Raw genomic sequence first — 115,343 nt, 5'->3', positions numbered from 1 at the left:
ATAACGTTTTTTTCCAAAAAATCTCACAAAAAAGATGAGAGAAAAAGTTGCTATTCAGTTGATTCTTTTTTATACTGACTTTATTACGAGAGAAAAGGATGCCCATATGTTAGAAAGCTATATTACAGTCAAACAAGATGGTTTCAGCGAGATTGAAATCAAGAAATCGCGGTTTATCTGTTCTGTAAAGCGCGTAACATCAGAAGAAGAAGCAAAAGCCTTTATCGCCGCAATAAAAAAAGAACATTGGAAAGCCAATCATAATTGTAGTGCTTTTGTGATCGGCGAAAAAAATGACATTCAGCGGAGCAGCGATGACGGCGAACCTAGTGGTACTGCTGGTGTTCCAATGCTGGAAGTCTTAAAGAAAAAAGAGTTAATCAATGTAGTGGCTGTTGTCACTCGTTATTTTGGCGGAATAAAATTAGGCACTGGTGGTTTAATCCGAGCATATAGTCATGCTCTTTCCAACACTTTAGATGAAATTGGTTTAGTCATTGGCAAATTGCAACAAGAACTATTGATTACGATCGCCTATCCTTTATTAGGAAAAGCCCAAGCCTTTTTGGAACATAGTCCCTACACGCTTAAAGAAACTATTTACACAGAGTCTATTCAGTTAATTTGTTTAGTAGATGAACAAGCAACAGAAACATTTATAGCTGAAATGACGGATCTACTTAACGGTCAGTTGACAATTGAAAAAGGTGCAACAAGCTATCATGAACTACCATTTAACGAAAAAGGAGCACAATCAAATGACATTTGAAGAAGTATTGCCACAGATTAAAGCAGGAAAAAAAGCCGTACGTAAAGGCTGGAGCGGTTTTGAACTTTTTATTGAATTACGTGATGAAATTGGCACCTCCGAAGGTGAATTTTTACAAGTTACCCCGTATTTTTTAATCAAAACTTCTGATGAAGGCTACAGCATGTTTTCACCAACACCTTGTGATGTCTTAGCAGAAGATTGGGTGATTGTTGAAGCATAACTACACACATAAGGTCTGGCAGATTACGGCGATTGCTCGTTCTTCCAGACCTTAATTTTTAAATGTTTAAAGGAGTTTTTCTTATGCCAAAAGAATTTGAAACAAAACGGGTGCTTGTAACCGGTGCAGCTTCAGGGATTGGCCAAGCACAAGCAATTGCCTTTGCTGAACAGGGCGCTGAAGTTATTGGCATCGACCTAGACGAAACGGGGTTAAAACAGACAGCCGCACTGGTTAATCCAGATTCTACTAAGCCATTTACTTATTTTGTCGGTGATGTGTCTTCTCCCTCATTTGTGCAAGCCACGATGAAACAAATTGTGAAAAACAACGGCCAAATTGATATTTTATTAAATACGGCAGGTATTTTAGATGATTATCGTCCTTCTCTAGAAACTTCGGAAGCTTTATGGGATCAAATTTTAGCAACCAATTTAAAAAGTGTCTTTTTAGTGACCAATGCCATATTACCTTATTTCCTCCAACAAAAAAAAGGAGTAATCGTTAATATGGCATCTATCGCCGGCTTAGTAGCTGGGGGCGGCGGCGCAGCGTACACTGCCTCCAAACACGCAATCATCGGGTATACAAAACAACTTTCCTACGATTATGCCAAATTAGGCATTCGAGCAAATGCGATTGCGCCAGGTGCCATCCAAACACCCATGAACGCAGCTGATTTTGCAGGAGAAGGTGAAATGGCTACTTGGGTAGCACGTGAAACACCCGCGGGCCGTTGGGCACAGCCACAAGAGGTAGCAAAACTTTCATTATTTCTAGCTAGTGATGACGCTGATTATATCCATGGCACAGTTATGACCATCGATGGTGGTTGGACCATGAAATAAAAAGACTTTACAGAGTGTCTCTTCTTCAGTAACATGTAACACAGTGAGGCAACTCACACCATAACACTTCAGTTGGCTTTGCTGCCCTTCCTTTGGTTATGGTTATCACTAAAACACGTCGTTGTTTTATAAAGGAGAATCTTAAATGAATCATTCATCAAATCCACAAACCAGTACGTGGTCAGCTACGGCGTTGGCTAAAATGGCGCTGGTTACCGCTTTGTATGTCGTTGTCACTGTACTTCTCGCTCCGCTTAGTTTTGGTCCGATACAGCTTCGTCTTGCCGAATTATTTAATTATTTAGGCGTTTTTAACAAGCAATATATCTGGTCCATTACGTTAGGGGTTGCGATTGCCAACACCGCTTCGCCTCTTGGTATCATCGATATAGTCATCGGTAGTGCTGGAACGTGCGCAGTCTTATGGATTGCCTATTTTGCGACAAAAAACCAGCAAAATTTATTGATTAAACTAATGCTGACGGCCATTCTTTTTGCTTTGTCCATGTTCACTGTCGCCGGACCCTTAACGTTCTTTTATCAGTTACCTTTTTGGTACACATGGTTGACCGTTGGACTTGGTGAACTTCTTTCAATGACGGTCGGCGGCATCCTGATTTACGTATTAAATAAAAAAATACAGCTTGTAAAACGCATCGAAGAATAAAAAAGCGCTTGGGTTTAAACCCCAAGCGCTTTTTAGCACTATCCTTTAGGTTGAATGAAGTCTGCTTGCCATTTTCCAAGAGATGGATTGTAATCAAAATACCAAAGTTGTGAAAAATATTGTTTTTGATGCTTGTATCCCGATAAAACACGACCGCTTTGAGTATCTTCCTCGTAGTCAATACAAGAAAAATGAAGCATCAGTGAAAAACTGGTTTCACTAATAGGATGATAATTCGAAGCTGGCGCTACTTTCACTTTTTTCACATGATTTCTGATGCCCGCTTGTTGATTTGCTTGTAATACTGCAAGATGTTTTTGATAAAGTTTTTCTGTATAGTTATCTTTGACCACAGACAAGTTTTCTTGATCCCACGCTTGTTGTATTTCTAAAAACGTTTGTTGTATTTCTTTTAAGAGTGCCTTTTTTTCTTTTGATGTTCCAGGTAATGCTGCCCACATTTCTTGAAAAGCTCCTTCATCGACTGGTTGATTTCTACGGCGTCTTTGCCAAATCATCGTGCCCCCAAAAAGAACAAAAAACACTGTTGAAATTAAGCCTTCCAGTGGCGTTGTGTTGCTGGTCCCGGTCTCGTTATGATGAACATAACTTCTTGATCCATCACCGCTTGGCGAAAAACCATTCGAGGGATTACCTCCGCTAGGACTTTCTACACGTCCGCCGCCATAGCCACCAGCTACAGCCGCCGCTTGATTAGGCCATAAACAAAAGGCCATGGCACAACCCACAAAAACTAAAATTAACTTTCTCATTTTCTCACCTTTCGACCCCTTCAAATCAACAAATGAATAAATAGACGCAGAATACTAAACAAAGCGCCAAGATTAACAATGATTAATAATACCTTCAGCCATCTGCCATATGGTTGTACTGATTGATAACTTCGTTGATAAATACTCAAGCCAAACAGGACCGCTGGCCACATAAATATACTAGATCTTGGGCCAAACGAATTCCCCTCGCCCCAAAAATTCACATGAATGGGCACATGAGCTGGTAAATCAGGATAAACCACCGCACTTAATAACAGTAAACAGACTGCCAAGACACTTGTAACAATAAACAACCCCTGACTAACTTTTTCAATCTGCTTGTTTCTCATTATCTTAGCTTTCTCCTCTAGTTTAATGATGGATATACTTTCAGTTTATGCCTCCCTATCTGAATTTGCAATAAAAAAAAGACAAGGAAACATTCGATTAAATGTCCTTGCCTCTGTTTTTGAAAATCCTAAATCAAGCCTTTCACGCCTATATCTTTTCGATAGTACATTCCAGGAAATGAGTAATTATCCAATGTTTGATAAACTTTTTTGCGGGCTTCTTCAAGAGTCGAAGCAGTTGCTTCTGCTAAAAAGATTCGTCCGCCAGCCGAAACCAGAGCCTGTTCTGAACGAGTTACCCCTGCATAATAGATGGTTTCACCAGACATTTCGGGTAACGGTAGATTTGTCTTGTATTGATTAGGATAGCCTTCTGCTGCTACAACAACACCAACACTCGCTAACTCATTCCATACAATCGTTGGTTGCTCTTTCGCCAGCAATGAAGAAATTATTTCTGAAAGGGGACTCTCTAAACGGGCCAACACAACTTGTGTTTCTGGATCCCCAAATCGAGCATTAAATTCAATAACCTTGGGGCCAGTTGCTGTTTGGATTAAACCAGCATATAAAATCCCTTGAAACGGACGTTTTTCAGCCACCATTCCTTTAGCAGTCGGTTTCAGGACTTGACTAATGGCTTGCTGAACCGCTTCTTCTGGGATCTGAGGCACTGGTGTATAAGCGCCCATCCCCCCTGTATTCGGACCAGCATCCCCATCGAAAATCCGCTTATGATCTTGAGCAATCACCATCGGATATACCTTCTCATTAGAAACAAAAGCCATTAAGGAAAATTCTTCTCCTTGCAAAAATTCTTCGATTACAACCGTTTGACCGCTTGCTCCAAATTGTTGGTCCTCCATCATCGCAACTAGCGCACGTTTTGCGGCTGCTTTTGTTTCGGCAACTACTACTCCTTTTCCAGCTGCCAAACCATCCGCCTTAATAACAATTGGTACTCCTTGCTGTTCAATATATTCTAAGGCAGGTGCCAAACGTCGAAAGACCCGATATTCCGCCGTTGGAATCTGGTATTTTTGCATAAAATCTTTCGCAAAACTTTTTGAACCTTCAATTATTGCAGCTGCTTTTGTCGGACCAAAAATCAGTAATCCCGCTGCTTGAAAGGCGTCTACAACCCCTTCAATTAATGGCGTTTCGGGTCCGACGAATGTCCAATCAATCTGATTATCCTTCGCAAATTGAATTAGTTCCGTTTGCTGCTCTTCACCGATAGGTACAGTCCGAATATTATCACCACTCATACCAGGATTACCTGGTGCACAATAAACAGTCTTGACTTTGTCTTCTTGCTGTAATTTTTTGGCGATTGCATGTTCACGACCACCACGCCCAATCACTAATATATTCATCGGTTTCTCCTTTAAAAATTAATGTTTGAAATGACGAGTCCCAGTAAAAATCATCGCAATACCATAATGATTCGCTAGATCGATTGATGCTTGGTCTTTAATGCTCCCGCCTGGCTGAATAATTGCTTGAATACCATGTTGTGCAGCATATTCCACGCTATCTGCCATGGGGAAAAAGGCATCACTTGCTAAGACGGCCCCTTGTAATTTTCCAGCTGCTTGGGCTTGATCAACTGCAATTTTTACTGAACCAATTCGATTCATTTGACCAGCGCCAATTCCCACTGTTTGACTTTCATTGGCTAAAACAATAGCGTTTGATTTTACATGCTTGACTGCTTTCCAAGCAAAGTTCAAGGCGTCTCTTTCGGCTGGTGTGGGTTGGCGCTCTGTAACAACTTGCCATGCTTGGTCATTTTCAACAACTGTATCCTGTTCTTGAATTAATAACCCGCCCATAACAGAAACTAATTCCACCGCTTTTTTTTCTTGAGCATGAAAATCTAACGTTAACAAACGAAGATTCTTTTTCTGAGATAACAGTGCCAAAGCTTCTTCCTCAAAACTAGGCGCAATAATTATCTCTAAAAAGATTTGATGCATTTCAGCCGCAGTCGCTTGGTCCACTGGACGATTCAAAACAACAATGCCACCAAAAATTGAAACTGGATCTGCTTCAAATGCCTGACGATAGGCTGCCAAAATCGTTTTTCCTGTTCCAATTCCACATGGGTTCATATGTTTAACAGCGACGACCGTAGGTTCTGTAAACTCGCTAGCAATCCGGAGTGCTGCATCAGCATCTCGAATATTGTTATATGACAGTTCTTTGCCATGAAGTTGTCGAGCGGAAGCAATGGATAATGATACAGGTACAACGGATTGATAAAAGGTGGCCTGTTGATGGCTATTTTCACCATAGCGCAATGTTTGCTTACGTTCATAAGTAAGCGTCTGTTTCTCTGGTTCAGTTTCACCCACTTGCGTCGTTAAATAGTCAGCGATAAGCGCGTCATAAGCAGCGGTATGACGAAAGACTTTTGCTGCTAATCTTTTTCTAGTGGCTAACTGGCTAGTTCCAGTGCTGCTAATTTCACTTAATACCTGTTCATAATCACTAGGATCAACCACTGCTGTTACGTCTTGATAATTTTTTGCCGCTGAACGTAACATGCTAGGACCGCCAATATCAATCATTTCAATCGCTTCTGCTTCAGAAATCGCTGGTTTTAAAATTGTTTCTTTAAATGGATAAAGATTCACTACTACAAGGTCAATAAAGTGAATGCCTTGTTCAGTCAGTGCTTTTTGATGCGCTTGGTTTCCCCTTTTTGCCAAAAGTCCGCCATGGATATTCGGATGTAACGTTTTGACACGGCCATCTAACATTTCTGGAAAGCCAGTGATGTCGTCAATAGCAAGTGTCGGTACCCCCGCTTCTTCTAAGACAGTCCTTGTTCCCCCAGTGGAGATAATTTCAAAGCCATTTGCAACTAAGCCTGCTGCAAATGTTGTCACTCCTGTTTTGTCTGAAACGCTAATCAATGCTCTTTTGGTCATTTCGTTGTCTCCTTTACAATTTGTGAAATTATTTTTGGGTACCATTCGTGCTCAAGAGCATGAATTTTCTCTGTTAATGTGTCCAATGTATCTTCAGTATCAATCTTGGTGGTTGTTTGGAAAATAATCGGTCCTGTATCAACCCCAGAGTCAACATAATGGATAGTGATTCCTGTTATTTTCACTCCATAATGAAATGCCTCTTCAATTCCGTGAAGACCTGGAAAACTAGGTAATAGAGAAGGATGAATATTGACGATTCTCTTTGGATAAGCCTCCAGTAAAGTCTTGCCGATAATTCTCAAATAACCAGCTAACACGATTAAATCGATCTGATGCTCTTTTAAATGTTTCAATACTTGTTCTTCATACTGCCCACGAGATGGAAAATCAGATGGCGAAAAGCAAACAACGGGAATCTTGCGTTTTTGGGCACGGGTCAATACGTAGGCTTCAGGCTGATCACAAAAGACTAAGCTCAACTGCCCTGCGATTTTTTTCTGGGAAAAAGCTGCAGCAATCGCCTCAAAATTGCTACCATTGCCAGATGCAAAAACAGCTATCTTCATACGGCTTCCTTAAAAATAACGGCTTTCGTTTTCCTAGGTACCAAACGACCAATTTCAAAAGCTTCTGGCAAAAGCTCCTGAACTTTTTCAACATGCTCTGGACTCACCGCTAAAATCATCCCTAAGCCCATATTGAAAATTTCATACATTTCTTCAGATGGAATTTCACCGTATTTTTGAATCAATTTAAAAATTGGTAGCACTGGCCAACTATTTAATTGAATCTCTGCAGCTAATGAAGAAGAAAACATTCTTGGTAGATTTTCTAAAAACCCGCCGCCAGTAATATGCGCAGCCCCATGCACGAGTCCTGCTTTTAACAATGGCAATAATTCCTTCACATAAATTTTTGTTGGTGTTAATAATTCTTCCCCTAACGTTTTGGGTGCCAATTTTGGAAGCTTGTCCGTTGTTTTAAACGAATGTTTCTTAAAAAAAACATTTCTTACTAAAGAGTAACCATTAGAATGAAGACCACTTGAAGGAAGACCAATCAAGAAATCGCCTTCTTTTACGTTACTTGGAGTCAAGAGTTGACTTTTCTCAGCAATACCCACGGCAAAACCAGCCACGTCATAAGCATCTGCTTCATACATATCAGGCATTTCAGCTGTTTCGCCCCCAATTAAGGCTGCATTCGCCTCACAACAGCCAGCCGCAACACCCGCAACAATTGCTTCAACTTTAGCTGGATTAACGGTCCCTAACGCTAAATAATCTAAAAAATATAACGGTTCGGCGCCTTGTGCGACGACATCATTGACACACATTGCTACACAATCAATTCCGATTGTCTCGTGTTTCTGTTCTTCAATTGCCAAGAGTAACTTTGTGCCTACGCCATCCGTTCCTGATACCAAAACTGGTTCTTTAAGCTTGTAACTACTTAAATCAAAACAACCACCAAAACCACCAAGCATGCCCAACGTCCCCGTCCGTTGTGTTTTTTGGCTATGCTTTTGAATTCGTTCTACTACTTCGTATCCCGCCTCAACATTTACACCAGCTTTTGAATAGGCATTTTCCATGTCAATTCCTCCTAGTTTCTTTTTTCAAGGATGCTTGATATTGTTCTTCATAATCATACAAAGGCGTTGGATAGTCTCCATTAAAGTAAGCCATACACAGCCCAGAATAAGGAGCATCATAATTTAATTGAATCCCATCAATCAGCCCTGCTTCACTCAAAAAAGCCAGCGAATCTGCGCCAATCTGCTCTTTGATTTCTTCAATTGAATAGTTTGCCGCAATTAGTTCGTCCCGCGTCTGTATATCAATGCCATAAAAACACGGATATTTTAATGGTGGTGAAGCAATTCTGACATGAACTTCTTGCGCTTCTGCTTCTTTTAATAAATGAATAATGCGTCGAATAGTGGTCCCGCGAACAATCGAATCATCTACTAAAATGACTTTTTTTCCTTTGACCACGCCACGAACTGCCGATAGTTTCATACGGACACCTTGTTCTCTTAATTCTTGTGTCGGCTGAATGAATGTTCGAGCGACATATTGATTTTTTACTAAACCTAGTTCGTAAGGAATCCGTGCTTCTTCTGCATAGCCGCTAGCTGCAGACAATGACGAGTTTGGTACCCCAATTACCATATCAGCTGCGACTGGACTTTCGATTGCCAAGTTCTTCCCCATTCTTTTACGAGCTGTATGCACATTAACTCCAGCAATATTTGAATCTGGTCGTGCAAAATAAATATATTCCATTGCGCAAATCGCCGGTTGGACTTCCGTAGTGAAAACCTCTATTTTCAAGCCTTCATCAGAAATGATGACTACTTCACCAGGCGCCACATCTTGAATAAAGCGAGCCCCAACTGTTTCTAATGCACACGTTTCGGATGCCACAACGTACGCCCCATTGTTCATTTGTCCGATGGAGAGAGGGCGAAAGCCGTTGGGATCCAGTGCAGCAATCATCATCGTTTCTGTTAATAAAAGATAAGCAAAGCCACCCTTAACCAAATTCAAGCTCTCTTTTAATTTATCGAGAAACGAGGCAGCAGTGCTTTTTCGAATCAAGTGCATTAAAATTTCAGTGTCTGAATTGGAATGAAAAATAGCTCCTTCTCTTTCTAGTTGTTTTCGTAAACGCTTGGCATTTGTCAAATTGCCATTGTGTGCTAACCCAATTTGACTATCATAAAATTTAAATAAAAATGGCTGAATATTATCCACGCTACCCGTACCAGCGGTTGCATAGCGTACATGACCAATAGCCGCCGTTCCTTCTAACGCATTCAGTTGTTCTTGCTTTTGGAATACTTCTGCTAATAAACCTAAATCACGATGGCCATCTAATTTCCCAGAATTGTTCGCCACAATTCCCGCGCCTTCTTGGCCTCGATGCTGTAAGCTGTGTAAGCCAAAATAGGTCACTTGTGCCGCATCAGGATGACCCCAAATACCAAAAATACCACACTCTTCATTTAAGCTTTTTGCTTCATAAGACATGGAATCGCATCCTCCCATAAGGCTTTGGCTTCTTTTGTTGAACAATTGATCACATCATCTAACGCATGAATGACCAAACCAGTTTCAGTCACTTTCCCAATATGTTGGGCTTTTTTTCCGATAAGTGTTTCAAACGCTTCTTGATGCTGGGGACTAACTGAAAGAATAAAACGGGATTGCGTCTCCGCAAATAGATATTCTTTTGTTAATGGCAGTGTCACCTGTAGCCCCAGTTCGTTAGCAAAAGCCGACTCGGCTAAAGCAACGGCAACGCCGCCTTCAGCGCAATCATGCGCGCTAGCAACTAGGCCTGCTTGAATTGCTTTTAAAACTAATTCTTGGTTTGCTTTTTCCTCTTTTAAATCAAATGAGCGTAATTGCCCTTCAATTCGACCCAGTTGCATTTTTTGAATTTCTGAGCCGTTAAAATCTGCGTGGGTTTCACCGATGAGATAAATTAAGTCATCAACTTGTTTAAACGCTTGTGTGGTAATTTGTGAAACATCTTCAATCACGCCCACCATGCCAATCATTGGCGTTGGATAAATGGCTTGACCATCTGTTTCATTGTAAAGAGAGACGTTCCCTGAAATCACGGGTGTTCCTAGCTGACGGCAGGCTGCGGCGATTCCATCCGCCGACGTCCATAATTCCCAAAAACTTTCTGGTTTATCTGGGGAACCATAATTCAAGCAATCAGTGATAGCCAAAGGTTGTGCTCCACTTGCTACAATATTACGGGCTGCTTCTGCAACCGCAATTTGCCCACCAATTTCAGGATTTAAATACAAATAACGGCTATTACAATCTGTCGTCATCGCTAAGGCTTTATTGGTGCCTCGCACTCTTAAAACAGCTGCATCACTTCCTGGTTGCACCACTGTATTCGTTTGTACTTGACTATCATAGGTTTCGTAAACTGATTTTTTTGATGCAATCGTTGGCTGTTGCAATAGGCGTTTTAATAATTCCGTACTATTCGTAATTTCTGGAATGAAGGGCGCTAATTTTTTAAAAGCACGCATCCGCTCTGGTTCTTGATAGGCTTTCTGGTAGACAGGGGCTTCTTCTGCCAAAGCATCTACTGGTACATCTGCGACTATTTTGCCACTGTGAAAGACACGATACTGTCCATCATCTGTTACGGAGCCAATCGCTACCGCTTCTAAGTCATACGTTTGAAACAATTCACAAACTTGCTGTTCTGCTCCTTTTTCCACACAGATTAACATCCGCTCTTGGGACTCAGACAAGAGCATTTCATAGGGGCTCATCTGCGTCTCTCTCTGCGGAACTTTATCTAGCTCTAGAATCAAGCCTGAACCTGCTTTTGATGCCATTTCAGCACTTGAAGAAACCAAGCCAGCCGCCCCCATATCTTGGATGCCGATTAAAATATCTTGATGATTTTTGATTAAATCAAGACAAGCTTCCAATAATAATTTTTCCATAAACGGATCACCTACTTGTACCGCAGATCGTTGCTGTTCTTCACCTTCACTAAATTCTTCTGAAGCAAAGGTCGCACCATGAATTCCATCTCGTCCTGTTTTCGCACCTACGTAAAGAATGCTATTTCCGACGCCTTTTGCTTGGCCTTTTTGAATCTCATCATGACGAATCAATCCCACACACATAGCATTAACAAGTGGGTTTCCTTGATAACATGGATCAAAAGCAATTTCGCCGCCAACGGTTGGAATACCAATACAATTTCCATAACCGCTAATCCCCGCCACAACTTCTTGAAACAAATAACGTGTTCGTGCATCCGTCAGTTCGCCAAATCTTAGCGAATCCAGTAAAGCAATCGGCCGCGCCCCCATACTGAAAATATCGCGAATAATTCCACCAACGCCTGTAGCTGCTCCTTCGTAAGGTTCTACTGCAGAAGGATGATTATGGCTCTCTGCTTTAAAAACAACAGCTAATCCGTCACCAATATCGACAATCCCAGCTCCTTCACCAGGGCCTTGAAGCACTTGTGGCCCTTCCGTCGGAAACTTTTTTAAAACAGGCTTGGAATTTTTGTAAGAGCAATGTTCACTCCACATCACGGAGAATAAGCCAGTTTCTGTATAATTAGGTTCTCTTTGCAAAATGGTCTCAATCTGATGATATTCTTCATCTGTTAGTCCCCATTCTGCATACAACCGTGTCTCCTTGATTTCTTTTGGTGTTGGTTCATTCATCATTGGCTTAATTCCTTTCCAAAGTTTTTAATGATTGAAGCAAAAAAGCTGCGCCCATCTGTTGAACCTAACAATTCTTCCATCGCTCGTTCCGGATGAGGCATCATTCCTAGAACATTGCCCTGTTCATTACAAATACCAGCAATATTCGCAAGACTACCGTTCACCTTTTCTTGATACGTAAAAACAATTTGGTTCTTTTCTTTCAGCTCTTGCAACGTTTTTTCATCACAATAGTAATTCCCTTCGCCATGTGCTACTGGTAAATGTATCGAAACATTTTCAGGATACTCGCTTGTAAACTTTGTGTGCGTATTCACTTTCAATGGGACACTTTTACAAATAAAACGAAGCGAATCATTTCTTAACAACGTACCAGGAAGCAAGCCAATTTCTGTTAAAATTTGAAAGCCATTACAAGTACCAAAAACCATTTTGCCTTCTGTAGCAAAGCGAATCACCTCATTGATAATTGGCGAAAACCGAGCAATTGCACCACAACGTAAGTAATCGCCATAAGAAAAACCACCAGGCAACAATACGCCATCAAATTTTGCTAAAGAAGTGGCATCGTGTCGGACAAATTCTGCATCGATGCCCATCACCTCTTTGACAGCCCACAATAAGTCTGCATCACAATTGGATCCTGGAAAAACAATCACTGCCAATTTCATTTAAATTTCCTCCAAAGATAAAATTTCAAAACGATAGGATTCCATATTTACATTGGCTAATAGTTGATCACAAATTTGTTCAATTTTCTCTTCAATTGCTTCTGTCTGCTGGACGTGCATTTCAAAATACTTACCGACACGGATTTCGGCTACTTCTGTAAAACCAAGCCGATGGACTGCTTCCTTAACCGCTTCACCTTGGGGATCCAAAATTGATTCTTTATACGTAACATAGACTTTGACAAAATACATACGCGCTTCCTCCTCAATTAGCTGTTAGTAAACGTTGTAAAACTTCTTCATATACAGGAACTATTTCTCCTAATTCACGGCGATAAACATCTTTATCCAGATGTTCGTTTGTGTTTAAATCCCATAGACGACAGGTGTCTGGAGAAATTTCATCTGCCAGTAACAATTGATTGGCCTTCGTCCGACCAATCTCGATTTTAAAATCGATCAAACAAATATTGAGGCGTTGAAAGAGTTGACTAAGCGCCTGATTAATTTGTAAAGCCAATGCTTTAATCTCCACAATTTCAGCAGGAGTGGCTACTTTTAGAAATTGAATATGGTCTTCGTTAATAAAAGGATCATCCAGACGATCTTCTTTGTAATAAAATTCAATAATGGGCGTCACTAATTTAGTGCCCTCTTCAATCGCTAAACGTTTTGAAAAACTTCCTGCCGCATAATTACGTACGACAACTTCCAAAGGAATCATTTCTACGGCCTGAATTAATTGTTCGTGTTCAGATACTTTTTTGATAAAATGATTGGGAATCTTCTGTTGCTGTAAATGTTCAAAAATTAGACTAGTGATTTGATTATTCAAAGCGCCTTTCCCAAGAACTTTGTCTTTTTTTTGACCGTTTAAAGCTGTTGCTTGATCAAGATATTCCACAAAAAGAACCGCTACATTTTCTGTTTGATACAAATTCTTCGCTTTTCCTGTATACACAAGTGCTTTCTTTTCCATTCTTTCCCTCTTCTCGTTAGCTTCATGAACCCTATTCTTTCTAAGTCAGCTGATTTACATCAGACAAAAACTTACATTAGTTACAAAAAACAATAATCGTTCGTGTTTGTCGAATGTAAAAATAAAAAACTTGCTTGGAGCAAGCATTTATTAAGTTACGTTCCAAATACCAACAGTCTCAATTTCCTTTAACGTTTCTGATAAGCAAGGTGTTGTAATGGTGACGTGGCCCATTTTTCTGCCCACTTTTGATTCGGCTTTTCCATAGTAATGGACTTGCCAAGTGGGTTTTGACGTGCATAACTGGTAGCTTTTTTCTAAGTGTTCGCCTAGGAGATTCACCATAACCACTGGTTGAAGTAACTGGGGTAACCCAATGCCCCAATTGCTAATCCCTCGAATATGCGCATCAAATTGACTAAATGAGCAAGCTTCAATAGAGTAATGACCTGAGTTATGAGGCCGTGGCGCTAATTCATTGACGTACAACTCTTCTGAATCCGTTAAAAACAGTTCGATAGCTAAAACCCCAGATAAATTTAATTCCTCAGCAATGTGTTGCGCCAATTCCGCTGCTTTTTGTTGCACATTCTCAGAAATTCGAGCGGGCACAATTGATTCATGCAAGATATTCTTTCGATGAATGTTTTCAGATACAGGAAAGCTTTGGTAACCATGCTTATTCCCTGCAACGATGATTGAAAGTTCTTTAGTGAAAGGCACCCACTTTTCTAATTCACAAGTGGCGTTAGCTAATAATTTAGTCGCTTGGGAGAAATCCTCTTCGCATTTTAAGACGATCTGTCCTTTTCCATCGTATCCACCTTGAATAGTTTTTAAGACACATGGAAAACCAATCTTTTCTGTTGCTTGTGGCAGCTCTTTCTGACTTTTCACTTCCGCAAAAGAAGCAATCTTACAGCCAATCGATTGAAGAAACGTTTTTTCAAGCAATCGATTTTGAGTAATTTTTAACAATCCTGTTCCTTGTGGCAGCTTTTCTAGTGGAATGGCCTTTTCTAGGGAGGCCACTTCAATATTTTCAAATTCATAGGTGATCACATCGCATAACTCTGCTAGTTCAGTTAAAGCAGATATCTGATCAAAGGCTGCCACAATTTGACGGTCAGCTACTTGACCAGCTGGACTATTGAGCGTTGGGTCCAACACAATCATTTGGAAACCCATTTTTTTACCACTCATGACTAGCATTCGCCCTAACTGTCCCCCACCTATAATGCCAATAGTTGCTCCGACTTTTAAAGGTTTATTCAAGTTGTTCCCCACTTTCCATAACCGCTTTTTCCAATGATTGTCGTCTTGCTTGGATTCTTTCTGCTAACTGTAAATCATCAATACTTAGTATTTCTGCAGCTAATAACCCAGCATTGGTAGCACCTGCTGAGCCAATCGCAGTTGTTGCTACAGGAACTCCCCCTGGCATCTGCACAATAGACAACAGTGAATCAATACCGTTTAATGTTCGTGTTTTAACTGGAACACCAATGACAGGTAAGGTTGTCTTTGCAGCTACCATCCCTGGTAAATGGGCCGCTCCACCAGCGCCAGCGATAATAACCTTCAATCCTTTTGTTCGTGATTCCTCTGCAAAACGAAACATCAAATCAGGGGTCCTATGTGCTGATATCACTCGTTTTTCATAAGGAATTTTCAACTCTTCCAACACAAGACAAGCAACTTTCATCGTTGCCCAGTCTGAGGTACTTCCCATAATCACAGCGACTAATGGTTTCATGAATGTAATAACTCCTTCCGCCTTTTTTCACTGTTATTCTAACAATGAGAAAAAGAGATGTCAAAGAAAAACCGAAATATTATAGATTAAAATTATATAATGTTCGTGTTTATCAAAAAAAGAGTCATCGGAAAGATGACTCTTTTTTGCTATTTTTAGCGTTGCTTCCTCTTTAAGAAGAAACGTCGCCTGTATTAATAACTGGTTGTGTGCCCTTATCAGTAATGATTGAGACTAGTAAATTATTAATAAGTTGTACTTTTCGTTCATCGGTAAAATTAATTTCTTGCCCTTCTTCAATCTGTTCTAAGGCCATTTGTGTCATGCTTACCGCACCTTCAACAATTGTTTGTCGAGCCGCTAAGATTGCTTTTGCTTGCTGTCTTTGCAACATGGAGCTAGCAATTTCAGTTGCATAAGCTAAATGATTCAACCGTGTTTCGATAACCTCTACACCAGCCACTGCTAAGCGTTCTTGCAATTCTTTGGTTAACTCCTCGGAAATTTGTTCGGTATTTCCTCGCAGAGTTACATCATTATCTGAAAAAGTGTCATAAGGATATTGTGTTGCTACATGCCGGATTGCCGTTTCGCTTTGAATTTCCACAAAGTCTTGATAATAATCGACATTAAATAACGCCTTAGCTGTATCGACTACCCGAAAAACGATGACCGCAGAGATTTCGATTGGATTCCCGTCAGAGTCATTGACTTTTAATAGAGAACTATTGAAATTTCGTACTTTCAAAGAAATGTTCATTTTTTGCGTAAATGGAATGGTAATAAACAACCCATTTTCTTTAATCGTACCTAAGTAACGACCAAAAAATAAAATAGCTTTCGCCTGGTTGGGACTAACAATAGTTAGGGAACTTAAAAATAAAATAGCCCCAACTAACAAAATAATACCTAAAACAACAAGAACTCCATTGGTATGACTTGCTCCATAAATAAATAAACCAATTCCCGCAATTAAAATAACTAATAAGCTCGCAATTCCTACGTAGCCACTCATATAAAATGTTTTTTTCTCTTCCATCTGTTTCACTCTCCTAACTCATTTATCTGGTCCTTATTATACACCTCATTGCCTTCAATAGAGTAACTTTTAACATTAAATAAACTGATTTTTTCGGGGCTCTTGTAGTATACTGAGAACAAAGAAATCCCAAGAAAAGGAGTGATAGAATGCGCTATTTAAGCAAGGACATTTTAGAGGAAGTCATCACTCAACGCCCCTCTGACTCTTATAAAAGTAATTTTGGGCGTGTTGTATTAATTGGAGGAAACCGTCAATATGGCGGAGCCATCATCATGAGTACCGAAGCGTGTATCAATAGTGGCGCTGGTCTCACCACTGTGATTACTGATGTTAAAAATCACGGGCCTTTACATGCAAGATGCCCAGAAGCCATGGTCGTGGGCTTGGAAGAAACAGTTTTTCTGACGGACGTCGTAGAACAAGCGGAGGTTATTTTAATTGGTCCAGGTTTAGGCTTAGATGCTACTGCACAACAAATATTAAAGATGGTACTCGTCCAACATCAAAAACAACAATGGTTAATTATCGATGGCTCAGCAATTACCCTGTTTAGCCAAGGCAATTTTTCCCTTACCTATCCTGAAAAAGTTGTTTTCACACCTCATCAAATGGAATGGCAACGTTTGAGTCACTTACCTATCGAGCAACAAACACTGGCAAATAACCAGCGCCAACAAGCAAAATTAGGCAGTACGATTGTTTTAAAAAGTCATCGCACCACAATTTTCCACGCAGGAGAACCTTTTCAAAATACAGGCGGCAACCCTGGGATGGCTACTGGCGGAACTGGGGATACCTTGGCTGGCATCATTGCTGGTTTTTTAGCTCAGTTTAAGCCGACAATTGAAACCATTGCTGGCGCCGTCTACTTACACAGTCTCATTGGTGATGATTTGGCCAAAACCGACTATGTTGTTTTACCAACGAAGATTAGTCAAGCCTTGCCGACATATATGAAAAAATATGCCCAGCCACACACTGCACCTGATTCTGAACTATTAGAACAGAAGCGTTCGAGATAAAACCCGAAAAGGCTAAATGGTGACAAATTTTGGGTTAAAAAGCAGGATTTAAGCCTGGGCCGAAAATCAAAAGCGATTTTCAGCCCAGGCTCTCTTTTTATTTTTCCTTATAAACATTTTTTAACGTTAATGGAGCGCCAAAGGTATGAAAATTCAAGCCTTTGACTTTATCATTTTGCAGGACTGTTTGTTCATTTTGGCTAAGTGGAATCATGCCAGCAGTCGTTTCAATCACTTCTTTTTCAGCTGCAATCAGTGTCGCCCATCTTTTTTCTGGCTCTAAGGCATAGGTTGTGGCTGCTTCATCTAATAATTTGTCATAGACAGGGTTCTGATAATTGCGATCATTGCCCTTGTATAAAGTCATCAGGGTAGAAATAGGATCTTGATAGTCTGGTGTCCAGTAAATTAAGAATAAATCATAGTCACTTTCTCGCCCAAAGTTCAATGCAGCTTCGGTCGGCAATGCGGTTAGCTCTATTGTCAAACCAGGAAACAGTTCTTGTAGCGAGCCTTGCAAACTTTCACCAATTTTTTTGTAAGAACCATCATCTGTCACCATCAATTCAACGTTAACCTTTTCTCCTAATTCTGCTTGTGCTTTTTTCCAATAACTTTGCGCTTTTTCTTTGTTATAAACCATTAAATTACCTGCTTCTTGACGAAAATCGAGGCCCGTTGTGGGATTCGCCACAAAGCCTTCCGTAATCGCACCATGTAGCGCTTTAGAACCATCTGCAATAATATTATTGACTAGATTTTCTTTATCTATGCCTAAAGCCAACGCTTTACGCAGGTTTTCGTTTGCAAGCGGCGTTGCTTGCCCTTTCCGTTTTTGATTTAAGCGCAAATAGTTCATTGTCGCTGTTGGATACGAATGATACAACGTATTATTTTTATTCTGTTGCGCCAGTTCACCACTTAGTGTAGCCACATCTAATTGTCCATCTTCAAAAAGATTCAATGCAGTAGATGTTTCTTTGATAACCGTATAATTGATAATGTCTGAGCGCACGTTCTGGTGATCCCAATAGCGATTATTTTTTGCTAGTTGCCAGTCCATCTTTGTTTGCTGCCAATCTTTTACCACAAACGGGCCATTATAGACGACTTTATCGCTAGCAGTTCCATAGTCCGCACCAAATTGTTCGACTACTTTTTGATTTTGCGGGAAAAATGTAGGAAAAGCTAACAAGGACGTAAAGTACGGTTTTGGCTCTTTGAGCGTCACCTTTAATGTATAATCATCCACAGCTGTGACACCAAGTTCATTGGGTGCTAATTTTCCCGCTGAGATTTCTGCACCATTTTGAATTGTTTCAACGATGAGGAAGCTATAAACAAATCCGTTTTTAGGATCAATCATTTTTTTCCAAGCATATTCAAAATCATGTGCTGTGACAGGATCATCGTTACTCCAAACCGCTTCTTTTCTCAAAGAAATCGTGTAGGTTTTTCCATCTTCTGAAATCATCGGCAATGCTTTTGCTACGGCTGGTACCAATTGGTCTTGTTCATCTAAACTATATAACCCTTCAAACGCTGCAGTTTGGACAATAGCATCTGGAAAATCCAATAATACAGAGGTGTTGAGCGTTGTTAATTCCGAGGGTGACATCAGTTGAACGGCTTCTTTGGTATTTTTCTGTTTCTTTTTATTTTCATTTTTATTGGTACACCCAGCTAAAAATCCTACCAATAAAATACAAACCATTGTGATTTTTAAATACTTTTTCATCTTCTTTCTCCTATAACTCTTCATTTTTTATGCTTTTACTTACAGAAAGACAGCTCCCCTTTTATTCTGTCCTTTCCACAAGCATCCAGACAACGACCGCTGGCTCCAACCCATCATTATAATTAATGTGCCCCTCACCAGCTTCAATTAATTGGGCTTGTCCAGCTTTTCCGACTAAGTCTTGACCATCTTCTAAAATCGTATGTGCTTCGCCAGAAATCACATAAGAATATTCATCCTGTTCATGGCGAGCATATCCAGCTAAAGGCCGTTTTTCACCAGGTTGTAATGTAATAATGCCCATTTGAACTTGTGCATTTGGTTGGTTTTCTTTATCAAAAAAAATCGTCATTTCTTCTGATTCTGCTGATTTAATAAGCAATAGCTTCCCCTCCTTTTTTAAATCTTGTATCTTCCATTATTCCTTTAAATAGAATCAAAGTCAACATTTTTATAGAAAATTCTGAATATTCTACACAAAAAAAAGAGAGCATGAATTCTCTCTTTTTTGTCTCTTTAAACTTTTACAATCCAGCCTTCTGGCGCTTCTTTGTCACCAAACTGTATGCCAACCAGTTCATCATATAGTTGCTTAGTCACTGGTCCAACTTCCGTTTCACTATAAAATACATGGAAATCTGTGCCGTTTTGAATCCCACCAATAGGAGAAATAATCGCCGCTGTGCCACAAGCACCCGCTTCGGAGAAGTCCGCTAATCGATCAATGTAAACGTCTCCTTCAAGCGCCGTCATCCCTAAACGTTCTTTTGCTAGCGTCAATAATGAATATTTAGTAATACTTGGCAAAATAGACGCTGATTTCGGCGTAATAAAAGTACCCTCTTTGGTTATGCCAAAGAAATTAGCTGCACCAACTTCTTCAATTTTCGTATGCGTATACGGATCTAAATAAATGCAATCACTAAATTCTTTCTCATGTGCTTCTGCACCTGGTAAAAGACTAGCTGCATAATTGCCCCCCACTTTAGCGGCCCCAGTTCCTCGACCCGCTGCTCGATCATATTCAGAAACGATAAAGTTGGTGGGTGCTAAACCATTTTTAAAATACGAACCAACCGGCACGCAAAAAATAGAAAAAATGTATTCTTTGGCAGGTGCTACGCCAATATTATCGCCGACACCAATCATATAAGGGCGAAGATACAACGTACCGCCCGTTCCATATGGCGGTAAATAAGCAAGGTTGGCTTTCACCACTTCTTGGCATGCAGAAACAAAGGTTTCTACTGGCACTTGTGGCATCAGTAGACGCGCACAACTTTTTTGTAGCCGTTTGGCATTTTCATCTGGACGAAACAAATTGACAGAACCATCTGCACATTGATACGCTTTTAATCCTTCAAAACATTGTTGGCCATAATGTAGAGCAGGCGAACCTTCACTAATCGTTAACTGATTGTTATCTGTTAGCGTGCCTTCTTCCCACTTGCCATCTCGCCAATAACTAATATAACGAAAGGGCGTTTTAATGTAAGAAAATCCTAAATTATTCCAATCAAGATTGGCTTTTTCCATTGTCGTAGCACCTCAATTATTTTGATTTTTTATCTTAATTAGTGTAATTGTACCCACCAAAAACTAGAAAAGCAAGTCTTATTCTCATTCTTAACTTTTGTTATTTTTTCTTACTTGTCCATTTCTCCTCGCAAAAAAACCTTGATAACCGTTTCTTGAATTGCAACGGAATATCAAGGTTTCGAAAAATTATTCAGTATATTCTTTGGTTTCTTGTAACGTACCATCTTGCTTATAGATTTTCAGCTTTGTTTGCTTATTTCGAGCAATTTCTTGAGCTCGTTCAACCGCCTCTTGTTTGTGGGTAAATGTATTACTTGCTTTTTCAGCGCTGTCTGAAATCACCAACCATTGGCCGTCTTTATATTTAACGTTGACAGCCGCCGTTAATAATTTTCCCGCATGTTTATCCTGTTTATGCGAATCTTGTTTCGTAGGATTTGCTTCTTGTTCGAAGGCTTTTTTGTCTGCTTCACTTGCCTCTTGATACCATTTCTCCGCTTGACTAATCGCAATTGGAATGGCGCGATCATCAGGGTAGCCATCCGCAAGCAACGCATTGCCAATATCTATCGCTTTTTTCCGAATCAAAGGTGCTAAATTTTTCATTGATGTAGGATAATCATTCATATTCCAAGGCATCAAAATCTCCTCCTTAAATTCTGTCTATTACTAGCTTACTACAGAAAAGGAACATTTGAAAAAGAAATGATTACTTTGAATATTTCCTGAACATTCTTGAGAGAATAAGCCTAATTTCCCGTTGGCCAAACTTCTCAATCTTTGAGTGTATGATTACTCATTTCCCTTTGAATCAGTTATGATAAAGGAAGAAATAAATAAATTTTTTGGAGGGATTTTCATGAAAATGTCTAAAGTACTCACCACTGTTTTGACGGCAACTGCTGCTCTTGTGCTGCTTAGTGCTTGTTCATCTGATAAAAAAACAGATAGTAGTTCTAGTAGCAAAGAAACAGCTAATTCAAGTACAGAAGTAGTCTCTGGTGCTTCAATTAGTGCCAAGCCTGAAGAGCTCGAAATGGCGTTAAGTGATAAAGGAAATTGGATTGTCGCAGCTACTGACAATGTCACTTTTGATAAAGAGGTAACAGTTGCTGGTACTTTCCATGATAAGGGGAAAGATTCCAACGATGTCTATCGTAAATTAGCGCTTTATTCTCAAGATGATAATAAAAAAGTAACTGCTGAATATGAAATCACGGTTCCTAAGCTAATCGTTTCTTCTGAAAATTTCAACATCGTTCATGGGACTGTCAAAGGTGATATTGAGGTGAAAGCAAATGGCTTTACTTTAAATGGTACCAAAGTTAATGGCAATATTACTTTTGATAAACAAGAATACAAAGATTCTGCTGACTTAGAAAAAGATGGTGCCACTGTTACTGGTGAAGTCACCGTAGCCAATAATTAAGTTATTACCAGACAATTTTAACTAGTAAAAAACCAATGACAAATGTTCAATCAAATTTGTCATTGGTTTTAGTTTGTAAACACAGTGCCAGCATTGGTAGATAATTACAAAATGAACTCACTCTTTGCCATAAGCCTAAATAATTAAATGGTTTTACCTGTTGTAGTTGTGGAATCCTTGCTAAGCCATATAAGCTGGCTGCAAGCATACATAAAATAAACAAAAAGCCAAAAAGTTTTTTATTTTTTTGCGAACCGTATTTACTATAGATAATGGTTAAGACGCCTGATAACAACAAAAAGCCTGTATAACCGACTGCTGATCCTCCGTTATGAAGCGCGGCAGCAACTGTGCCAGCGCTTGAAGTGTCTACGCTGAAGAGCCCACTGAAAATACAATCAAATAAACCATAAGCGCCAATCATTGCCACTACTAACCAAGCACCTTTTTTCGTTTTTCTAGAAAAAATAGCATATATCCTAGGTAAACTTGCTAACATCAACATTCCCGCAATGATAGTTAACCGATTAAAGGTTTCCCTAACTGGACTATTTACATCACCTAATAAGCTAATTACTTCTGTCAATTGATTGTAACCTTGATCTTTGAATCCGACATAATAAGGTGTAAAAAAATCAAGTAAGACCCCTAAAACTAAAAAAAAGCCGCCATATTTTTTTAAAAACTGCATCTATTCACCTCAATTTTGATTTTCTATTTACTTCAAGTATAGCATATCAAAAATTCCAAATAATGAAACTTTCTTTCCCACTAAAAAACTTTTCGTCAACGCGAGACGAAAAGTTTTACTTTAGGATTCAATAGAATCTACAATCTTATCATTTTCTTTTGATTCATTTAGCCACTCCGAGACAATAATTTTAATGATTGCAGCAACAGGAACTGCTAAAAACATCCCTAAGACGCCGAAGTACGCTCCCCCAATCGTAATTGAAACAATAATTAAAATCGGATTGACATTTAGGGCATCTCCCATAATTCGAGGACCAATAATATTACCGTCAATTTGTTGTAAAATTAATAAAACTAGTAACACCGTAATTGCTTGAGTAACACCACCCGTGAAAAGCGTAATCACACCAGCAACAATTGACGCAAAAATCGAACCAAAATAAGGAATCATATTACAAATACCTAATAAAATCCCCAAAGTCACAGCAAATTTCACATTCAAAATACTTAACAAAATCGTTGATGAAACGCCAATTATACAAGCATCAAGAAATTGGCAACTGATAAATTTATAGAAAATTTTATTCGTTGTATTTAACCAGGTTTGTGTTTGCTTGTACACTTTTTCGGACAGCAATTTGTGGGCAGCCTTTTCAACAAATGTCAAAATAGATTGCTTAAATACCAGCGCATATATTGAGATAATCAACGTCAAAAATGCATTTAAAAAGAATGAAGAAACATTTTTAGTCAACGTTCCTAATGAAAACAACGCTTGTGTCCATTGATTTAAAAAACGTTCCGGCGACAAATCTTTAAGGACACTATTTAAATATTTTTCAATCGCTGCTGTTTTTAAAATCCCTTTATCTTCTAAACTCATCACAAACTGAACCATGTGATCATAAAAAGTGGGTAAAGAGTTTGCTAAATCTACTAAATTACTAATGAGTAGCGGAACGATATAGTTTAATGTCAAGACAAAAATAAACAAAATAATTAGGTACAAAAGGAGTACACTCAAGCCGTGTTTCGCTTTTTTAACGACTGGTAAAGGTACTCTTTCTAGTAATCCCTCGATTTTTTTCTGACTTCCACTCAATAAATAAGCAATCACGAACCCAGTAATGAATGGGGATAAGATGCCTAACAAACCCGAAACACTATGGACAAAGTGCTGATAATTCGTGATTAATAAATAGCCAACAATCAGCGCCATTACAAATAAAAAGCGGACAACCCAGTAATTCCAATCAACATTGTATTTCTTCAATCACTTCACCTCTAAATAAATTATGCCTATCATTGTAATTGTAAACGATTTGTGGCAAAAGGCAAGTTTGTCCATTCGTTCTTGATGAAATACACAAAGAAGCCTGACACTTTAAAAAATGTGTCTGTTTATTCTGCAGTATAAAAATGAGGCACTAGACCTTGCTTCTTCTCATAAAAGAAGTAGAGCGTGGGACAAAAATCACTTTGGATTTTTGCTTCACGCTCAAAAACTGATAAACGGCGGGAACAGAAGCAACACTACGCGTTGCTCCGATCTCAACAACTTCTAAGGTGTTTTCTCGACATGCGTCTCGTCACAGTACAGCCTTCAAAAGAGCTACAGCTCTAAGAGTTGCGATGTTTCACTGTGAAGCATGAACAGATGAAATCATCGTACCTACTTGGTGAAGGTCCTTCGGAAATAAGCCGAAATTGTTGAGAATCACGAAGAACGTAGTGATTCGATGATGAACAATACCTACTTGGTCTCCCAAAATTATAGAACACCGGGTAGGTATCATGCAACATCAACTCGTTCCTCGTTGTGTTTTATGACAATTTTCGGAAATTTCTTCTTATTGCTGAGAAACACTATTTGCAAAGCAAATAGATGTTGAACAGTACCTACTTGGTTCTCGGAGTTAAGCACTTCTGTCCCGACCTCTTCTAGATAGACTAAATTTATTTTTTCGATTCCACTGTGACCGTAAAGTTATCCATAATGAAATCTTTATCGGCACCTGTTGTAAAAATACCAAACGTAGTATTTCCTGAAGCATCCCCAATTATTTCTGCTTCATAATGCTTGGTTTGACCATCTGCTGCTGTCGAAGTCAACTCACCGACTGGCTTAAAGTCATTGTTATTTTTCAACTCCCCATTAATGGTCCCAGCAGTAAAGACATTTTCACCATCAGTTTGATAATCAAATTGGACCGTATATTTCTTGTTCGGTTCAAATTTAATATTTTGCGGAATTGTTTGAAGCATCAAACCTGCTCCTTGTTTATGGGCTTTCAAGGACCAGTTGCCTTCTAATACATCTGAAACAAGGTTTCCATTCCAACCATATTGTGTGTAAGGTTCATTTCTTTCTGATAAATGAATCCGTGGATCTTCTACACCACCAGCTGAGCCTTTAACAAACGGATATAACCCAACTGCTTTTGTGTCTTCAAAATCTTGCTTAATAACTGTTTGTTTGTCTGGGTTCATGATATCCGTTTGACGCTCAACAATTCGTAAATCATCAAATTTTGTAACGGAATTGCCTTTATCAACCGCTAATGTCACCGAGCCTTTTTTGGCATTATCTGGGATTTCAAAATCAATTCGCATATTTTGCATATACTGCGGATTTTTCCTGCTTGTATGGTTAATATCTGCCTGAATGTAGTTTTGGGCAACCGAATTATTCACTGTCCGCGTATATTTCTTACCACCAATTTTAACAGTTACTGTGGCTTTACGATCATGTGTTTCTGTGTTTAGATACAAACTATATTTTCCTGGTTTAGGAAGATTGATGTCTTGTTTGATTTCGGTTCTTTCTTTTTCTGAACTAAAGACATAATCACCGTTGGCATCTTTTTTAACTTCACCATCACCTCGGAAAACTTTCCAGTTATTTTTTAAGGTATTGGCTTCATTAAATCCAGGATCTTTAAATGGTGTTCCTGTTCCAAATGTCATCGGTTCAATACTGTCAGGTTCAGCAATGACATACGGTGTATTAGCCTCGGCTTGGATGGTCACTTGGTTATTTGTAGTGGCAATTGCGCCTTTGTCAATACGCCCTTGATCTGTTAATTCATATAAATGTAAATTCGTTTTTCCTTGCATTTTCTTATCCAATGACCAAGTGCTGGTACCGCCTTTTGGATTCCAGTGATATAGTTTGTCTTGACCATTGACATTCCAAGGCAGTAGATACGCATCACCTTTTAGAACTTCTGTCTCATTTAACGTAATGCTTCTTGGCGAATTAGCATCTGCTTGAGTAACGGTCACTTTTTCAGCACCGTTCGCTAATTTAATCGTACCATAGATTTGACCATCTGCTGCTGTTGTAGTTTCCCAGTTTGTAATTTGGTAATGTTGTAAGAACTTAGTTGGGACATTAATGGCAAAAGTTTTTTGGCGATAGGTATTAAAATTGGTTTTACCCACCCAACCTTCATAGGCTTCAAATTCAGCTCCACCTAACAAAGGGTTGTCGGAAATAATCCAAGTGTCTTTTTGATGATTCCGAATAAAACGAACGATTGTACTGTTAAAGCCTTTCGTTGTTGTACCGCCGTAATCTTTTTCTGCAGACCAATGGTTCCAAACCGAGTCATACTCTAAAGCATTCGGAAATTCATTGGTTGTAAACCAACCGAGTGAATTAATTTCTTTACTTAGTTGACGACTTGCCCAACCTGATTCGCCTTGATTGCCCCAAACATCAACATAAATATAATCTAGATTCGGTGCTTTTTGTTTTAATTCTTTAAAGCGCTCATAGCGACGACCACTCAATGCATCGGGTCTTTGTTTAATAAAATATGACGGATCTAACCAATCCCAGCCACGCTTCGTTGGATCAACTAATTCCTCATTAAATCCTTTTGCTTCTGGGTAAGACTCGGTGTCATTAATATGCACACCGAAAACGGCATTTAATTTATGGCCTTCATCAATTAATTGATTCAACGCTTGTTCCCCACCAGGTCGCTGACCAATAGCACCGTAATCTGGATGCGCAGAATCATGTCCTTCATTTTGATACCCTTTTAGTAAATTCATTTGTCCTAATCCATCTGTTAAATTGTAAATACGTTTTGATTCGTCTAACGTCACTAAGAATGGGTTTGTCGCCTGACTAGCAAAGTTAAAAGGAATCCGTTGGTTGACTAATTCAGGGACTTTTTCCGCGCCCATTGGGTTATTCATAATTGAACGGAACCCAATTGCCGCATCTTGCCAATCCACCCGATTGTCGTCGTTGCTATCTTTTGAGAATTTAACTTTCACTTCTGGCGTTTCTCCAGTTGTGTAATCTTCCGGTGCATCAAATGGTCGATAGGTCCATGCCCCACTTGACAAGGTTGTTACAAAACCAGTCGCCGCTTCTTTTGTTTGTTTATGGATTCGATTGTTGTCACTACCATCGACAGAGCCGTCTCCATAGGCGTTCGTCCAAAAACTTGCAGCATAATTCGCCGTATTTAAGAAACCATACATATATTTTTTCGTTTCTTCTTGGCTTGTTGTAGTTAAATCTTGGATAGTATCACCATTTTTATTTCCGTTATTTGCATTTGTCCCAGTATTCATCACAACGCCAGCAAAAGTCGCCCCTTCATCTGTACTATTGACAGAAATCAAGCCTTGATTTGGAATTGAAATTGTGTGTATTTTGGTTCCTTCTTCACGAATATCTGAGAGTTTCATAGCTAATTCTTGGCCTTCGGAAACAGTCAATGTTGTTGTGAAACGCAAACCAATTTCTGGGACAGCTACGTTATAAACGGCTTGATTTGCTTCACTCTTTTGTTTTTCAGCAGTTGCTTTATATGCTTTGCCATCAATCATTACTTGGTCAATTTTCTCGTGTTGGCCATTAAAAATCACTTGATTACTCTGAGGGTCTTCGTAGCGAATAATTCGTGGAAATTGTGGATCAACCACGGCTGTTAAATCTGCGGAAGAGATTTTGTCGCCTTTTTCAGCTTCATTGTCTTTAGCAACAACAATGCTGGCTTTTGCTTTGATGTTTGTATTTTCCAAAGTACCGTCGACTTCAAAAGTTCCTGGTTCTTTGTATGCAGCAGGATCGATTTCATTCCAACTTACTGCTTCATTGGCTTCTTTACCAGTATTATAGGTCACTTTTACTTGTTTCGGTAATTTTGGTGCGACACCAATTTTTGTAAAAACTTTGACTGGTGCAATTTGTGTCACTTCTGGCACAATTTCCGGAATGCTATCTACGGGGCCATTTTTAAAATAGTCATAATTGACAATTTTTTTGTCGTACCACAAACGGACACCCACATGTCCGGCTTCTGTTGGAATTTTGTCCCCGTTGGCCAAAACAGGTTCTCCCTCGTAAATCAACGTGGTGTTAAGCCAGATAGTAATTTTTTCACCAACATAACGTACTTTCAACAAATAATTCGTATCTTCATTTAACGTTGGCCCAGAAATTGAATCATTCCACGAATTAGGGCTTTCAACTAACCATTTGCCATTCGCGTTATAGCCTACAAAAACCCAGCTATCTTTGGTATTACCACGAATAATCACACCCGTCCGACCGCTTCCAGCAGTGTATTTAAACCTTGTTTCTACTTCACCATCAGCTAATTTAGGGGAATCTAAATTTAAAGATACGGCATTATTACCTGCTGCTGCATCTCGTGAAATCGCCAATGACTCTCCTGCTAATTCTCGATTTGTTTTACCAATCACATCTTGCCACTCACCAATTTTCCCTCCTGGAAAATCAGATTGCCACAATTTTTCTTCTGTTGCGGCAGGTTCCACCATTGATGAGCTTGTTTCAGTGCTGCTGTTTGTTGTTTCTTCTGCAGACGTACTTAATGGTACTAAAATCGTTGCGCTTGCCAATAGTGTCAATGTACTAATTCGTTTTATTTTTCCATGTTTCATCTGATAAATCAGCCCCCTAACATTTTTTTGAACACGCCTTCATTATTAACAATTAAAGGGGCGTTCCAAAAATAAATTCTTTTATTTTTGGAACGTCCATCTCTAAATCATTCTCTTAAAAACTGTAATAGCTTACGACGACAAGTCAGAATTATTCATCCTCGTCATCTACTGCAACATTTAGCAGCAATTCGTTGACTTTCACAATACTTTCTGCTGATTCCTTAACATAGTCACCTTTGATCGCTAATAAACTTGCATTTACATAGCTGATAACCATCGGTAAATTCATCCCAGTATATAAGTCAAACGAAGCACCTTGCATAATTTTTTTAGATAAAATATTACAAGGTGTCCCCCCTAATAGATCAGCAAAGACAACAAAATCTTCTAACGATTCCGTAATCGCTTCAAATTTTTCTAAAAAGTCAGCTTCACCTTCTTCTGGTAATAAAGCAACAGTGGAAATTGTTTCTTGCGGTCCCATAATCATCTCCGCACTTTTTTTCAATTCCTCGCAAAAACGGCCATGACTTACTAAAACTAAATGTTCACTCATCGATTTTCTCCTGTCTTACTTATTTTGAAATAACACCTAACGCAGACAATGCGACACAGACAATTAATACGATAAAAATGGCTTTAGTAGACGTCATATTCTTTTTACCTAGCATCCAATAAACGCCACCAACAATTCCTGCAGGGAGTAGACGTGGTAAAATCATATCCAAGTTATTTTGCATGTTAAGTGTTACATCCCCAATGCTTGGTGCCCATGATAGTTTCACATTAACCATCGTTGCTACTAAAGCGCCAACCATGAAGACCCCTAGTAAAGTTGCAGCGTCTGTTAAGGCAGTTAAGCGGTGTTGCATAGTTGTTACCAAAGAAATTCCTTCGCGATACGCAAATTCCAATTGTTTCCAACGGAAGACCATCACGGCAATTTGAGCAACAATCCAGATAAAGATACCAGTTGGGTTACCATTAATCGCCATGTTGGCAGCTAGCGCCCCAAAAATAGTTGGAATTAAAGCTGCGAAAATTGAATCCCCAATTGCTGCAAACGGTCCCATTAAACCAGTTTTCAAACCTGAAACTGTTTGTTTTCCAGCAATGCCTTCTTTTTCTTCAATGGCCAAATCGATCCCTGTAATAATCGTATTAAAGAAGTTTGAAGTATTGAAAAATTGCGTGTGTGTTTTCATTACTTCTTTTAATTCGGGCGTATCATCCCCATAAATTTTACGCAATTGTGGCAAAATCGTATACAAGTAACCTGATCCTTGCATTCTTTCGTAGTTCCAACCTAATTGGAAAGTAAACAAGCTTCTGCGATTAATTTGTTTAAAATCTTCTTTCGTCAATTTATAATTAGATTTCGTCATCTTCAATCTCTCCTTCGTCTGAATCATTCGCTGCATGTTCTTTTTTGGCTGCTGGCCCACTCGGAATCATTTGACCATTTTTGTAGCTAATTGCGGCTAAAGCGAAACCAATTAAAGCGACTGCTAACATTGGTAGTGCGTTAAATACACCACTGAAGTCTTTCACAACGCTCGCAACAGATGTTCCTAAAAGTTGCATGTTTGTAAAGATTGTTCCTAGTAAAGCAGTTACAGTGAAACCAAGAATTAAATAAGGGAAATGTTTTTTCACTGGTAAGTAACGTAGTAAAATTGCAAAACCGACCGCTGGTAAGACCGCCCCAGCAACAGACAAGCCATCACCTAACCATTTCAAATCGCCATTTAGGACAGATACAACTTTTTGTACTAAACCACCACCAAAAGCAAGTGCTAAGAAGACTGGAATCATTCGAGAAAGAGACCATGGTAAAGCACCCATTAAGAAGTTACGTTCAATTCCTTTGTAGTTCATATCTTCGACCATTTTATCAATCCGATGTGCAAAGTAGGTATTCGCAAAACGAGCCAAAATGTCTAATTGAATCATTAAACTAGCAACTGGTACTGCAATAGCAGCGATTGCTTGTTCAGGGTTCATTCCTAAAGACACAGAAAATGCTGTGGCAAGAATCGTACCTGAGTTAGCATCAATTTTGGAGGCACCCCCGAAAGTCCCAACTCCTAATACAGTTAATTGCATACTTCCACCAATAATAAGTCCTGCTTTAATATCCCCCATCACTAATCCTGCAAAAAGACCTGCAAACACTGGCGCACTTAATGAAGAATAAATTTGTAATTCATCTAAAATTTGGTATCCTGCGTATAATGTTAATAATAAGATCTGCCACCATAAGATATTCATTTTTTGTTCCCTCCTATTTTGTTATCAAACTCATAAAGTCTTCCGCTTTGTCACTTGGCACCATTTGAGCAATCAGATGGACACCTTTAGCATTTAACTCTTTAAAAACCTCAATGTCTTGATCGACCACATTGATTGACTTAGTAATCGACCGTGTTTCGTTTGTTTGAGACATGTTCCCAACATTGATTTCTTTAATCGGCACCCCAAGTTCTACTAGTTTTAATAAACGATCTGGTTTCCGTACCACAATTAGTAAACGTTGCGAGTCGTATTTTCCTGCTAAAATATTTTGAGCAGCTTTTTCAACTGGTAACACGCTTAGTTTCACGCCAGCTGGTGTTGCTAATTTCAAGCCACTTTTTTCAATGGCATTCCCTGCAACCTCATCATCAACGACCATAATTCTGGAAATATTCAATTTTGTCGCCCATAAATTTGCCACTTGTCCATGAATCAAACGTCCATCAATTCTTACGCCAATAATACTCATTGTAATCCCTCTTTCATTTCTTTATATAGTGGTTCTTTTACTAACTGAATTTCTGGTTGGTACGTTCCTTCCGTTTCAAAAATGACGATCTCATTTTGCCCTTCTTTTAATAATCCTTTAGGAATATATAAGGAAAGCGTCGGACCAACATTCCAGAAACGACCAAGATTGGTTTGGTTAACAAAAACAATTCCTTTGCCAAATTTAGAAACATCAATAAATGTATCTTTCACTTCTGCTAACTCCACATGATACTGGTAAAAGCTTGGTTGATCAGGTTGCCATTCTCTTGAATAGTCTACCTGTTCACAGCTTGTCATAGGTAAACAATATTGTTGCCATTGCGTCATAAAATGTAAATCTGCCATGACACCCGTTCGAATCCCTTTTTTCTGAGTATCTGCAAATAATTTGTGCCCGTAATTGACACGACCCATATTTTCCATTAAAACATCGATTTGATTATTCTCTTGCGGCAGTGTAACGTAAATATCTTCGCCTATTTCCGTTTGATATTGCGTTGCTTGATGTATCTGATTGACAAATAATTGCAGACGATCACGACCGTCAATCACTCTTAGCTTCTCTTCTGCAGCATCTTTTTCAATGCTTGTTCGGTAAAGAAGATAGCCTGTATTTTGTCCTAATTGTTCCATGGTTTGCGGATAAACGCTAATTACTGGCTGACTAATCGTTTCTAAGGTTGCAAACAAACTCACTTTGTTGGTTAAAGGAATTGCTGTTTGCGCAAAAGATTCTTTTACTAATGGCTCAGCTTGTGGTAACGCAGGATACTCCTCGTGAAGCATTTTTTGTAACGCAAAATACTTTTCGGTTGGGTTCCCTTGTTCATCCAGTGGCGCATCATAATCATAGGAAGTGATTTGTGGTAAATCAATGGTTCCTCGTGCGGAGCAGCCATTCATAAACCCAAAATTGGTGCCGCCATGAAACATATATAAGTTGATACTGCCTAATGCTAATGCTTCTCTAACTGATTCAGCCAATTCTTGCGGATCTCGTTTAATAATTGGCTCTTTCCAACGATTAAACCAGCCATCCCAAAATTCCATACACATTAACGGCCATTTTTTACCATGTTCTTCAAAAAAGGCTTGCATCATACCGAAATTTTCTTTGGCTTTTGAGCCAAAATTCCCAGTTACTAAAATATCATCTTCAATCATGCTGCCTGCCCGCAATGTTGCGCGCCATGGCCCGTCAGAAGTAAAAAATGGTGCTGTCACGCCACGTGCAATCATCAAATCGCGAATCGCCCGTAAATACGCTTTTTCTTCGCCAAATGAACCATATTCGTTTTCGATTTGAATCATTAAAATATTGCCACCGTTAGCAAGTTGATGCGGAACAATTTTTTCCATTAAAACATCATAATATTCCGCAACATGCTTCAGATAGGTTGGATTATTCGAACGCATCCGTCCTGGTTCATTTAATAGCCAAGCTGGAAAACCACCAAACTCCCATTCTGCACAAATATAAGGAGACGGCCGCACAATCGCATATAATCCAAGTTCTTGTGCTAATTTTAAAAAGCGCTCCAAATCTAATATTCCCTCAAAATGAAATGTTCCTTTTTGCGGTTCATGTAAATTCCATGGCACATAGGTCTCAACTGTATTGAAGCCTAAAGCTTTCAAGTTATAAAGTGAATGATACCAATCTGAGGGATCTACACGAAAATAATGAATGGCACCTGATAAAATTTTAAATGGTTGACCATTTAAAAGAAACTCCTCTTTAATTTCAAATCTTTCCACATTGCCACCCTTTCTAGTAAACGCTTTCAATTACTGGATAATTGCTAAATAAAGAAAGCTCTTTATTTAGCAATTTCGACTACTTGGATGTTCATAAGATGTTTCTTCACGTTCTCTACGTCTACATGCCCAGTCATTCTTTCTTGGGCATTAGCCATTCCAGCCGCCATGCCCCATTTTAGCAGTTCGGCAGCTGGGGCATCCTTGGCTAGTCCATATGCAAGACCAGCAATGGTTGCATCTCCTGAACCAACAGGATTTTTAGCTTGAATCGTTGGAATTTTTACACGATAGAATTGATCGCGATGTTTGGCAATTGCACCATCTTTTCCTAAAGATACGACAATCCATTCAATTCCAGCAAACATTGGTTTTGTTAAAGCTGTTTGTACAGCTGCTAATGGATTTTCTGAAAAATTTTGCTCTAGCAATCCTTCTAGTTCCTCTAAATTAGGTTTAATTAAATACGGTTTCCATGCTCCTTGAAGAACTTGCCTTAAACTATCACCAGAAGTATCTAGTAGCACTTTAACCTCTTGTGCTTGAGCTTTTTGAACTAATTCTTGATAAAAATTTGATGGTAATCCTTTCGCTAAACTGCCAGAAATTGTGACAATTTCTGCTTGCTTAATTAATTGATCGAAATTTTCAAGGAAGTCGCTGATTTCTTCTGGGGAAACCGTCGGTCCAGCTTCTAAAATTTCAGTTTGATTCCCTTCGTGCAAAATCGCAATCGAATCACGCGTTTCTTCTTTGATTGACGTAAATGCTTGGGGGATGCTTGCTTTCTTTAACTCGTTTGCAATAAACGCCCCATGAAAACCACCAAGAACGCCGGTAGCTATAACATCTCCACCTAAATCATGAATGACGCGAGTGACATTTAGTCCTTTGCCACCAGGGGTTTTGGTCACCTGACTGGTCCGATTAACGGTATCAAGCTTTAGATGATCTAATAGGTAGGAGATGTCAATTGACGGATTCATTGTTACTGTTACTATCACAGCTATGCCTCCCAATTACCCTTCGTTTACTTGAACTTTCGCATGCCAAGAGCTGGCGGTTGCTGCGATGACTTCATTTAAACTTTCAATGTTTTCTCGGCCTTCTGTTTTTAACCAATCACAAGCCGCAGTTTCTCCTGCTTCAACGAAAGGTTTCACGCCATTTTTCCACGTAGCACGGCCACATAAAACACCATTAAATGTTGAACCAGCTTCTTTAGCGAAACGTAGTGTTTCTTGGAATAGCTCTGTTGAGACACCGGCACTTAAAAAGATAAATGGTAAATCAGTGGCTTGACTTTGTTCTAAGAAATAATTCGCCGCTTCCTCTTTTGTATACGCTGTTTCAGCCGGCGCAAAACCTTCTACAAAATTCATATTAACTGGAACTTCCACTTTCAATACATCTACTTTATATTGAGGTTTAGAAAATTCTTTCATCATTTCATTCACTTTATGCGGTTTAACTTTTGCATATTCTAAAGAAGTCGCATCTGCTATTTGTGCATCATAAGAAACTAATTCTAAGTAAAATGGTAGGTCTTCTTCTGCACATTCACTTCCTAAGCGTTCAATGAATACATGTTTTTGATGATTGATTTCTGGATCCTCATCCACATCATAGTATAGTAAAAATTTAATCGCATCTGCGCCTTCTTCTTTCAAGCGTAAAACAGACCAATCTGCTAGTAAATCAGGCAATCGTCCCGGAGTTGTTGCATCATAGCCCGTTTTTTCATAAGCGAGTAACAATCCAGCCTCGGTATCGCGTGCTTTTGCAGCAGGCAATCCATATTCTGGATCCAATAAAATGGCGGACGCATAAGGTGTCAATTCTTTCGAGACTAATTCTTTAAACGTTTCAATTTGTGCATCAGTTGGCTCTACATCTAGCGCTTTGATCATTTTTTTCAAGGCACCTCGTTGATCAATGGCTAATGCGCTAATGATTCCTTCTTGGGTTGACAAACGATCCATTGCCGCTTTTTTTCCAGCTGTTAACGTAAGCATAGTTCCTCCTCCAAATGTTGTATTATTTATAGTCATAAATCGTTACGCCTTTAACCACACGATTCACTGTACCTGTCGGTGAAGGGGTATCCGGTTTATTTCCAACTTTAATAGATGTTAAAAGTGCGACTGTTTGGGCTACCATGATATCTGCTAATGCTAAATAGCCATCAGGTAATAGAGCAGTTTCTGCGGAATATTCAATAGTTGAACCTGAGAAATTACGTTTGCCAGGTTGAGCAATCGCAAAAACACCCGCCGCAATTTCGTCACCGTGAACTTCTTCTAAGATATCCAAGTCATAATCTCTTGTGTATGGTGTATTATTAACAAAACCAAACATTATTGTTTTTTCATTAATAAATGATTTTGGTCCATGACGGAAGCCCATAGAAGAGTCAAAAATTGTGGCAACTTTGCCGGCTGTTAGTTCTAAGATTTTTAATTGCGCTTCTCTTGTCAAACCAGCTAAACTTCCAGAACCAACATAAACAATGCGTTCAAAATCAAGGTTAACGATTTCATTTAATTCTTCTTCACGGGATAGCACTTCTTCACCTAATTTAATTAGAGCGTTTACATAATCTTGTTTTTGCTCAAAGGCTGTTTGATCAAAGAGTAGTAATGTACCCAAAGTCATGCAAGAAAAGCTACCAGTCATCGCAAAACCACCATCATTGGAACGTGTTGGCATTAAGAATAAAAAGCTGTTTTCTTCTTTTTGGCTTATTTGTGCCAGTTGTCCTTCTTCGGCACAAGTAATCGCTAAATGATGAATTATTTCAACCACTTGATTAGCTACTTCAACTGCCGCTAAACTTTCAGGACTATTTCCACTTCTTGCAAACGAAACTAACAATGTTGGTTCGTCTTTAATCAGATAATCTTCTGGTTTGGCCACAATATCCGTTGTCCCAATACTTTCGAATGAAAAGGCTTGTGTGTCGTCGTGTGCTCGGAGATAAGGTACAACAGTATCACCGACATATTGCGAAGTCCCTGCTCCTGTAAAAATTACTCTTGTGCGTTTTCCTTGCGCTTTGGCCTGGACTTCTTTTAAAAAGTTTTCCAAAGCTGTTTGATTTTCATGATAAAGTGTCACGGTTTCTTGCCAAAGCTCAGGTTGCTGACGAATTTCACGTGTCGTGATTTCCGCTCCTAATTGTTCTAGTTCTTCTTTTTCTGCTGTAAACATACTTAACTCTCCTAACTATTCCGAATATGGCGTATCTGATAATGAAATTGATCTGCTCGCGCCACACTCAACGTAAATTCAATAATTTCATTTTTCATGTTATATGTCTGGCGTGCTAAATGAAGGACTGGCGCTCCTTCTGGAATCATCAATAATTTGGCATCTTCTTTTGACGCAATGCTAGCGTATAATTCTTCATCAGCTAAACGAACGGTTTGCTTAAAATCTTCCGAAAATAGATCATATAATGGTTTGCTACGTAGTAATTGATCCGTGAGTGATAAGAAAAATTTCACAGGCAAGTATGTGTCTTCAACCATTAATGGCTCGTTATCAGCAATCCGCAACCGACTTAATTTAAAAACTGCCTCTCCTAACGAAAGATTCAAATGCTGACAAATAAATTTATCCGCTTCCAATTTTTCGAAGGATAATATACGGGTATGTGGTTTTCGACCCAGCCCTTTCATTTGTTCTGTAAAACTATATGCGCCAGCTAAATCAGCGGCCTCTTTTTTTATATCTGAAACAAATGTTCCTTTGCCATGACGACGATAGATGGAACCTCTATTTTCTAGTTCTTGTAGCGCTAACCGGACCGTCGTCCGACTCACTCCATATTGTGCAGTCAATTCACGTTCAGAGGGCAACTTGTCATGAGGAATCATGCATGTTTCGATTCGTTCCTGCAGCAAATCAACAAGTTGATGATACAAAGCTTTGTTTTTAAAGGCATTTTCCATAACTTTCTCCTTTACCCTAACTGGTTATAACCACAAACCAATAGTACGGTGGTTTTTTTTATTTTGTCAATAAAAAGTATTAATAAATATCTTCATACCGCTATAACCTTGAAATGATAACGTTTACATTTTTTTATTTTTCTTTATTGTAATATTTTTTTCCTAAAGAAATCATTTTTTTATAAAAAACCACCCTTAAATATGATACCAGTTGCTGGCTTTATTTTAAATAGACAAAAAAGAGTATGAGACAAAAATCACTTTAGATTTTTGTCTCATACTCAAAATCTGAAAAACAGTTCGATCCCGACTTCTTCGTTTCTATTGTTTGGTTTTGGCAACAACTAACAAGTAACTGATTTTACGAAATCCATGAAAATATTCATTATTGAGCATATTCAATCCTTCTGCTAATTTTCGTATAAGATAAATATTGATTAAATGTGTTGACACAACGAAAGGCCGTCCTATTCGCATATTGATCATAATAACGCTTGGTATACCACTGAAATTCTTTCGTCCAAGGTTTGACATGGCCAGTAAAGTGGATAATGGATGGTGCTCTTCTCGTTTCTTCATATTGTTTTTCTCCATAAATAGTTGGATGTTTTTTCGCTTTTGACAGGATATAACCTTGGGCGTTCCACTTAGGATGCAACAGGGTCCAACGGTCGTGTAAAACCGCATTCAATGCATCTTGATCATGGAAACGTAATTTATCTGGATTTTCTTCAATAAATCTTAAGACTTTAGTGGTTACATCTAAATTCAACCATTTTTTAACATCGATTAGCAACAAGCCTGAGTTAAAATAACACATAGATTCTGCAGGAATCGCCATTTTTTCCAAACGTTGATGGAACCCTGCATCTTCAACAGCGGCGATGATATTTTCACCTAAATCAACTGTCCATAATTTTGCGACATCATCTAAGGCAATCATGTCACAATCCATATACAACAGCCGTTCGATCTGGCTTCCTCTAAACAACTCTGGAATAGCAATCCTGTAGTAAGCTGTTTTGGGAATTCGCTCACTGGTTACAACATTTTTGAAAAAATGGGGGTTGATTTTTAAAAATGTTAACTCTGCATTGATTTGGGTATGTTTAATCGTAAAATACAGTAGTTGCTTGCTTTCAAAATTGATATTGTCATCAATCACATAAAAATGAACAGCTGCCGCTGAAGGACTATTTTCTAAAATTGAAACAAACATAGCAGCAAGATGCGGTACAAAGTTGGTATTGCAACATGAGACAATCGCTAATTCTTTTCTATTTTCCATTTCTTGCACCTACTTTCTTTAACTTGTTTAGATAAAGAGCTGTATAAGGATGATTTTCTAACGTATTCCAAGGTTTATCGTGTCCAGTAAAATGAATAATCGCTGGCTCTTGATTTCCCGCTGTATATAATTTTTGATAGGCTTCATTAGGCGCTTCATGACGATTAAAAACTAAAGACGTCTGCATATTCCATCTTGGTTCTAGAGCTAGCCAATCTTCATAAAGAACAGCGTTTAAAGCATCTTGATCATGATAAACTATGCGGTCCCCATTTTCTTCTAGATACTGAATTGTTTTTTGAGTGATTGCTTTCTCGTTCCATCGGTCAATATCAATAATCATAACTCCTGAATTAAAATAATAATCGGAGGAATGGATGCCCAAACGTTTCAAGGCATATGCTTGACCAGGATCAATAACCGCACCAATCGTTTGGTTCACTAATGGCGTATCATACAACTGGACAATATCATCTAGAACAAGCGTATCTGCATCTAAATAAAGAACCTTTTTATAGCTATATTTTTGTAAAAGTGACGGTAAAGAAATGCGTAAGTAAGCGGTCGTTGTAATATGATCACTCACTAAAAAATTTTGATAAACTTCTTTGTCTGCTGTTAGAAATTCAACAGTCGCACTTTGTGAGTTACTACTAACCGTTTCTCGGAGTGCTTTTTTGCTAGATAGCGACAGCCCATCATCAATCACATAAAAATGAACAGGTCTCTCCGCATGACAATTTTCTAAAACAGTTGTCATCATTACATTCAAATAAGGAGCATAATTTTCGTCTGAAGCTGTCACAATTGGCACAATCTTCTGATTTTTCCTCATCAAAACCACTCTCCTCTTTTATTTTTATAGCTAAGTTCCTATTCAGAATAGGCCCTGAAAAACTTATCTGCAAATCATATGCTCATTATTTTATAATATAATTATAATAAAAATATATTTTATGGCTATAAAATAATTTTGTTTTCCGTTAACAACTATTAAAAAAACAACATTTCTCTTACTTTATCCTCAAAAATACTATTTATTTAATACTTGTTTTACTAATTTTTTTATCTAGAAATCCGCCTGTTGTATTTTCTGTTGATGATAATTTTAAAATGTACAGCGAAACTTAATATAAATTCTAAACTGACTTCTTACTCAATAAAAGAGCGAAAAAGCCTGGGACAAAAATCACTTTGGATTTTTGTTCCAGGCTCAAAACCTGATAAATGGCGGGAACAGAACCAATTCCTTCGAAAATAAACGGCTCTGTTCTGACCTCCTTCACTTCATATATGATTCTCTTTCCCTTACAAAAGTTATCCTTCTTAAATGATCTATGGCGTAGTCGGATAATTTTGGACTGTCGTTTGATTGCCATTTTGACTAAACAAGCTGGTTGATTGTGCATTTTTTTGTTTTTCTACTTCTAAGACTTTGTTTTTTTCAAAAGCCACATCATAGTTGTAGTCCTTTGGTTGCACTTCTTGGAATCCTTGTGGTTTATAAAAACGTAAAAGGTTTTCCTGATTTAATTTGTCAGATAAACTTAACGATTTTTTCACCCAATCGTTATCTTTCGTGACTTCTGCTTTTAAATCTGCTGGAACTTGGTCTAATTTTTTTCCTTGATTATTGTAGATTTCCCCACCTAGATAAGAAAATTGAGGCGTTACAAAATCGCCATTTCTAAAAGGAACCACTTGTTTATATTGAGGAGATAAAAGGTCCGTGCCAAAATGGATATAATTTTTATCATCGACACCTAAAAGATGGTACAGTGTCGGTAAAACGTCAATTTCCCCACCATATTCGTGCATGATTTTCCCTTGCGTATAGCCTGGCATGTAAAACATCAAAGGTACTCTTTGCAATTGCGCATTGTCATAGTTTGTCCACGTTTTTGGATCGCGGTTGAAAGCTTTACATAAGTCCTTGTTGTTTGCATCTGAAATACCGAAGTGGTCACCATAAATAACAAAAATAGAATGATTGTATAAACTTGTTGTTTGCAAGTAATGGAAAAATTGTTCTAGCGATTGATCCAAATAGTGCGCTGTTCGAACATAATCATCCACAATCGAATTGCCTGTGTTCAATTTAGGAAACGGGAAGTTTTGGTCATCCGTATAATAAGGGGTATGATTGGTCACAGTTAAAAACTTCGCATAGAATGGCTGCTGTAAATGCTCAAGCTCACTAGCTGATTCACGCAACAATTGTTTATCTAAAATACCGTAACCTAGCATTTTGTCATCTTTTGAAAAATATGACCGATCAAAAAAGTATTGATAACCTAAGTTTTTATACACATGGTCCCGATTCCAAAAACTCCCCACATTCCCATGGAAAACAGCGGTTGTATAGCCTTTTTGTCCTAAAACAGCGGGAGCCGCTTCGAAAGTATTGTCTGATCCTAATTGTGTAAAAAGAGAGCCTTGCGGGAGCCCGAATGTTCCTGTTTCTAACATGTTCTCCGCATCACTCGTTTTTCCTTGCCCTACTTCATGAAAGAAATTATCAAAACTGATTGTCGCTTTGTTTTGATAGAGCTGATTTAAAAACGGTGTAACCTCTTGGCCTTGGACTTTCATATTAATCAAAAATTGTTGAAAACTTTCTAAATGAATCACAAATACATTTTTCCCTTTGGCAATCCCGGCATACTGCGGATTAAGCGGTAAATTGTTTTGCTTGGTAAATTTCATGATTTCAGGTAATTCGTTTGAACTAGCTTCTGCTCTTACCTCATTTGACATGGCTGTTTTGACACCATCGATGGCTGTGAATGCATCCAAGCCAAGATATTTTACAATATAATTACGGTCAAAAATTCTTTGAAGCAATTGAGGACGATCGGTTTCGCTTAAAAATAAGTTAACCGAAAAGAGCAAGACACTTAAACAACTAATTGAGATCGCCAATCTTCTGTTGATAGGTTTGGTCACAAAGACTTGATGATTCCGTCGCTGTTTAAAAGAGTAAAATACCAAAACGAGCAGCACTAAAGTATCTAGCCAATAAAAGACATCGTGGACCCTCATTAAGGCAAGTAAATCACCAGAAATTCCTTCTGAAACTTTTGAAAAGCCAAAAACAGATTGGATGGTAATAAAGTCAGTGAATTCACGATAAAAAATAATATTCAAATATAAAATTAATGTATTTAAAACATTTAAAAGAGTTAAGCTAAGCATAAATGTTTTATGCTTTTTAAAATACAAACTAAAACCAAATAATAACAGCGTAGTAGCAACTGGATTGAACCATAAAATTTCTCGCTGGAGACTGCCCTTAACGCCCAATGAGAAATCTAGGTAATACGCCAGAATCGTTTTTGCCCAAAAGAGTAAAACAAAAAATAAAAAGAGTCCTAATCGGTTATTTATTTTTTTCATCTAAGTTTGTCTTCCTTTCCCTTCAAAAAAATCTTGATTTGTTAAAAATAAAACCTAACTCTGCGCAATGACTTTTTCGCTAGCGGAGAATTGGATAAATAACTTAAAAAGATAATCGCAATGGCGCAACATCCAAATAAAAGCCATACGTTTGTAAAAGGTGTTCGAGTAAGCGAACTAGTAATAGGCTTTGTAATTAAAAGACTTGGTAGCGCAACACCTAAAGAATTGCCAATTTGCTTACATGTCACCGCAATGGCTGCTGCCGTTCCTGACTGAGAAAGTGGCATTCCTTCAATCGCTGTAATGGTAATCGGTGAATTTAACATCCCAAACCCAATGCCTAAAAAGATATAAATAACAAATAAAATAATCATAGGCGTTGTTTTAGTTACAAATAATTGTAAAAAGCTAACAGCCAACATTGAAATACCACAAAGCATAATAGGACGTTTCGTCCCTATTCTCCCTACCATTTCGCCGGCTCTCGGGGCAACAAGAAAACTAACAAAAGCCAAAGGAATGGTTGATAAGCCAGCTTCCAACGGGCTGAAGCCTCTCATCTCTTGCAAATATAGCGTGTTTAAAAATAAATAGCCGTTATATATGATAAAGCCAAAAATAGCTAAAAAAGAAGCCGATGTAAATGGAATAGATAAAAAGAAACGCGGGTTGATTAACGGATTGTCAATGTTATATTCATAAATAAAGAAAATAACAATGGCTAAGCAGCCGATTATCCCAGTACTTAAAATATCTGGCGCGAAAAGCCCTTTTCTAGGTAGTCCGATAATGGAATAGATAGAACTAAATAGAAAAAGAATCATCAATGCTTGACCAACAAAATCATTTTTCGCCGTCTTCTCTACTTTTGACTCAGGTACAAATTTTTGTGTAAGGATGATTGCCGCTGCAATGATCGGTACATTTACAAAAAAGACATACCGCCAGCTAAAATAAGAAACAATTAGTCCGCCAATAATCGGGCCCATGCCTAAGGAAATCCCTGTAACAGAGCCCCACAAGCCAATTGCTTTCGCACGTTCTAACTTTTCGGTAAATACCTGTGTAATAATAGACATTGCTACCGGATTTAACATAGAACCACCAATCCCTTGCAACATGCGAAACGCGATCAATTGCCCTGGGGTTTGCGAAATCCCACATAGGAAAGACGCTAAACCAAAACAGGCTAAGCCCAATTGAAGAACTCGTTTACGGCCAATTCGGTCTGCTGTAGACCCAGATAACAATAATAAGGATGCTACCATTAAAGTGTAGCCATCTGTTACCCACTGTAATGTAGACAGATTCGTGTGAAAATCACTTTGAATGGATGGTAACGCCACATTGACAACCGTAACATCCATGGTCACTACAAACAAACTCATGCAACAAGTATACAAAATAACTTTTTTTCTATCGATCATAAAAACAGTCCTTTCTAGCAACTACATAAAACAGGAAAAGCAACAATGACACTTAAACTTCTAACGACACAGTTATCGCAAGTACTCACGTATCAACAGTTCTTTATATTCCTTGCCATTTAGTTATTTTATACTTAAAAAAATAAATCTTTAGATAGCCAAACTATACACCAGAACCCCTTTAAATTGAACCGTAATAGATACGATTTATCGATTCTTAAGTTATTAAATAATTGAACATTCTGTTCAGAAATATCGAACAGCCCCATAATTGAGCATCTCTTTTAAACAATGAACAACAAAAATAGCCTTATCCGCAGCAGAAGTAAATCTAAGCGAATAAAGCTATTTTTGGTAACTATTCCAAAGTAATTTTAATGGCTAAGTCTCTAGCAACTTTTGTAAAGTTGCCTTGATTTGACCAGGTTGGACAAAAACCGAACTGGAAACATTTCGGTATAAATAAAATTTTTGTTTTCGTTCAATCGGTAAAAAGAAGAGTTTAGAATCAATTTCCTGCAGTTGTTCTTTCCGAAGAGAGATTACCGCATAAACTCCTTTACTTTTTTCAATGAGACGAGTAAGCATCAATGTATCGTAGCAACAAACAAGCGGACTTGTTAATTGCAACATTTCTAGCACACTCTTGGTAGCTTCTAAATGATCTAAGTGATGAGGCAAAAATAGAAATGGATAGTTGGTCAAACAGGTGAAGCCTTCTTCCTCAATTTCTTGTTTAATTTCTCTTGAAACACAAAGATACATTTTTAGTTCAATTAATTGTTCTTTCTTTAAAACTGGACTATTCACATCTGCAGAAGTAATCACAAAATCCAACTCATGATTCTCCAATTTATTCAATAACTCAAACGATGAACCATGGTAACATTCCCAAAAACGATTCAGTTGATCCTCATTTTCTGTCACTTTATACATCAAGGACGTATTTCCAAAACCTAAACGCATCACTGGATTCTCAATCATTTCATGCAAATTAAGTTTCATTTTCTTGGCCTCGTTTAAAATGATATATACAGATTGGACGATTTTATCCCCATAGGAATTTAACGTCAAAGAATTACCGTTACGGTCAAAAAGTAAATGGCCCAATTCACTTTCCAAATCTTTTAATGACGCACTTAAGGTTGATTTACTAACATGAAGTTCAGAGGCTGCTTTGGAAATACTATTATATTTTGCAATGGTATAAAAATATTCTAATTTTTCAATAGTCATCTTTTGTCATCCCTTTTATTCAAATTCATTTGCCCACGCAACCTGTTCAAAACACGCCTCACTCTTTATCAATAGCGTAGTTATTTTTGCTCTAATAAGCTATGTCCATCTTGTTATTTTTCTATAACTAATAGCAGATGGATATGAAAGTGCCTTTGGTAAAACTTTTTCTCGGAAATAGCATGAACATTCACAACAAATTCAGCTTATTAAAAAAGGCGTCTAGCTTTTTCTATTTTACGCATATTTACTTAAGAAATTCCATTTCAATTCTTCTCTAAAAAAGGTAAGATGGACACAACAAATGTTTCAGTTTCCATGCCCATTTACTTTAAGGTTCAGCGTTATCTACTAAGTATGAAGAATGTCAAAGAAAGGTTAGGTACTCCCAATGAAAATCAACTATTTAGGTACGGGTGCAGCAGAACGGATTCCAGGAATTTTTTGTAATTGTAAATTATGTAAGTACGCTCGAGAGAAAAAAGGACGAGAAATTCGTACACAAACTCAATTAATTATTGATGATGTCCTGCTGATTGATTTTCCAGGGGATTCTTATTTACACCTGTTGCAGTACGACTTGTGTTTTGCAGACTTTGACTCTTTACTAATCTCTCATTGGCATTCCGATCATTTTTACGGCGAGGATTTGGCTTATCGAATGTCTGGTTATGCATTAGATATTCCCAATCGTTTAACTGTTTACGGAAATGAAGCAGTTAAGACGTTTTATCAGCGCGCCTTTGATTTAGAAGGTCGTCAAGACGATACCCGATTACATTATCAGGTTATTCAGCCCTACAAATGTTTTACTATTGCGAACTATACGATTTATCCCCTTCCTGCACAACATGGAAATTTCAGTGAAGATTGTTTTATTTTCGTTATAGACGATGGTAAAGATGCTTTTTTATCCACCCATGATACAGGTTACTTTACGTCAGAAATGTTTGAATATCTTGAAAAGAGCCATTTACTTCTTAGTATTGTTTCTTTAGATTGTACTAGTCAAACAAACGAAACTGGCAATAGTCATATGAATTGGGAAAAAAATTTAAAATTAATTGCAGAATTAAAAGAAAGAAAACTCGTCACAGATAAAACGATTTACGTTGCCAACCATTTTTCTCACAATGGCGGCTTGTCTTATGCGGAGATGGCGGCTTTATCTCAAAAGCATGAAATCATTACGAGTTATGATGGTTTAGAAATACTAACTTAATCGGATTATTTGCCTTCTTTTCAGCACTATTATATGCTTTTAACCGATAATTACAAGGTGCTTTTATCGTAACTTACACTATCTTAAAAAACAAAAATACTCGAAATTTCCCGTGATTCTGGAAATTCCGAGTATTTTTATGATTCTTTACGCTGCTGGCACAGCGGATAAACGTTTATTTTCTTCTTCATTCACTCGATTAACAATAAAGTTATAATTCACTTCATTTAGTCTTTGACCATGATTTCCTGTTTGCTTAATGCCACCATTGGAATGAACACCAACTACTTCAAACTGAGCATTATAGATTGGTGAACCAGATTGACCACCTGTTGTATCGATATCATAAAATAGTAATGGATTTTCTAAGTCTGTAAAGTTAGATGTAAACAAATTATTTTCATGAGACCATTGCGTGTGGTTTTTCTCACCTGGATAGCCTGATATTGTGACATGGGTATCTGAAGATTCAAACTTTTTCAAAACGAATGGCGTTAAAATTTCTCCCAACTCTGGGCCATCAGGACGATCGTTTTGTTTGCCGACAGTCACGACCGCAATATCCGCATTCGGGGAAAAAGCTACATCAATCACTTTGAATTTGCCAAATGGTGTCGCACTGCCATCTCGACCTGGATAAAACCAAGCATCATCTTTGGCATTCGGATTTAATACTTTGGCATTCTTAAAACTTTCAGCCACATGATTATTGGTGACAATTGTATTAGTTCCAACAACAAAGCCTGTTCCTAAAGAAATATAGCCTGGTTTACTGGCAGGGGAAATGATTCTTCCGATTGACGCAAAAGGCGCTTCGGTTGTATCTGCCACTTCTTGTCTTCTGTCCTCAGGGTCCAGTAACGATCTTTTTTGTCGTGAATGACTTTCGGCAGGAACGATATACTCTTCTGCATTTGCAGACAAGCTAAAACCGGCGATCAAAGTTACTAAAATCAGAAACAAAAAACCAGCACTAATTTTTCGTATGGAGAACTTTTTCATAAGATTATGCCACTCCTTATCCATTTTTATTTAATTGGGGAATTTTTTTTATTCATTGACTAGAACAGATTCACTTGGTTGGTTTACCTGAATGTCTTCTTTAGCTCCGATTCCAGCAGAGTTAAAGGCTGCTGACACCACTGAAGCTGCTTCATCGCCATATTGAACTTTTGCAGCAGCAAGCATCGCATCACGAGCATCACTGAATTGTGCTTTAGGTGTTAAGTAATTTACTAACGAGCTGTAGAAAATAGTCTGTGCTTTTTCAATGCCTAAGTTCTGGATAATGGTGTAACCAATCCGATTAATAATTCCACTATTATAATGAACACCGCCTTGATCATAATAAGGCGTTCCTTTATACCGTGCTCGATCGTCGTATTGAGCCATGGTTTCTGGTTGTCCGTGTTTACTTGGTGTTTGTAAATTTCGAATACCTGTTTTTCGGTCAACACTCTGAGTATCCGCACCAATTTCTGGATTAGATGCACCCGAAATAATATAACCCATCAAATCAGAATAAGATTCATTCAACGCACCTGATTGTCCTAAATATTCTAAACCGGCAGTATGTTCCGTCACACCATGTGTCATTTCATGACCAACTACATCTAAAGAGGAAGCATACGTTTTTCCTGTTGGTGTACTTGTTTCACCATAACGCATTGCTTTTCCATCCCAAAAAGCATTGTCATAAGCATCTGGATGTTGTTCATCAACAACTGACAAGATGGGCATCCCTCGATCATCAATACTGTGTCGTTGGAAATGATCTTCATAATATGTTTTTACAAATTTTCCATGCGTATAGGCGTCAACAGCATTCTGATTTAATGCTGCTAGTGATGGTGCTTGAATAATAGAATAATTATTTTTGCCATCAACTACTGCATGGTAAACCCCTGTGTTATCCGTTCCGTGTAAAACAATTCCCGTATTGCTTTTTTCAACTGGTACATTAAACGTTACTTGAAAAGAGTTTTTTAACGTTACTTCACTACCGACATGTTCCGTTAAATCTTGTTTTTCCATAATTGTTCCATCTGTAGCGTTCACTTTATAAACCAATGATACGGGGTCACCAGTTGGTGAAGAAGTTACTCTGACTTTATAAAATAATTGCCCTTCATTATTTACACGTTTGTCAATAGCTAAAAAGACAAGATCTTTATTTTCCGGATTATCAGAAGCAATAATTTTTTTAACTCCTTCTTCACCGATTGCATCAACCGATTGAATTTTCACAACTTGATCAACTGGATTTCCTGTAACACTTGTTACTGCACCGTTTTTATCTAAATGAATAATCACATTATCTGAATCAACAGTAACGCCTTCCGTTTGCTTTTCTAACTTAAGATGCTTCATCCCCCACGCATCTTCTTTTCGATCTACAACCGTATATTGTTCAGCAGCTGCCTCAGAAATTGCCTCCTTTTCCAACTTCGATAAAACTGTTGAAACTTCACTTTCTGAATAAACTTGTTCTTCTGCTGCTACAAAAAGTGAAGAAAATAGACATGAACTTCCAACAAAGATGCCTGTACCTAAAATGTATAAAATTTTATTTCCCTTCATCAAACGATTAACTCCTTCCCCAGTTTCCTTTTATTTCTTTTCCCAACAAAAGTATTGCTTTATCCTCCCTAATCTTTCCCGTTAAACGACCGCCCCTTTCCCTGCGTAAATATTTGTTGCTATTTTCATTATAGACAACTACCTAACCGGCACTATCTAAATTCCTTAATCAGCCGACATTTTTCCCTGTATTGCCCCTCATAACTCAATACCATAGCAAAAAAGTTGTTAACAAATTCATTCGTTAACAACTTTTTTACTATTATGATTTTTTTCAATAATTAAATGTTGAGTAACCGATCCTTCATTGAAGGACGTTTGCAAATCAAATTGATCTGAAAAATCAACAATTTCTTTTACATATAACAATCCCCAACCGTGCTCTTCTGGGTTACTTTTAGAACTAAATTTGGTTTTCTTCATAACCTTAAAATCAAATTCGGCTTGGACACTATTTGCTATCACAAACTCTTGTGTTTCATTTTTATTGAAAATTGAGATAGCGAACATTTTCAATTCTGATTTTGCACTGTTTTCAATCGCGTTATCTAATAGAATAGCCAACAAACGAATCACAACCACTAAGTCGATTGATGTATCAAGAATAAATACTTCTGGCACATCAACAATCACTTTTAGTTTTGCTTGCTTTGCGGTATTAATTTTCATACTTATGAGTGCCTTAAGTTCCATATTTTTCAAACGATTTAACTTCATAAGTTCAAATTCTTCATTATCAATAATTTTTTTGGTTGGTGCAATCGTTTCTTCATAAATTCTTTTGATTTCCAGAATATCTTCGTATGAAATAGCAATTTGTAAACTATACAATAAATTTTTATAATCATGACGAAACATCGCTAGCTCTTCATTAATGGATTCTATTTTTTCAGTATAAATCGTTAAATTATTCAATAATTGAGTGTTGATACGTTGTTCTTCCAAATAAGCTTCAATGACTAAGCCAATCAGAATTAAAAATAAACCTACACTTATTAATAACTCCAATTTAGAACTATTTACCGTGACAAATCCTCGCATAAAGTCAGGTGAAATCTCTGGCGAAATCAAAAACACAAAAAGTAATAACAGAATCAACAATAAAAGTAAACAACCAAAAAAAATTCGGCTATTTTCTAACACACGATTTAATCTTAAAAAAACACTATTGGGAATTTTTAAAGCAATCCAGATATTTATAAGCAACAGAATAACATTTGAGGCAATCCATAATAATTTATTTTGATAAATCTGTTGAAAAAAAACACTTAAAATCGTTTGCTCCGTGTAATTGATAAACGAAACCATAAGCAATGTAAAAACGGATAAAAATATCGCTTTAAAAATTGAGAACCTCTTTTTGTGAATGAGTAAAAATCCTGTAAAAATAACGACTGTCAGCGCATAAATCAACCAAGAGTAGCCCAACATTAATGCCGCAAACGAACAAAGATTAATGACAATAAGCAATGAAAGTAACGGTATTTTACATTCAATCTTGATCAATGTTACTCGTAAAAAGACAAAAACGATAAAGCTAGATGCCAGCAAAACGTTAGTAGCTAATAACAACAAAATCATTTTTCAATATTCTTTTTAGGTTTTTCAGTTTGTCCCATCCATTGTCCAAATATATTGGGCGAATTTTGATTTAATCTAGGCTTAGTTCCCACACCATCACTAACTTTTACAACTCTTTTTTCAATAACATTTTTAATTATTTTTTTACCAAATTTCATAAAAACACTTCCTTCAATTAAATTTTTTGTTACAGGGAGTATCATCAGACCTTGGATGACGAGACCGTAGAGTATTACTGAAGCAATCTTTTCTTTGACAAACAGACTACATAAAATAAGTAAACACACCCTTATAAGGCTTTGCTTTTTGAGCACGTTTAAATCAGATGGCTGAACAGGTTCAATCGCTGTTCCTTGTGGCGCATACCAATAAAATAATACAACTAAGAGGCAAATCAATAGAATTTTATAAATAAACGGTAAGCTCACAGAAGAATTTTTCAATACAAATGGTATGGCGACATAGATAACAATGCTTTCTAGACGACAGAGCCATTTAGTTTTTGCATGCCAGCCACCTGCGACAGGCCGTAAAAAAATCAGTACGACGTATACAATAAAGGTTTCGCTTAACGTCCCAAGTAAAACTGATAAAATCAGAATCATCAGAAAATTAAATAAGCCAGAAAAATAAACGGTTAGATAATACTTTGTCCATTGTGTTTTTTCTGATTGATCTTCCTGATCCATATCCATAATATTTTTTAGAATCCAATCGATTAGCATATCGCCCTCCTCTTCAAGTATTGCACTAAATTATAACGAATATAGCGACTAATAGATAGATAATTCCTTAATTAGTCATTATCCCTCCCTAAGTAAGAAACAGCGCCTTAACCTGAGTATAATATCTTCTTGAGACTGGTACTTCCGTTCCGTCTCTCATAGTTAAAAGATGCGTTTTATAATTTAATTTTGACGCATATTTTTTATTGATGATGATTGATTGATGGACTCTAATCAAATCTGGATGCAGTTGTTCAATTTTTGATAACGTTCCATAAAATTCTCTTTTAAAATTTTTTCCAACCATTGACACACGATGATCGTATTCCGTTTGAAAGAAATAAATATCATTAATATCCATTTTTATAGAAGACGCTTTTAAGTTAATGATAATATATTCACTTTTTGTCTTTATATTTTCTTTTTGTTGAATATATGCATCGACACATGTTTCGACCTCTTTTTGGAAATCTAGAAAATCCACGTTCTTTTGAATAAATTGAAGAGCTGAAACCATATATTTGTAGGAAGTTAAAACTAATTCTGTGTGAGTAGAAATAAATACAATCAGACTTTCACTGTCTGTTTTTCTGATTTCTTTAGCAACCTCAAATCCTGCCTGGATATGATTGTTCATTTGAATATCTAGGAAAAAGATATTTAGTTGGGCGTCCTGGTGTGCCACTTGTAATAATTCATCTGAACGTGAAAATAAATGGATTGTTTCATTATAAATATTTCTTGCATGTAGGATATTTGTTACCAATGCTTCTAACGCTTTTGCTTGAATAATTTGGTCTTCTAATATATAAATAGCCATTTGTTCACTCATCCCTTTCTCAAGAAGATATAAAATTACACAACAAAAGACAAATGATTATAATGTTCAATCAATTTATACACCAATAAAAGAGATAAAAAATTGATTGTCTGTTAGTATATTCACATAAATTTAGTATAGCGATTTCAGTAGTTTCCTGCAAACAAAAACATAAAATAACAAAGCATCAAGAAAGAGTACTTTGGACTATTCATCTTTTACTAACGAATCATGAGGACGATTGTCTCTTCGTTGATGAAAAACAAAGAATCAACCGCCAAACTGTTCTTGTCATTTTATACATGACAAAATCAATTCATTGGTCGATTCTGGTTATTTTAATTTGTTAGTTCACACATGGATCATTGTGCTAATTTTTTACTTAAACATCCACACTTCTTCCTGTTGAATGAGTCGATTAAGCGCCAATGTAGGTCACGCCACTACTATAAGCAATTACATTAGGTAAGACACGATACGAAATCGTTTGATCATTGATGACATTGCTTTCAGAAATAATGATTCCATCAGAAGTGACCGCTTCAACAAAAGCAACATGTCCATATTGATTATCTGCGCCAGCAACTCCTGGTTGGAAACTAATCGCACGACCAGCTTTAGGCAATGAACTAACTTGATAGCCTAATGCACGTCCTTTTCTTCCCCAGTCACTGCCATTTCCCATAAATTCATCCAAAGAAGTGCCCAACTGTTTGAAACGATTATAGACATACCACGTACATTGGCCCACGGGATAGCTACCACTTCGATTATAATTGATCCCATCATAGACTGGAAAATGCATTTGTTGCTGTTCCGCTTCCGACAGCTCATTTTTAGATTGGATAATCAAACCGTCCACTGTTTTTGGTAAATCAAATTGCGTTAAGTTATAAACCGCAATTAACGAATTTAATTTATTATCGTATTGCTTGTCTGTTGCATATTTACCTGTTAAAAAACGCGTTGCTTGAAGGTAGTTTTTGGCTTCCGAACGCCACGCCGGTTTATAAAAATCTTGGTTTCCATCAATCCCTTGTCGGAATAATTGAACATAATCTTGCAGTGAGTCATTATAGCCACCGTAATCGCGAAACCCAGCGGAAATTGTATAAAGTTGGCCCCTCTGATCAGCCTCTTTTGTTGAAAAGCTAACACTATTTCCTTGGAACGAACCTTTCACGCCAAAGAGATTATAATAAGGTTCTTTGGCTAGTTGACTTTCGCCAGAGCCACTTTCTAAAATAGCCTGAGCTATCATCACTGATGCAAAAACATCATATTTTTCGCCAAGTTCTCTGGCTGTCTCACCAATTTTTTTAATAAACGCTGTGGTTTGTTCTGACTTCTGCATTTCAAATGACGCACCATATGTTGCTAAAACTTCTTTGCCATACTCCGTTAATATGAACTCCTTAAAAGGATTAGTCACTACCAAGCGTTTTTCCTCTTTTGAGTCTGGTTGTTGTTTGGCAGTATAGATATTCTCTAACTGAGAGATTACTTCTGGTTTCTCTTTAGAATCCGCTTCCGCTGCGGCAATTAAATATTTTCCTTGGCCAAGATAAACACCATTTTGAAGCGTTTTTCCTTCAGCTGTTTGCCAAAAAATCAGATCACCAGGTTCTGCCTCCTCTATAGAACAAGCTTTACCAAATGTCATTTGTTCTTGCGGCGTACTGCCAATGTCTATTTTAAATAATTGTTGGTAAATTTTTTGGGCAAGGAAACTACTGGTTAATGCTTGCTCCGTCAAATTAAATTCTTTTTTTGTTTTCCCAACGTGTCTTAATGCTTCAGCCACCACAACTGCCCGTTTCTGTTCGTCAAAAGACGACAACAGTGGAAGTTCGTAGCCTTTTAAATTTGAAGAAGCTATTTCATCTACTTTGAGGGACGGATTTAACGATACAGCCTGATTTTCTTCAACAACGTTATTGGTGGCTTCAGGAACTTGAATAGGTTCTTCGGGTTCTTGCTTGGTCACAGGAACTTGTGGTGGTTGCGATTGTTCAACAAGCTGCGTGATTTCTGATGATACCGTCGGCTCTGTAGGTTCTTTTTTTGTTTCAGAACTAGTATTTGTGGTTGTCGTTTCTGTCGTTGACTGACTCGTTGATTCGGTAGTCGTATCGGTAGAACTACTTGATTCAGATGACGAACTACTAGTGGACGTTGTCGATGTAGCAACAGTTGTTTTGGTTGTTTCAATTACTTTTTCTTCCGAAGTAATTGTCGTTTCCGAGGACAGAGCTGTTTGTAGCGAGCTACTTGGTAATTCTGCAGCCAACGTAACAACTGGAGCGACTTCCAAACTCAGAAGAACGAGAATACTTGTTAAAACAAGTAGTTGATTCTTGATTTTCTTTCTTTTCATTCGTAAAAATCCTCTCCTATTACTTACTTGCGCATTTGCACACTGTTTTTGTACAAATGCGCCTTGTAAGTTAATGATACGCTAATTTTGGTCTTTTTTATTTTTGAAGAATAATTTTCCTAAACCAATACTTACTATCAATAGAAAACCACTGATTGACCAGATTGGCGAAACAACTTCATTTGCTTTTGGCAAAGTGCCAGAAGTGCTGGTTTTCGTTGTCGTTCCACCTGTTGCTGTGTCCTTTCCTGTGCTGGTTACGCTACCAGTCCCGCTAACCGTGCCATGATTTCCATTGTTGCCTGTAGAGTTGCTACTGATTGGCTCTTCTGCCATTGCTTCAATGGCTTGTGCTAAAATACTTAAACATTTGTCCACAGCTTCTTGCGTCGCACTTGGGTCCTCAACAAGTGCTTTTGCTTGTTTAATTGCTTCAGCTAAAGCTTCTTGCGATGCTTTTGTAAATTGTTTTCCTGCTTTAGGTTTCAATGTTTCTGCTTTTTGAAGCAGTTCTTTCAACTTTGTTTTATCCGTTTGAAGGACTTGTTCCTCTAAACTATCCAAAGCAGTTTTTACATTTTTTTCAGCAGTATCAATTTGTTCTTGCCGAGCATTTTTATCAGCTAAAATCCCTTCCGCTTGGTCAATTGCTTCAGTTAAGCGCGCTTTAGACTCGCTGGTAAATTCTTTTCCGGCAGATGGTTTGATTGCTTTTGCTTTGGCTATCATTGCCTCTAAGGCTTTTTTATCTGTAACTAACGCTTCTTCTTGTAACCCATCGATGGCACTAGTTAATTCAGCAACCGCTTCATCAATCATTTTTTGATTAGCTGCTGGGTTTTCCAATGTGTTTTTAGCTGCTAAAAGCGCTTTTTGTAAATCTTGTAACGAGGAGGCAGTAAATTGGTGCCCTTCACTTGGAGTGACTTGCTGCGCTCGTTTGACAACTTCTTGTAATTGGTCTTTATTTACAAGAGGTACTTCTTTTAATTGAGCCATTGCAGTTTCTAATGCGTTTAGAGCCTCTGAGACTTCTTCTTTTGTCGCCGTTTCTTTCGCTACGATTGCTTCAGCCGCTTGAATTGCTTCTTGCAATTGTTTTTCTGTTTCTTTTGTAAATTGGTATCCTTCTTCCGGCTTTTTTCCTTGGGCTTGAGCGATTCGTTCTTTTAAGGTTTCCTTATTAACGGCGACGGGTTGTTCTTTTAATTGTGCAATTGCTTCACGCAATGTTTTAGTCGCTTGGTCTATTTCTTCTTGAGTAACTTTTTCTTGAGCAAATACTTTTTGAGCTGCTGCTAATGAATCTTCGAGAACTTTTTTAGTTTCTTCGGTGAATTCTTGCCCATCACTTGGTTTCTTCGCCAGACCCTCTTGAATTGCTTTTTCTAAATCAGCTTTATTCGCTACATCAGGCATTTTTTCCAACTGTTCTACAGCCTTTTCTAGATTTTCCACAGCAGCAGAAACGTCTGTCTGTGTGGCTTGCTCATTGGCTAGAACAGCTACTGCCTCATCTAAGATTGGTTTAAAGATTGCCCAAGTTTCAGGCGTATATTCTTTTTCGACACGTGCTTGATTTAGCGTAATTAGCGCTTGTAATAACTCTTTATCTACTAGCTCTGTGGGCTTCACTGTTACAGAAAAATCTGAAAGTGTGGCTTGTTGGAATCCTTGGCCTACTAATAAGCCTTGACTCATATCAAATTGTAATGGCTGCTCAACAGTTGTCGCACGTTTTACGCGAGTTGTTTCTTTTACTTTAACTTTAAAGGTAACTAAGTCCATTGAACCATTTAACAATTGTTTATTTCCTTGATTACTAAGAACTAAATATAGATTCTCCACATCATTTGAATGTTTCCGATATTTAGAATAATTTTCCATTTGTTTTGTATTATTCGTGGTTGCAGGCTGACCGACAAGTTCAAATTTGCTAGAATCAAAGAACATTTTTGTGCTTAACGCATTAATGTTTTTTAAGTCTTGACCTTTAAGTGTAAAGGTTAATGTATCGCCAGGAAGATAGGTATCCTTGCCATTTTCATTAACCACAGCAAGGGATAAACCGCCCGCAATTTCTTCGACATCAGGTATCTCAATCCCACCATCTAATTGTCGTAAAACATAACTGATATCATAAGCATCAATTACCCCATTTTTATTTAAATCGCCTTTTTCAACATAGCCATTAAAGTCACTGTCCACCGATTCTAAGCCTGTATAGTTTCGATAACTCATTGCATCATTTTCATCAATCGTTCCATCGTTAGTAATGTCTCCATGTAAGATTCCTTCTGTTCCTGGTTGTTTGTAAAAGAGCATCTCACGACCAGAGCCAAAATTACCCACCGATTTTAATACCTTCATTTCAACAAAACGATACGCTTGGTCCTTCGTTTCAATGGTTTTTGTCAAAGCATCTTGCTTCCAGTTAATAGGTTCTGAAAACTCTGTCCAATTAGCTCCATCTTTCGACGTCCGATACTGGAGCTGCAAAATATTTCCGTTGCCGGCATTGTCTCTTGGCAAGTATTCAATTTTATCCATTTGATACTCCGCACCAAGATCAAATTTTAAAGACAAGAAATTTCCATCACTTGGATTAGCGATGCCGGTTGACCAGTTCGTATGCCAACCTGTACTCAAATCTTTATCTGTTAATTTCTTCAATTCTGCGCCTGGTTGTTCTGGTAAATTACTTGTTGCTTTGACTTGATTAATTGTTTCTTTATAGGGATCATCTTGTGTTTTTCCTTTAATCGGTTCACTCCATTCAGAGACCCCGTTTTTTCCAACAGCTCGAACTCGAAAAGTATGTTCGCTTAGGAAGGAAAATCCATCAAATGTCGCTGTATTCGTTTGAATATTTCCGAAAACAGTCCCGTCACGCTCTACTTCATAGCTTGTTGCCTCAGTTACTTGATCCCATTGAAGAGTCAAAGAAGATGGCGTTGTTTTTTCTTCATTGATTGCGACATTTGCCGGAATAGTTAACTGGTCATCTACCGTTGTATTTCCCCCGTCAACCGTTCCTTTATTAATGAAACCTTTGACAGTTATTTGAACATCTTTGGCGGTCACAGATTGTTTCGCTAGTTTTACTGATAACGCTGATTGGTTCAGTTTTTCTCCTGAAGCTTCAGAAAGATACTGATTCACTTGGAATTCTTTATCAAAATAATATAGATTTGTGCCAGCTAAAAATTCTTCTTTATTAGCTGCTTGTTTCAAGGTTACTTCTGTTCCCCCCACCATTGCTGTTACGCTTTCGGGCGCTTCTGAAGCTAGCAAATCAAGCGTGGTGCTTCGTTCATCAACAAAGCCTTTGTAACTTCCTTTTGTCGGTTCGATAGTAACGGTCAGATCCCCTTTTTCGTTTGATTTAGGGCCTTGACTATTTATTTTAGTCGTAGCTGATTGCCCAGCTTCATAACTAGTTGAAATTCTGTCATCTTCATACATATTAAAAGAAGTGGCACCATTTGGATAAATCAAGAAAGATCGTTGATCCCGTTGGATTTCCTTTGGATTGTTGTTTGGATTCGTCATTGGGATAATACTGCCATCTTTGACGAAAACGGGCACCTTCCACAGCGGTGTTTTTACTCCATTTAAGACACGGCCACCTTGATATTTTTCGCCTGTAAATAAGTCAACCCAGACTTGTTTTTCATCTGGTAAGTAGATTCCATCACGGATTGAATTTCCTGCCTCATCTTGATTGCCATTATAAATTGGGGCAACGAGTAAATTGGGTCCCCACATATATTGGTATTGAGAATCTTTTGTATATGCTGTTCCTTCATTAGGAAATTCTAAAGCCATGGCCCGTACCATTGGTAGTCCATCAACTGATTCCTTGGCAATACTGTAGTTATAAGGCATCATCATTGATTTTAATTTTAGATACGCTCGGTTCAAATCTGTGGCTTCTTGATCAAAAGCAAATGGCGTTTTTGGATTGGAGCCCCAGCCGTCCATATTTAGCTGCACTGGTGTAAAAGTTTTCCATTGGAAATCACGTATGTTGACCTCTTTATTTTTTCCACCAAAAATTCCATCCATATCTGAACCGACATTTGGTTGTCCAGACAACGAAGTCCCGATATATGTTGGGATATGAAAGCGAATATATTCCCATTGACCACCCGTTTGATCGCCTGTCCAGATACCAGCGTGCCGTTGGGTTCCGGCCCAACCATCTAATGAAACAATCATCGGACGAACTGCGCCGTCTGTTTCTTTTACAAAAACATTCGCGGCATCTTCTACACCATTTAAGCCAAAGGAATACCCATACCCGACCCACGCCACGTCAGTTTTGAGAGCTTTAACACCAGCGACACTAACTTCTTTCGCAATATCCCGTTCTCCTTTTTTAGGATTTTTAGGATCCGCTGGATGGAGATTAGATTGGGTCCACAGCCCCACTTCAACACCATTGGCTTGAGCATACTCTGTAAATTCTTTTAAGTTTTGTACATCGCCGTCCAATGAATCAGTTTGGCCATAGCCAGCACCGTAGCCGTCATTTGGCAAGAACCACCCTAACGGCATATCGTTTTTCTTATATCGATCAATAACTGCGCGTGCAGAAAATTGATAATTCTCTTTTTCTCCATTTAAAGATTCTAGCGTGCCATTTAAGTTTCCTAGATCGCCTGGTTGGTATTCTTTGTAAAAATTACCATCTTCAAACTTAACTGCTCCCGCGGTTCCTTCTGCTACTTTCACCCAATAGTCCCGATTATACGCGTTTAAATGCGCTTCATAGAACCCGTATTCTGGCATCAAAGCTGGTTTCCCGGTTAATTCATAGTAATCTTTTAAAATACCTGCTGAGGAATCATTAAAGAAATAAAAAGCATCAAAATCTGTTCCTTCGTGCGTTGTTGTGGTTGTTTGTGGATCATGACTTCCAAAATCATAGTTGCCAGGTTTCCATGTATTTCGAACAACGCCATACCCTGCAGTTGACCAATAAAATGGGTTAGGCGATGCTACTCCGCCATCTACCCAATTGTTCGTATTGACAATCTGGATAGCTGTTCCTTTGTGCGTAAATCGACCATTTTGAGTTCCTCCGCCAAAATAATTTTCTTGACTACTTTGTTTTAACGTTTGTGTAGCTTTATCATTTTTAAAGGATAGCGGAGCGGTTTCTTCTAAAATAACTTGATTCTTTTTCTTGTCTAGAACTTTCATTAAAGCGCTTTCTTTTTCGAACATAATTTTTAAACCATTATTTTCTAGAATAAATTGGTTTCCTGAATCTGTGACGTTCGTTTGCTCAAAGGCTTGTGTGCCATAGTCGGCCATTGTTTTAGCCGTAATTTTCGCAACATGCTTTGGATCATTTGGCGTTGGATATTCTTCAAATTTACCAGTTGGATCTAGATGATAGCGAAAAAGATGGTCGTTTAAAATACTAATTTGTGCTTTTTTGCCAGAAGCATACGTAATGACAAAGTTTTTCTCCGCTTTTTCAATCGACACAATTGCTCCGACTGACGTTGCTGAATCAGCTACGTCTTCTTTTGCTGTTTGCTCTTGCGCATCAACCACTTGAGAATCCATCGTAACAAACGAATGGAACGCCAATACAGACGAACTCACTAATAAAAATGTCAACCAGTGCTTTTTACCGTAAATTTTTTTACCCTGATACTCTTTGTTCATTTTTTCCTCCTTAAAATTGCTCCCCATAGAATAGTTCCGACACAATTACTCACAAAATCCAAAACCCAACAAAGTTTTATCCAGATGAAAAGTCATAACGATTTTCTTAGTTTACTGAGACTGTTAGAAAGTCAGTTTCAGTAACCCCTTCATAAACACATCCTTTCAATAAATTATTAAATGAAAACAATCCATTTTCATCTTATATAAAAATTTTAGTACAGAATCACAATTTCTCTATGAATTCGTTTTCATTTGTTGACTACCAATTTTTCACTTTTTTTAATAACATAATTATCGTATGATGGTTTTTTTGTGTTTGTCAACGGTTAATTATAGCAGCCACCATTAACAAGTATTAACCCTTGATAAACTTGTTAATTCACTTATAATGATGATTTTATTGCGAAAATATCTACATCAGAAAAAGAAAGACTTTTTCAAAAATCTAATACCTGTTACTCAAATTTAGTCTATTTAAAAATAATCAACACCCTCCTGCTCAGCAAGAGGGTGTTGATTACTCGTTTTTTAGTGATTGATTTGACTTGCTGGTGTGAAAAGCAAACTAATGATGATGCCAACTATCAGTACCGCTAGCAATATAAAAATTAACTTTCCAAACCGGTGATAGGGATTGATCGAAAGCCCAATCCCATAAACTTTCGGAACCCACAAAGGAGGCGTTGGATTATCTTTTTGATCTTTATAGGCTATCTTTAAAATCTGCCACGCAAAATACAACAATGGTAAAACCATAATTACCCCAACTATACCTAGCCATTTTGCTAATAAGTCACTAGTATGCAAAAGACTGATTGTCAGAATTGGTACAAACAAAAGAATAAAGCTAATTGTGGCTCCCACTTGTGCTTGCTTAAGCAGTCGTCTCTCACGGAGAGTAAGATTCGCAAACATTCCATCCATCCTTTCATGGTTTTCAGATTAAATCAACGAATCACTAAAAACTAAATTAACTGCGAAAATCAATGACCATGCGCCCGCGAATTTTTCCTTGTTCCATTTCTTCAAAAATAGCATTAATTTCTTCTGGTTGGCGTGTTTGACAAACAGGAACAACTTTTCCTTCTGCACCGAATTGGAAAGCTTCGCTTAAATCTTGACGGGTTCCAACTAACGATCCGACTACGTGAATGCCATCAAGAACAAGACGTGGAATAGATAAATCCATTGTCTCAACAGGCAATCCAACGGCGACAACCGTTCCTCCCGCACGGACTGCATCGACTGCGCCATTAAATGCTGATTTAGCTACCGCAGTGACTACTGCTGCATGGACACCACCAATTTCTTTTTGAAGTTGTGCAGCAAAATCAGGATCTTTAACTGGATTAATTAAAAGATCAGCACCCATTTTTTTCGCAAAAGTTAACTGATTATCATTCACATCAACAGCTACTACTTTTGCATTAAAGACATGCTTGGCATATTGTAAAGCTAGATTACCTAGCCCACCTAATCCTGAAATCATTAGCCATTGACCTGGACGAATCCCAGATTCTTTTATCGCTTTGTAGGTTGTTACCCCTGCACAAATAATAGAGGAAGCTGGCTCTGATGCTAAATTTTCTGGCACTTTCACTGCATAACCGTCTGTGACGATGCATTCTTCGGCCATGGCACCATCAACTGTATATCCAGCATTTTTTACTGAACGACAAAGCGTTTCTCGACCAGAAGTACAATATTCGCAATGCCCGCAGCCTTCATAAAACCATGCAACAGATGCACGATCACCAATCTTTAAACTAGTAACGTCTTTTCCAACCTCCGTCACAATCCCAATTCCTTCGTGACCTAAGGTACAACCGCTAACATCGCCAAAATCTGCATTCTTAACGTGTAAATCCGTATGACAGACACCACAGACTTCCATTTTCAACCGCGCTTCATTATCTTTCAATGGACGCGATTCTTTTTCAACAATTTTTGTTGTTTTTCCTTTTGCTGCGACAATTGCTTTATACATGGTTTTTTCCTCCTTGTTTCTATTGTGAATCATTGAACAACAATAGTATAATACTACTTTCCAAAATAAGGAACACCAATGACTTGCGTAAATTAACGCTAATTTGACAATTTATCCTTGCTAGACAGCTATTCTTCCCTTATGTCATAGATAATTCATACTGGCATGATTTTTTCTGCATAATTGTCAACTATTTTAAAGGCAGGTTTTACAACTTCATTTTTCCCTTCTTTTTTCCCAAGATATAGCAGACGGTACCTAAAATAACTAGAATTAAAAAGGCCATGAGGTACTTAAGCCAGTGAAGGTTTTTGGCTTTATGATCAACAGAACGCTTATTATACTGATCAGCTTGCTTCTTGTTTATCGTGAAATCTTTTGAGAACGTCCAGCTCCCCTCATGGTTTTTCAACTTAATGGTATAGGTATAGTCTCCAGATTTAAACGAATCTTTCAGTAAAATAGGTAGGTCAAACCTTGTGGTTGGTGCAAAACTCAGATTATTTTTCTTTTCGTGAATGATCGTTTTGTTTGTTCCTTTTTCTTTAACAAAAAAATCTCCTTCGACTTTTGACAATAACTTCCGCTGTGGATTTTTAATTTCCATCGAAACAGTATTGTGGCGGTTAATTTGCCCAATTTTAACAGAACCACTTTCCAATTTTGCAGGTATGGTCTCTGCTGTTTCATTCACCCGAATAGCAATCGTATGCATATAAACATTTTGAATCCCACCCTTGCTTTGGTCCCCAGCTATCTCTACAGGTCGAATCGTCACTCCACCTAATAAAATTCCTGAGAATAACTTTTCTGGCATCGTTATTTGAAAATCAATCGTTTGTGATTGTTTACCAGGAACACTAATGTCCTTCCTATTGGGACTAATCAAATCACTAAGTACCAAACTCATCGATGGATCTTTTTCAAAGCTACTTTTTGTATAGTCAACTATCCCATTACTATTTGTTGTTGCTGTATTTACCTGAACTTTAAATTTTTGAGGGTTCGGCGTAGTATTGGTTATCGTTAATTTGAATGTATCTTTTTGTTTCGGAGTTAATGTCATATCAAAAAAATTACTGGTTTTGTTATTTTGAGTTGCTCCGAAAACGGGTGTGACTGTATACGCATTCGCATTGTCAATTGTTGCTGAACTATTGGTATTAGACGGCTCTGCCCAGGCACGCATCGCTCCACCTAAACAGAGAATAGTCAATATAAAAAGTATCTTTAAAATTCTTTTCAATTTATCTGCCTCGTTTTCTTACATCGTTTTATGTTAAATTCTTAGGCGGGTGCTCCATCGACGGCATTCCAGACGATGGTCCCAGAGTAGGTATTTGCAGCAATACTTTTAGGTATATTTAACGTTGCATTTAAATCGGCTGTCGTGACAGTGTCTGATAAACGGATATCACTTTTATCTAGCGAAATAATGGTTGAAGCATCTGTGGTTAAATCAACGCCCGTAAAGGTGCCTTTTTCAGAAGATCCGTCAGGTTTTTTAGTGTCTAAATGAAGTGTCATTCCGTCTAAGCCAGTGACACCTTTTCCTTTATCTTCTAAATTCGCTGTCAGATACCAACCTGTATTCGTTGTCCCACGATTATCATTAATGATAAGTTGCGACTTGCTTTGATCTGGTTGCGTATGATCTTGGCCGTCTTTTGTCACCGTCCCAAAGTTAATTTGTGCTAATGGTGTAATGGTTAATCCGCCACCTAAAACCGACACATTCGCTGTGGTATTGGTATTATCAGCCGCATTTACAGTTTGTTGACCAATTAAAAAAATCCCCGTTCCTAAAGTGACAGTTAAACCAATTATTTTTTTATTCATTATTTTTCCTCTTTTCTTTATAAAGTCCGACGATTAATGTACTTCCGAGTACCACGATTCCTAAAATCGTCTCTTGAGACGTAATCTCGTTTGTTTTTGGTAAAAAATTAGGTTGTCCTCGTGAAGTTGGCATATCGTTAGTCTGCGGTATAAGCTCATTGGGATGTGGAACAATATCCTCACTCTCTTTCACTATTACCATGACTTTTGTGCCAGCTTGTGCGTCAGCTGTCTTGTCTTCAGCTTGTGCTTGAATTGGCAAACCGAGAATAAAGGCAACAAACAATAAATCATAGATAAACCATTTCACAGCTATTCCCTCTTCCCTTACGGTGTTGCTTCTAAGTTCCAAATTAACTGAGCTTCATATTTATCAGCAGGTGTGACTTTTGAAATAGTTAATGTGGGCAATAATTGTAATTTCGTCAAAACTTTTTTATTTTTGATAGATTGGTTACTTACATCAGCTACTAATTGTTGCTCATCGTTAACCATAATATTTTGCTCAGTTGTTACATAATCGACTGACTTTGGATTTAGCGTGAGATCAAGCCCTGCGTCTTTCCACGCTTGTGTTTTCTGATCATTTAAATTATAGGCTACTTCAAGCTGCCAGCCAGTTGTCCGATTAGGATCCCCCGTATCTTCAATGTTCATCTCACAACTTTTTAATGTCTGTGTTTGATCTTGGCCATTAAATTTTACGTTCTCAAAAGGCATTAGTTGTTCAGATAAGTGATAAAAGTCTAGACGATTAGAGTAATAGTAGGTCCAATCAACAGTAATACTTTTACTAAAACCTACTATTTTAGAGATATCATAAGTAATTTTATAGACGCCCGCTACTTCATCGTTTACCTGATCAGGCGTATAGCGAATCGTTATCTTACTATAAGGAATGGACTGTCCATCATTATCTGTTGCACTATCAAAAAGACGTTTTGGATCGAAGGGCGTCCCCACAGAAAAGCTGGCGTTATGTGCACCAATATGAGCTGAAGAGGGAATGACTTCTAGTGCAGTCTGCGCCTCTAATCCTAGGTAGTTATAATCAATTTCATATTTACCAACCACTTTTGTATCCACCGCATCTACTGGGACCTTTTGCTCTCCGTCCAGTTTATATATGGTGACACTTACGTCTCGAAAATCACCTTTTTTACCATCTGGTGTTTGTAAGCTAGTCACTTCACTTTCTGGTTGCCATTGAGTATATTGATAAATCGTATCTTGAGATTTAACTTTAATTTGCGCTTGATCAATGTGCACAGCTAAACTTTTCTCATTTGAGTAGCTTTTAGATGTATCATCAACATCAAGAATTCTAAATGTTAATGTGTAATCTCCTGAAGTTGGTAAAGCATCTGCTAAACAGTTAAAACTAACGCAATCATCTGTGACTGGTAAATTTTTTAAATCTTGTTCCCCAATTTTATGAAAATCAGTTTGGGCAGCACCTGAATTTTTTTCTTCAATCTGAACTTTTCTAGTTGTCGGAGCCTTAACGGTTAGTTCTACTGGTATCTTTTGTTGCGGGTGAAATGTTGTTTGACCTTTAACAAAAGCTGCCTTTTCTAAACTTGGCACTTGGTATGGATCTGTTGTGACGCGCATATATGTTTTATCTGTGGGCTCTGAAGAATCCGTTCCTGGCGGATTGACTAACGGCAGCCCACAACCATCTTTGCCACTAAATAAATAGGTTGTTAACCCGTTTTGTTGTTGTGAAGAGACATTCACATTGGCCTTAGGATCAACTGTGTGAGTATGAAAATTAACTACACGCGCAAACCGTTGAGCAACATACCCATCTGTCCAATTAAGCGGATTGTCTTGTCTTTGGTTCATCGTAAACTTTGGTGATAAAAAATCCCCTGGTAACATCGTTTTGCTTTCAGGTATTTCAGGATATTTAGAGGCATCTTGGGTATTGTAATTGGATAATGGATTGTCCTTATCACCGCTGTCCCATGGCGAGATATAAGAAGACCAAGTAGCCACTTTCCCGGTGATTCCAGTGATAATTTGATGATTCAAATTATTTGGATCTTGCTTTGCTGCTGCCGCTAAACTTGTCGCACGTAACCACATGTCTGCACTAGCCGTTACCATATTATGATTAACTGTATTCGTTGTATCTGAAAATCTACCCAATTCATACGTCCGGCCAAAAAAATCTGCCGATAACGAAAATTGATCACTCTCATTACCATCCGACAAAACATTTGATACAGGTAAGCGATGTTTCGTTAAACTTTTATTGAGGGAATAATCCTTCGAATCGCCATCTTTCATCAAAGTTGCCACATCTAAATCAAAATGAAGCTCAAATGTTATTTTAGTTTTATCAGGTTCATTACTCCAAATGTCATAAATTTTCCCAAGAGACAAATCAATAGAATCTCCACGTTCACAAAACATCACCTGATGCTCAGTATCAATCCCACTATAGTCTTGTTCGGGATCACCCCACCCTGGTGAACCATCTTCTGAAAAACCGTTAAACGTCCGCATTCCTTTTGTGTTGATGATTGATATTCGTGTATTTTTTTGTCCACTAATTGAATAAAAATTTTCTGGATTATCCGCATAAGCCTTGTCATAAGCCGCTTTAAAATTATCTGCACTTATATTTTCTGGTAAATGAAACATCAGACCATATTGCATCCCATCGGTATCGAAAGCAAGAGCAGTAATTTTTTGTGTATGAGAAGTGTCCACTGTTCCGTATAATTTTACGTGTAATTTTCCTCCAAATGATCCATCAGGACCACCACCATCGTCATGGCTTATCTCCATTCCATAAGGTAAATCAGTTCTCAAATCAATGGCTATCCCTCCCGCTTGATAGAGTGAAGCTGCCTCACATTCTTGAAAATGCACGCTCAAAAAACAAGAAATCGTTACCAATAGTAGACAAGAGTAAAAGAAATAAGCAATGCTTTTTTTTCTTTTGTAGGTTGGTATTTTCATTTTTAATTGTTCGTTGATTTTTTTCATTGCTTACTCACCTTGACCTTTTTTGGAATTAGAAACTAAATAATAATTATTCTAACTACTGCTAGCTTATCAACATTGAAATTGCTTTGCCACACACAATTAATGTATAAGGCTGTACATTAATTGTGATGGCCGCTTCTTATTGCGCTTGTGTTAACATATCAATACAAAAATTTAAAGAAAGTAGACTACAATGAACCTAAATTTTACTTTTGGAGGTCCATAACATGTTTCCATCCTACCTAACGAATGAGCTAGAAATTTTATTTTATATAGTGAAGCGAGCTCATACGTCATTAAATGAAATTTCTTCCAATTTAAAAATTTCAAAAAGAACGGTCAAGGAAAATCTGATAAAAATAAATCAAGAATTCGAGGATACTTATCAAATCCAACATTTTATTGTCTCTAACAATAATGGTATTGTTTGTGTAAATCCAGCGTACCGAAAAAGCGCGGTCGAATACGCCTACACGTTAAAACTCAATCTTTTAAAAAACAATGTACAATTTAATTATTGCGTACAATTGGTCACACATTCTTCCATTGATAAAAACGAATTAATTAAAGTTTTATATATTTCTGAACATTATCTGGTAAAAATCACGAAACAACTGAATAACTTTTTTAAAATTTTTGATATAGTAATCGTTAGTATTAAGGGTATTTATCAATTAACTGGCAATGAATTATCGATTCGAGTGTTTTCTTTCATTTTCCTACAAGATTCCTTTCAAGAATTGGCTTGGCCTTTCTCTAAAATAAGTCTTGAAGAAATAAAAAAAAGTCTACCCGATGAACTTCTTGAACGATCCTATAAAAATGTCCGAATGAAGAAAAGAGCGTTTTATATTTTATATGCGATATTTAAAACTAGAACAAGTGCACAAAACTTCTTAAAGATGCCGCACTCTAAAAACCTGCATTCTTTTTTTATTCTGATCAATCAATACAGTCATGTGACTTTATTTTTTCTTGAACACTCCTTCGCTGACATTCAATGCGAAACAAGAAAAACTGAAATTTTATACTTTAATTTTTTATCTCGCATTTTTATTCCTTATATCTTTTCGGAAAAGCAAACGAAACAAATAGAAAAATTATTTATAGAATCTAACCATCCTTATTGTGTTTTATCAAAAAAATTGTTTAAGCAAGTAGCCTACTTACTGACAAATCAGCATGATTATCAATACGTTTACTATCTTTCTATTTTTAATGCTTGGTACTTTTTAACGGAGGGCAATTATTATACTTTTTTAACACTTTATTTACCGCAGCCAGAAATTTGTACTCCGTCAGATGTGGCATACTTTAATCGAATAAAAGGAACGGTGGCAAAATTAGTTCACCAAGAAACGCATTTAGAGTTACTCAGTCAACTGCTTTACACATTGTCTGTGTCCGAAAAAAAAGTACAAGTGAGAATCTATTTACAAATTATCAAAGATTTTTATGCAAGTTATTTTATTAAAACACGGTTATCCTCCTTATATAATACAAACGCAATCTCTATTACCGAAGACTTCACAAATGCGGATATCATCATCACAGATTCCTTCGAAAAAGCTACTTCTAATCAAGATATTTTCTACTTAGATTCCATTGAAAATGAAGAAAGTTGGCATGAGCTTACAGAATTTATTCAACAAAAATATATGGCTAAACTTAATGTTGGCTTATAATTGTGAGTTTTCTTAAAAAGAGCAAATTTGAAAAAAAAATTTAGAGGTGTATACTAGCAGAGGAATAATTTTTTAGCTTTTAATAAATTTTTAAAGAAGGAATGTTTTGTGAAATTATCTATCAAAAAATTTTTTGAGGTCTTCTTAGAATCGTCTTGGGCGTATAGTCGTCCTATACTAACTTTTGATACAAGACAGAACTGGTTTGCTCTTGTTCTTAGTATCATTATTGCAAATGCTGTTGGTGCTGTTCTAACAATAGTCTTTCCTTTCGCTTTTGTTTTAGTAAATGTTGGTAGCTTTTTGGGCACTGTAATTTGTGTCTTACCACGACATAGCTCTCCACAAAGAAGTGCCATAGATGGTATTTTAATGATTTTTCTTGGTGCCAGTCTGGGGATACTTTTACAGTCGTCAAGTATATTCATTATTTTATTATTCGTCCTTGGTTTGTATTTTTCAGGGATTGTAAGAAACTTTAGTATTGGTCTGTATATTCGATGTCTCTTTGGGACCATTGCTTTACTAGCTGGTGCGCAATTAAAAGGCAATTTGTCTATTGGTCAAACTTTTGAAGGTCTGGGTGCAATAATTTTAGGTATGTCCATCCTTTGTTTGTTCTATTGTCTTTATTCTAAGCCGCAAAATAATGAAGCACGAAAATTAGTAGCCGATTTATATGAACAATTATATTTATTAGCACAAGGAAAACCCGCACGCTATGTCCATTTCAGAATAAAAGTACGCGAATCTGTTGAAACAATGCCCTGGGTCAATCATCAAAAAACACCATGGATTTATCCCTTGGTTTCACAAGCAGATGCAATTGCAGGCTCGTTAGATTCAACCAATGCAGCTGAAAATCTTCCTGCTTTAAAAGCAATTCAACTCTTTTTAAAAGGAGAACAATTAACCCTACCTCTTCAAGAATTTGCTTCAGCAAACACCGAAATAAAATCAGCAATCCTTTTGATACAAAACAAACAATCCTCTAAAAAAATCTCATTTAAATCTTTCTTACCCACAAAAGAAGGACTTGCAGAAGCCAAAGAGATCCTTCATTCTTACAAAGGCAGCTCTGCTAGATTCGCAATTCGTTTAGCTTTAACAGGTTTAGTTTGTCATTTTTGTTCGCTTATTCTTAATTACATGTACCCTTTGCCTTTAGCTAATCACGAATTCTGGGTAGTTATTTCTGGTTGTTTGATGGTTATGCCAGGGTATCATGGTACACTCGGCAAAATCACTTCAAGAACTATTGGTTCTATTTTAGGTGGTTGTTTAGGCATCTTTTTGTCTCAATTAATTGCTAACTTAACAAACCTAAATCCTTTATGGCCAATGTTATTGTCTTGTTTGCTAGTTATATTGTATGAAACCGTACGTAAATTAAGTCAAGCATTTCTAATGCTAAGTGTGACCACTTGGTTAACTTTCACATTAGGTGGTAGTTCTGCAGGCTATACAAGAGTTTTTGATGTAATTATTGGTGCGCTGATTGCTTTTGTTATGTTTTTTATTTTCCCAACATGGCATAGTCAAGTATTACGTAAAAATATCAATAGTTGGTCAAAAACGATCAGCTCTATTTTGCTAGCGTTAATCAATGAAGAGACCACGTTGCCTAGTGATGCTTGGGTACTAGCTTATCGGGTACAACGTAGAGTAAACTATTCTATTCAAGAAATTGTTCTTGAATCTCCTATTTATAGTAACGATGCCTCCGCTGAAAGCTTAATGCAACAAAAACAACTAAATGATCAACTGTTGGAAATGCAAACTGCTATGGAAGAGCTTCTTTTAGAACTTATGAAAACACAATACTACTTAAAAAAATTAACGCCAGTTAGGCCGGACACACTAAACACTGAGTTATTTAACTATTCACAGCAAATACTTTCACTCACGAATCCCAAAAATAATCGACTAATCAACCAGTCCAAACAATCCATTTATTTTCCTCAAATTGAACAATCACTGGTAATCTTAAAAAATTCTACAGCTAATTTCTTTTTAGCAAATATCAAATGATTAAATAGACAAAAAGCCTAGGAAAAATTCAAAGGGAATTTTTCCTAGGCTTAAAAGTTGATAATCTACTGGCAGATTAATCAATGAAAACAACCGACCTAATCGAGCAGAAAACTTGGTTTTTGTAACGGAATACCCCTGTCCTGACTCCGTTACACCGACTCAATTTTATAAACTTATCTGTCTAACATTCACAAAAAACTTTTTTTCAGTTTCTGTGAGGATATCATTCATTCGGCCAGATTTAAATCCTTCTAAGTCAAAAGTTACATAATTAAATCCTTGTTTTTTAAGATAATCTGCAATTTTTTCTCTGTTTTCTAATAACAGAGAAAGTTTGTCTTCTGGAATTTCAATCCGTGCTAAATCATGATGTGCTCTGACACGGACAATTGGAAAACCTATTTCCCGTAAATATTTTTCACTAGCAAATATTTGATCAATAGCTGAGCGTGTTAACTTAATGCCATAAGGAATTCTTGAAGCAATACTACATGAGGCAACTTTACTCCAATTGGAAATACCTGCGTCTTTAGCAAGTTGACGTATTTCAATTTTATATAATTTAGCTTGTTGTAGCGGACTGATGACCCCTTCTTGATCTCTTGCTCTTAATCCAGGACGAAAGTCAGTATTATCATCCATAATCATCCCATCGGCCAGAACATCAAATCCCTCTTTCTGAATAGCCGAACGAATAGTTTTATATAATAATTTTTTACTGTAGAACCAGCTATTAGGGTTATTTGCAACAATTCTATCATCCGCTAATTCGCTCATTTCAAGGCCTAACACATTTGCTCCCAACCCATTAGCTAAATCGACCGCTTTATCAAACTCATCATCAGAAAATAATTCTGAATTTACAACAATCGCAAGTACATTTTCAGCACCTAAAGTGTCCAAAGCTTTTTTTAGCAAGTAAGAGCTATCAATTCCACCTGAATATGCAACAGCCAACTTATCCATTTTTTGTAATTCGCGAACTAAATTTTGTTCTTTCGTTTTCATGACAGACATTTAAACCATCTCCTATTGATTTTCTTTTACATAATTAATTATAGACATCTCCACATTAGAAAAAATCACGATTCATAGTATCAATTATTGTCAATATTTGTACACTTAATACCGTTTTAAATGTTGTAACAAGTTAGCATTGACTTCTATCTCTTCCTTTGAGTACCTTGTGACAGCCGAATCAAACAATAAAATGGAATCAGCTTCCTCGCAAATACTCAAATAGTCATGGGTGGAAAGGATAATTGTTTTACCAAGTTGATGCAGATTTTTTATTATTTTTTTAAATAATTTTTCCGATTCTTTTGTCAACCCAGCAAACGGCTCATCTAATAAATACACGTCTGGATTCATTACTAACAGACTAGCAAAAGCCACTTTTTTCTTTTCTCCTCCCGATAATTGATAAGGTACTTGATTGCTTAAATGGGTAATTTTTAATAAATTCAAACAATCATTAATTCTTTTTGCTGTTTCATGCTCGGATAGTTGGAGCTGTCTAGGGCCAAATGCCAATTCGTCATAAACTGTCGCATTAAATAATTGTGTGTCCGTCTCTTGAAATAATATACCCAAATGAGCATAATACTTCTTTTTATGAATAGGGTCTTTTTTCCAGGCCGTTAATGATTGTTCCATAAAATAAATCGTTCCCTCGGAAGGTTTTAAAAAACCTGCGAGCAAATTTAAAAAAGTGGATTTTCCACTGCCGTTATCTCCCATCAAAACCAGATATTCTCCTCTGGCTATTTCCAAATTACAAGGCGAAAAAACAGGCTTCGTTTGATAGCGATAAACCAAATGATTTACTCGATACATATTAGTTCCTCCCTAAATAAAGCAACCCCCCGAAAAATAAAAGATAGGCAATACTAACCAAAAAATCTTTCGTTTTTAATGGTTGCTTTACTCGATAATATTGACCAGTATATCCTCTTGCTTCCATCACCATATCCAACTTTTTCCCATACGTAAAAGATTTTAAAGAAATTAGACTGATTAAATTACTACCCGTACTCAACTGGATATTTCCACCAACTGCTCTAGCTTCTACAGCGGCAAACAGTTGGATTAAGAGATTTCCAAAGAAAAAGATATATTTAATCGTAATATCTAATTGTAAAAGTATTATATTCGGAAAATGAAAGATTTTTAATGCTGCTATAAATTGATTCATGTTGGTTGTTTCCATATATTGACTAATCGCTATGGCTAAAAAAAACAAATGAACAATAAATAATAAACTAAATTGACCTAAAAAAAAGATCGGTAAATAGATAATCAGCGGCATCAAAATGAGGATACTAGCTTTTTTGACAATGTTTCGTAGAATAGTTGGTTTTTCAACTAAAAGTAACATGCCTAGGTAGATGCCTACGAGCCACAAAACAAGAACTTTTTGTGTAGTGCTGATTAAAACAATTAGTAAAAAAGTACTGATCAGTTGAATTGCTGGGTGGATATCACTGAGAATTGTCTTATTGCGTTTCCCACTCACCTGAAATTTATTTAATAAAAAAAGGATTCCTTTTCGATTTTTAAGCATAAAGGTTTCTTTTTTATTAGGTTCAAAGGACGTGGAAGATTCTTTCATCCATTCAGGCATCAACTTTGCCTTCTTCCATTAAATAAACGAAAAATGAGTAAAAAAACGATTATGGCTGTTACGCCACTTAAAATATACCCGAGTGCTAATGGCAGTCCTGGAATAAAGTAATCACTGAAAAGTGCATGAAATGAAAAACCATTCACCATACCTTTTGGTTGTACCGCAGGCAAATGATTCTGTTTTAAATTCTTGACTAATTCAGATAAATCCCATTCACCCCAAGCGGTGGCATGATCAATCAAACCTAATGGACATAAAATTACCATGACCAATAACAGTCTCTTTAATCGCAACAACGGAGTCCTTTTCTTCTTTTCTTCGATAAAAATTGCATCTTTTGACACACTTTTTACAAAATTATAGACACACACGGTGAAGAGACCTTCAACAATTCCTATTACTAACAGATGGACACTCATCATTGCTGGTATAGTTATAGAAAGACCATATGGGTTATAAAGTGGCGTACCATTCGCTTCATGGAATAGTAAAGGTTGGATACCTAATAATACAGAAGTAGAAAATGCCGCAACATTTACACCAAGATACCCAGCTAAGAAAAGACCCATTGTTTCAAATTTTTTTACACGCGTAACTAGCTTATAAACTCCATATCCCACGAATGGCATCACAAACGCCATAGAAAAGGCGTTTGCACCAAAAGCTAATATACCACCATCACCAAATAAACAAGCCTGTAATAGTAAAGCCACCGAAACAGATAGCGTCGCGGCCCAAGGTCCCATCAATAATGCGATGAGAACAGCCCCAACAGCGTGCGCAGTTGTTCCACCAGGTACTGGCAAATTAAACATCATTATTAAAAATGACAAGGAGGAGGAAATCCCTAACATGGTCCCTGTATCTTTTTTTAATTTAATTTGAACGTCAACTTTTTTTACAGCGCGGTACCAGACAGGTACCATAATCGCGCCCATCACTGCGCAAGTTTGTGGGCTTAAATAATTTTCTGGAATATGCATGTTCGTCAGACTCCTATCTTATCGATCAATATAATCAGCTAAATAACTTTGATCGTAAATCACAATTTTTTGTTTTTTGATATCGATGACTTTTTCCTCTTTTAAATCATGGATAATTCGGTTTACGCTATTTCTCGTTGAAATCCCGCAAAACCCCGCAATATCCTCATTAGTTACTTGAAAATCAATTAATATTCCTTCCTCTGTCTGTACACCAAACAAATCAATTAATTGGTAAATAAAAGTACAAACAGCCCCTTTCTTACCATTCATTGTCATATTCTGTAAGGAACTAATACTCTCCGATAATTTTGCTCGGTAGTAATCCCGTACATAATCTTGAAGAACAGCATCTTCTCTAACATATTCCCAAAATACAGTCCTTGGTATCCGATAAAAGCTAGCCTCTTCCGACTCAATGCGGATATTAAAAGGAGCAGATGTATAATTTGATACTTCATCACGTAACAATGAAATAATGTCAGGAGACACAATATACGACAGATTAAATTCTCGTCCATCCTTTAAAATAATACTCGTCTTAACGACCCCTTTCTTTAATACATAGGTGTACGCTTCCTCCAATCCATGATAAGCGAGATAAGTATGGCGTTTTTTTTTGATAATCGGCGTCTTCTTTCTATCTAAGAAAGCTGTAAGATAATCTGACTCCATAATTGTCACTCCTTTGACTAAGTTTCTGTTTGATTCGTTAACTATTATAAACACTCTCACCAACCTTTTGTTAGCAAATGTTACCCACAATAAGGACTGTGTGATTTCTAAATTTCATTATACTTAGTCTCGTAAAATATTACTTAGGAGATGATTGCTATGGTAGAAATTAACCTACCTTATGACAAGAAAATGATTACTGCAAGAATTCCCGATAAAAATTTTATTGGGCTTCTCGAATCAAAAGCTGAACATTTTTCAAATCCATATACTGAGAAAGAAACAGTCGAAAAATCGCTGGACAATCCTATTGGAAGCCTTCCATTAGAAGAATTAGCTAAGGGTAAAAAAGACATTGTCCTCATTAGTTCCGATCACACACGTCCCGTTCCTTCACATATTATCACCCCAATTATTTTGCGTAGAATTCGTTCAGTGAACAAAACAGCTAGAATCCGGATTTTAGTTGCTACAGGCTTTCATCGCCCTTCTACACGAGAAGAACTGATTAGTAAATATGGTAAAGAGATCGTAGAGAATGAAGAAATCGTTATGCATATCTCTACTGATGATTCCTCAATGGTCAAAATCGGTCAACTACCTTCAGGGGGCGATTGTATCATTAATCGCATTGCAGCAGAAGCAGATTTACTGCTGGCCGAAGGATTTATTGAATCACACTTTTTTGCAGGATTTTCTGGTGGACGTAAATCTGTTTTACCTGGAATTGCTTCTTATAAAACCATCATGGCTAACCATTCTGGAGAATTTATTGATTCCTCCAACTCACGGACAGGAAATTTAACGGATAATCCAATTCATAATGACATGGTCTACGCTGCCGCTAAAGCGAATCTAGCTTTTATTGTTAATGTCGTTTTAGATGGTGACAAAAAAATTATTGGTTCCTTCGCAGGCGATATGGTTGAAGCGCATAAAGTTGGTTGTAACTTTGTAAAAGAAATTGCCCGTGTCAAAAAAATACCTTGCGACATTGCGGTTTCAACGAATGGCGGATTTCCACTTGATCAAAACATTTATCAAGCAGTTAAAGGGATGACCGCTGCAGAAGCAACCAATAAAGACGGCGGTGTCATTATTATGGTCGCTGGATGTCGTGATGGTCACGGTGGTGAAGGTTTTTATGAAAATATTGCCAATGTTAAAAATCCAAACGAATTTTTAGAAGCAGCCATCCATACACCACGATTAGAAACCGTGCCAGATCAATGGACTTCGCAAATTTTAGCGCGAATTTTAGTTCATCATCATATAATTTTTGTTTCAGATCTTGTTGATCCTGAGCTTATCACTTCGATGCATATGGAAATAGCAAAAACGTTTGATGAAGCGTTAGAGCGAGCATTTGAAAGAGAAGGTCTAAATGCAAAAGTGACTGTGATTCGAGATGGCTTGTCTGTCATTGTAGAATAATGATCCTTGAGAAATCAGGAATAAGGAGCGTTGTATTATGCAACCGAAAGAAATTTTAGGAGCTTTTAAAGAGGGAAAATTATCTTTAGAAGAAGCAACAAACAAATTAAATGGCTTTTGCGAATTAGACTTTGCAAAAATTGATACGCAGCGCAAAGAAAGAACTGGGTATCCAGAAGTCGTTTATGGGGAAGGGAAAACAATTGAGCAACTCATCAAAATTATCAATAGCTTAAGAAAAGAAAACAATACAATCTTAGTTACTCGCGTTTCACAACAAAAAGCCCAGCCTTTAGAGTCGAACTTTCCTCATGGAACCTACTATGAACTTGCACGTTGTTTCGTTATCCACCAAATGGAGACTACAACAAAAAACTATATTGCGATAGTTACTGCTGGAACGTCAGACATGTCCGTTGCTGAAGAAGCAGCAATCACTGCAGAAACTTTCGGCAATCAAATAAAACGTATCTATGATGTAGGCGTTTCTGGCATTCATCGTTTGTTCGCTCACCTAGATGAGATTCAACAGGCTTCGGCGGTTATTGTGATTGCAGGCATGGAAGGCGCACTGGTGTCCGTGTTAGGCGGACTAGTTAGCGTGCCAGTGATTGCCGTCCCTACTAGCATAGGCTACGGCAGCAATTTCCAAGGACTGACTGCTCTTTTAGGAATGCTAAATAGTTGTTCCTCTGGCGTTAGTGTAGTCAACATAGATAACGGGTTTGGTGCCGCTTATAATGCAAGTATGATTAATCAAATAAAGGAGTCTTCACTATGAAAAGCTTATTTTTAGAACCATTTTCTGGTCTTAGTGGTGATATGTTAAATGGATTGTTGCTTGACTTAGGCGGGGATTTAAACAAACTGTTAATCGAATTAAAAAAACTTCCCATCGATGGGTTCACCATTCAAGCCCAACGAATTGCTAAAAGTTGTATTTACGGAACAGATTTCGATGTTCTCCTACAACATGGAAAAAAGGATTACGGTATAAAACACAGTCTCTCTCCTCACCACGAAAATGAACATCATGAAACGAAAGAACATGCACATCATCATAGCCATTCTAGAAATTTAAAAGATATTTATACATTAATTGAAAAAAGCGACTTGTCCAATTTTGTAAAAAAACATAGTAAAAATGTTTTCTATGACATTGCAAAAGCTGAAGCTGCTGTTCATCAACAAACAATTGACACTATTCATTTTCATGAAGTTGGAGCAATTGATTCAATTGTTGACATCGTTGGCTTTTTTATCTTATGGGAACAGTTAGAGATTGAACAAGTCTATTCAACGCCAATTACAGATGGAAGTGGCACTATCACAATTGCCCATGGAGTCATGCCAATACCAGTTCCTGCGGTGATGGAATTACGTAAAGAAACGAATTTAATCATTCAACAAGACTTTGAGATAAAAACTGAACTTGTCACACCGACTGGCTTAGCTATTTTTAAAGAACTTAGTCCTCTATTTGTCGCACCAGAACAACGATTAATTGAAAAAATAGGTTACGGATTTGGCAAACGAGAAACAGGCAAGTTCAATGCCCTCAGAGGATCGATCTTTACTGAAACACATAGTAAAAAAAAGAGGACAGAACACCATGACCAAGTCTTAAAAATTGAAACAAATATAGACAATCAAACACCTGAACAGTTAGGTTACGTAATGGATCTATTATTGGAGCATGGTGCTCTAGATGTTTTTTTCACGCCCATTCATATGAAAAAAAACCGAAGTGCCATTCTATTAACGGTTTTAACAACAACAGAGGAAAAAGAATATTTTACAGAACTACTCTTTAAACATACTTCTACAATTGGTATGCGTTTTCAAACAATGGAACGTAGTGTGATGGACCGTTCTTTCAAAATCTTGGAAACACCTTTTGGTAAGGTCCATATTAAAAAAAATCATTATCATGGCCTATTGAAAGAGTCTATTGAATACCAAGATTGTGAACGAATTGCTAAACAATATAATTTTACAATTGAGGAAGTCTATCGCCTCGTCCAAACATTAAATAACAAAACTATTGATTAAAGGAGCTTTATCTTATGTTTCATCATATCTTATCAGAATTTATGGGAACTGCATTAATGATCGTATTTGGGGTAGGTGTTCACTGCGACGATGTCCTAAAACGAACAAAATACGCTGGTTCTGGTCACATGTTTGCAATCACTACTTGGGCTTTTGGAATCTCTGTTGTTCTGTTCGTCTTTGGCGGAGTCTGTATTAATCCAGCAATGGCCCTCGCTCAAGCTATTTTAGGAATGATTCCATGGTCTTACTTCATTCCCTATGTCATCGCTGAAATGTTAGGCGGCATTTGTGGCGCCGTCATTGTTTATATTATGTATGCTGATCATTTCAAGCTATCCGCCGATAGTGTCGATCCAATCGCTATTCGTAATATTTTTTCTACAAATCCGAACCAACGAAATTTACCAAGAAACTATTTTGTTGAAACTTTTGCAACATTCATTTTTTTAACATCTATTTTAGCAATTGCACATTCCTACGAAACACAACTACCCATTGCTGTTGGTTTGCTTGTTTGGGCAATCGGCATGGGGCTAGGTGGTACTACAGGATTCGCAATGAATCAAGCACGTGATTTAGGTCCTCGTATCGCCTATCAACTTTTACCAATCAAAAATAAAACCAATAATGATTGGCAATATGGTTTGATTGTTCCCGGAACTGCACCGTTTTTAGGAGCCATTTTCGCGACACTTTTCGTAAAATTTTTCCTAAAATTCTAATAAACCAACTAAATTTCTAAAACAAAAAAATATATAAAATAGAAGCTAGTCTCTAAATTTCTTCTATTTTATATATTTTTATTTTAATCACAAGATTTTTTCTGTGTCTTAGAGAGTAAGAATTTAATTTATTAGCTTTTTCGTCATCGATTTTCTGCAAAAGTCAGTTTGCTCTAACAGCTAGAGTCCTTTTTGGTGATTGTTCAGTAAGTTAATCCTGGATTGAAAACACCTAATAAAACGCCAACGAGAGAAATAACAACTAAAATAAGCATCGTCCAAATAGCGGAAACATGTTTTTTTGACATTAACCACCAACAAAACAAGGTAACAAGTATCGTTAATAATCCTGGATAAATACTGTCAATTTTATCTTGCAGTTTAAGGAAAACTTTTCCGTCAGCACCTATTAATTTAAAAGAAGTAGTCACATTTACCCAAGATGCAAGGACCCCACCGACAACCATACTACCAATAACTCCGATAGCAACTCTAACGGCGGCTCCTTCTTTCCCAACTAAGAAACTTACTGCTTTATCGCCAAAATGATAGCCTCTAAAATACAAAAAGCGTTGGCCAAAATAGGAAATTAACGTCCAAACAATAATATAAAATATGGCACCAATTGGCGAACCGCCCGTAGACATTCCTAAGGAAATTCCTAACAAGATAGGAATCAAGGTACCATCAACTAATGAATCACCAATCCCTGCAATTGGCCCCATTAATCCTGCCCTCATATCATTAATGGTTTCTCCATCAATTTCATTCTTACTTGCTCTAGCCTCTTCCATACTAGCAGTCACACCAACAATGACCGTTCCAAGCATTGGATTTGTGTTAAAAAAAGCTGTATATGCTTGAATGGCTTTCACTTGGTCTTCATGTTTTGGATAAAGTTTTTTGATAATAGGAAGCATTGAAGAAAGATAGCCGAACGTTTGCATATGCTGTTGTGAAAAACAAGTTAACGCTCCCCAAAACCATAAATGAAAAGAATGCTTTAACGTTTTTTGGTCTAATTTATTTGCTTTCAACTCTTCCATCTCATATATCCTCCTCTTCATCATCATTCGTCAGACTTCCTGTTGAATCAACCAGTTTAGTATTGTTTTTAATCAAAGCAATTTTATAAAAAATTACAGCAAAAAGAAGCGCAATAATCGTTATTGAGACTAAATTGAGTTTTAATGAAGCAGCTAATGTGAACCCTACAAAAAAAGGTACAAAATCAATGTTCTTATTAACAATTTGACGTAACAAAATTGCAATTCCCACACACGGAAGCATGCCACCTACAGTAAAAAGCGTTTTCATTGCAAGACCATCCATAGGTAATGCATCTCTCATTGCTGTAACAGCCGTAGCCCCAAAATAGGTTAAAATCACGGTTGGCAAAAAGGAAAAAAGTAGATGAGAAATCCACGGCCAACCAAAATTAATGGCATATAAATGATCAAGCTTGCCTTTTTTTATATCTTTCCAACCAAACGATTGCCAAACTAAATTTAACGCGGCAACAGAATAAAATAATACCGTTCCAATCGTTCCAACCAATGTGCCGACCGATTTAGCCAGGTCGGCTGCAGAGCCGCCAAGTGGATCTAACCCTTTGGTCGAAATCGCCACCATCGCCAAAGGAATCCCGATATATGATATTGCCCGCACGTCAGCAGACACTGTGCCTCCAGGTGTGACTAAAGCAATGTAAACTAATTGCATCGCTACACCACAAGCGATTCCTAATTTTAAATCTCCTAAAATAATGCCACAAACTAATCCGCCGACTAAAGGACGCCCAATCGTATAATTTCCCACCGCTTGTCCAGCCATACAAGAATTTGAACACAGACAAGCAAATAGGCCTAAAATAGCCGCTTGTATCCAGTTGATTGTCATAATACTACTCTCCTCTTTTCAAAACTTCTAGAATCAGTAACCAAATTTAGCTTTAAAATGCGCCCAAGAACCAATTCGTTGATCAGGTAACAAGGCAAAATCCACTTTGTAACCAGCCTTTTCAATTTCTTCAAAAGCCGCTGCTTCTTCTGCTGTAAAGGATTGGTTATCCCCTAATTTAATTGTCCCTTCGCGATCATTCCCCGGTCCAACATTAATCATTTTTACTTCACTTGGAACAAAATGCCAATCTACCAAAATTTTTTTCATATCCAAAGGGCTCTTTGTAATCAAAAAGTATTTTGACTTAGACGCTAATACTTTATCCTTTACATCAAAAAAATGCGCCATTGTCCAAATAAAGGTTTTTTTATCTTGTGCAGCTGCTTTATATGCTTCCTTTAAAATAGGGTTACTTGCTGCTTTGTCATTCACAGCTATAATGCCATCACAAGGCATTTCTTTAGTCCAACGTAAAGTAATTAAGCCATGAATCATTCGATCATCGATTCGAACAAAAGAAATTGACATGTTCATCTTCTCCTTTAGATATCCTCTTCAGTTATATCGTTTTCAGTTACATCGTCTTCAGTTACAGTTAACTCTCTAATGCCATGACAAGCATCTGCTACTATCATTTTTTTCAAATCAGATAATTCACTAGTTTCTTTCAATAGAAGCGCATTTAAAGCCATTGGAAAATTCACTCCTCCAACAATCAGAGAATTTTCTAGCATTTTTTGCTTATCTAATACTTTACAAATAGTAGCAAGTGGACTCCCGCCTACAATATCAGCCAAAACGATTAGCCTCGTTTCCTGCGGTAATTTTTCAACTTCACAAAGAAACCGCTTACCAAAATTATCGGTAGATTCACCAGGTTGTAAGCCAAACACTCTGACTGTCTCTATATCATCGCCAGCAAACATTCCTAATGAATTTTTTAATCCTCTAGCAAAATCGCCATGACTGACCAGAACTAAATAAGTCATTTCCTCTCTCCTTTCTTAACATTTCCACTTCAAAATTTTTTAAATCACCTCTTTTTAAGAGTCCATAATACAACTTTTATAAAATGAAAATATTTGCTTCGTTCGCCTCACACTCCTTTGATAGCATGAATGTTTAACAACAGTACCTTTCTAAAATTAAAGTCATTCACTAAAAAAGTTCTAATGAATTTGGCTGTTGTAGCTTGATGACAAGGAACAATGACTTTCTTTATCCATAAAAACATTTAGTTGATTACGCTTAAAAAAATAAATAATATAGCAATTCCCAAAAAAGTTGCTTTTGAATAGTCCCTTTTCTAAATTTATTGATTCATTTTTTCAACTATTAGGTTAGCAAAGTCCCAACACACATTCCACCCACAATAGGTGTACATAGTTGTACATTATTCGGAGTTAATCAACTCATTTAAGCTATGGTAAAATAACTATATATCACTCCAATTTTCTAATTATATAGGTCATTCCAGGTCATGCTCTTTTGGATACAACAAAATGAACTTATATCGAATCTATGGTTTTATGCTCTTAATAAATTAAAAAGTAAAGTAGGGATATTTATATGTCAGCAAAAGAAAAAACGATGAAATATGGATTGGTAGGCCTCTTTTTAGGGATATTGTTATTAGCTCATCTAGATTATTAGCTGAAAATCTTAGTTATCTTCTCTTAGGACTATTACTTTTACTTGTTGCATATCTAATCTTGGTAAAAAAATTTTATTTTTTCTCAAACTTGATTCCTAAAAATACTACTGATATACATCTAAGTAAAAAATATGGCATGGCTTCTGGCATCGGCAGTTTAGTTATCGGGATTATTTTAATAATTCTGGGACTATTTTTATAGAAAAATAATTACTAAAATAAAACAAGCAGCGAAACCATAAAAAGTACACGAGTTCTTTTCTCGTGTACTTTTTATGGTTACCTGTATAGCCTTCAATTTGTTCCTTTGTTACTTCTTTTTCTTGATAATGCTCTTTACAGTGCTACGTTAAAACAGCAATAAAAATTAATGAAGGGGAATTCAACTCAAATACCAATGATTATTATTTAAGACCGCTTTTCTCAAATAACCCTCATTGATTACGTACTAATCGTGATAGACTCCTCGTTGCCATTTATCTAAAAATTCATCGAAAAAGTGCGCATCTTGTTGTTCTGGATGTTGTTTTTCAACTTGATTAATTTTTTCAATTAGTTGTTCGTTGTCTTCTGTTGGATGATAGTGTGCTTCAATAAAGGCAGCAGCAATATCACAGATCAAGAACTCTCCTGTTATTTTCCCACCGAAACCAATAACATTTGCGTTCAATTCCTCTTTCGCATACAACGCTGTGGTCATATCGCGAACTAAAGCAGAACGGATACCCGGCACTTTGTTAACCGCATTGTTAATTCCAACGCCTGTTCCGCAAATACATATACCCAAATCAGCCTGATTGCTCATTACGGCTTCTCCCACTTTTTTTCCGAAAATAGGATAGTGAGTTCGAGTAAAATCATACGTGCCTACATCTAAAATTTCATATCCCTTTGCTTTCAAAAAATCAGAAACTGCTATTTTGGTATCCGTCACAATATGATCACAACCAATGGCAATTTTCATAAAAACGCTTCCTTTCTATTATTTGTTAAGCCATTTTATTTAACATATCTACACGTATTTGATGACGCCCGCCTGCATAATGACCTGTTAAGAATTCTTTTATTATGTTTTTGGCTAGTTCCATTCCAACAATTTTTGCGCCCACCGTGATCATCCGAGCATTGTTGTGTTCTCGCGCCATATATGCAGAACGCTCATCTGACAACTCAGCGACAATCATTCCTTTAATTTTAGCAGCAGTCATAAAACTACCTGCCCCATAACCATCAAAAACGATTCCTAAACTTTCAGTATCCTTTAAAACTTCATGAGCAACAGCAAGCGTTGCTTCTATAAAGTCTTCCGAAGCACTTTCACTTTTATCGATTACCTCAACTTTTTCTTGCAATAAGTATTGTTTCATTTCTGCTTTTAATTTTATTCCATCTAAATCTGAACCAAGTATGACACGCATTTTGTTTTCCTCCTTACCTCGTGTATCTACTATTAAAATTCTGTCCCTTTCTTTAAACTCAAATCCCCTTCTCGAAAACATAATAAAACAATATCGAACTTTATTCAACATTTATTTTCTTTTTTGTTTATTATTGTTTAATGTTGTGTTGACATCTTTTTGAAAGCGTTTTATATTATACTTGTAAATAAATAATAATATATTAAAGAAACGAGGGGTTCTATGGTTATTAAAACATCGATTTTTTCATTAGATACTACCTATATTTCAAACAAAAAAACACAAGAAGAAGTTTTTGAAGAAGTTTATTTAGACTTGTTAAAAAAGAAATTAGTTACACCTGATTTTCTAACTAATTTATTGGAACGAGAACATAACTATCCGACTGGTTTAAGTTTAACACTGATTGATCCTGAACTACCGAATATCGCCATTCCGCATACCGAAAGTACCTTTGTACGGACGACAAGAATTATCCCGATTAAATTGAAACAATCCTTATCATTTCATAACATGATTATCCCAGATGAAACGCTCTCTGTTTCCTTTCTTTTCATGATTTTAAATGAAAACGGTATTGAACAAACGGGTCTTTTAGCGACTATCATGGATTTTATTAACACGACAGACCGTTCATCACTATTGGCTTTTTTTCAATGTGAAGATAAAGAAGAAGTTTATCGTTTTTTACAAAAAAATTTTAAAGGAGAGATTTAACATGATCAAAATTTTAGCTGCATGTGGGGCTGGGGTAAACTCTAGCCATCAAATCAAATCTGCATTAGAAACAGAATTATCTAAAAGAGGCTACCAAGTTTCTTGCGATGCCGTAATGATTAAAGATATTAATCAAGAGATGCTATCCCATTATGATATTTTCGCCCAAATCGCCAAAACAGATTTGGGTTTCCCAATCACGATTCCTGTAGTTGATGCAGGCGCAATTCTTTATCGAATTCCAGCAATGGCTGAACCTGTTTATCAACAAATGGAAAGTATCATTCACTCTTTAAACAAATGATTTCCTTTTTAGACTAATTACTTACGCTTCATTGTCAACAATAACAAAACTAAGATAAAAATTTTGTTATCTTAGCTTATGAAGGAGAAAATAAATGAATACGATTATTGACCTAGCAAATACAATTTTTAAACCTTTAATTGATTTAGGTGCTGCTCCTTTAATGACTATTGTTTTAACACTGATTGCCCTTTGTTTTAAGGTAAAACCCACTCGCGCATTAGAAGGTGGTCTTAAACTAGGAATTGCTTTAACTGGTATCAGTGCTATTATAGGAATTTTAACTACTGCTTTCTCAGATGCAATGGCCTCTTTCGTAGAACGTACAGGAATTTCTTTAAATATTACTGATGTTGGTTGGGCACCTTTAGCCACCATCACTTGGGGATCTCCTTACACCCTTTACTTTCTTTTAATTATGGTGATTGTCAATGTCATTATGTTAATTCTAAATAAAACAAACACATTAGATGTGGATATTTTCGATATTTGGCATCTATCGATTGTTGGTTTATTTGCTATTTTTTGTGGCGCAAACTTAATAATTGCAACAATCTTAGTTATTTTCATAGGTGTTTTAAAAATTATCAATTCTGACTTAATGAAACCAACGTTTAACGATTTACTTAACGCCCCAGATACCAATCCTATGACTACCACGCATATGAACTATATGATGAACCCAATCATTATGGTTTTTGATAAAATTTTTGATAAGCTTTTCCCTTGGTTAGATAAATACGATTTTGACGCTGCCAAATTGAATAGTAAAATTGGCTTTTGGGGATCAAAATTTGCCATCGGGATTTACTTAGGGATTTTTGTGGGTCTTTTAGCTGGCCAAACACCCACGCAAATTTTTTCTCTATCCTTTACGGCTGCAGTCTGTTTGGAACTATTCTCTTTAATTGGAACTTGGTTTATCGCTGCAGTTGAGCCTTTATCACAAGGTATCACTGATTTTGCTTCGAATAAATTAAAAGGACGTACACTTAATATTGGTTTAGATTGGCCTTTCTTAGCTGGTCGTGCTGAAATCTGGGCAGCAGCTAACGTATTGGCTCCAATTATGCTATTAGAAGCCATTGTCCTACCTGGCAACAAACTTTTACCACTTGGCGGAATTATTGCAATGGGTGTAACCCCTGCTCTACTAGTAGTTACAAGAGGTAAACTCATCCGAATGATTATCATTGGAGCAATCGAATTACCTTTGTTCTTATGGTCTGGTACCCTAATTGCACCGTTCGTTACCGAAACCGCAAAAAAAGTTGGTGCTTTCCCAGCGGGTCTAAATAATAATACTTTAATTTCACATACTACCATGGAAGGGCCAATGGAAAAATTCTTAGGATACTTAGTCGGCAATGCATCACAAGGTCAACTCGAATTTATTTTATACGCATGTCTGGCGCTAGTCGCCTATCTACTGATTTTCATTTGGTATGCAAAACAAATGAAGAAGCGAAATATTATTTATGCTCAAAAAGCTCAATAAGGGGAACTAAAAAGAAGAGATGCAGATGCACCTCTTCTTTTTAGTAGATCACTCTGACAACTTTTTCCAATACTTTAGATGTGTCAAATTTATCTTTATTTGTAACTACCGCTGTCACTTCTTCTAATTGATAAAAAGAATAAAAATCCTGTTTCTCTACTTTAGAAGTATCCATTAACAAATATTTTTCTATTGAGTTATCTAATGCAATTGCTTGTGTTTGTCCTTCTTCAATAGTGGCTGTCATAATTTTATTATCTTTTAACGCATTGCAACTAAAAAATGCTTTATGGAAATGCATTTCTTCTAATGCTTTATTAGCGATTTCGCCAAAAAAAGATTTAGTTAAAAGTCGCATTTCTCCACCAATTAAATAAATGGTTAACGCATTCTTTTTTTTACTTAACGTTTCAAACACAGGCAAACAGTTTGTTACTACTCTTAAATGTTTAAATTCCATTGCCTCGGCCAAAAGTTCAATAGTTGTTCCTGGTCCTAGGAAGATAGTTTCTTCTTCGTGAATTAAACTTAATGCTTTTTGGACAATTTCTTTTTTTTCAACACTATTAATAATTTGTTTATCAGCATGAGACAATTCATGTGGACGATATGTATTTAAACTGCTTGCTCCTCCATGTACTCGTTTTAAACGCCCCGCTGCTTCTAATTCTGTCAAATCTCTACGAACAGTCATATCCGAAACATTTAATCGTTCCATAATTTCAGTAACTTTGATTGCCCCTTTTTGATCTACTAGAGAGACTATCGCATTTAATCTTTCTTCTTTTAGCATTTTCATCGCTCCATTGTTAGTATATCTTTTATTCTACGATAAAATACTTACTATGAATACTAAAACATTTCTCCATTTATTTTAACATGAACGACGATTTGTAAAAAATTGACGATTTAGCCTATCTTTATATAAACAGATATCACTTCAACGATTGATTTAGATCTATTTGAGCCTAGTCAAATAGAGATCTAGCATAAAAATTTCCCATAATTATTTTTACAGGAATATTCTCTTTTTTCGCCTGTATAGCCATTTCTTTGATGTGAATCGGATAAGAAACTCGATTTCCCATTGAAAAAGCACCTCCTAGTTAAATTCATTTTACCGTAAATTCAACAAGAGGTGCTTTTTTATTTTGTCTTAGTTTATTGGGTCAGTTCCATACCATGCTGGTACTTTTTTGTAAATTTATTTTCTAAAATAAATATCATTTAAAATTTAATCCTTTTTTATCTACCCAGCCCCTTAAGTCTGGACTATACACATACGAACCTGCATCCTGCGTGATGTGAATATATTGACTAGCATGATTATTGACATTACTTAAGTTATTGAATCCTTTTTTCCCCCAAGGCAAAGTGTCTATTGATTTTCCATTGTTCAAAACAGTTAAATGATTTTCTGTATTTTTAATAGTCCATTTTGTATTAGTAACAGTATTGCTGTTCTTTATAGCATCTACTTGACTTTGTGTGCTTACACTAAACGCTTTCTTATCTATCCAACCTAAATCTGGCACGAAGTAATATGAACCATTACGAGCAATTATGGTTACAGACTGATTTATATGGTCTTTTGTGTATCCTATGTGCTGAATACCTGATTGCCATGGAATATAATCAATAGAAAAGCCTGAATTAACGATTTTTGTAGGAATACTCATTGAAATTACTTCTGTCAATGCACTTTTTTCAACCCATCCTTTTAATTCATTACAATACAAATTTGTTCCAGTTTCTTGAGTAGCCGTTACGACCCATCCAGCAAATTTTCCAGAAGAATTAATGTATTCTGATCCAATACGTCCTGTTGGTAAAGTTTTAATTGTTCCAGACTGGTTATTAACCATCATTGTTTTACTTACCTCAGTAACCGTCACTGGATTTTCAGAAACTTTTAAGGGTTCTTTACGTAAATTAATTCCCGAGAATGCCCAATTATATACGTACGAATTTAAATTCCAATGACTAATATCTTGTTGATTCGTTAACATTACTTTATTCCACCAAGGATTCCAAAAATAATAATATGATTCAGCTGAAGGGTTACTTGGAACGATGTACCCCATCAACACAATTGCATGCCCTTTATAATCCGAGCCTTCGTATGTGGGTTTTAAAGAAACATAAATTGGTGCATTTTTATCGATTTGTTCCTTCACACCATTTCTATCTAAAGGTTTTATAGCCATGTCTAATGTATAACCATATTCTCTTTGCATCACCTTAATGACTTCTGACATAGTTCCTCCAGTGACATAATCAGTATTCAGTAGTTGCTCTTCTGTAGCATTAGGATATTCTTTTTTTAATAAATCTTTTGCATTAGAAATTTCATTTCCTTCCACAGTGTTCATCATTGCTGTCAGAGCATACCGTGTACACCAGGGAGCATATGTTTGAGTTTCAGTAATCATCCAGTTTGGTATAACTTTTCTAGTGTACTCTGGTACAATATCATCTGGTACAGAGCGCTTCTGTCTAGTAGATTCTTTTGCTGTTTGCATAATATTTACTGACTGGTCATTGTAAGCTTGTTTTTCAATAACTAGTTGTTGTGTGTCATTATCTACTTTCAATGAAAAACATGAACCTTCTGATGTAGTTGTCAAATTATTTAATTGCTCTACAAATTGACTTGATATTGTTATTGACGGTTTGCTATTTATCATTGAAATCTCTAAAAGATTTGCAATAGTTCCTGTTTGTTTGTTAATAATAGGAAAGAACGCATCTTCATAGATTACTTCATTTGTAAGCAAAAATGGCTGTCCTAAATAGAATTCATCTACATTCAAAGAATCTGTGTTTTCCATTATTGACAAATTTTCGAAATAAAATTTCCAATTTTTTTGTGCTTGCGCTGTCAGTTCTTGATTCACTGCCTCTGTTTGAATGTACAAAGAAGAAGTATTAGATTCTGCTGCAAATGCTGGAATTCCTACTAACATACTCAATACAAATAAAATCATACCACCAAAAATTTTTTTTGCTCTCAATTAAATTCACTCCTTGAAATGTTTAATTTAGTGTAATAGATCCAATGTATGAATAATCTTTTTGGGGATTCCCATTTGTTGAAAAATCAGTTACACGTAAATTATTCACATTACTATTCACATTAATTGTGGTTGGCGTTATATATTTGGAATTCCAAATACTAGCCATCATAAAGTTTTTGTTCACTTGACCATCTCCTTCAACGTATACATATCCATATGCAACTGTAAGTAAATAAGGCTCCATCCAATCGAATTTATCTGGTTTAAAGCACAAAAGAACGGGATTTAAACTGTCAATTTGTTGTTTAATATTGTCATATTTAATTGTAGTCTCATCATTCCATTGCATAGTAACTCCCAAAGATTCTGCATATCTCATGCAATCTTTTATAGACGCTGAAGAATTTTCTAGTTCTTTATCCCTTCTTGTAGGATAGACATATTTTAAAATAGATTTAGCAGTAATATCTGTTCGCTTCGTTTTGTAATTAAGAACCTTCGCAAAAGCATGCTCAGTTCCTTGCAAATCGTCATATTTTTCAAGAGAATTGAATCCTTCTAAGCTCTTCATTTGAGGTGCTGAAGCAGCAAAAACTTGGCTTCCACAGCCCAAAAATAAAGTTAGTGAAACAATTAACATATATAATTTAAAGAAAGAAACTTTTTTCTTTTTCAAAGATTAACACTCCTCATCTTCATTGATTTGTTACTTACCAATATTTTTGCAAAAATACCTGCAATATTAAGAATACTCTCTTAAAATATTGCAGGAAAAAATCTTTTAAAATTCTGGTTAACCTTTATATTCACTTTGAGACCATACATCATATACAGCCGTAAATTTATTCACTTCAAGAACAATCCCTGAATAATTATTTTTATATTCAGTGTTTCTAGCCATATTTTGGAAATACAATGCTGTTAAACCAGAAACACCAGCCATAATACCAACAAAAGGCGCTAATGGTCCTGAAGAAAATATTCCTACTATTCCCCCTATACCAGCTCCTGCTGTTAATACATCAGCAGCATCATACATATTTTTTATAGAGGTTTTTGCAGTGTTATGATCTTGCCAACTACGATAGTAATTCCATCCTTCTTGAAAATCATTTTTATTATAAGGGTTTGTATTGTAAGTAGTGAACTTATTCTCTTTAAACTTAGTCTGATCGATTGACTCTATAGCAATATTGTAAAATGTTTCTTTAGTGTAATTTAAATCTAATTGCTGATTAAGTTTATCAAAATCAAAACTATAAACAATGTTTCTTACATCATCTTTGTTGTAAACATAATGACCATCTTCAATCTGTAAAACCGAAGTAATCTGATCTTGCATTGCTAAAAATTCTCTTGTAGCTACTTCTTCCTCTTTGCTTTGCTCAACCATATTCATTTCTTCATTACTTGCTGCCATAGCCACACTTGGCACACCAATCCCACCCATTAAACTAATTGCAACAATAGAACACAAAAAAAACTTTTTCATATTAACTCTCCTCTATAAAATATTTTTTGTAAGCCTTTACATTATTGTACACCTGTATTAGAATTGTGTAAACAACAAATATTAGGAGGATAATCATGAATCTGATATCATACAAAAACTATTTAATTTATACGGTTATTCTAATTTTCACATTATTATTTTTCTTCATCAAATTTGGTTATTCCAGAGCCTGGGAACAACCTATCCTAATTTTAGTACTTATAGGTTGGCTTTTGTTTTCAATTTTGTACGAAATTAAAAAGAAAAAGTATTCTAAATCAAAATCGTTGAGTAATTTGATAGTATCTTTTGTGTTCTTGTTACAAATATATCAAGTTAATAGTGTAGTTTCTAAGTTAGTTTTAACATTATTCTTCAGTGTCTGTTTATTTTTAACATTCTATGAATACATAAAATACAAACAAAACAAATAGTTATTTTAAAAGTATTCTGGTCTCTAAAATTTTGACCGTCAACGAAGTATCCTGTGTTTTCTATTTTTTTTAATCTCTTTTAATAAAATAATTATTTGTTAAATCATTAAATGGTATAGAATGGTTATATGAAGCAAAAATCATTTCTTTACAAATTTATCTCTTTGGCCAGTCGTCTGAAAACGGCTGGCTATTTATCTGGTAAATAAAATAAAAACAATCAGTGGTCGATTGCTTTTTTTGTGCATAATTTTAGTGTAATTCCTTGTAAGATAGATACAGCAAATAATTTGTTTTTTCTATGAATTGATAAAGAGCTAGTTTTACTGAAGTTCCCAAATCCATCACCTTGTTTATTCTACTTTCTATCTCTTCCTTGTTATAAGTAAAAAAAAATATCTTCCCATACCAACGCTATTACTAATTCTTCTTCATGAAAACTTATAAAATAGGTACATCTATAAGAATTTCCTCTTTCATGAGCATAAATTTGCATACAAACCTTTTCCTTCCCTTTTTATTGATGGACATCAACCACTATTTTTTTCATCCTACTGGTACATCATAAGTTGCAATTACATAGGAAAATATTTATTCTGAACACAAATTTTTCAAAACTATTGAATTCAACAAGTACATCAATACAAACCAAAGAGGTCAAAACGTTTAAGTTTTTGACCCCTTTATTTTTAGTTGAATAATACACAACTAGCTTTTGTCTTATTCAAGTTGCTGTCGGCTTGCTTGATTTGCTTGCAGTGCTATCACCACTTTTGTTGGAAGAACATCCTGATAAAATACTCAATAAAAGACCTATCAAGATTATTTTTTTCATTGGGAATCCCTTCTTTCTGACAAGAATACTGTACTACTTTTCCACTTTTCTCACCAGCAAAACTCGACTAAAAACGACTATGTTTATTTGTTATTTAATTATCAAATTAAGTTGATTGTAAGCATCCCATAACCAAGGATGCACAACTTTAATATCGTGTTTCAAAATATAATCAATATAGAAATATGCGGCATTTTCTAAAGAACAATTTAAAGCTTGTAATAAACCATCTAAGTATGGTGGTTTACCTTCTTGATCCCACTTTATTTTATCAGCGACAAACAAAACTAAATCTATGTCCGAATAGTTTTTCTTCAATGTTGTATGGCATTCAATAGCTGATAAAATTTCATTGTCTTCAATACCAAAATCCATTTTCGCAATAGACTTAGAAATTTTTTGATGAATTATCATTGGAAAGGCCATTTCTGCTTCGTTTAATTCAATCCCATATTTTTGTGCGACACTAATTCTCTGATTATTTGGATAAATCGCAGAGATATCGTGTAAATATCCTGCAATACTTACTTTTTCTGGACTAGTTAAATATTTTTCACCAAGTTGATAGGCATACTCTCCAACTTCCATACAATGATAATACGTCTTCTCACAGTTTTTACTCACTAAATATTGTTTAATTTCATTTTTCAACACCTGTTGATGATCCATTTCCACAGCCCTTTCTCATTCCGATTACTCTTCTAGATAAATAAATTATACTCCTTTCATCCTCTAGCAACCTTTTATTTTTTATTAAATAAACAACTAACTAAATTGAAAAAATTGAAACTTTTTGGTCCTCAAATTCGTCTATAACTAATAGGACGTTCAATTTTGTATAACGTGGAGGTGTATTTTTTAACTTTTTCATTAACCAAAGAGGAGTGAAAGTATGCGACATAAGAAAAGAAAATTCAAAATAAACGGGTATGTATTATTTAGTGCGTTAATCCTCATTGTTCTTGTTTTCATTCAAACGTTCCTATTAACTCAACCCAAGATAACAAGTAAAAATGATGATACTACGCAGACATCGACTAAAAATTCAACTGCAAAAAAAGATTCCCCGACCAAGTTAGAAAAGGAATCAACACACATGACTATTTCATCAAAAAAATATGCTTACTCAGCAGACAAAATCAGAAAATATATAACTGGAGAAGAACCTTACAAAGGTGAAAAATTAGTATTCTTAACCTTTGATGATGGCGTTAATAATCAAATAACCCCACAAGTCCTAGATACATTAAAAAAGTATAACGTCCACGCAACTTTTTTTCTTGTAGGAAATACCCTAACTTCCGAAAATCAAAACATAGTGAAACGCGAAGTCGCAGAAGGGCATTCAATAGGCTTTCATAGTTCAACTCATGATTATGCAACGTTATATCCAAACGGGATTGTCAACACTGAAGAAATACAAGCGGAAATAGCAACCATGGAGAACTCTCTTAAAAAAATATTGGGCGAAACATTTCAAACAACTCTCTGGCGATACCCAGGAGGTCATATGTCATGGGGAGGTACAGAAAAATCTGATGAATTATTCAAACAACTTGGCATCCATTGGATTGACTGGAATGCGATGGTTGGAGATGCGGAGCCGTTAGACAGACAGCCTACTACAGTCGCAGAAATGCTCGCTTTCCATCAACATTCACTTGAGGTTTATCCGGATTATAATATTAGAGTAGTCTTAATGCATGATTCAGTAGATAAGGAATTAACAAAACAAGCATTGCCACAATTAATAGAGTTTTATCAAGCAAATGGTTATCAATTTGGCGTGTTATATTAAAGCAACTCGGAACACTAAAGGAAGCATTTCTGGTCTTAGTCAATGTTGATTTTCTACTTAATTACACACAAAAACACCCTCTTGCTGAGCAAGAGGGTGTTCGTTTGTCGAATAGTAAAGATTAACGACGGATTTCTTTGATACGAGCTGCTTTTCCGTGTAATGCGCGTAAGTAGTAAAGTTTTGCACGACGTACTTTACCGTAGCGAACCACTTCAATTTGAGCAACACGTGGTGTGTGTAATGGAAATGTACGTTCCACACCAACACCATTTGAAACTTTACGTACTGTGTAAGTTTCGCTGATTCCAGCACCACGGCGTTTAATTACAACACCTTCGAATAACTGGATACGTTCACGAGTACCTTCGACTACTTTCGCATGAACGCGAACAGTGTCACCAGGGCGGAACGCAGGAATATCCGTACGTAATTGTTCTTGTGTTAATTCTTGAATTAATGGATTCATTTTATCCTTCTCCTTATTCCCAAATATTCTTATGGTCACTTCTGCCACAGCGGAATATTGTAATAGTTAGAGCGCATTGCACTCACCAAATTAGTTTACCACAGACAAAATAAGCTGTAAAGAGAATTTTCTTGAAAGTTCCCTTATTTTTGCTCTTCTTGTTTAATTTCCTCTAATAACTTCAACATTTCAGGCGTCATTTCTACTGATTCCAACATGTCAGGTCGACGCAAAAAGGTCCGTCGTAATGATTCTTTTAGTTGCCATTCTGCAATTAATTTATGGTTACCATTCGTTAGCACGGCAGGGACTTCCATATCGTTGAAAATAGCAGGTCTGGTATATTGTGGATGCTCTAATAGGCCAGTGGAATGTGAATCCGTTTGTGCAGAAAGATTGTTACCTAAGACATCAGGTAATAAACGGACTGTCGCATCAATCATGACCATTGCGCCTAATTCGCCCCCTGTTAAAACGTAATCCCCCAATGAAACTTCATCTGTAACCATCGTGCGAATTCGCTCATCATAGCCTTCATAATGTCCACAAATAAAAACTAAATGTTCTTCTTGTGAAAATTCCTCGGCCATTTTCTGATTAAACGGTTTTCCGGCTGGATCTAATAAGATGACCCGTTTTGGCTGCTGGTTTGTCTCTTCTTCAATTGCTTTTAGGTTATCATAGATCGGTTGTACTTTTAAAAGCATCCCCGCGCCACCGCCATACGGATAATCATCGACCGTTTGGTGTTTGTTATCTGAAAAATCGCGAAAATTAGAGACATTCAATTCTAATAACTGCTTTTCCCGAGCTTTCCCAATAATTGATTCCCCCATTGGTCCTTCAAACATTCTAGGAAAAAGAGTTAATACATCAATTCTCATCGTCAATCAATCCTTCTGGAATGTCCACATCAATCCGTTGATTTTCGACGTCGACTTTTGTAACAACGCCTTCAATATACGGTAAAAGTAAATCTTTTTTCTTTGGTCGTTGGACGACCCACACATCATTCGCACCAGGAGATAAAATTTCTTTAATTTTTCCCAGTTCACTACCGGTTTCATCATAAACAGTGGCACCAATGATTTGGTGATAATAAAATTCGTCCTCTCCCAATTCAGCGAGATTGTCTTTTGCAACTTTTAAAATACCGTCACGATATTTTTCAACATCATTGATATTTGGATGTCCTTCAAAGCTTAAAATGTCAAAATTCTTATGCTTGCGGTGGGACTCCACGACCAATTCAATTGGTGCTTTTTTCTCTTGAAATAGCAGTAACGTTGCCCCTTTTTGATAACGTTCTTCTGGAAAATCCGTTTTCGAAATGACCCGAACTTCCCCTTTGATTCCTTGTGTGTTCACAATTTTTCCTACATTTAAATAATCTGTCACGTGAAAGCCTCTCTTCCTTGTATTTCATCTTTCCTATTCTACCATTTCTTACGCGCAAATTCTATGAAAAAACAAAGGCCAACTTTTCTAGTCAGCCTTTGTTTTTATTAATTCGTTAAACCAGTTAATGTGCCATAAATTAAAAATAAATTTAATAACGTCAAGGCAATAGCAATAATCCAAGCTAAAAATTTCACCCACGCTGGATTCGCAAATTGGCCCATTAATTTTTTATCACTTGTATACATCGTTAAAGGAATAATCGACACTGGCAAAGCAATACTTAGGAAAACTTGCGTATAAAGTAACAAGTCTTCAACAGCCGTTTCGCTACCGCCATAAATAATGACACAGATAATGACTGGCACAATTGCTAACAAACGAGTTAACACTCGTCGTGCCCACAACGGCATTTTTAAATGGATAAAGCCTTCCATTACAATTTGTCCTGACAGCGTACCTGTAATCGTTGAATTTTGACCCGAAGCCAGTAAAGCAATTGCAAAAAGAATACTTAACACTGGGCTAGCAATATTACCAACAATATCTGGATTTTTCAGAGCATCAAATAAATCAACAAATTTACCTAATTCACTGTTGGTTCCATAAAATAATGCTCCTCCTAAAATTAACAACAAACAATTTACGACAAAAGCGACAGTTAATTGAATATTTGAATCCCAAGTAGTGAAACGAATTGCTTTGGCTTTCTCAGCATCATCGTTACGATCAAATTTCCGAGCTTGCGCAATGGAAGAATGCAAATATAAGTTATGAGGCATGACTGTCGCTCCAACGATTCCCAAGGCTAAAAATAACATGGATTTATCTGTCGCTATTTTTGTGTCTGGAATAAAACCTCGTAACACTTCACCAATATTTGGATCTGCTAATGCCACTTCATAAGCAAAAACAAAAAAGATGACTGCAATTAAACAAGAAACAATTGCTTCGATTTTGCGAAAGCCTAACTTTGTCAGTAGCAAAAGTAATAAAACATCAAACGTTGTTATCAACACACCAATTAATAATGGAAAACCAAATAATAATTGCAAAGCCACGGCACCACCAATTACCTCAGCGATATCTGTTGCCATTATGGCTAACTCCGTCACCACCCACAAGGCAACGCCCGTTCGTTTACTTGTATGCTCTCTAGTCGCTTGGGCTAAATCCATTCCTGTCACGATTCCTAAGCGCGCAGCCATACTTTGTAGTAACATGGCAACTAAACTAGAAAGCAAAATCACACTAAGTAACGTGTACTTATATTCCGCTCCGCCAGCAATTGACGTAATCCAATTTCCTGGATCCATATAACCAACAGCCACTAAAGCGCCAGGTCCGCTATAGGCTAACAAAGTTCGCCAAAAGCTAGCATTTTTAGGTACCTCGACGGTATTATTTATCTCTTCTAAACTAGGTCCATTTGCATAATTAAGCATTTTTTCCGTTTTCTTTTCTTTCATCCAACATCCCTCAATCTATCTTGTTCACACATTTCACTTTTAGGTACACCTAAAACTAGTTAACATAATTATAGTCTTCTTATTCTTCGTTGTAAACTGTTACATTCTAATTTTTTTAAGCACTTTCGCTATAAATCGTTTGGTTTTTACCAAAAAATCCCTTACACTTATTTTATCATAGATCGGAGGTTATGAGGATGAAGTTAGATATGGTCGGTATTATCGTCAACGATATGACACAAGCACTCTCTTTTTACCAAACGCTAGGTTTTAACGTGCTGGGAGAAGCTTCGCCTGATTACACAGAATTACAAAACAATGGCGTCAGGATTTCTTTAAATTCACTACAAATGATTACTGGTGTCTATGGGTTTGCGCCTAGCCAACAAGGCGATAAAATTGAACTTGCTTTTCTTTGTGAAACGGCCGCAGAAGTTGATAGCACCGTAAAAAAAATGAGCCAAGCTGGTTACATTGTTTTTAAAGAACCTTGGAATGCACCTTGGGGCCAACGATACGCAATCATTAAAGACGTGGATGCAAATTTAATTTCACTCTTTGCCCCTCTATAATATTCCTAAAAGATGCGCCACTTTCGTTTTTTTAACTCTCTTTCGAAAGATCAGTGCAGAATGGGTCTTAAGTAGGATGTCTTTTCTGTCTCTTTTTTTGTATAATAAACTTATCAAATGATGTGTATCTTACAACTTTGTTCGTTTGCAGAAAGAACAAACGATGTTTTTTATTGATAAAAAGTTATATACTAAAAGTACGATGAGTATAACTAAAGGAGATGAGAAATGTGAGTGTTACCCTATCTAGAAAAATTGTTAATATTATTTCCATTTTGGGCATTGTTGCAACCATAATTGCAACCATCTATTTTATCCGATTAGGTGTCTTCAAGGACATCAATGCACTAAGAGGACTAGTAGGGCAATCTGTCATTCTCGGTCCGATTATTTTCATGTTAATTCAGATTATTCAAGTGGTTATTCCGATTATTCCTGGTGGTGTTAGCTGTGCTGCAGGGGTCTTGATTTTCGGGCCAACAATGGGCTTCGTCTATAATTACGTTGGTATTGCACTTGGCTCTATTATCATTTTCTTATTAGGTCGTAATTATGGGAAACCATTCATTATGAGCCTTGTCAGTGATAAAACATATAACAAGTATATCGGTTGGTTAGACAATGAAAAACGTTTTGAACGATTGTTTGCTTTAGCAATTTTCTTCCCGATTGCACCGGATGATGCGCTTTGTTTAATGGCCGGTTTAACAAAAATGTCTGTGAAAAAATTTACTCTGATTATTTTATTAGCAAAACCTGCTTCTATCTATTTATATAGTCTTGCGTTAATTTATGGCGGTACATTTTTAACTAGCTTACTGGGAATGTAAAATAAATAAAAAAGCGAACGGACTAAATCAAAACTCTGCCTGTGTCAGTTTGATTTAGTCCTTTTATTATGGAATTTTGGTAGAAACTGGGGGACTTTTGATGTTTAGTTATTTTAAAAATAGTATTGTGAATACGCTAGATTTTCTTAAAGGGACAACGGCGTATTTTCGCGACGTGCTCTTGATGCACGGATTTATGTTATTCGTTCTATTGCCTTTATTGACAAGTTTGTCCAAATTGGTACTCAAAGAAGGTGGGATTGATTATATTTCCTACGATAACTTAGGGGCAATTGCTACGCAACATCCCTATGTCCTTTTGACTTTTCTACTAATTGGGCTGTTAATTTTACTGGCGCTCTTTTTTGAATTTACCTTTTTATTGCTTAGTGTTTATTTTATTAAGAAAAAGCAACCAATTACTCTAACGCAATTATTGCACGGCACCTTGCTTCAGATCAAAAAAGTTCGAGGAATTACCTTTCTGTTTTTCCTGGCGTATTTCTTTTTGATTTTACCATTAAGTGGGTTAACCTTCCGCTCTTATTTATTAACAAGAGTTAAGATTCCAGCCTTTATCTTAGATTTTATTTTTGCAAATCGCGTCATTATTATTATTGGTTTCGTATTGTTAGAACTGATTATCTTATATTTAGCGATTCGACTTGCTTTTGCCCTTCCAGAGTTGATTTTACGTGATGTTGGTTTTCGTGAGTCTTTAAAACGTAGTTGGCAAATTACAAAGCGGCGCTTTTTCCAGATTTTAGGACAATTTATTATCATTGGAGGAACTGTTTTAGGGATTTTTACGGCTGGCTATTTCTTGATATTTTTAGGTCAAACCGCCGTTGAAACGTTTAAACCTGAGTGGTCTTTACCTAGCGCTGTCATCGCTATGACGCTCCTTCAGGTTATGATGCTCTTAAACTTGGTGTTGTCTAGTGTTGCTATTTTTTACATTATTGTTGATGATATGGAAGATGAAGGGATTTTGCCTGACACGCCAGAATGGTTCACCCCGAAATCAGAGGTTCGGGTAGAATGGACCACCTTCAGAGTCGTTCTTTTTTGTTTGATTGCAATCATCTTCGGAATTGGTGTAGGCACCTATAATACGAATTACCTAAGTCATACACCTGACCGAAAACCGGTTACCATCTCCCATCGTGGTGTTAATGGTAACAATGGCGTTCAAAACACCTTGGACTCTTTAATCGAGACCAATAAGGCAAAACCTGATTATGTTGAAATGGATATTCAAGAAACCAAAGACCATCAATTTATTGTCATGCACGATTTTAATTTACGGGCGTTAACGGGCGTTAATAAACGACCGAATCAATTAACACTTAAAGAATTAACGAATATGAATGTCACAGAAAATGGTCAAACTGCTAAAATGGTTTCTTTCGATGATTATTTAGCCAAAGCCAATCAATTAAAACAACGTTTATTAATTGAAATCAAAACCACGCCTCAAGATAGCCCTGATTTAGTACAGCGCTTTGTCAAACAATACCGTGAAAATATTTTAGAAAACGGCCATATCCTTCATACCTTAACCTATGATACGGCGATGGCCTTAAAGAAAGAAGAACCACGCTTTTATGTAGGCTACGTTATTCCTTTCAACATTGTGGGACCGCCTAAAATGCCAGTTGACTTTTTTACTATGGAATACAGTACAATGAATCGTAACTTTGTAAATGCCGCTCATCATGATGGGAAAAAGGTTTATGCTTGGACAGCAAATGATGAAGATGTTATGACACGAATGATTTTTTATGGCGTCGATGGTATCATTACCGATCAGCTCAGTCTACTGAACGAAACAATGAAAACCGATTTAGAAAACCCAACATACTCCGATAAACTGTTGAATTTCGCTATTGGAATGGGTTAAAAAAGAGCCAATCTGCTGAGCAGATTGGCTCTTTTACGTTCATGTTAGTTGTTTTTACCAAAAATTCTTAAGAAAGCTAAGAATAAGTTGATGAAGTCAAGGTATAATTGTAATGCGAAGAAAACGGCCATCCCAGTACCTGCTTGATCACCTGTTTGCGCATAGACTTGGCGTATACGTTGGTTATCATAAGCAGTAATCCCTGAGAAAATTAGGACCATTAAAATGGAAATAAAGAATTCTACAGCATTACTGTGTAAAAGGAACATATTTAGCAACATCGCAATGATAATTCCGATTAAGGCACTATAAGCGGCATGACCAACTGCTGATAGGTCTTTCTTCGTAAAGACACCTACTAATGACATCGCGCCAAAGGTAGCTGCTGCACTTAAAAATGCGCCGGCCACTGTTCCACCAGTATACATTAATAACGTCACGGATAAAGTGACACCATTTAATAATGCATACGCAACAAATCCTGCAATCGCAATGGTTGGATTCTTCTGTGCTTTTGCGCCTAGATATAAAACTAAGCCAATTTCAACAAGCCAAATCATCCAAAAAGCTAAGCTTGATTGGAATAAGGTAGCTAGAACAGGTAAAAAGACAGTCGTCATTGCATAAGCCATGATTGCGCTAATACCAATTCCTAACGCTAAAAATCCGTAAATTTTGGCATAAAATTTATTCAAACCTGTGCCAGTTTGGATATACTCTTGATTATTCATAAGTTAAAGTCCCTTCTTTCTCTGTTAGTTCATCAATCGTCACTTGGGGTGGTTGAACCATCACCACTGCATCTAACACGCGATTTTCTTGCTCATTAACAGCCTCAACTGAAATGGTAATCACATCTTTCATTTTGTCGACTTTGATTACTTCTAATTGGAAAGTCAATGTTTCGTAATGAAAAACGGGTTCCACAAAGTTCACAGAGAAATTCACAACATGTGAACCTGGTCCTGGTAAATGTTTTGAAATCGCACTAGTGATAATTCCCATCAGCATAATTGATGGTACGATTGGTTTTTCATATTCTGTTTTTTGGGCATAATCATGTTGGATATATAAAGGATTCGCATCATTGGTCAAGCCCAAGTAAAGTAATAAGTCCTTGTCTTCAATTGACTCTGTCAAGGACAACGAATCTCCCTCTTCGATATCTTCGATGGTTTTGCCTAATTTTCTCGGTTTTCCGATATTCAAATTAGTACACCTCCGTTATTGATAAGATAATTGTACCAAAATGTACTTAAAAGGCAAGCTAAAAAGTAGTCTTTAAAGGATGTTTAAACAAAACCAACTTATCTGCCATGCTAGATTTTAAAAACAAACAACGGAACAGGAGCAGCTTCTTATTTTTTGAAGCCAGATACCCCTGTCCCGATTTTTTTTATGTTCTCTTATAAAACGTTTCTAGTTGTGTTACTTAGTAATGTTTCGTAGGCTTGTTCAAATTTCTGAACGTCGCCAGCGCCCATAAAGACAACCACTGCATTTTCAAAATCTAGTAAAGGCGACACATTATCTTCGGTAATTACTTGTCCACCTTTTTGAATTTTTTCACCTAAATCTTCAATGCGTACCTCGCCTTGTGTTTCACGCGCAGAGCCAAAAATATTACATAAGAATACTTCATCTGCTAAATCCAGTGCTTCAGCAAATTCATCCATTAAGGCAATTGTTCGTGTAAATGTATGTGGCTGGAAGACAGCAATAATTTCTTTATCAGGATATTTTTGACGAGCGCCATCAATCGTTGCTTTAATTTCAGCTGGATGGTGCGCATAATCATCAACAATAATCATGTCACTGACTTTTTTCTCGCTAAAACGACGTTTTACACCTTTAAAACTTAGCATTTCTTCTGCGACTTTTTGCATATCGAGTTTTTCAAAATAAGCCACAGCAATCACACCTAGCGCATTCATGATATTGTGATGGCCAAATGCTGGTAAGACAAAATGACCTACAAAATCATCCTTGTGATAAACATCAAAAGATGAGCCTTCCGTTGTTCGTTGAATATTTCGGGCTTGGATATCATCCTCTTCGCTGACGCCATAATAATAAACTGGCACTTCTGATTCTAACTGACGAAGATACTTATCATCACCATAAGCAAAAATTCCTTTTTTGACTTGATGAGCCATTGTTTGGAACGCTGAAAAAACGTCCTCAATGCTCTTGTAGTAATCTGGATGATCAAAATCGATATTCGTCATAATCGCATAATCTGGTGAATAAGCCAAGAAATGACGGCGATATTCACACGCTTCAAATGCAAAGAAATCAGCATCTGGTTCGCCGTGGCCAGTGCCATCCCCTATTAAATAACTAGTTGGATTGATACCACTTAATACATGTGCTAGCAAACCAGTCGTACTTGTTTTCCCGTGTGACCCTGTTACAGCAATGCTTGTGTACGGTTCGATAAAACGAGCAATGAAATCGTGGTAACGAATTACTTCTGCGCCTAATTCGATGGCGCGGGCGATTTCCTCATGGGTATCTGGAAAAGCATTTCCAGCAATAACAATCATGTCTTTATCAATATTATCTGCATTAAATGGTAAAATAGGGACACCTGATTTTTCAAGATCCCGTTGTGTAAAGAAATACTCTTCTACGTCTGATCCTTGAACGTTGTAGCCTTTTTGGTGTAAGACCAACGCTAATGAGCTCATGCCAGAACCTTTAATTCCGACAAAATGGTATAATTTGTTCTCTTGATTTCCCATTATAATCCTCTTCTCTGTCACTATATAAAACATACCTTTTTTAAAAAAATTTCAATCATACGAGATTCATTATCGTATAAAACAAAAAAATAATCAACTATTAAAACAGAATAAAAAACTTACATGTTTCAATTCCACATGCAAGTTTCATCTCTTAACTAAAATATTTACTGTTTTCTAATACAGAACTTGAATCTTCTAGCATCCCGCTTAATGGTTTATCCAAGATGCCCTTTTTCTTCTCTTCTGTCACAGGTGCTTCAGGCTCTACTTGAGCATTCGCTTTTGCTAATTTTTTCCCATAAGCAGTTTGACTTTTAGCATTTTTCTTTGCGGCATTCAAACGGGAACGCGAACGTAAATCCAACGCATCTTCGCCAAAACGTTCTAAGTCTGGTTTGATTTGTTGATATTGTCGTCTAGTTAAAGGAATCTCAGGTTCTGAGGTTGGAATATTAAACTTCCGCACCGTTGGATCTTCTTCCTTATCTTTCACTTGAAAAGCCGTTGGTTCATCATCAAGAATGACATATGAACGCCGATCTTTTTTCATTGCTTTTAGCAACTCTTCTTCAGTAAAACTAGGTTCCTGTTCCTCAGGAATCACAGAAGCCGGGATATATTTAGGAACAAAATAAGAAGGTGTCGTTTTCTGCACTAATGGTGATGCGGCAGGTCTACTTGGTTTCGCTACGACTTCTTTTTTTTTATACGTTTGTGTCCAGCCATTTCCTTTTGGCGTCCCAAAAAGGCTATTATTTTTTTTCGTTGCTTTACTAGCATGTTTTGTGTAGTCTGGCAAATTAGAACGATGACGTGCTAATTGCTCTTGTTGTGCTGCCGTTAATTGTTGTGTTTGTTTATTTGTAGTTGATTGATTCGTTGTTGGTTGTTGGACGGATGGTGTGCTTTGTCTAGTATCTTCGGCAGATGTTGCAGTTCTTCGGCTACCAGACATTGCTTTACCAATCAGATCATCTTGAAATAAGTTACGTTCATTATCTGTTGGTAATTTTACGCCCTGTTCATCATCATACGCTGGAAAACGGAAATGTTTTCTCTTCACTTGAGCATTATCCATTGCGGTCATTCCTTTTATTTTTCTTTCTCATTAGTTTAACACATTCTCAATGAATACTAAAGAACTTGCCTGAATTTTTAAGAGAACAAAAAAAGAAACCTCCGTTTAAAAAGGTTTCTTTTTTGTTTATTTATCTAGTTGTAATTTGGCAAAGTCCGCTTTGACTTGAATGAATGACTGAAACAATTGTAAAAACTGAAAGAGTCGCGCCCGATTTTCAAATTCACTTCTTGTTTGCGGCAATGGTTTTGTGCGATAGGTTTCATAAACGGTCTTAATTCGATTCATAATTTCTTGTCCATCATTATTCTCTGCAAATGTTTCTGCCGTATATTCCAATAATTGTTGAATATAGCGAACTTGTTGCGCATCAACAGTAATATCTTCTAATAATTCCAACATGTTTTTTAGAATATTACTTTGCATTTTTCTCATCGCAAAGTACTCTAAATAATACGTATTGGTAGACAGCAATTGATTCTCGGCATGATTTTTGGCCCACGTCTCGCCTGTGCGAATAAAGGTTTTTAAATCTGCACAATGCATGACCAAATTTCGCTCTCCTGCAGCGTTGTTTAAATGTAGCGCCATTTCCCTTAAAATTTTACGAAACATTGTTTCAATGACTTCTTGGTCTTCTCTTAAACGTTTTTCTGTATCAGGCATATAGGAATTAGCTAATAACGCTAGTCCCACACCAATACTCATTAATAAAAACTCATTTCCAATAATCGCCCAAGAAAGATTTTTTTCGACTAAATAATGAGTTACCAAAACGGAACTCACAACAATCCCATCAGATAATTGAAAATACACAGCTGCTGGAATAAATAATAACAAAAAAATACCAAAAGCAATCGCTGTAAAACCTAAAAAAGTAAAACAAATATACGCTAAAATAGTTGCTAAAGCTAAGGATAACAAACGATAAATTCCTGTCATGACAGATGTTTTTTTCGTGCTAGTAACACTTAAAACTGAAATAATCCCTGCCGAAGGGGCATAAAGTAATCCCAGTTTTTCCGCAATAATCATTGCTAATGCAGCGCTAATGGCTGTCTTGACTGTTCGTAAACCAATTTTCATGCATACTCCCCTTAAAAAATAATAATTCTTCACTTTTCTCTAGTAATTTTACCTCTATTTCGGTTATCATTAAAGAGAAAAGTTATTTAGGAGCGAATATTTATGATAGTGGGTCGATTTCGTTTAGGCATGCGAACGTTAAAAACAGCAATTGCTGTCATGCTGTGTATTCTTTTATTTCAATTTTTCCATCGTGGCTCACCTATGATTGCCTGTTTAGCAGCTGTTTTTTCATTAAGACAAGATTTAAATACTAGTTTGTCTTTTGGAAAATCGCGCATTATTGGAAACACATTGGGTGGCTTTTTAGCTTTGCTTTATGTATTAGCACAAGATTATTTTCCTAATCAACACTTAGTAGAATTACTGCTGCTACCACTTTTAGTCATTATCGTCATCGTTGTTTCTGATGGGATTAATAACAATGCTGGAATCATTTCTGCAACTGCGACACTTTTAATGATTTCTTTAAGTATTCCGCAAAGCGATTCCTTTCAATATGCAATGGAACGTGTGTTGGATACATTCATTGGGACCTTTATAGCGATTGGTTTAAACGTCTTTTTACAACCTAAGCCAGCAGAAGAAGCCCATGAAATTTCTGAAGATTTAGCTGAATTAGAAAAGAAAGAAAAAGAACTAGAAGCTTTACGCCAACAAGTTCAAGCGCGGATTGCTGCAGAAGAAAACACTGACGACAAGGCAAATAAATAAAGAAACAGCCGATTGAAGAGAATAACAATCGGCTGTTTCTTTATAGTTCCCAATTCGTTTTTGCTTGAAAGTTGGCGGCTGCACCAATCAAGTTGGCATCATTTTGATAATGGCAGGTCACGATTTCTGGAACAAAATCTTTTAATTCAAAGGTTTGTAAATGCGTTAGCATCCGGCGATTAATCTCTGCTAATAAGCCTTCTTTAGCAGAAACACCGCCTCCGAGTACAATCATTTCAGGATCATAAGAAAACTGTAAGCCGAATAATCCTTGTGTTAAATAATCATAAAAATTATTGACTTCTTCGCGAGCAATCTCATCCCCTCGTTGTGCCAGTTCAAAAACTTCTTCTCCTGTCACCGCCTGTTTTTCGACTCCAATTCGTTCACAATAGCGCTGAGCCATTTTGACAGCTGTGCCAATTTCACTGAATGTTTGGCCATTACTTAAAAAGTTCAGTCCAAACTCGCCTCCATATAAATGAGCGCCTTTGTACAATTCGCCATTGCGAAAAATCGCTCCGCCAATTCCTGTCCCAATAACGACAAAAAGCACTTCTTTTTTCCCTTTCGCCGCGCCTTCATATATCTCAGCTAAACCAGCACAATTCGCATCATTTTCGATAGTCACTGGTAACCCAAACAACGCTTCTAATTCTTCATAAATGTTAAAATGATGAATATATGGAATGGCGGAAATCCCTAAAATCTGTTGACTTTTTTCGTCAACTACTCCAGGTGAACTAAAAGCAACACCACTAATCGACTCATTTCTTTTGTCTGCATAAACCGAATATAAATACGCTTTCATTTCTTCCCAAGAGCCAGGTGTTGGAAAGCTCCCTTGATTTGTTAATTCTTTGCCTGTCCAAACGCCGTATTTCACGGAAGAACCGCCAAGATCAAATGCTAAAATTGCCATATTTATCCATCCTTTTCTACTTCTGTTTTCTTATTTCTTCGATACGTATACGGTCCATGATAGGTCTCATCAGGATTTTTCGTCAAGCGAAATTTCAACGGAACATAGTCAATGCCGCCTTTAACAAAAGGATGACATCGTAAAATCCGTGCTACCCCCATCGTTGTTCCTTTGACACTTCCATGTGTATGAATTGCATCAATCATATATTGTGAACACGTTGGGTAATAGCGACAACGTGCAGGCAATCCTGGAGAAATAAATCGTTGATAAAAACGAACACCGCCGATTAACGGATTTTTCATAAAGTGCCTTCTTTCTAACTAATTCTTACTAAAGAATAGCTTGTTTTTTCATGTTTGGCAAGTCCTAGTTACGAGAAATTACACTAGACCCAACTATGACGAATTCTTACATTTCTGTTGCTATCCAAATGAAAAAAAACGTGCTACACTATAAAAAAAGGAATGGAGGCTTAGTAAATGGGATTAAAATTTGAACGTTCCAATGACTTAGATAAACTCTTCGATTCTTTCGCCGTTGATCCATTAAAGAAAGAAGTACCTCTTGAAGAACTGGCAAAACAACGACAAGAAGCAAAAAAAGAAGAAGCAAAAAAACAAGCAAAAGAGTAATTTTGCTTGTTTTTTTCTATAGAAATTTTTCAATTGCTGTCCAAGCTGCTTCTTTTCCTTCTTTTGTTTCAGAAGAGAAAATAATAAAGTCATCTTGTTTATCAAAATTCAAGGCTTTTTTGATGACACTCTCGTGTTTGTTCCATTTGCCCCGCGGAATTTTGTCTGCCTTAGTTGCCACAATAATAACTGGCAAATCATAGTATTTCAAAAATTCATACATTTGGATATCATCTTGGGTCGGCGGATGACGTAAATCAATTAAAGAAACGACTGCACGTAATTGCTCACGTTGCGTGATATACGTTTCAATCATTTTTCCCCACTTCGCACGTTCTGTTTTAGAAACTTTGGCATAACCATAGCCAGGAACATCCACAAAGTGTAAGGCGTCCTCAATTAAATAAAAGTTTAGCGTTTGCGTTTTACCAGGTTTGCCTGAAGTTCTTGCTAAATTTTTACGATTAATCAAGGTATTAATAAAAGATGATTTCCCAACGTTCGAACGTCCAGCTAAAGCAATCTCCGGTAATTGAGATTCAGGATATTGTTTAGGGGATACCGCACTAATCACGATTTCTGCATTATGTACGTTCATTGTTTTCCTCCGTTCTTCTATTCAGTCTTTCATTCAAAAGCTTAACAAAAACAGCTCTTTCGGAGATCCGCCGAAAGAGCTGTTTTCAGCTTCAATCTTATACAGCTTCTTTATCTTTTTTGTTATAAATAATTGTTGGTTTACCGGTACCTTCAGCGGCCATTTTAGTAATGATAACTTTTTCAATGCTTTCATCTGAAGGAACATCAAACATTACGTCCATCATAATTTCTTCAATGATTGAACGAAGTCCGCGTGCGCCAGTATTACGTTCAATGGCTTTGGCTGCGATCGCTTTTAATGCTTCTGGTTCAAATTCTAATTTAGTGTCATCAAGAGACAATAATTTTTGATATTGTTTCACCAAGGCATTCTTCGGTTCTGTTAAAATTCGAACTAAATCATCATTCGTTAATTTATCAAGCGCAGCCATTACAGGTAAGCGTCCAATAAATTCTGGAATTAAACCAAATTTCAATAAATCTTCTGGAATAATATGTTGCATGATGCTTTCTTCTTCATTTAAAGCAGAATTAGTTTTACCAAAACCAATAGTTTTTTCGCCTAAGCGGTTTTTAACAATGGTTTCAATTCCATCAAATGCTCCACCAACGATGAAGAGAACATTCGTTGTGTCAATTTGGATAAATTCTTGATGTGGATGTTTGCGGCCCCCTTGTGGTGGTACACTTGCAACTGTTCCTTCAAGAATTTTTAGTAAGGCTTGTTGAACACCCTCACCTGAAACATCTCGAGTAATCGAAACATTTTCACTCTTACGGGCAATTTTATCAATCTCATCAATATAGATAATGCCCTTTTCCGCACGTTCAACATTATAGTCAGCAGATTGTAGTAATTTTAAAAGGATGTTTTCAACATCTTCCCCTACATAACCTGCTTCTGTTAAACTGGTCGCATCAGCGATTGCAAAAGGTACATTTAATGTTTTTGCTAACGTTTGAGCCAAGAAAGTTTTACCTGAACCTGTTGGTCCAATTAAACAAATGTTACTTTTTTGCAATTCAACGTCATCTTGAGTTGCAGCTGTTTCTGATTGATTCACACGTTTATAGTGATTGTAAACAGCAACAGAAAGTGTGCGTTTTGCACGTTCTTGTCCAATAACATATTCATTTAAAACATTTAAAATTTCTTGGGGTTTTGGCACATCCGTTAATTCTCGGACTGCTTCATCATAAAATTCTTCATCAATAATCTCTTTACATAGATCAATACATTCATTACAAATATAGACACCCGGACCAGCAACAATTTTTTTTACTTCTTCTTGTGTTTTCCCACAAAATGAACAACGAACGGTCCCGTTATTATCCGTATTGTCGTACATGTTCGTCACCCCTCTAAAAATCAAAAAATGACTGTCATCACAGTCTCTCATCATAATAGCACAAACCACTTTAAAATGCGAACATCTCAGATAGAAAGTTTTATTGTTCTTAGACTTCTTATGGTATACTACATTATATAAAAGCACTTTCATAAAAAGTGATGGTGTTGAAACAAATTGGAGGAATTGTGATGTTAGAACAAATTTTACTAGGTACCTATACTCGAAGAGCCAGCCAAGGCATTTATAAAATTGCATTAGATACGACACAAGGTCGTTTAACAGAAGCGACACTTTTGTTAGAAGAAACGAGTCCTACCTATCTTGCTCTGAGTCAAAAGGGCGAACTTTTTAGCGTCACTAGTGTTGACGGTGAAGGTGGCACTGCCGCTTATCAACCAGAAATGGACCATTTTAACTTATTGAATAAAGTAACTGAGGAAGGTGCGCCGCCATGTTATGTAGCTGTTGACGAAAACCGACAACTTGTCTATGCAGCAAATTATCACCAAGGTATCGTTCACGTGTATCGTATCTTAGAAGATGGTTCTTTGGAAGATGCTGACAAAGTGATTCATACAGAGCCAACTGGTCCTCATGAAAACCAAAACAATGCCCATGTTCATTACACAGATTTGACGCCTGATCAACGCTTAGTCGTCTGTGATCTAGGAACCGATCGTGTGTATACGTATAATGTTAGCTTAGATGGAAAGCTTTCTGAAATCGCTCAATTCGTGACTGAGCCAGGGACTGGTCCACGTCATTTAGTGTTCCACCCAACAAAATCATTGGCTTATTTATTTGGTGAATTAGATAGCACTGTTTCAGTTCTTTCATATGATGAAACAGATGGTTCTTTCACTGAATTACAAAAAGTTTCTACTTTACCTGCTGATTATGATGCGTTTAATGGTGGTGCTGCAATTCGTATTTCTTCTGATGGCCGTTTCCTTTATGCTTCAAACCGTGGCCATAACTCGATTGCTGTCTATGCTGTTTCAGAAAATGGCGAAGCGATTGAACGAATTCAATTAATTTCAACAGAAGGTGATATTCCGAGAGATTTTGATTTAGATCCGTCTGAAGATTTCGTTGTTGTCGCTAATCAAGACTCTGATAACTTAACACTTTATCGTCGGAACCAAGAAACAGGCTTATTAGAAATGATTCAAAAAGATGTTGCCGTTCCCGAATGTGTTTGTGTTTTATTTGTATAATTAAGTTGACTATTTCCTTGGAAAATAACAGGAGTCAGATGCTAATTAATGTTTGCATCTGACTCCTGTTTTCTTATTTTAAACGATGTATTGCTTCTCTAATTCTTTAACGTATAGATAAAAAGAGCCAAAGTCTAAGCGATTCATTTGTAAAGATTCATGAATTTTTGTGAACCCTTTACTTTCGAAAAATCGAATCATTCTATGGTTTGTATGATTAGTTTGAGCATACATTTTACGTCTTCCTTCCCAGACTGCTCGTTTCTCCAATTCATGGAACAACAAACTGCCGTAACCCTTGGCAATATAATTAGGCGAAGTTGCAAAGCGCTTTAACCAAACAAAGTCTTGTTCCTGCTCCATACATAACGTTGCCATTGAAAAAATCATTTCTTCGTGCACTAGCAAATACAATCGTTTTTTTGTAATGTCTTCTTGAATATCTCCTTGAGAAGGATAGTCCTTTGTCCACTGTGTAATGCCCACAACATCCATATATGCCTTTACTTCTGTTAAAAATGGAAAAATCATCGGTAACTCTTTCTCATCAGCCACTCTAATTTTCATTGTTTATTCTCTTAATAAGGTAACAATAGAATCGACAAGACAATCACACTAATAATGCCAATGATGGTCGGTACACTCGTCCGTTTTAAAATTCTGATGGGACTAACTCCTACTGTTGATGCGACAATCATGACAACTGCTGCTACAGGAGAAATCGTTCTAGTTAAATTCGCGATCATCTGCATTGGCAAGGAAATTAAAATACCATCAATCCCAGCTTTTTCGGCAATCCCAGGGATTAGTTCGATAACCGCATAAAACATTGCCAGTCCACCACCGCTTAAAATTCCAAAAAGGGTCGTTGCACCGCTGAAAATTAAGGTCGTAACGATTCCTGCTGAACTTGATGCTTCGACAGATGCCATAATACTATCAATAATTCCTAACGTTTGAATCGCAGACGTGAACAATGAACCGCCTACGACAAGCATCACAACTTGACTAAACCCTTGCCCCATTCCTTTAAACATCTCGACAGCCGTATCTTGAACCTTTTTAAAAGATTTCAAGCGAAGCGTCTCAACCAATACAGCAATGAAGAAAGAAATAAATGTAAGAACAAAAATATCCATCGTTATTCCTTTAATAAACATTCCTGCGATTCCCACTCCAACAATTAATAATAGCGGTAATATTGGCAATATTGCATAAAATTTAGGAACATCAAATTCTTTTTGTTTGCTTAAGCCTTCTTCATTTAATGAGACATAGGCAGCCTCACCTTCTTTTTTATCGCAGTATTTTTGCCAGAAGTACTGTGCAACCGCAATGATTAATAACGATGGCAGCGAAATTTTGGCATTCCATACAACATAATTTAACACATCATAACCAAGGGTATTTGCGGCGATTACGTTATCCGCGCCTAAAGGTGTTGGCATGATAGTTGCCGTCATTGCAATCACACCTGCAGCAGTTAATGATGAAATCCCCATGCTGGCTAGCATCGGATATAATATAGACATTAAAATAATCGCTAAGCTTGATGCACTAGGAACTACCAGTGACATTAAATTTCCAATTAAAAAGACCACAGGGACAAATAACGATTTACGTTTAATCTTCATTAATGGTTTCACCAAAAAGTTGACAGCCATCTGATTGGCCCCGATTGCATTCATATAGCCTGAATAACCAAAAAGAATCATAATTACAATTCCTGCTGAACTCACTTGTGCAATAATTGTATCTTTAAACTTCAAGAAAATATCAAATAATCCAAAACCGGTTCCTTCCCCTGCAGGATAAATGGGATGTCCTAACATCCATGCACATGCAAGTAGAACAAGCGCACCAATAATTAAGCTGAGTGCGGGATGATAATTTTTTACAATCAAATAGGCTACAACAACTAAAACGACCAATACCAATAAACTTTCAATCATACTTATCCTCCTTCAGTTAATTAACCGCTTTCATTTTTTCGACAACCCATTTTTGAAAAGCTTCAACGTTTACATCTATACAGGCAACGGCATTCGTGTTTTTATGATACTTCATTTTTAAATCCGCAACAGTAGCTCCCGCAGCTGGACCTTCCAAAGCAACTTCAATGAACGTTTCAGTTGTCTCAAATAATTCTGGTGAAGTTAAATAGGCAATCGCACAGACATCATGCATTTTCAAACCTGTAGTTAAACTGCCGCCTCTATAATGACGGAAAAGACCATAAAACATTTCCCCCACTCTACCAAGCGCTCTGATGGCTGTTACTTCATGATTCGTTAACACAGCTTGACTTGTAACATCTAATCCTACCATTGTTAGCGGGACACCTGATTGGAAAACAATTTGTGCAGCGTGTGGATCGACATACGTATTAAATTCGGCACTTGTATTTGTATTTCCCCTTGCTAATGAGCCACCCATCATGACGATTTCTGCAATATTTTCTTTGACTTCTGGATAGAGGGTCAGTAACAAAGCAATATTCGTTAATGCAGCAATTGGAACAATGGTCAAAGGAACATCACTAGACAGAATTTCTTTTCGCATAGCTTCCACTGCATGAATATCTAAACACGTAGAGATAGGTTGCGGAAACTCAAAGCCATCCATGCCAGTCTCCCCATGAATCTCAGCAGAATCTTCCAATTGAATAAGTAACGGACAATTACACCCCTTGGCTACAGGAACCTTTTTCCCAAAAAAATCGACAAGTTTCAAGGCATTATTTGTTGTTTTTTCTACATCTACATTCCCTGCAACCGTCGTTATTAAGCGAACTTCTAGGTTAGGATGATTCAGTGCAATCGCTAAAGCTACAGCATCATCAATTCCTGGGTCCGTATCAATAATGATTGGTCTTTTCTTTGTATCCATTTTTCTTCCTCCATTCACATTTAGGAAAAACATTTCCGGAAACGTTTTCTTAATTTGAGATTAACAGCGCTTTCATTAAAAGTCAAGCAGAATTTCTAAATAATAAATAATTAGGCTTTTTCTTGACTTTCTGCTTTTAGAATGCTTACTATAAAAAAGAGTTCAGTGAAAGGACGAAAATGATGAATATTAAAGATATTGCAAAATTAGCTGGCGTTTCCGCTTCAACTGTATCCAAAATTATAAATAATAAAGATCAAACTATTAGTAAAGAAACCCGTGAGCGTGTCTTAAAAATCGTTCGAGATTACAACTACACACCTTACTCAGCAAATCTCGTCACAAATAGTACTACAAAAACCTTCGTGTTATTATTAAATAGCCATGAAACTTTTGAGGCTTGGGTTACGAGCTTTATTGATAAAGCTCAAGAAAATGGCTATAACTGCTTGATTTTAAATAGTCACGGTAGTTTAGAACAAGAACTGAAAAATATTACCTCGCCAACTTTAAAACAAGCCAGTGGCATTATTTGGGACCCAATCAATGAAAACAGTAAACAATACGCGAAATTTATAGAAGAATTAACGATTCCTTACTATTTCGTCAATCACTCAACTAACGAATTGCCTTCTCTAGCGAGGCTTTATGAAGAAGCTAGTTATGTTTTAACCCGAGAATTATTACAGAATAACCATAAAAAAATTAGTTATTTCGTCACTAACCAAAAATATAAAGAAGCAATTATTGCAGGCTATAAAAAAGCCTTATTTGATGTCAATTTACCCTTTAGTAAAGAAAATATTTTAACTACTATCCCTGCTGATTTCAGTAATCAGCTTATCACAGATGGGATTACGGGTATCCTTACCGATGACTATACCCAAGCTGTTTTTTTGGAACAGCTTTTAAAGCAGAGCGGTTTGCGAACCCCCGATAATTACTCTTTACTCGCAATTAAGCGAAAAATTGATCGTTCATTTTTACCTGATCATATTTCTTCCGTCTTATTAGATACAGAGACGTTTGGCAGCCAGTTAGCCTTATTATTGCTTAACAAACGCAAAGAAAAAACAGCCTTGATTAATGACGCTGAAAAATTGGTGCTAGATCACAAAAATACATTAGGCATGTCTAGTGTTAATCCACATAGCAAAATGATTGTAGTAGGTAGTTTAAACGTTGATAATTATCTGTATTCAACAAATTTACCACATAACGGCAAAACAAATTTTTTGTCTAGCTATGCTAAATTCCCCGGCGGAAAAGGATTAAATCAAGCTGTTGGCTTAACCAAACTGGGCCATCAGGCCACCTTAATTGGTTGTTTAGGCTCAGACACAGATGCGAATTACTTATATAAAGAATTAGAAAAATACCACGTTACGACAGATGGTATCACACGTATTCAAGATACTGAGACTGGTCAAGCTTATATTTATGTTGAGACAAGCGGCGACTCCATGATTTCAATCTTACCTGGTGCAAACACAGCGCTTACACCTAAAAAAATCGCACAGCAAAAACACCTATTTATGGATGCCAGTTTTTGTCTCATTCAAACAGAAATTCCTTTGTCTGCTGTAGAGAAAGCTTGTGAAATTGCCCAACATTCAGGGGTACCGATTATTTTAAAACCAGCTGCTATTCATCATATTCCAGTGAATATACTAGAAAAGGTTGATTTTTTCATTCCCAATGAAGATGAATTATTGGAACTTCAACCAGATACTGGTACATTAGAAGAGAAAGCGGCGTACTTCTTAGAAATGGGCGTAAAAAATGTCATTGTTACTTTAGGAAAAAAAGGCGTGTTATTAAAAACACCCCAAGTGTGCCACTATTTCCCTGCAACAGAAAATATAGCTGTGGATAGCACTGGTGCCAGTGACAGCTTTATCAGCGCGCTCGCC

103 protein-coding genes and 3 pseudogenes (1 of these 106 running past the window's edge) are annotated in these 115,343 nt (G+C 36.8%); 24 read left to right on the top strand and 82 right to left on the bottom strand.

Annotation, left to right across the window (positions count from 1 at the left end; all coding sequences use genetic code 11):
• Positions 1-106 precede the first annotated feature (106 nt).
• The 4 genes from IGI97_RS06510 to IGI97_RS06495 all read left to right on the top strand — a co-directional run bounded on the left by IGI97_RS06510 (position 107) and on the right by IGI97_RS06495 (position 2,507).
• Entirely contained in the window at positions 107-769 is a 663-nt protein-coding gene (locus tag IGI97_RS06510) for a YigZ family protein (RefSeq protein WP_048737064.1), read from the top strand.
• Complete coding sequence (locus IGI97_RS06505) at positions 759-992, top strand: DUF2829 domain-containing protein (RefSeq protein ID WP_002357284.1); 234 nt, start codon at positions 759-761, stop codon at positions 990-992. Before IGI97_RS06510 ends, IGI97_RS06505 begins: the two co-directional genes overlap by 11 nt.
• Before the next feature lie 62 nt (positions 993-1,054).
• Positions 1,055-1,840: a 3-oxoacyl-ACP reductase gene (locus IGI97_RS06500; RefSeq protein ID WP_016616315.1), complete on the top strand. Its 786-nt coding sequence runs from the start codon at positions 1,055-1,057 to the stop codon at positions 1,838-1,840.
• 145 nt (positions 1,841-1,985) lie between these two features.
• A complete protein-coding gene (locus tag IGI97_RS06495; RefSeq protein WP_002397370.1) occupies positions 1,986-2,507 on the top strand; it encodes a QueT transporter family protein in 522 nt (173 codons plus the stop codon).
• A 38-nt stretch (positions 2,508-2,545) separates the two neighbouring features.
• Here the strand turns inward: IGI97_RS06495 and IGI97_RS06490 are convergent, their stop codons facing one another.
• The 14 genes from IGI97_RS06490 to IGI97_RS06425 all read right to left on the bottom strand — a co-directional run bounded on the left by IGI97_RS06490 (position 2,546) and on the right by IGI97_RS06425 (position 16,244).
• Positions 2,546-3,280, bottom strand: a complete 735-nt coding sequence (locus IGI97_RS06490; RefSeq protein ID WP_078071503.1) for a TIM44-like domain-containing protein — start codon at positions 3,278-3,280, stop codon at positions 2,546-2,548.
• A gap of 20 nt (positions 3,281-3,300) precedes the next feature.
• Positions 3,301-3,630: a DUF1648 domain-containing protein gene (locus IGI97_RS06485; RefSeq protein WP_002369279.1), complete on the bottom strand. Its 330-nt coding sequence runs from the start codon at positions 3,628-3,630 to the stop codon at positions 3,301-3,303.
• Positions 3,631-3,758: 128 nt separating this feature from the next.
• A complete protein-coding gene (purD, locus tag IGI97_RS06480; RefSeq protein WP_438738243.1) occupies positions 3,759-5,006 on the bottom strand; it encodes a phosphoribosylamine--glycine ligase in 1,248 nt (415 codons plus the stop codon).
• A gap of 18 nt (positions 5,007-5,024) precedes the next feature.
• The gene (gene purH, locus IGI97_RS06475; protein ID WP_002369277.1) at positions 5,025-6,611 is read right to left on the bottom strand and encodes a bifunctional phosphoribosylaminoimidazolecarboxamide formyltransferase/IMP cyclohydrolase; all 1,587 of its coding nucleotides are present in this window, start codon (positions 6,609-6,611) and stop codon (positions 5,025-5,027) included.
• Positions 6,563-7,135 (bottom strand): phosphoribosylglycinamide formyltransferase, encoded by a 573-nt coding sequence (gene purN / locus IGI97_RS06470; RefSeq protein ID WP_176944392.1) that lies wholly within the window; start codon positions 7,133-7,135, stop codon positions 6,563-6,565. The genes purH and purN overlap by 49 nt, the downstream gene beginning before the upstream one ends.
• The gene (gene purM, locus IGI97_RS06465) at positions 7,132-8,163 is read right to left on the bottom strand and encodes a phosphoribosylformylglycinamidine cyclo-ligase (RefSeq protein ID WP_438738240.1); all 1,032 of its coding nucleotides are present in this window, start codon (positions 8,161-8,163) and stop codon (positions 7,132-7,134) included. The genes purN and purM overlap by 4 nt, the downstream gene beginning before the upstream one ends.
• 1 nt (position 8,164) lies before the next feature.
• A complete protein-coding gene (gene purF / locus IGI97_RS06460; protein WP_010824715.1) occupies positions 8,165-9,604 on the bottom strand; it encodes an amidophosphoribosyltransferase in 1,440 nt (479 codons plus the stop codon).
• Positions 9,580-11,799, bottom strand: coding sequence for a phosphoribosylformylglycinamidine synthase subunit PurL (purL, locus tag IGI97_RS06455; protein ID WP_438738237.1), 2,220 nt, complete (start codon positions 11,797-11,799; stop codon positions 9,580-9,582). Before purL ends, purF begins: the two co-directional genes overlap by 25 nt.
• The gene (purQ, locus tag IGI97_RS06450; RefSeq protein WP_010824717.1) at positions 11,796-12,470 is read right to left on the bottom strand and encodes a phosphoribosylformylglycinamidine synthase subunit PurQ; all 675 of its coding nucleotides are present in this window, start codon (positions 12,468-12,470) and stop codon (positions 11,796-11,798) included. Before purQ ends, purL begins: the two co-directional genes overlap by 4 nt.
• On the bottom strand, positions 12,471-12,722 hold the full coding sequence (purS, locus tag IGI97_RS06445) for a phosphoribosylformylglycinamidine synthase subunit PurS (RefSeq protein WP_002357271.1): 252 nt from the start codon (positions 12,720-12,722) through the stop codon (positions 12,471-12,473). It lies immediately after the preceding gene.
• A gap of 13 nt (positions 12,723-12,735) precedes the next feature.
• Complete coding sequence (gene purC / locus IGI97_RS06440; RefSeq protein WP_438738235.1) at positions 12,736-13,449, bottom strand: phosphoribosylaminoimidazolesuccinocarboxamide synthase; 714 nt, start codon at positions 13,447-13,449, stop codon at positions 12,736-12,738.
• Positions 13,450-13,599: 150 nt separating this feature from the next.
• On the bottom strand, positions 13,600-14,724 hold the full coding sequence (gene purK / locus IGI97_RS06435; RefSeq protein ID WP_438738233.1) for a 5-(carboxyamino)imidazole ribonucleotide synthase: 1,125 nt from the start codon (positions 14,722-14,724) through the stop codon (positions 13,600-13,602).
• Positions 14,717-15,205 carry a 5-(carboxyamino)imidazole ribonucleotide mutase gene (purE, locus tag IGI97_RS06430; protein WP_010822914.1) on the bottom strand — a complete coding sequence of 163 codons (489 nt, stop codon included), beginning with the start codon at positions 15,203-15,205 and terminating at the stop codon, positions 14,717-14,719. The genes purK and purE overlap by 8 nt, the downstream gene beginning before the upstream one ends.
• A 172-nt stretch (positions 15,206-15,377) precedes the next feature.
• Entirely contained in the window at positions 15,378-16,244 is an 867-nt protein-coding gene (locus tag IGI97_RS06425; protein WP_002357267.1) for an SPFH domain-containing protein, read from the bottom strand.
• A 149-nt stretch (positions 16,245-16,393) separates the two neighbouring features.
• On the opposite strand from IGI97_RS06425, the gene IGI97_RS06420 reads away from it, so the two are divergent.
• Entirely contained in the window at positions 16,394-17,269 is an 876-nt protein-coding gene (locus tag IGI97_RS06420; protein WP_202576039.1) for an NAD(P)H-hydrate dehydratase, read from the top strand.
• A 97-nt stretch (positions 17,270-17,366) separates the two neighbouring features.
• On the opposite strand, the gene IGI97_RS06415 is transcribed toward IGI97_RS06420, so the two are convergent.
• The 4 genes from IGI97_RS06415 to IGI97_RS06400 all read right to left on the bottom strand — a co-directional run bounded on the left by IGI97_RS06415 (position 17,367) and on the right by IGI97_RS06400 (position 21,185).
• Positions 17,367-19,007: a peptide ABC transporter substrate-binding protein gene (locus IGI97_RS06415; RefSeq protein ID WP_002369267.1), complete on the bottom strand. Its 1,641-nt coding sequence runs from the start codon at positions 19,005-19,007 to the stop codon at positions 17,367-17,369.
• A 61-nt stretch (positions 19,008-19,068) separates the two neighbouring features.
• Positions 19,069-19,389, bottom strand: coding sequence for a cupin domain-containing protein (locus tag IGI97_RS06410; protein WP_002357264.1), 321 nt, complete (start codon positions 19,387-19,389; stop codon positions 19,069-19,071).
• A 134-nt stretch (positions 19,390-19,523) separates the two neighbouring features.
• Positions 19,524-20,543, bottom strand: a complete 1,020-nt coding sequence (locus IGI97_RS06405; RefSeq protein ID WP_010707490.1) for a branched-chain amino acid aminotransferase — start codon at positions 20,541-20,543, stop codon at positions 19,524-19,526.
• A 189-nt stretch (positions 20,544-20,732) separates the two neighbouring features.
• Complete coding sequence (locus IGI97_RS06400; RefSeq protein WP_010710281.1) at positions 20,733-21,185, bottom strand: DUF2188 domain-containing protein; 453 nt, start codon at positions 21,183-21,185, stop codon at positions 20,733-20,735.
• A 178-nt stretch (positions 21,186-21,363) separates the two neighbouring features.
• Here IGI97_RS06400 and IGI97_RS06395 point away from each other — a divergent pair, with 178 nt between their 5' ends.
• Positions 21,364-21,975, top strand: coding sequence for a lipoprotein (locus IGI97_RS06395; RefSeq protein WP_002382413.1), 612 nt, complete (start codon positions 21,364-21,366; stop codon positions 21,973-21,975).
• A gap of 46 nt (positions 21,976-22,021) precedes the next feature.
• Here IGI97_RS06395 and IGI97_RS06390 read toward each other — a convergent pair whose 3' ends face one another.
• From IGI97_RS06390 to IGI97_RS06310, 17 genes are all read right to left on the bottom strand, one after another.
• Positions 22,022-22,666, bottom strand: coding sequence for a DUF998 domain-containing protein (locus tag IGI97_RS06390; RefSeq protein WP_438738231.1), 645 nt, complete (start codon positions 22,664-22,666; stop codon positions 22,022-22,024).
• Between the two features lie 120 nt (positions 22,667-22,786).
• The gene (locus tag IGI97_RS06385; RefSeq protein WP_002386882.1) at positions 22,787-23,941 is read right to left on the bottom strand and encodes an AI-2E family transporter; all 1,155 of its coding nucleotides are present in this window, start codon (positions 23,939-23,941) and stop codon (positions 22,787-22,789) included.
• 683 nt (positions 23,942-24,624) lie between these two features.
• Positions 24,625-28,599 (bottom strand): endo-alpha-N-acetylgalactosaminidase family protein, encoded by a 3,975-nt coding sequence (locus tag IGI97_RS06380; protein WP_438738229.1) that lies wholly within the window; start codon positions 28,597-28,599, stop codon positions 24,625-24,627.
• A gap of 151 nt (positions 28,600-28,750) precedes the next feature.
• Positions 28,751-29,158, bottom strand: a complete 408-nt coding sequence (locus IGI97_RS06375) for a PTS sugar transporter subunit IIA (RefSeq protein WP_131750571.1) — start codon at positions 29,156-29,158, stop codon at positions 28,751-28,753.
• Between the two features lie 19 nt (positions 29,159-29,177).
• A complete protein-coding gene (locus tag IGI97_RS06370) occupies positions 29,178-29,987 on the bottom strand; it encodes a PTS system mannose/fructose/sorbose family transporter subunit IID (RefSeq protein ID WP_002357254.1) in 810 nt (269 codons plus the stop codon).
• Positions 29,974-30,873, bottom strand: a complete 900-nt coding sequence (locus IGI97_RS06365) for a PTS mannose/fructose/sorbose/N-acetylgalactosamine transporter subunit IIC (protein WP_002357253.1) — start codon at positions 30,871-30,873, stop codon at positions 29,974-29,976. Before IGI97_RS06365 ends, IGI97_RS06370 begins: the two co-directional genes overlap by 14 nt.
• 13 nt (positions 30,874-30,886) lie before the next feature.
• Positions 30,887-31,366, bottom strand: a complete 480-nt coding sequence (locus IGI97_RS06360; RefSeq protein ID WP_002361968.1) for a PTS system mannose/fructose/N-acetylgalactosamine-transporter subunit IIB — start codon at positions 31,364-31,366, stop codon at positions 30,887-30,889.
• On the bottom strand, positions 31,363-33,177 hold the full coding sequence (locus IGI97_RS06355; protein ID WP_438738226.1) for a glycoside hydrolase family 35 protein: 1,815 nt from the start codon (positions 33,175-33,177) through the stop codon (positions 31,363-31,365). The genes IGI97_RS06360 and IGI97_RS06355 overlap by 4 nt, the downstream gene beginning before the upstream one ends.
• Before the next feature lie 32 nt (positions 33,178-33,209).
• Positions 33,210-34,151: a hexose kinase gene (locus IGI97_RS06350; RefSeq protein WP_438738224.1), complete on the bottom strand. Its 942-nt coding sequence runs from the start codon at positions 34,149-34,151 to the stop codon at positions 33,210-33,212.
• Positions 34,152-34,166: 15 nt separating this feature from the next.
• Complete coding sequence (lacD, locus tag IGI97_RS06345) at positions 34,167-35,162, bottom strand: tagatose-bisphosphate aldolase (protein WP_002357245.1); 996 nt, start codon at positions 35,160-35,162, stop codon at positions 34,167-34,169.
• Positions 35,163-35,184: 22 nt separating this feature from the next.
• Positions 35,185-36,357 (bottom strand): SIS domain-containing protein, encoded by a 1,173-nt coding sequence (gene agaS, locus IGI97_RS06340; protein WP_438738222.1) that lies wholly within the window; start codon positions 36,355-36,357, stop codon positions 35,185-35,187.
• Between the two features lie 11 nt (positions 36,358-36,368).
• A complete protein-coding gene (locus IGI97_RS06335) occupies positions 36,369-37,100 on the bottom strand; it encodes a GntR family transcriptional regulator (RefSeq protein ID WP_002360115.1) in 732 nt (243 codons plus the stop codon).
• Positions 37,101-37,485: 385 nt separating this feature from the next.
• The gene (locus tag IGI97_RS06330) at positions 37,486-38,388 is read right to left on the bottom strand and encodes a glycosyltransferase family 8 protein (RefSeq protein ID WP_002382420.1); all 903 of its coding nucleotides are present in this window, start codon (positions 38,386-38,388) and stop codon (positions 37,486-37,488) included.
• Positions 38,378-39,223, bottom strand: coding sequence for a glycosyltransferase family 8 protein (locus tag IGI97_RS06325; protein WP_025187037.1), 846 nt, complete (start codon positions 39,221-39,223; stop codon positions 38,378-38,380). The genes IGI97_RS06330 and IGI97_RS06325 overlap by 11 nt, the downstream gene beginning before the upstream one ends.
• A 500-nt stretch (positions 39,224-39,723) precedes the next feature.
• Positions 39,724-41,784: an LTA synthase family protein gene (locus IGI97_RS06320; RefSeq protein ID WP_002361977.1), complete on the bottom strand. Its 2,061-nt coding sequence runs from the start codon at positions 41,782-41,784 to the stop codon at positions 39,724-39,726.
• A 41-nt stretch (positions 41,785-41,825) separates the two neighbouring features.
• The gene (locus tag IGI97_RS06315) at positions 41,826-43,214 is read right to left on the bottom strand and encodes an MFS transporter (RefSeq protein WP_010712556.1); all 1,389 of its coding nucleotides are present in this window, start codon (positions 43,212-43,214) and stop codon (positions 41,826-41,828) included.
• 381 nt (positions 43,215-43,595) lie between these two features.
• Positions 43,596-44,450: a LysR family transcriptional regulator gene (locus IGI97_RS06310; protein ID WP_002357233.1), complete on the bottom strand. Its 855-nt coding sequence runs from the start codon at positions 44,448-44,450 to the stop codon at positions 43,596-43,598.
• 391 nt (positions 44,451-44,841) lie between these two features.
• Here IGI97_RS06310 and IGI97_RS06305 point away from each other — a divergent pair, with 391 nt between their 5' ends.
• Positions 44,842-45,672, top strand: coding sequence for an MBL fold metallo-hydrolase (locus IGI97_RS06305; RefSeq protein WP_192385991.1), 831 nt, complete (start codon positions 44,842-44,844; stop codon positions 45,670-45,672).
• 147 nt (positions 45,673-45,819) lie between these two features.
• Here the strand turns inward: IGI97_RS06305 and sprE are convergent, their stop codons facing one another.
• From sprE to IGI97_RS06240, 13 genes are all read right to left on the bottom strand, one after another.
• Positions 45,820-46,674: a serine proteinase SprE gene (gene sprE, locus IGI97_RS06300; protein ID WP_024041544.1), complete on the bottom strand. Its 855-nt coding sequence runs from the start codon at positions 46,672-46,674 to the stop codon at positions 45,820-45,822.
• Between the two features lie 48 nt (positions 46,675-46,722).
• A complete protein-coding gene (gene gelE, locus IGI97_RS06295) occupies positions 46,723-48,255 on the bottom strand; it encodes a gelatinase GelE (protein WP_129194033.1) in 1,533 nt (510 codons plus the stop codon).
• A gap of 234 nt (positions 48,256-48,489) precedes the next feature.
• Positions 48,490-49,833: a sensor histidine kinase FsrC gene (gene fsrC, locus IGI97_RS06290; RefSeq protein WP_438738219.1), complete on the bottom strand. Its 1,344-nt coding sequence runs from the start codon at positions 49,831-49,833 to the stop codon at positions 48,490-48,492.
• A complete protein-coding gene (gene fsrB, locus IGI97_RS06285; RefSeq protein ID WP_438738217.1) occupies positions 49,830-50,558 on the bottom strand; it encodes a quorum-sensing system protein FsrB in 729 nt (242 codons plus the stop codon). The genes fsrC and fsrB overlap by 4 nt, the downstream gene beginning before the upstream one ends.
• 88 nt (positions 50,559-50,646) lie before the next feature.
• The gene (gene fsrA, locus IGI97_RS06280; protein WP_075578546.1) at positions 50,647-51,378 is read right to left on the bottom strand and encodes a response regulator transcription factor FsrA; all 732 of its coding nucleotides are present in this window, start codon (positions 51,376-51,378) and stop codon (positions 50,647-50,649) included.
• A 418-nt stretch (positions 51,379-51,796) separates the two neighbouring features.
• Entirely contained in the window at positions 51,797-53,755 is a 1,959-nt protein-coding gene (locus tag IGI97_RS06275) for an amidase domain-containing protein (RefSeq protein ID WP_438738214.1), read from the bottom strand.
• An 81-nt stretch (positions 53,756-53,836) separates the two neighbouring features.
• On the bottom strand, positions 53,837-59,464 hold the full coding sequence (locus tag IGI97_RS06270) for a TIM-barrel domain-containing protein (protein ID WP_438738212.1): 5,628 nt from the start codon (positions 59,462-59,464) through the stop codon (positions 53,837-53,839).
• A 504-nt stretch (positions 59,465-59,968) separates the two neighbouring features.
• Entirely contained in the window at positions 59,969-60,364 is a 396-nt protein-coding gene (locus IGI97_RS06265; RefSeq protein WP_002361986.1) for a hypothetical protein, read from the bottom strand.
• A gap of 46 nt (positions 60,365-60,410) precedes the next feature.
• A complete protein-coding gene (gene adhP / locus IGI97_RS06260) occupies positions 60,411-61,427 on the bottom strand; it encodes an alcohol dehydrogenase AdhP (protein ID WP_438738210.1) in 1,017 nt (338 codons plus the stop codon).
• Positions 61,428-61,635: 208 nt separating this feature from the next.
• Positions 61,636-62,616, bottom strand: a complete 981-nt coding sequence (locus IGI97_RS06255; RefSeq protein ID WP_438738208.1) for a DUF916 and DUF3324 domain-containing protein — start codon at positions 62,614-62,616, stop codon at positions 61,636-61,638.
• Between the two features lie 98 nt (positions 62,617-62,714).
• Positions 62,715-63,266 (bottom strand): hypothetical protein, encoded by a 552-nt coding sequence (locus IGI97_RS06250; protein ID WP_438738207.1) that lies wholly within the window; start codon positions 63,264-63,266, stop codon positions 62,715-62,717.
• On the bottom strand, positions 63,259-63,618 hold the full coding sequence (locus tag IGI97_RS06245) for a hypothetical protein (protein WP_025189861.1): 360 nt from the start codon (positions 63,616-63,618) through the stop codon (positions 63,259-63,261). The genes IGI97_RS06250 and IGI97_RS06245 overlap by 8 nt, the downstream gene beginning before the upstream one ends.
• Positions 63,594-66,266: a bacterial Ig-like domain-containing protein gene (locus IGI97_RS06240; protein WP_438738205.1), complete on the bottom strand. Its 2,673-nt coding sequence runs from the start codon at positions 66,264-66,266 to the stop codon at positions 63,594-63,596. Before IGI97_RS06240 ends, IGI97_RS06245 begins: the two co-directional genes overlap by 25 nt.
• Before the next feature lie 227 nt (positions 66,267-66,493).
• On the opposite strand from IGI97_RS06240, the gene IGI97_RS06235 reads away from it, so the two are divergent.
• Together IGI97_RS06235 and IGI97_RS06230 are read left to right on the top strand one after the other, a co-directional pair.
• Positions 66,494-67,951: a helix-turn-helix domain-containing protein gene (locus IGI97_RS06235; protein ID WP_002394536.1), complete on the top strand. Its 1,458-nt coding sequence runs from the start codon at positions 66,494-66,496 to the stop codon at positions 67,949-67,951.
• Positions 67,952-68,059: 108 nt separating this feature from the next.
• A complete protein-coding gene (locus IGI97_RS06230) occupies positions 68,060-69,982 on the top strand; it encodes an FUSC family protein (protein ID WP_174125451.1) in 1,923 nt (640 codons plus the stop codon).
• 184 nt (positions 69,983-70,166) lie between these two features.
• Here the strand turns inward: IGI97_RS06230 and larE are convergent.
• The 5 genes and pseudogenes from larE to IGI97_RS06205 all read right to left on the bottom strand — a co-directional run bounded on the left by larE (position 70,167) and on the right by IGI97_RS06205 (position 74,269).
• Positions 70,167-71,002 (bottom strand): annotated as a pseudogene (larE, locus tag IGI97_RS06225) (ATP-dependent sacrificial sulfur transferase LarE).
• A 105-nt stretch (positions 71,003-71,107) separates the two neighbouring features.
• Positions 71,108-71,821, bottom strand: coding sequence for an ABC transporter ATP-binding protein (locus IGI97_RS06220; protein ID WP_016615198.1), 714 nt, complete (start codon positions 71,819-71,821; stop codon positions 71,108-71,110).
• Position 71,822: 1 nt separating this feature from the next.
• On the bottom strand, positions 71,823-72,608 hold the full coding sequence (locus tag IGI97_RS06215; RefSeq protein WP_016615199.1) for an energy-coupling factor transporter transmembrane component T family protein: 786 nt from the start codon (positions 72,606-72,608) through the stop codon (positions 71,823-71,825).
• A complete protein-coding gene (gene cbiM / locus IGI97_RS06210) occupies positions 72,608-73,594 on the bottom strand; it encodes a cobalt transporter CbiM (RefSeq protein WP_002361997.1) in 987 nt (328 codons plus the stop codon). The genes IGI97_RS06215 and cbiM overlap by 1 nt, the downstream gene beginning before the upstream one ends.
• Before the next feature lie 18 nt (positions 73,595-73,612).
• Positions 73,613-74,269 carry a Crp/Fnr family transcriptional regulator gene (locus IGI97_RS06205; RefSeq protein ID WP_002361998.1) on the bottom strand — a complete coding sequence of 219 codons (657 nt, stop codon included), beginning with the start codon at positions 74,267-74,269 and terminating at the stop codon, positions 73,613-73,615.
• A gap of 159 nt (positions 74,270-74,428) precedes the next feature.
• Here IGI97_RS06205 and larA point away from each other — a divergent pair, with 159 nt between their 5' ends.
• The 4 genes from larA to larD are packed head-to-tail and all read left to right on the top strand — an operon-like array spanning position 74,429 to position 78,480.
• On the top strand, positions 74,429-75,703 hold the full coding sequence (larA, locus tag IGI97_RS06200) for a nickel-dependent lactate racemase (RefSeq protein ID WP_002357200.1): 1,275 nt from the start codon (positions 74,429-74,431) through the stop codon (positions 75,701-75,703).
• 37 nt (positions 75,704-75,740) lie between these two features.
• Positions 75,741-76,484 carry a nickel pincer cofactor biosynthesis protein LarB gene (gene larB, locus IGI97_RS06195; protein ID WP_010712571.1) on the top strand — a complete coding sequence of 248 codons (744 nt, stop codon included), beginning with the start codon at positions 75,741-75,743 and terminating at the stop codon, positions 76,482-76,484.
• On the top strand, positions 76,481-77,755 hold the full coding sequence (gene larC, locus IGI97_RS06190; protein ID WP_002362001.1) for a nickel pincer cofactor biosynthesis protein LarC: 1,275 nt from the start codon (positions 76,481-76,483) through the stop codon (positions 77,753-77,755). The genes larB and larC overlap by 4 nt, the downstream gene beginning before the upstream one ends.
• 14 nt (positions 77,756-77,769) lie before the next feature.
• A complete protein-coding gene (larD, locus tag IGI97_RS06185; protein WP_002357197.1) occupies positions 77,770-78,480 on the top strand; it encodes a D/L-lactic acid transporter LarD in 711 nt (236 codons plus the stop codon).
• A 203-nt stretch (positions 78,481-78,683) separates the two neighbouring features.
• Here the strand turns inward: larD and IGI97_RS06180 are convergent, their stop codons facing one another.
• The 6 genes from IGI97_RS06180 to lacA form a co-directional block, all read right to left on the bottom strand.
• Positions 78,684-79,553 (bottom strand): PTS system mannose/fructose/sorbose family transporter subunit IID, encoded by an 870-nt coding sequence (locus IGI97_RS06180; RefSeq protein WP_016615201.1) that lies wholly within the window; start codon positions 79,551-79,553, stop codon positions 78,684-78,686.
• Entirely contained in the window at positions 79,528-80,379 is an 852-nt protein-coding gene (locus IGI97_RS06175) for a PTS mannose/fructose/sorbose/N-acetylgalactosamine transporter subunit IIC (protein ID WP_002357194.1), read from the bottom strand. Before IGI97_RS06175 ends, IGI97_RS06180 begins: the two co-directional genes overlap by 26 nt.
• A gap of 33 nt (positions 80,380-80,412) precedes the next feature.
• Positions 80,413-80,910 carry a PTS system mannose/fructose/N-acetylgalactosamine-transporter subunit IIB gene (locus tag IGI97_RS06170; protein WP_002357192.1) on the bottom strand — a complete coding sequence of 166 codons (498 nt, stop codon included), beginning with the start codon at positions 80,908-80,910 and terminating at the stop codon, positions 80,413-80,415.
• Between the two features lie 14 nt (positions 80,911-80,924).
• Positions 80,925-81,371: a PTS sugar transporter subunit IIA gene (locus IGI97_RS06165; RefSeq protein ID WP_010712575.1), complete on the bottom strand. Its 447-nt coding sequence runs from the start codon at positions 81,369-81,371 to the stop codon at positions 80,925-80,927.
• A 1,113-nt stretch (positions 81,372-82,484) separates the two neighbouring features.
• Complete coding sequence (gene lacB / locus IGI97_RS06160) at positions 82,485-83,000, bottom strand: galactose-6-phosphate isomerase subunit LacB (protein WP_002374591.1); 516 nt, start codon at positions 82,998-83,000, stop codon at positions 82,485-82,487.
• Between the two features lie 25 nt (positions 83,001-83,025).
• Positions 83,026-83,454, bottom strand: coding sequence for a galactose-6-phosphate isomerase subunit LacA (gene lacA / locus IGI97_RS06155; RefSeq protein WP_010825329.1), 429 nt, complete (start codon positions 83,452-83,454; stop codon positions 83,026-83,028).
• A gap of 222 nt (positions 83,455-83,676) precedes the next feature.
• Here lacA and IGI97_RS06150 point away from each other — a divergent pair, with 222 nt between their 5' ends.
• From IGI97_RS06150 to IGI97_RS06140, 3 genes are all read left to right on the top strand, one after another.
• Positions 83,677-84,171, top strand: coding sequence for a PTS sugar transporter subunit IIA (locus IGI97_RS06150; protein ID WP_010825330.1), 495 nt, complete (start codon positions 83,677-83,679; stop codon positions 84,169-84,171).
• A 1-nt stretch (position 84,172) separates the two neighbouring features.
• Positions 84,173-84,475, top strand: a complete 303-nt coding sequence (locus IGI97_RS06145; RefSeq protein WP_002357185.1) for a PTS fructose transporter subunit IIB — start codon at positions 84,173-84,175, stop codon at positions 84,473-84,475.
• A 94-nt stretch (positions 84,476-84,569) separates the two neighbouring features.
• On the top strand, positions 84,570-85,973 hold the full coding sequence (locus IGI97_RS06140) for a PTS galactitol transporter subunit IIC (protein ID WP_002357183.1): 1,404 nt from the start codon (positions 84,570-84,572) through the stop codon (positions 85,971-85,973).
• 40 nt (positions 85,974-86,013) lie between these two features.
• On the opposite strand, the gene IGI97_RS06135 is transcribed toward IGI97_RS06140, so the two are convergent.
• The 7 genes and pseudogenes from IGI97_RS06135 to yqeK all read right to left on the bottom strand — a co-directional run bounded on the left by IGI97_RS06135 (position 86,014) and on the right by yqeK (position 92,420).
• Positions 86,014-86,766 carry a DeoR/GlpR family DNA-binding transcription regulator gene (locus IGI97_RS06135; protein WP_002374588.1) on the bottom strand — a complete coding sequence of 251 codons (753 nt, stop codon included), beginning with the start codon at positions 86,764-86,766 and terminating at the stop codon, positions 86,014-86,016.
• A gap of 430 nt (positions 86,767-87,196) precedes the next feature.
• Complete coding sequence (locus IGI97_RS06130; RefSeq protein WP_010777726.1) at positions 87,197-88,987, bottom strand: C47 family peptidase; 1,791 nt, start codon at positions 88,985-88,987, stop codon at positions 87,197-87,199.
• Between the two features lie 22 nt (positions 88,988-89,009).
• A complete protein-coding gene (locus IGI97_RS06125) occupies positions 89,010-89,666 on the bottom strand; it encodes a hypothetical protein (protein ID WP_002374584.1) in 657 nt (218 codons plus the stop codon).
• 117 nt (positions 89,667-89,783) lie between these two features.
• The gene (locus IGI97_RS06120) at positions 89,784-90,482 is read right to left on the bottom strand and encodes a hypothetical protein (RefSeq protein WP_002374582.1); all 699 of its coding nucleotides are present in this window, start codon (positions 90,480-90,482) and stop codon (positions 89,784-89,786) included.
• Between the two features lie 686 nt (positions 90,483-91,168).
• Positions 91,169-91,412 (bottom strand): annotated as a pseudogene (locus IGI97_RS06115) (hypothetical protein).
• A 231-nt stretch (positions 91,413-91,643) separates the two neighbouring features.
• Positions 91,644-91,751: pseudogene (locus IGI97_RS06110) on the bottom strand (DUF4767 domain-containing protein); the annotation flags it as partial.
• A gap of 90 nt (positions 91,752-91,841) precedes the next feature.
• On the bottom strand, positions 91,842-92,420 hold the full coding sequence (gene yqeK / locus IGI97_RS06105) for a bis(5'-nucleosyl)-tetraphosphatase (symmetrical) YqeK (protein WP_002385850.1): 579 nt from the start codon (positions 92,418-92,420) through the stop codon (positions 91,842-91,844).
• A gap of 223 nt (positions 92,421-92,643) precedes the next feature.
• Here yqeK and IGI97_RS06100 point away from each other — a divergent pair, with 223 nt between their 5' ends.
• Positions 92,644-93,549 (top strand): polysaccharide deacetylase family protein, encoded by a 906-nt coding sequence (locus tag IGI97_RS06100; protein WP_002357177.1) that lies wholly within the window; start codon positions 92,644-92,646, stop codon positions 93,547-93,549.
• Positions 93,550-93,670: 121 nt separating this feature from the next.
• Here IGI97_RS06100 and rplS read toward each other — a convergent pair whose 3' ends face one another.
• The 4 genes from rplS to IGI97_RS06080 all read right to left on the bottom strand — a co-directional run bounded on the left by rplS (position 93,671) and on the right by IGI97_RS06080 (position 96,885).
• Positions 93,671-94,018 carry a 50S ribosomal protein L19 gene (gene rplS, locus IGI97_RS06095; RefSeq protein ID WP_002357176.1) on the bottom strand — a complete coding sequence of 116 codons (348 nt, stop codon included), beginning with the start codon at positions 94,016-94,018 and terminating at the stop codon, positions 93,671-93,673.
• 143 nt (positions 94,019-94,161) lie between these two features.
• Positions 94,162-94,902, bottom strand: a complete 741-nt coding sequence (gene trmD / locus IGI97_RS06090; RefSeq protein ID WP_002381776.1) for a tRNA (guanosine(37)-N1)-methyltransferase TrmD — start codon at positions 94,900-94,902, stop codon at positions 94,162-94,164.
• Positions 94,892-95,416, bottom strand: coding sequence for a ribosome maturation factor RimM (rimM, locus tag IGI97_RS06085; RefSeq protein ID WP_002357172.1), 525 nt, complete (start codon positions 95,414-95,416; stop codon positions 94,892-94,894). Before rimM ends, trmD begins: the two co-directional genes overlap by 11 nt.
• Before the next feature lie 107 nt (positions 95,417-95,523).
• Positions 95,524-96,885 carry an Nramp family divalent metal transporter gene (locus IGI97_RS06080; protein WP_002357171.1) on the bottom strand — a complete coding sequence of 454 codons (1,362 nt, stop codon included), beginning with the start codon at positions 96,883-96,885 and terminating at the stop codon, positions 95,524-95,526.
• Between the two features lie 197 nt (positions 96,886-97,082).
• On the opposite strand from IGI97_RS06080, the gene IGI97_RS06075 reads away from it, so the two are divergent.
• From IGI97_RS06075 to IGI97_RS06065, 3 genes are all read left to right on the top strand, one after another.
• Entirely contained in the window at positions 97,083-97,457 is a 375-nt protein-coding gene (locus tag IGI97_RS06075; protein WP_002419919.1) for a VOC family protein, read from the top strand.
• A gap of 230 nt (positions 97,458-97,687) precedes the next feature.
• Positions 97,688-98,287, top strand: a complete 600-nt coding sequence (locus IGI97_RS06070) for a TVP38/TMEM64 family protein (RefSeq protein WP_002357169.1) — start codon at positions 97,688-97,690, stop codon at positions 98,285-98,287.
• 100 nt (positions 98,288-98,387) lie between these two features.
• Complete coding sequence (locus IGI97_RS06065) at positions 98,388-100,190, top strand: glycerophosphoryl diester phosphodiesterase membrane domain-containing protein (protein ID WP_002364138.1); 1,803 nt, start codon at positions 98,388-98,390, stop codon at positions 100,188-100,190.
• A gap of 44 nt (positions 100,191-100,234) precedes the next feature.
• Here the strand turns inward: IGI97_RS06065 and IGI97_RS06060 are convergent, their stop codons facing one another.
• From IGI97_RS06060 to IGI97_RS06040, 5 genes are all read right to left on the bottom strand, one after another.
• Complete coding sequence (locus IGI97_RS06060) at positions 100,235-100,921, bottom strand: Bax inhibitor-1/YccA family protein (RefSeq protein ID WP_002357165.1); 687 nt, start codon at positions 100,919-100,921, stop codon at positions 100,235-100,237.
• On the bottom strand, positions 100,914-101,399 hold the full coding sequence (locus tag IGI97_RS06055) for a MaoC/PaaZ C-terminal domain-containing protein (protein ID WP_002357164.1): 486 nt from the start codon (positions 101,397-101,399) through the stop codon (positions 100,914-100,916). The genes IGI97_RS06060 and IGI97_RS06055 overlap by 8 nt, the downstream gene beginning before the upstream one ends.
• 197 nt (positions 101,400-101,596) lie before the next feature.
• A complete protein-coding gene (gene murC, locus IGI97_RS06050) occupies positions 101,597-102,934 on the bottom strand; it encodes a UDP-N-acetylmuramate--L-alanine ligase (RefSeq protein ID WP_002357163.1) in 1,338 nt (445 codons plus the stop codon).
• Between the two features lie 154 nt (positions 102,935-103,088).
• The gene (locus tag IGI97_RS06045; RefSeq protein WP_438738199.1) at positions 103,089-104,024 is read right to left on the bottom strand and encodes a hypothetical protein; all 936 of its coding nucleotides are present in this window, start codon (positions 104,022-104,024) and stop codon (positions 103,089-103,091) included.
• A gap of 117 nt (positions 104,025-104,141) precedes the next feature.
• Positions 104,142-105,101 (bottom strand): aromatic acid exporter family protein, encoded by a 960-nt coding sequence (locus IGI97_RS06040; RefSeq protein WP_002360063.1) that lies wholly within the window; start codon positions 105,099-105,101, stop codon positions 104,142-104,144.
• 102 nt (positions 105,102-105,203) lie between these two features.
• On the opposite strand from IGI97_RS06040, the gene IGI97_RS06035 reads away from it, so the two are divergent.
• Positions 105,204-105,815 (top strand): FUSC family protein, encoded by a 612-nt coding sequence (locus tag IGI97_RS06035; protein WP_002365791.1) that lies wholly within the window; start codon positions 105,204-105,206, stop codon positions 105,813-105,815.
• Between the two features lie 40 nt (positions 105,816-105,855).
• Here the strand turns inward: IGI97_RS06035 and IGI97_RS06030 are convergent, their stop codons facing one another.
• Complete coding sequence (locus IGI97_RS06030; RefSeq protein ID WP_010819454.1) at positions 105,856-106,737, bottom strand: ROK family protein; 882 nt, start codon at positions 106,735-106,737, stop codon at positions 105,856-105,858.
• A gap of 2 nt (positions 106,738-106,739) precedes the next feature.
• The gene (gene yidD, locus IGI97_RS06025; protein WP_002357157.1) at positions 106,740-107,042 is read right to left on the bottom strand and encodes a membrane protein insertion efficiency factor YidD; all 303 of its coding nucleotides are present in this window, start codon (positions 107,040-107,042) and stop codon (positions 106,740-106,742) included.
• Positions 107,043-107,219: 177 nt separating this feature from the next.
• Here yidD and IGI97_RS06020 point away from each other — a divergent pair, with 177 nt between their 5' ends.
• Positions 107,220-107,372, top strand: coding sequence for an SPJ_0845 family protein (locus tag IGI97_RS06020; RefSeq protein ID WP_002362024.1), 153 nt, complete (start codon positions 107,220-107,222; stop codon positions 107,370-107,372).
• 16 nt (positions 107,373-107,388) lie between these two features.
• On the opposite strand, the gene yihA is transcribed toward IGI97_RS06020, so the two are convergent.
• Together yihA and clpX are read right to left on the bottom strand one after the other, a co-directional pair.
• Positions 107,389-107,970, bottom strand: a complete 582-nt coding sequence (yihA, locus tag IGI97_RS06015; RefSeq protein WP_002357155.1) for a ribosome biogenesis GTP-binding protein YihA/YsxC — start codon at positions 107,968-107,970, stop codon at positions 107,389-107,391.
• A 97-nt stretch (positions 107,971-108,067) separates the two neighbouring features.
• Positions 108,068-109,321: an ATP-dependent Clp protease ATP-binding subunit ClpX gene (gene clpX, locus IGI97_RS06010; RefSeq protein WP_002357154.1), complete on the bottom strand. Its 1,254-nt coding sequence runs from the start codon at positions 109,319-109,321 to the stop codon at positions 108,068-108,070.
• A 191-nt stretch (positions 109,322-109,512) separates the two neighbouring features.
• On the opposite strand from clpX, the gene IGI97_RS06005 reads away from it, so the two are divergent.
• Positions 109,513-110,541 (top strand): lactonase family protein, encoded by a 1,029-nt coding sequence (locus IGI97_RS06005; RefSeq protein ID WP_002366856.1) that lies wholly within the window; start codon positions 109,513-109,515, stop codon positions 110,539-110,541.
• 78 nt (positions 110,542-110,619) lie between these two features.
• On the opposite strand, the gene IGI97_RS06000 is transcribed toward IGI97_RS06005, so the two are convergent.
• Genes IGI97_RS06000 through rihC form a run of 3 tightly spaced genes read right to left on the bottom strand, consistent with a single transcriptional unit; the run spans position 110,620 to position 113,463 of the window.
• The gene (locus IGI97_RS06000) at positions 110,620-111,108 is read right to left on the bottom strand and encodes a GNAT family N-acetyltransferase (RefSeq protein ID WP_438738197.1); all 489 of its coding nucleotides are present in this window, start codon (positions 111,106-111,108) and stop codon (positions 110,620-110,622) included.
• Positions 111,109-111,119: 11 nt separating this feature from the next.
• Positions 111,120-112,493: a C4-dicarboxylate transporter DcuC gene (gene dcuC, locus IGI97_RS05995; RefSeq protein WP_002360057.1), complete on the bottom strand. Its 1,374-nt coding sequence runs from the start codon at positions 112,491-112,493 to the stop codon at positions 111,120-111,122.
• Positions 112,494-112,509: 16 nt separating this feature from the next.
• Positions 112,510-113,463, bottom strand: coding sequence for a ribonucleoside hydrolase RihC (gene rihC, locus IGI97_RS05990; RefSeq protein WP_002383111.1), 954 nt, complete (start codon positions 113,461-113,463; stop codon positions 112,510-112,512).
• 146 nt (positions 113,464-113,609) lie between these two features.
• Here rihC and IGI97_RS05985 point away from each other — a divergent pair, with 146 nt between their 5' ends.
• Positions 113,610-115,343, top strand: the 5' portion of a protein-coding gene (locus tag IGI97_RS05985) for a PfkB family carbohydrate kinase (protein ID WP_002401795.1). 180 nt of this gene lie beyond the right edge of the window; 1,734 of the gene's 1,914 nt are visible here — the first part of the coding sequence; its start codon is at positions 113,610-113,612; the stop codon falls past the right edge of the window.

This window comes from Enterococcus sp. DIV2419 (genome assembly GCF_051711865.1).
In the GTDB taxonomy this organism is placed as follows: domain Bacteria; phylum Bacillota; class Bacilli; order Lactobacillales; family Enterococcaceae; genus Enterococcus; species Enterococcus faecalis.
The sequence above is the reverse complement of the archived record's forward strand: the minus strand, read 5'-3'. Positions and strand labels throughout refer to the sequence as shown.

Bases quoted from the DNA above. Each gene is read 5' to 3' on its own strand.
- IGI97_RS06510 (WP_048737064.1), top strand. From the start codon at position 107: ATGTTAGAAAGCTATATTACAGTCAAACAAGATGGTTTCAGCGAGATT.
- IGI97_RS06505 (WP_002357284.1), top strand. From the start codon at position 759: ATGACATTTGAAGAAGTATTGCCACAGATTAAAGCAGGAAAAAAAGCC.
- IGI97_RS06500 (WP_016616315.1), top strand. From the start codon at position 1,055: ATGTTTAAAGGAGTTTTTCTTATGCCAAAAGAATTTGAAACAAAACGG.
- IGI97_RS06495 (WP_002397370.1), top strand. From the start codon at position 1,986: ATGAATCATTCATCAAATCCACAAACCAGTACGTGGTCAGCTACGGCG.
- IGI97_RS06490 (WP_078071503.1), bottom strand. From the start codon at position 3,280: ATGAGAAAGTTAATTTTAGTTTTTGTGGGTTGTGCCATGGCCTTTTGT.
- IGI97_RS06485 (WP_002369279.1), bottom strand. From the start codon at position 3,630: ATGAGAAACAAGCAGATTGAAAAAGTTAGTCAGGGGTTGTTTATTGTT.
- purD (WP_438738243.1), bottom strand. From the start codon at position 5,006: ATGAATATATTAGTGATTGGGCGTGGTGGTCGTGAACATGCAATCGCC.
- purH (WP_002369277.1), bottom strand. From the start codon at position 6,611: ATGGTACCCAAAAATAATTTCACAAATTGTAAAGGAGACAACGAAATG.
- purN (WP_176944392.1), bottom strand. From the start codon at position 7,135: ATGAAGATAGCTGTTTTTGCATCTGGCAATGGTAGCAATTTTGAGGCG.
- purM (WP_438738240.1), bottom strand. From the start codon at position 8,163: ATGGAAAATGCCTATTCAAAAGCTGGTGTAAATGTTGAGGCGGGATAC.
- purF (WP_010824715.1), bottom strand. From the start codon at position 9,604: ATGTCTTATGAAGCAAAAAGCTTAAATGAAGAGTGTGGTATTTTTGGT.
- purL (WP_438738237.1), bottom strand. From the start codon at position 11,799: ATGATGAATGAACCAACACCAAAAGAAATCAAGGAGACACGGTTGTAT.
- purQ (WP_010824717.1), bottom strand. From the start codon at position 12,470: ATGAAATTGGCAGTGATTGTTTTTCCAGGATCCAATTGTGATGCAGAC.
- purS (WP_002357271.1), bottom strand. From the start codon at position 12,722: ATGTATTTTGTCAAAGTCTATGTTACGTATAAAGAATCAATTTTGGAT.
- purC (WP_438738235.1), bottom strand. From the start codon at position 13,449: ATGGAAAAGAAAGCACTTGTGTATACAGGAAAAGCGAAGAATTTGTAT.
- purE (WP_010822914.1), bottom strand. From the start codon at position 15,205: ATGAAACCATTAGTCGCTGTGATTATGGGAAGTACCTCAGACTGGGCA.
- IGI97_RS06425 (WP_002357267.1), bottom strand. From the start codon at position 16,244: ATGGAAGAGAAAAAAACATTTTATATGAGTGGCTACGTAGGAATTGCG.
- IGI97_RS06420 (WP_202576039.1), top strand. From the start codon at position 16,394: ATGCGCTATTTAAGCAAGGACATTTTAGAGGAAGTCATCACTCAACGC.
- IGI97_RS06415 (WP_002369267.1), bottom strand. From the start codon at position 19,007: ATGAAAAAGTATTTAAAAATCACAATGGTTTGTATTTTATTGGTAGGA.
- IGI97_RS06405 (WP_010707490.1), bottom strand. From the start codon at position 20,543: ATGGAAAAAGCCAATCTTGATTGGAATAATTTAGGATTTTCTTACATT.
- IGI97_RS06400 (WP_010710281.1), bottom strand. From the start codon at position 21,185: ATGCCTTGGAATATGAATGATTATCCTACATCAATGAAAAATTTAGCA.
- IGI97_RS06395 (WP_002382413.1), top strand. From the start codon at position 21,364: ATGATAAAGGAAGAAATAAATAAATTTTTTGGAGGGATTTTCATGAAA.
- IGI97_RS06390 (WP_438738231.1), bottom strand. From the start codon at position 22,666: ATGCAGTTTTTAAAAAAATATGGCGGCTTTTTTTTAGTTTTAGGGGTC.
- IGI97_RS06380 (WP_438738229.1), bottom strand. From the start codon at position 28,599: ATGAAACATGGAAAAATAAAACGAATTAGTACATTGACACTATTGGCA.
- IGI97_RS06375 (WP_131750571.1), bottom strand. From the start codon at position 29,158: ATGAGTGAACATTTAGTTTTAGTAAGTCATGGCCGTTTTTGCGAGGAA.
- IGI97_RS06370 (WP_002357254.1), bottom strand. From the start codon at position 29,987: ATGACGAAATCTAATTATAAATTGACGAAAGAAGATTTTAAACAAATT.
- IGI97_RS06365 (WP_002357253.1), bottom strand. From the start codon at position 30,873: ATGAATATCTTATGGTGGCAGATCTTATTATTAACATTATACGCAGGA.
- IGI97_RS06360 (WP_002361968.1), bottom strand. From the start codon at position 31,366: ATGAGTATTATTGGCGTAAGAATTGATGGACGTTTGATTCATGGACAA.
- lacD (WP_002357245.1), bottom strand. From the start codon at position 35,162: ATGCTTACGTTAACAGCTGGAAAAAAAGCGGCAATGGATCGTTTGTCA.
- agaS (WP_438738222.1), bottom strand. From the start codon at position 36,357: ATGTTTACAGCAGAAAAAGAAGAACTAGAACAATTAGGAGCGGAAATC.
- IGI97_RS06335 (WP_002360115.1), bottom strand. From the start codon at position 37,100: ATGGAAAATGCCTTTAAAAACAAAGCTTTGTATCATCAACTTGTTGAT.
- IGI97_RS06330 (WP_002382420.1), bottom strand. From the start codon at position 38,388: ATGGAAAATAGAAAAGAATTAGCGATTGTCTCATGTTGCAATACCAAC.
- IGI97_RS06325 (WP_025187037.1), bottom strand. From the start codon at position 39,223: ATGAGGAAAAATCAGAAGATTGTGCCAATTGTGACAGCTTCAGACGAA.
- IGI97_RS06320 (WP_002361977.1), bottom strand. From the start codon at position 41,784: ATGAAAAAAATAAATAACCGATTAGGACTCTTTTTATTTTTTGTTTTA.
- IGI97_RS06315 (WP_010712556.1), bottom strand. From the start codon at position 43,214: ATGATCGATAGAAAAAAAGTTATTTTGTATACTTGTTGCATGAGTTTG.
- IGI97_RS06310 (WP_002357233.1), bottom strand. From the start codon at position 44,450: ATGACTATTGAAAAATTAGAATATTTTTATACCATTGCAAAATATAAT.
- IGI97_RS06305 (WP_192385991.1), top strand. From the start codon at position 44,842: ATGAAAATCAACTATTTAGGTACGGGTGCAGCAGAACGGATTCCAGGA.
- sprE (WP_024041544.1), bottom strand. From the start codon at position 46,674: ATGAAAAAGTTCTCCATACGAAAAATTAGTGCTGGTTTTTTGTTTCTG.
- fsrC (WP_438738219.1), bottom strand. From the start codon at position 49,833: ATGATTTTGTTGTTATTAGCTACTAACGTTTTGCTGGCATCTAGCTTT.
- fsrB (WP_438738217.1), bottom strand. From the start codon at position 50,558: ATGCTAATCGATTGGATTCTAAAAAATATTATGGATATGGATCAGGAA.
- fsrA (WP_075578546.1), bottom strand. From the start codon at position 51,378: ATGGCTATTTATATATTAGAAGACCAAATTATTCAAGCAAAAGCGTTA.
- IGI97_RS06275 (WP_438738214.1), bottom strand. From the start codon at position 53,755: ATGAAAAGAAAGAAAATCAAGAATCAACTACTTGTTTTAACAAGTATT.
- IGI97_RS06270 (WP_438738212.1), bottom strand. From the start codon at position 59,464: ATGGGGAGCAATTTTAAGGAGGAAAAAATGAACAAAGAGTATCAGGGT.
- IGI97_RS06265 (WP_002361986.1), bottom strand. From the start codon at position 60,364: ATGGATGGAATGTTTGCGAATCTTACTCTCCGTGAGAGACGACTGCTT.
- adhP (WP_438738210.1), bottom strand. From the start codon at position 61,427: ATGTATAAAGCAATTGTCGCAGCAAAAGGAAAAACAACAAAAATTGTT.
- IGI97_RS06255 (WP_438738208.1), bottom strand. From the start codon at position 62,616: ATGCGTGCCTGGGCAGAGCCGTCTAATACCAATAGTTCAGCAACAATT.
- IGI97_RS06250 (WP_438738207.1), bottom strand. From the start codon at position 63,266: ATGAATAAAAAAATAATTGGTTTAACTGTCACTTTAGGAACGGGGATT.
- IGI97_RS06240 (WP_438738205.1), bottom strand. From the start codon at position 66,266: ATGAAAAAAATCAACGAACAATTAAAAATGAAAATACCAACCTACAAA.
- IGI97_RS06235 (WP_002394536.1), top strand. From the start codon at position 66,494: ATGTTTCCATCCTACCTAACGAATGAGCTAGAAATTTTATTTTATATA.
- IGI97_RS06220 (WP_016615198.1), bottom strand. From the start codon at position 71,821: ATGTATCGAGTAAATCATTTGGTTTATCGCTATCAAACGAAGCCTGTT.
- IGI97_RS06215 (WP_016615199.1), bottom strand. From the start codon at position 72,608: ATGCCTGAATGGATGAAAGAATCTTCCACGTCCTTTGAACCTAATAAA.
- cbiM (WP_002361997.1), bottom strand. From the start codon at position 73,594: ATGCATATTCCAGAAAATTATTTAAGCCCACAAACTTGCGCAGTGATG.
- IGI97_RS06205 (WP_002361998.1), bottom strand. From the start codon at position 74,269: ATGGAGTCAGATTATCTTACAGCTTTCTTAGATAGAAAGAAGACGCCG.
- larA (WP_002357200.1), top strand. From the start codon at position 74,429: ATGGTAGAAATTAACCTACCTTATGACAAGAAAATGATTACTGCAAGA.
- larB (WP_010712571.1), top strand. From the start codon at position 75,741: ATGCAACCGAAAGAAATTTTAGGAGCTTTTAAAGAGGGAAAATTATCT.
- larC (WP_002362001.1), top strand. From the start codon at position 76,481: ATGAAAAGCTTATTTTTAGAACCATTTTCTGGTCTTAGTGGTGATATG.
- larD (WP_002357197.1), top strand. From the start codon at position 77,770: ATGTTTCATCATATCTTATCAGAATTTATGGGAACTGCATTAATGATC.
- IGI97_RS06180 (WP_016615201.1), bottom strand. From the start codon at position 79,553: ATGATGATGAAGAGGAGGATATATGAGATGGAAGAGTTGAAAGCAAAT.
- IGI97_RS06175 (WP_002357194.1), bottom strand. From the start codon at position 80,379: ATGACAATCAACTGGATACAAGCGGCTATTTTAGGCCTATTTGCTTGT.
- IGI97_RS06170 (WP_002357192.1), bottom strand. From the start codon at position 80,910: ATGTCAATTTCTTTTGTTCGAATCGATGATCGAATGATTCATGGCTTA.
- IGI97_RS06165 (WP_010712575.1), bottom strand. From the start codon at position 81,371: ATGACTTATTTAGTTCTGGTCAGTCATGGCGATTTTGCTAGAGGATTA.
- lacB (WP_002374591.1), bottom strand. From the start codon at position 83,000: ATGAAAATTGCCATTGGTTGTGATCATATTGTGACGGATACCAAAATA.
- lacA (WP_010825329.1), bottom strand. From the start codon at position 83,454: ATGCGTGTCATACTTGGTTCAGATTTAGATGGAATAAAATTAAAAGCA.
- IGI97_RS06150 (WP_010825330.1), top strand. From the start codon at position 83,677: ATGGTTATTAAAACATCGATTTTTTCATTAGATACTACCTATATTTCA.
- IGI97_RS06145 (WP_002357185.1), top strand. From the start codon at position 84,173: ATGATCAAAATTTTAGCTGCATGTGGGGCTGGGGTAAACTCTAGCCAT.
- IGI97_RS06140 (WP_002357183.1), top strand. From the start codon at position 84,570: ATGAATACGATTATTGACCTAGCAAATACAATTTTTAAACCTTTAATT.
- IGI97_RS06135 (WP_002374588.1), bottom strand. From the start codon at position 86,766: ATGCTAAAAGAAGAAAGATTAAATGCGATAGTCTCTCTAGTAGATCAA.
- IGI97_RS06120 (WP_002374582.1), bottom strand. From the start codon at position 90,482: ATGAAAAAGTTTTTTTTGTGTTCTATTGTTGCAATTAGTTTAATGGGT.
- yqeK (WP_002385850.1), bottom strand. From the start codon at position 92,420: ATGGATCATCAACAGGTGTTGAAAAATGAAATTAAACAATATTTAGTG.
- IGI97_RS06100 (WP_002357177.1), top strand. From the start codon at position 92,644: ATGCGACATAAGAAAAGAAAATTCAAAATAAACGGGTATGTATTATTT.
- rplS (WP_002357176.1), bottom strand. From the start codon at position 94,018: ATGAATCCATTAATTCAAGAATTAACACAAGAACAATTACGTACGGAT.
- trmD (WP_002381776.1), bottom strand. From the start codon at position 94,902: ATGAGAATTGATGTATTAACTCTTTTTCCTAGAATGTTTGAAGGACCA.
- IGI97_RS06080 (WP_002357171.1), bottom strand. From the start codon at position 96,885: ATGAAAGAAAAGAAAACGGAAAAAATGCTTAATTATGCAAATGGACCT.
- IGI97_RS06075 (WP_002419919.1), top strand. From the start codon at position 97,083: ATGAAGTTAGATATGGTCGGTATTATCGTCAACGATATGACACAAGCA.
- IGI97_RS06065 (WP_002364138.1), top strand. From the start codon at position 98,388: ATGTTTAGTTATTTTAAAAATAGTATTGTGAATACGCTAGATTTTCTT.
- IGI97_RS06060 (WP_002357165.1), bottom strand. From the start codon at position 100,921: ATGAATAATCAAGAGTATATCCAAACTGGCACAGGTTTGAATAAATTT.
- murC (WP_002357163.1), bottom strand. From the start codon at position 102,934: ATGGGAAATCAAGAGAACAAATTATACCATTTTGTCGGAATTAAAGGT.
- IGI97_RS06045 (WP_438738199.1), bottom strand. From the start codon at position 104,024: ATGACCGCAATGGATAATGCTCAAGTGAAGAGAAAACATTTCCGTTTT.
- IGI97_RS06040 (WP_002360063.1), bottom strand. From the start codon at position 105,101: ATGAAAATTGGTTTACGAACAGTCAAGACAGCCATTAGCGCTGCATTA.
- IGI97_RS06035 (WP_002365791.1), top strand. From the start codon at position 105,204: ATGATAGTGGGTCGATTTCGTTTAGGCATGCGAACGTTAAAAACAGCA.
- IGI97_RS06030 (WP_010819454.1), bottom strand. From the start codon at position 106,737: ATGGCAATTTTAGCATTTGATCTTGGCGGTTCTTCCGTGAAATACGGC.
- yidD (WP_002357157.1), bottom strand. From the start codon at position 107,042: ATGAAAAATCCGTTAATCGGCGGTGTTCGTTTTTATCAACGATTTATT.
- IGI97_RS06020 (WP_002362024.1), top strand. From the start codon at position 107,220: ATGGGATTAAAATTTGAACGTTCCAATGACTTAGATAAACTCTTCGAT.
- yihA (WP_002357155.1), bottom strand. From the start codon at position 107,970: ATGAACGTACATAATGCAGAAATCGTGATTAGTGCGGTATCCCCTAAA.
- clpX (WP_002357154.1), bottom strand. From the start codon at position 109,321: ATGTACGACAATACGGATAATAACGGGACCGTTCGTTGTTCATTTTGT.
- IGI97_RS06005 (WP_002366856.1), top strand. From the start codon at position 109,513: ATGTTAGAACAAATTTTACTAGGTACCTATACTCGAAGAGCCAGCCAA.
- IGI97_RS06000 (WP_438738197.1), bottom strand. From the start codon at position 111,108: ATGAAAATTAGAGTGGCTGATGAGAAAGAGTTACCGATGATTTTTCCA.
- dcuC (WP_002360057.1), bottom strand. From the start codon at position 112,493: ATGATTGAAAGTTTATTGGTATTGGTCGTTTTAGTTGTTGTAGCCTAT.
- rihC (WP_002383111.1), bottom strand. From the start codon at position 113,463: ATGTTTTTCCTAAATGTGAATGGAGGAAGAAAAATGGATACAAAGAAA.